Origin of the sequence: Knoellia remsis (genome assembly GCF_003002895.1) — a bacterium.
GTDB lineage: Bacteria > Actinomycetota > Actinomycetes > Actinomycetales > Dermatophilaceae > Knoellia > Knoellia remsis.
The window spans coordinates 113461-228803 of sequence record NZ_PVTI01000001.1 but is presented as its reverse complement, the minus strand read 5'-3'; the positions used below and the strand labels follow the sequence as shown (position 1 = coordinate 228803).

Genomic DNA, 115343 nt, shown 5'->3' with positions numbered 1-115343 from the left:
GGCGGCGACGTCGCCGGGAGTCCGTGACGCGTTGTTCGTCGCGAACTGCACCGGCAGGCCAGCACCCGCAAGTGACTCCACGGCATACGGCACCGCGGGCTCACCGCGGTAGACGACGCCGTCGAGGTCGCAGACGATCGCGTCGTAGCGCTCGCTCAGCCTCACGCCCGGTCGGCTCCGTCGCCGGTCCGCTCCTCTGGAGGCAGCGGCGCCAGCTCCTCCTCCCCGGGCAGGAGGTCCGTCACGGCGATCCCGTCCAGCTCCTCGAGCCGCTCGACGGCATCGGTCTCGTAGTCCTCGTCGGCGTCCGCAGCACGCTGGAACCACTCGCGAGCCTCCTCGTCCCGCCCGAGGCCGAGCAGGGTGTCGGCGTAGGCGTACGCGAGGCGAGGCTGCTTGGGGCGCTTGAGCTCGGGGATCTGGAGTGCCACCAGCGCCGCGTCGGTCTGGCCGAGATCGCGGCGGATCCCGGACACGACGATCGCGAGCTCGACCCGGTCCTGTGCGGGCAGTCGCTTGGCCTCCGGCGACTGGGCGAGGTCGAGCGCCCGGTCGAGGCGGCCGAGGCCCCGCTCTGAGTCGACCATGAGCGGGAGCAGGTGGTCAGAGCCGCTGATGCGGCGCACGGTCCGGAACTCGCCGAGCGCTCGGGCGAAGTCACCCGTGCGGTAGGCGACCATGCCGAGCGCCTCTCGGGCAGCCGGCACACGCCCGGCTCGTCGCACCGCCGTCTCGGCGTGTGCCATCGCTGCGTCGAACTCCTCGGCTTCGAGGAGCGCCGCCACCATGACGAGGTGCTGGGCCACGCCCTCGGCGTTCTCCTTGCTCAGGGTGCGCAGCTGCTGGTGCACGGACCGGTCGAGCTCCTTGCCGGTGACACCCTCGGGGATGCGGGGCTCGGGCAGCCGCGGCTTCTTCGGCGCGAGGCGCGGGCCCCCGCGCTGCTCACGGTCACGCTCGGCACCGGCCCGGGGCGGTCGCCCGCGGCCCGCGGAGTCCCGGCGCTCGAAGCCGCGCTCCGTTCCGCCGTCGTCACGGCGCGGGCCACCACGGCCCGCGCGGTCCTGATGGCCTCGTGCACCTTGGTGGTCGTCCCGACGTCCACCGGCACCGCGGCTGCCGCCCGGGAAGCGGCCTCGACCGCTTCCCGCACCGCTACCTCGTGACCGACCGCCAGGACCCCCACTGCCTCGTGCGTCACGGTTGTCGCTCACGTTCATCCTCCAGTTCGGACCGGTGTGGCCGGCGAGTCGTCGTCAGTCTAGGGCCGGCGTGCAGGGCCCGAAACCGTCCAGAAATGAGAAATGGCCCGCCGATGTCGGCGGGCCATTTCTGGAAAGTATGTCCGGCTGCGTCCTACTCTCCCACACCGTCACCAGTGCAGTACCATCGGCGCTGAAGGGCTTAGCTTCCGGGTTCGGAATGGAGCCGGGCGTTTCCCCTTCGCTATGACAGCCGAAACTCTATGGAGATGTCGATCTTCCCGACCGTATCTCGGGAACTGCACAGTGGACGCGAGCAAAACTTTTGAGTGTGTATCAAGTTATCGGCTTATTAGTACCAGTCAGCTACATGCATTGCTGCACTTCCACATCTGGCCTATCAACCCAGTCGTCTAGCTGGGAGCCTCTCGGGGTAAACCCCATGGAAATCTCATCTTGAAGCGTGCTTCCCGCTTAGATGCTTTCAGCGGTTATCACTTCCGAACGTAGCTAATCAGCGGTGCTCTTGGCAGAACAACTGACACACCAGAGGTTCGTCCATCCCGGTCCTCTCGTACTAGGGACAGCCCTTCTCAAATTTCCTACGCGCACAGCGGATAGGGACCGAACTGTCTCACGACGTTCTAAACCCAGCTCGCGTACCGCTTTAATGGGCGAACAGCCCAACCCTTGGGAGAGACTCCACCCCCAGGATGCGACGAGCCGACATCGAGGTGCCAAACCATGCCGTCGATATGGACTCTTGGGCAAGATCAGCCTGTTATCCCCGGGGTACCTTTTATCCGTTGAGCGACGGCGCTTCCACAAGCCACCGCCGGGTCACTAGTTCCGACTTTCGTCCCTGCTCGATATGCCTATCTCGCAGTCAAGCTCCCTTGTGCACTTACACTCAAAACCTGATTGCCAACCAGGCTGAGGGAACCTTTGAGCGCCTCCGTTACCTTTTAGGAGGCAACCGCCCCAGTTAAACTACCCACCAGGCAATGTCCCTGATCCGGATCACGGACCGAGGTTAGATATCCAGAACGACCAGAGTGGTATTTCAACGTTGACTCCGCACACACTGGCGTGCATGCTTCACAGTCTCCCACCTATCCTACACAAGCCGTACCGAACACCAATACCAAGCTATAGTAAAGGTCCCGGGGTCTTTCCGTCCTGCTGCGCGTAACGAGCATCTTTACTCGTAGTGCAATTTCGCCGAGTTCATGGTTGAGACAGTGGAGAAGTCGTTACGCCATTCGTGCAGGTCGGAACTTACCCGACAAGGAATTTCGCTACCTTAGGATGGTTATAGTTACCACCGCCGTTTACTGGGGCTTAAATTCTGAGCTTCGATCAAAGATCTAACCCGTCCTCTTAACCTTCCAGCACCGGGCAGGCGTCAGTCCGTATACATCGTCTTGCGACTTAGCACGGACCTGTGTTTTTAGTAAACAGTCGCTTCTCCCTGGTCTCTGCGGCCCTTCTTCCTAGTGAGCAAGTCACTTCAGAATCCGGGCCCCCCTTCTCCCGAAGTTACGGGGGCATTTTGCCGAATTCCTTAACCATGATTCACTCGATCGCCTTGGTATTCTCTACCTAACCACCTGAGTCGGTTTGGGGTACGGGCGGCTAGAACCTCGCTAGAAGATTTTCTTGGCAGCATAGGATCACCCTGCTTCCCGCATTCGCGGTCACTATCAGGTCTCAGGATATGTGTGAGGCGGATTTGCCTACCTCACTCCCTACACCCTTGGACGTGGACAACCATCGCCACGCGGAGGCTACCTTCCTGCGTCTCTCCATTGCTTGACTACTACTAAATCGGGTCGCGCGCTCCACTCGAGTCACTCCGAAGAGGTCATCAAGCTTCAGGCGCTTAGCATCAAAAGGTTCGTCATGGGCGGTTCTTCGCCGGTTCCGGAATATCAACCGGATGTCCATCGACTACGCCTGTCGGCCTCGCCTTAGGTCCCGACTTACCCAGGGCAGATTAGCTTGACCCTGGAACCCTTGGTTATTCGGCGGACGGGTTTCTCGCCCGTCATTCGCTACTCATGCCTGCATTCTCACTCGTGTGGCCTCCACGGCTGGATCACTCCGCCGCTTCCCTGGCCACACGACGCTCCCCTACCCATCAACACGCTTGGATCGTGAACCCTCAGGTGTCACGACCGGGCAGATGTGTCAATGCCACAGCTTCGGTGGTGTGCTTGAGCCCCGCTACATTGTCGGCGCGGAATCACTTGACCAGTGAGCTATTACGCACTCTTTAAAGGGTGGCTGCTTCTAAGCCAACCTCCTGGTTGTCAATGCAACTCCACATCCTTTCCCACTTAGCACACGCTTAGGGACCTTAGCTGGTGGTCTGGGCTGTTTCCCTCTCGACTACGGAGCTTATCCCCCGCAGTCTCACTGCCACGCTCTCACTTACCGGCATTCGGAGTTTGGCTAACGTCAGTAACCTGGTGAGGCCCATCGGCTATCCAGTAGCTCTACCTCCGGTAAGAAACACGTGACGCTGCACCTAAATGCATTTCGGGGAGAACCAGCTATCACGGAGTTTGATTGGCCTTTCACCCCTACCCACAGCTCATCCCCTCAGTTTTCAACCTAAGTGGGTTCGGTCCTCCACGACGTCTTACCGTCGCTTCAACCTGGCCATGGGTAGATCACTCCGCTTCGGGTCTAGACCCAGCGACTCATTCGCCCTATTCGGACTCGCTTTCGCTACGGCTTCCCCACACGGGTTAACCTCGCCACTGAGCACTAACTCGCAGGCTCATTCTTCAAAAGGCACGCTGTCACCCCACAAGGAGGCTCCAACGGATTGTAGGCACACGGTTTCAGGATCTATTTCACTCCCCTCCCGGGGTACTTTTCACCTTTCCCTCACGGTACTTGTCCGCTATCGGTCACCAGGGAATATTTAGGCTTAGCGGGTGGTCCCGCCAGATTCACACGGGATTTCTCGGGCCCCGTGTTACTTGGGATATCTCTATGAAGTTCGCGCCATTTCGTCTACGGGGGTAGCACCCTCTGTGCCGAGCTTTTCAATGCTCTTCGACTATGACGCGAATTTTTGACTCCATGCCAGCCTGTCAGGACTGACCAAGAGGTCCCACAACCCCGAACATGCAACGCCTGACAGCTATCACACATGCTCGGTTTGGCCTGTTCCGCTTTCGCTCGCCACTACTCACGGAATCGCGGTTGCTTTCTCTTCCTGTGGGTACTGAGATGTTTCACTTCCCCACGTTCCCTCTACCTACCCTATGTGTTCAGGTAGGAGTGACTGGGCTTGCCCCCAGCCGGGTTTCCCCATTCGGAAATCCTCGGATCACAGTCTGGTTATCGACTCCCCGAGGCTTATCGCAGATTCCTACGTCCTTCTTCGGTTCCTGGTGCCAAGGCATCCACCGTGCGCCCTTAAAAACTTGAGCCACAAAGATGCTCGCGTCCACTGTGTAGTTCTCAACATACGGGCGGCCCCTCACCGTTCCTGGCGCCTGCCGAGCTCGCTCGGTGGTTCGTCCATGGTGAGGGTCCTGACCGGATACCGGCCTTCAGGATCAGACTTTCGCCCGAGCCCTCAGGACCCAACAACGTGTCAGGCGCCGGCTCCCCACCAGCTGCGTTCCGTCCTCCGAGGAGGTGTACTTGCGAGCTGACAGTGATGTCGGCGCCAAATAATCGATGTTCCACCCATGAGCACCTGCTGTCGGACGTGCGCCGACAGACCAGGCTCTGGATCGCTTGCGCGACCAGTGCTCCTTAGAAAGGAGGTGATCCAGCCGCACCTTCCGGTACGGCTACCTTGTTACGACTTAGTCCCAATCGCCAGTCCCACCTTCGACGGCTCCCTCCACAAGGGTTGGGCCACCGGCTTCGGGTGTTACCGACTTTCGTGACTTGACGGGCGGTGTGTACAAGGCCCGGGAACGTATTCACCGCAGCGTTGCTGATCTGCGATTACTAGCGACTCCAACTTCATGGGGTCGAGTTGCAGACCCCAATCCGAACTGAGACCGGTTTTTTGGGATTCGCTCCACCTCGCGGTTTCGCAGCCCTTTGTACCGGCCATTGTAGCATGTGTGAAGCCCAAGACATAAGGGGCATGATGATTTGACCTCATCCCCACCTTCCTCCGAGTTGACCCCGGCAGTCTTCTATGAGTCCCCGCCATAACGCGCTGGCAACATAGAACGAGGGTTGCGCTCGTTGCGGGACTTAACCCAACATCTCACGACACGAGCTGACGACAACCATGCACCACCTGTATACCGACCTTGCGGGGCACCTGTCTCCAGGTGTTTCCGGTATATGTCAAGCCTTGGTAAGGTTCTTCGCGTTGCATCGAATTAATCCACATGCTCCGCCGCTTGTGCGGGCCCCCGTCAATTCCTTTGAGTTTTAGCCTTGCGGCCGTACTCCCCAGGCGGGGCGCTTAATGCGTTAGCTGCGGCACGGAACTCGTGGAATGAGTCCCACACCTAGCGCCCAACGTTTACGGCATGGACTACCAGGGTATCTAATCCTGTTCGCTCCCCATGCTTTCGCTTCTCAGCGTCAGTAGTGGCCCAGAGACCTGCCTTCGCCATCGGTGTTCCTCCTGATATCTGCGCATTTCACCGCTACACCAGGAATTCCAGTCTCCCCTACCACACTCTAGTCTGCCCGTACCCACTGCAAGTCCGGGGTTGAGCCCCGGATTTTCACAGCAGACGCGACAAACCGCCTACAAGCTCTTTACGCCCAATAATTCCGGACAACGCTCGCACCCTACGTATTACCGCGGCTGCTGGCACGTAGTTAGCCGGTGCTTCTTCTGCAGGTACCGTCACTTTCGCTTCTTCCCTGCTGAAAGAGGTTTACAACCCGAAGGCCGTCATCCCTCACGCGGCGTCGCTGCATCAGGCTTGCGCCCATTGTGCAATATTCCCCACTGCTGCCTCCCGTAGGAGTCTGGGCCGTGTCTCAGTCCCAGTGTGGCCGGTCGCCCTCTCAGGCCGGCTACCCGTCGTCGCCTTGGTGAGCCGTTACCTCACCAACAAGCTGATAGGCCGCGAGTCCATCCCAGACCGAAAAACTTTCCAGACGATAGCCATGCAGCTTCGTCTCGTATCCGGTATTAGCTCCGGTTTCCCGGGGTTATTCCAGAGTCTGGGGCAGGTTACTCACGTGTTACTCACCCGTTCGCCACTGATCGCTCGAGAGCAAGCTCTCGAGGTCACCGTTCGACTTGCATGTGTTAAGCACGCCGCCAGCGTTCGTCCTGAGCCAGGATCAAACTCTCCGTTGATGTTCAGCTCACGACCGAAGTCGTGAAAAACTAAACCCGTTGAAGGGTTGTCACACTGGCTGAGCAAGAACAACTAGCATTTGCTAGATGATCGTTGTCAACCAAAGGATTTTCGTTCGAGAGCGATCACGATCCGACCGGTGGCCGGCTCGCCATCACCTCGAGACGAGGTTATTGGCATCGATTTTTGACACGCTGTTGAGTTCTCAAGGTTCGGACGCGCACCATCACCCGACTCGGTGGGTCGTGATCCGGGGCAACTGTTCCAACTTACCCGCGTCCATGCTTGGGCGTCAACTCCGTGACCCGCTCTTGGAGCGGCCGGAGAAGATCGCGCTTGGATCTCTGCGGGGCTCCCACTCTAGCAGCCTCTCGGCGGCCGTTCCAAATCCGCGTCTCGCGCTGATCTGGCCTGGTGGGTGATCCTGCTGCTCGGGCCCATGCGGACCCTGTCAGCCCTGTGTCCAACACCGGGCTCGAGCGGGATCTTCCCGTCCGCGACATCTTTTTCCGATGTCTGTCCGACTGGTGCTGCCACCGTGTCGGATGGATGGGGTGTGCCCCGGGACCGGCCTACTTCGTGTGCGCCTCTCGGCCTCACGCGGTGGTGTCCGTTCCTCCCTGTCGGGCTGACGTCGAGAACAGTAGAGGACGTTCCCGACGGAACACAAATCGGCGGCCCCCCGCACGGTCACGGTGGGCACACGGCATACCGAAAAGACTTGTGCCACAAGGGAATCAGGCGCGACGACCGGCAGCCATGGACTTGCGACCGCGACGCAGGATGGCCACGGACCCGTGCAGGAAGTGGCCTTCGGTGAGGGGCAGCTCGGGGTCGGTGACCTTCTCGCCGTTGATCGACGCGCCCCCGTCGCCGATCGCCCGGCGTGCGGCGTTGCGGGACTCGACGAGACCGACGGCGACGAGGGCGTCGGTCATCGACATCCCCGGCGACACCTCTCCCCCGGGCAGCTCCGCCGTCGCGTCCCGCAGCGTCACCTCGTCGAGCAGGGCGAGGTCACCCCTGCCGAACAGCGCTTCGGAGGCTGCCTGGACCGCAGCCGTCGCCTCGGCGCCGTGGACGAGGGTGGTCACGTCTGCGGCGAGGGCTCGCTGCGCCGCCCGCCGGAACGGCTCCTGCTCCACCTGTCGCTCGAGCTCGGCGATCTCCTCCCGGCTGCGGTCGGTGAAGACCTTGAGCAGCTTGACGACCGAGGCGTCCTCGACGTTGAGCCAGTACTGGTAGAAGGCGTACGGGCTCGTCATGGAGCCGTCGAGCCACACCGCGTTGCCGGCGCTCTTGCCGAACTTCTCCCCCGACGAGTCGGTGATGAGCGGGGTCGTGAGGAGGTGGACCGACTCGCCCTCGACGCGGTGGATGAGGTCGGAGCCGGCGACGAGGTTGCCCCACTGGTCGTTGCCGCCGGTCTGCAGCGTGCACCCGAACTGACGGAAGAGCTCGAGGTAGTCCAGGCCCTGGAGCAGCTGGTAGCTGAACTCTGTGTAGGAGATGCCCTCGTCGGAGTTCAGCCGCGCCGCGACCGCGTCCTTCTTGACCATCTGGTTCACGCGGAAGTGCTTGCCGACGTCACGCAGGAAGTCGAGGGCCGACATGGGCGCGGTCCAGTCGAGGTTGTTGACCATGACCGCCGCGTTGTCGCCCTCGAACGCGAGGAACGGCCGGACCTGCTCCTGGATCCGGGCGACCCACTCGGCCGTCTGCTCCTTGGTCTTGAGGATGCGCTCCGACGTCGGTCGTGGGTCACCGATGAGGCCGGTCGAGCCCCCGACGAGGCAGATGACGCGGTGGCCCGCCCGCTGGAGGTGGCGCAGGACGATGAGCTGGACGAGGTTGCCGAAGTGGAGCGACGGGGCCGTCGGGTCGAAGCCGCAGTAGGCCGTGATCGGGCCGTCCGTCAGGGCCGCCCGCAGCGCCTCCTCGTCGGTCGTCTGCGCGACGAGGCCGCGCCACTGGAGTTCGGCAAGGATGTCGTTCACGAAGCGCTAGCCTGCCACGCCGAAGTCAGTGGACGACGCCCAGCACCGGCGTGTGGGATGACCCGCATGACCACCCTCTTCGACGGCGAGACGCCCGTGACCGACGACCTCGTGCGCTCCCTCGTCGACGACCAGTGCCCACGGTGGCGGGCCCTGGAGCTCTCGCCGATGACGACCTCCGGCACCGAGCACCGGACCTTCCGTCTCGGCACCGACCTGCTCGTGCGCGTGCCTCGCAACGACGACGCCGAGACCGGCTTGCGCAAGGAGATCGACTGGCTGCCGCGGTTGCAGGGCCGGCTCCCGCTCGAGATCCCGGTCATCGAGCACGTCGGGTCACCGAGCGAGGACTACCCGCACGCGTGGACGGTGAACCGCTGGATCGCGGGCGAGGACGCCTCCGCGCGGGTGCTCTCGGGAGAGGTCCCGCTCGGCTGGGCGGACACGGTGGCCGAGACGCTTGCCGCGCTGCGGTCGTTCGGTCTGGGCGAGGTGCCTGCCGAGGACTGGCCGCAGGGTTCCCGCGGCGGTCACCTCAGGGACCGGGCCGAGGGCCTGGACCAGCCGGACGACGCGGTCTCCGGTCCGGTCGCCCCGGAGAGGGTCCGCGCCGTCGTCGACGATGCCCTGGCCGCAGGCACACCCGACAGCACGCCGGTCCTCCTCCACGCCGACCTCATCCCCGGCAACCTCGTCGCCCGTGGCGACGAGCTCGTCGGCCTGCTCGACTTCGGGACGCTCACGACCGGGTATGCCGCGACCGACCTCTCACCGGCGTGGTGGGTTCTCGACCGGGCCGGTCGGGCCAGGCTGCGGTCGCTGCTCGAGGTCGACGACGTGTCGTGGGCATGGGGCCGGGCGTTCGCCGCGATCCAGGGCCACCTGGCCCACTGGATCTACGCGCCGCGCGGACACGCCCTCGCGCCCTTGGGTGACCGCGCCGTCGCCGAGGTCCTGTCGGACTCTCCCGAGCGCGACTGACACACTGCGCACATGGGTGAGCGGACGGCATACGAGGACTTCATCGCGGGCCTGCCCAAGGCAGAGCTGCACGTCCACCACGTCGGGTCCGCCCGGCCCGAGACCGTCGCGCGGCTCGCGGCGCGCCACCCCGACGCCGGTGTGCCGCAGGAGCTCGACGCGCTGCGCGAGTTCTACACGTTCCGCGACTTCGCGCACTTCATCGACGTCTACCTCGCGGTCGTGGGGCTGCTCAAGACGCCCGAGGACATCCGGCTGCTCACCTACGAGGTCGCCGAAGGCCTTGCGGCACAGCAGGTTCGCTACGCCGAGCTGACGATGACGCCCTTCACGAGCGTTCGCACGGGCATCCCGATCGAGGCCTACACCGAGGCCATCGAGGACGCGCGCGTCGCGGCTGAGCGCGACCTCGGGATCGTGCTGCGCTGGATCTACGACATCCCCGGGGAGGCCGGCCTCGAGTCGGCCGAGGCGACCGCGACGTATGCCGTCGAGCACGGTCCCGAGAGCCTCGTCGCCTTCGGGCTCGGCGGGCCGGAGCTGCCGCGGCGGCAGTTCAAGCCGTACTTCGACCGCGCGCGTGCCGCCGGGCTCCACTCCGCGCCGCACGCCGGCGAGTCAACCGACGCGCAGTCCGTGTGGGACGCGCTCGACCTGCTCGGAGCGGAGCGGATCGGCCACGGAGTTCGCTCGATCGACGACCCGAGGCTCGTGGAACGCCTTGTCGCAGAACGCATCCCGCTCGAGATCTCTCCGACCTCCAACCTCGCGACGCGGGTCGTCGGCCGCATCGAGGACCACCCCATGCGTGCGCTGCGCGACGCCGGGGTCGTCGTCACCGTCAACAGCGACGACCCGCCGATGTTCAACACGACGCTGAACCGCGAGTACGCCCTCGCCGCCGACGTCCTCGACCTCGACGAGCAGGGCCTGACCGAGCTCGCGACGACGGCCATCGACGTGAGCTTCGCCCCCGACGACGTCAAGGCACGGGTGCGCCGTGAGATCAGCGCCTACGCCGCGGCACACCGGGACGATAGGGGCTGACCGTCGGCTCGCCCTCGAGCCAGAACCGCCACGGGTATGCCGTCCCGTCGCCTCCTGGGCCGCTCACCCCGACGCGTGGTCCCGTGCGGACCGTCGCCTCGTGAGGTTCGCTTGGCGCGCTGACCACGACGGGCGAGTCGGGCGCGCAGACGTCGAGACCGTCCTGGGCGCGGTCGAGGGCCAGGGTCCGGGTGAGCCGCGCCGGGCCTCGAGCCCGGTCGCGCGCCACGACACCGGGGCGGCGCTCGGCGACGACTGTCTCGCCGGCGACGACCTCACCCGCCCGCAGCAGGACCGCACTGGCCTCACCCTCGGGGCCGCACACGAGGTTGGCGCACCAGTGCATGCCGTAGGTGAAGTAGACGTAGAGGTGCCCGGCCTCGCCGAACATCACCTGCGTGCGCGGCGTCGGGCCACGGAAGGCGTGCGACCCCGGGTCGCGCGTGCCGGCATACGCCTCGACCTCGGTGAGCCGCACGGCGACGTCACCGTGACGGACGACGCAGCCGAGCAGGTCGGGGGCGACGTCGAGGACGGGCCGCTCGAAGAAGTCGCGCGGCAGCCGAACTGCATCGGTCAGGCGAGTCACCGGACAGTGAGCCGCGACTCCGCCCAGGTGCGCGCCTCCTGAGCAGCGGCCGCCGCCCCCTCGAGCTGTTCGGCGACGCGCACCGGAGCGGTGCCGCCCTTGCCGTCGCGTGAGGCGAGGGAGCCCTCGACGGTGAGGACCTCGCGAACACCGGGCGTGAGGTGCTCCGAGATGGACGCGAGGTCGTCGTCGCTGAGGTCCCACAGCTCGATGCCGCGGGACTCGCAGACCCGCACGCACTCCCCCGCCACCTCGTGGGCGACACGGAACGGCACGCCCTGACGCACGAGCCACTCGGCGATGTCGGTGGCGAGCGAGAACCCTTGCGGCGCAAGCGACTCCAGGCGTTCGGTGTCGAAGACGAGCGTCGCGACCATGCCGCTGAACGCGGGCAGCAGCACCTCGAGGGTGTCGATGGAGTCGAAGACCGGCTCCTTGTCCTCCTGGAGGTCGCGGTTGTAGGCGAGCGGCAGTCCCTTGAGGGTCGCGAGCAGGCCGGTGAGGTTGCCGATGAGGCGGCCCGTCTTGCCGCGGGCGAGCTCGGCGACGTCGGGGTTCTTCTTCTGCGGCATGATGCTCGACCCGGTCGAGTAGGCGTCGTCGAGCGTGATGAAGCCGAACTCCTTGGTCGCCCAGAGGATGACCTCCTCGGCGATGCGCGAGATGTCGACGGCGACCATCGCCGTGACGAAGGCGAACTCGGCGACGGCGTCGCGCGAGGCAGTGCCGTCGATGGAGTTCTCGACCGCGCCGTCGAAGCCGAGGTCGGCCGCGACCGCCTCGGGGTCGAGGCCGAGCGAGCTGCCGGCGAGGGCTCCGGAACCGTAGGGGCTCAGGGCCGCTCGGGCGTCCCAGTCCTGCAGGCGCTGGACGTCGCGCAACAGCGGCCACGCATGGGCGAGCAGGTGGTGGGCGAGCAGGACCGGCTGCGCGTGCTGGAGGTGCGTGCGGCCCGGCATCGCCACCCCCGGGTGGCTGCGCGCCTGCTCGACGAGGGCATCGACGACATCGAGGACGAGGCCGGCGACGACCCGGGCCCGCTCCCTCAGGTACATCCGGCCGAGGGTGGCGATCTGGTCGTTGCGCGAACGTCCGGCCCGCAGGCGGCCGCCGACGTCGGCACCGGCGCGTTCGATGAGCCCGCGCTCGAGGGCGGTGTGGACGTCCTCGTCCTCGGGCGCCGGGACGAACGCCCCGGACTCGACGTCGGCGCGCAGCTCGTCGAGGGCGGCGAGCATCGCGTCGAGGCCGGCGTCGTCGAGCAGACCGGCCCGGTGCAGCACCCGCGCGTGGGCGCGCGAGCCGGCGATGTCGTGCAGCGCGAGCCGCCAGTCGAAGTGCGTCGAGCGGGAGAGCTCGGCGAGGGCGTCGGCGGGTCCGCCGCTGAACCGGCCGCCCCAGAGGCTGAGCCGGCTCTCGTCCGATGGGCGCTCGTTCACGCGTTCTCCTTGCGGGTGTAGCTCATGAGGCGGGTGGCAACCGTGCGGCTCGCGGACGTGCCGGTCGTGATGACCATGATGGTGTCGTCGCCCGCGATCGTCCCGACCACCCCCGGGACGCTCGTGTGGTCGATGGCGGAGGCGAGGTAGTTCGCGGCGCCCGGCGGAGTGCGCAGGACGACGAGGTTCGCCGACACCTCGGCGGAGACGAGCAGCTCGTGGCAGCGCTGGGCGAGACGGCTCGTGACCTCCTCGCTGTCCGGCGCGATGCGGACGGTGCGGTCACCGCCCTCTCCCGGGACGGCATACACGAGGCTCTTGCCGCTGCGGACCTTCTCGGCGCCGACGTCGACGAGGTCGCGCGAGAGCGTGGCCTGGGTGACATCGATGCCGTCCTCGCCGAGGATGGTGAGGAGCTCGTTCTGGGAGCGGACGGCACGCGTCGAGAGGATCTCGACGATGCGACGCTGCCGGGCGGTACGACTCGAGGACACGCTCATCGGGAGCCCTCCCCCGACTTCTCGACGAGCCAGGACAGGACCGCCTTCTGGGCGTGCAGCCGATTCTCGGACTCGTCCCACACGACCGACTGCGGGCCGTCGATGACGTCGGCGTCGACCTCGAAGCCTCGGTAGGCCGGGAGGCAGTGCAGGAAGATCGCGTCAGCGTCGGCGCGGGACATGAGGTCGGTCGTCACGGCATACGCGGCGAAGGGGCTTGCGGAGCCCTGCCGGCTCTCCTTCTCCTTCTCGAAGCCCATCGACACCCACGTGTCGGTCGCGACGACGTCGGCGCCGTCGACGGTCTCGGCCGGGTCCTCGACCACTGTCACGGATCCGCTTGTGGCAGAAGCGATCTCGCTCGCCTTCGCGAGGACGTCGGGGTGTGGCTGGTATGCCGCGGGAGTACCGATGCGGACGTGCATCCCGGCCGTGGCCATGCCGAGGAGGTAGCTGTGGCTCATGTTGTTGGCGCCGTCGCCGACGTAGGCGAAGGTCAGCCCGGCGAGGCCGCCCTTGTGCTCGCGGATCGTGAGCAGGTCGGCGAGGATCTGGCACGGGTGGAAGGAGTCGGTGAGGGCGTTGACGACGGGGACGGTCGAATACGACGCCATCTCCTCGATCCGCTCCTGACCGTAGGTGCGCCACACGATCGCCTTGGCCTCGCGCTCGAGGACCCGAGCGACGTCGGCGATGGACTCGCGCACGCCGACCTGGGCGAGCTTGCCGTCGATGATGAGCGGGAAGCCGCCGAGGTGCGCGATCGCGGCCGCGAAGGACACCTGGGTGCGCAGGGTCTGCTTGTCGAAGAGCACGGCGACGACTTCGGGTCCCTCGAGGCAGCGGTCGCTGAACGGCCTGGCCTTGATGGCGGCGGCGCGTTCGAGGATCTCGGCCTGCTCGGCGGGGCTGACGTCGTCGTCGCGCAGGAGGTGCCGGACGGTGGTGCTCAAGAGCGCTCCTTGGCGGTGGTGATGAGGTCGGGCAGGGCCGCGACGAAGAGGTCGAGCTGGTCGGTCGTAATCGTGAGCGGTGGGATGAGGCGCACAGCGTTCGGGGCCACCGGGTTGACGAGGAAGCCGGCCTCGCGAGCCGCGGCGACGACACCGGCGGAGATGTCGGAGGTGAGGACGATGGCACGGAGCAGGCCGCGGCCCCGCACCTCCACCACGTCGGGGTGCTGCAGCGCCATGACAGCCGACGCGAGATGCTCGCCGGCGGCCGTGACCCTCGCGAGGATGCCGTCGGCCTCGATGGTGGTGAGCACACTGAGCGCGGCTGCGGCGACGAGCGGGTTGCCGCCGAAGGTCGAGCCGTGCTGACCGGCGGTGAGGAGGCCGGTGACGTCGGGCCCGAACGTCACGAGCGCACCGATGGGCAGCCCGCCGCCGAGACCCTTGGCCACGGTGATCGCGTCGGGGACGATGCCGCTCTCCTGGTGACCGAACCAGTCGCCGGTCCGGCCGATCCCGGTCTGGACCTCGTCGATGACGAGCAATGCGCCTGCGGCCGAGGTGATCTCCCGAGCCGCCCGGAGGTATGCCGCGTCGGCGACGATCGCGCCCGCCTCCCCTTGGACGGGTTCGAGGAAGACCGCAGCCGTTTCCTCGGTCACCGCGGCGCGTAGCGCGTCGGCGTCGTTGTAGGGCACGTGGGTCACGTCGGGGATGAGGGGTGCGAAGGGCTCGCGGTAGGCCGCCTTGTGGGTGAGCGCGAGGGCGCCGGTCGTGCGTCCGTGGAAGGCGCCCTCCGCGGCGACGATGTGCCGGCGCCCGGTGCGGCGGGACAGCTTGATGGCCGCCTCGATCGCCTCCGCACCGGAGTTGCCGAAGAAGACTCCCGAGCCGTCGGGTGCCTCGGCGAGCGCGAGGATGCGCTCGGCCAGCTCGACCTGGGCGCGCGAGGTGAAGAAGTTCGAGATGTGCGCCATCTCGGCGACCTGCTTCGACACGGCCGCGACGAGCGCCGGGTGGTTGTGTCCGAGGGCGTTGACGGCGACTCCGCCGACGAGGTCGAGGTAGCGCTTGCCGTCGGTGTCCCAGACCCACGGGCCGTCGCCGCGCTCGAGGACGAGCTGCGGGCGTCCGAAGACAGGGATGAGCGAGTCGGCGTAGCGGTCGAGCAGCGCTTCCTGCGTCTCGTTCCCGGTGGGCGACGCGGGCTGGGTCGGGCTCATGGGGTGTCCTCCTCGATGAGGGTGCCGATGCCTTCGGAGGTGAAGACCTCCAGCAGCAGCGAGTGCGGCTCGCGGCCGTCGATGACGTGCGCCTGCGGCACCCCCTGCTCGACGGCCCGGATGCAGGCCTCGAGCTTGGGGATCATGCCGGAGTCGACCGTCGTGAGCAGCTCGCGCGCCTGGCTCAGGGGCAAGCGGGAGATGAGGCTGGAGCGGTCCGGCCACGCGGCATACACACCCTCGACGTCGGTGAGGACGACGAGCTTGCGCGCCCCGAGCGCGGCGGCGAGCGCGGCGGCGGCCGTGTCGGCGTTGACGTTGAGCACCTGGCCGTCTCCGTCGAGGTCGGGGGCGACGGTGGAGACGACGGGGATCCGGCCGGCGTCGAGGAGGTCGACGACGGCGGCCGTGTCGACCTCGACGACGTCGCCGACGAGCCCGAGGTCCTGCTCGGCGCCGTCGACGACGACACCGCGACGGCGCGCCCCGAAGAGTCCGGCGTCCTCACCCGAGAGCCCCACGGCGAGCGGACCGTGCTGGTTGAGCAGGCCGACGAGCTCGCGGCCCACCTGTCCGGTGAGGACCATGCGCACGACGTCCATGACCTCGGGTGTCGTGACCCGCAGCCCGCCGCGGAACTCGCTCTCGAGGCCGAGGCGGTCGAGCATCGCCTTGATCTGCGGGCCGCCGCCGTGGACGACGACGGGTCGCAGGCCGGCATACCGCAGGAAGGCGACGTCCTGCGCGAAGGCCTTCTGCAGCTCCGCGTCGACCATGGCGTTGCCGCCGTACTTGACGACGACGAGGGCACCGCGGAACGCCTCGAGCCACGGCAAGGCCTCGACGAGGGTCCTCGCCTTGGTACGGGTGAGCTCGTCGATCACCGGTCGGCTCCTCACGTGCTGTAGGCGGAGTTCTCGTGGACGTAGTCGTGCGTCAGGTCGTTCGTCCAGACCGTCGCCGTGGCGTCACCGGCGTGGAGGTCGACGACGACGCGCACCTCTCGACCACTGAGGTCGACGAGGTCCCGGTCGTCTCCGATCGTGGCTGCTCGGCAGACCTCGATCCCGTTGATCGCGACGTCGAGGCGGCTGGCATCGAACTGCGCGGACGTCGTGCCCACAGCCGAGAGCACGCGCCCCCAGTTGGGGTCGCGCCCGAAGATCGCGGCCTTGAAGAGGTTGCTGCGCGTCACGGCGCGGGCCACCTCCACGGCCTCGGACTCGGTTGCGGCAGAACGCACCTCGACCGCGATGTCGTGGCTGGCGCCCTCGGCGTCGGCCACGAGCTGACGTGCGAGGGAGGCGCAGACCTCGGTGACCGCGTCGGTGAGCGCGCCGACGTCGACGGACACACCGGATGCCCCCGACGACATGAGGACGACGGTGTCGTTGGTCGACATGCAGCCGTCGGAGTCCACACGGTCGAACGTGCGTGACGTCGCGGAGCGCAGCGCCTCGGCCAGCACGTCGGGAGAGGCGACGGCGTCGGTCGTGATGACGCAGAGCATCGTGGCGAGGCCCGGCGCGAGCATGCCCGCGCCCTTGGCCATGCCGCCGACGGTCCAGCCGTCGCCGGTCGCGACGGCCTCCTTGGGCACCGTGTCGGTCGTCATGATGGCGCGGGCCGCGTCGGCGCCACCCTCGAGCCCGAGATCCGCTGCCGTGAGGGCGATGCCGGCCTCGATCCGGTCCATGGGGAGGTACTCGCCGATGAGCCCGGTCGAGCAAACGACGACGTCGGTCGCGCTGACCCCGAGGGTGTCGGCGACGACCTCGGCCGTGCGGTGGGTGTCCCCGAAGCCGCGCGGGCCGGTGCACGCGTTGGCTCCGCCGGAGTTGAGGAAGACCGCGTCGGCCCGGCCGTCGGCGACGACCTGGCGCGACCACGTCACCGGTGCCGCCTCGACGCGGTTCGTCGTGAAGACGGCCGCGACGGCGTGCTCCGGCCCGTCGTTGACGACGAGCGCGACGTCAGGGCTGCCCGAGGCCTTGAGGCCGGCCGTGGCGCCCGCGGCGCGGAAGCCGACGGCGGCGGTGACGCTCACGAGTCCCTCCGTCCGGTGAGCACGGTGGGGGTGACGATGAGCCCGGCCCGACGCCACACCTCGACCGCGACGGCGGCGTCACCTTCGGGCACGAGGACCCAGTCGGTGTCATAGGTCGCGAAGGCGAGCACGCTGATGTTCACGGCAACAAGAGGGTTGAGGATCTCGGCCATGACGCCGACGGCGTCGAAGGCCAACGGCCCGGCGACCTCGACCCCGATGAACGGGCCCTCGACGGTCACACCGTCCGGCACGTCCTGGGCGAGGCAGACCACCGAGGTCTCGTGCGGCGTGCGGCTCAGCGACGCGAACGGCCCCTGCTGCCAGTCCCAGTCGGGCTCGGCGCCCGGGTCCAGCCGGGCGACCACCAACGGCTCGGGGTGCTTCATGAGGTGGAGCGGCATCGAGCTCATGGTGCGACTCCTGCCCCGGCGAGTCCAGTGGTCTCCGGCTGCCCCGTCGCGAGGTTGAGGCACTGCACGGCTGCGCCGGCGGTGCCCTTGGCGAGGTTGTCGACCGCGGCGACGGCGACGACCCGCCCCACCCGCTCGTCGACGGCGACCTGGATCGCGACGTGGTTGCTGCCGAGAACCTGCGCTGTGGTCGGCCAGGTGCCCGCGTCGAGGACGTGCACGAACGGCTCGTCCTCGTATGCCGTGCGCCAGGCCTCGCGGACCTCGTCCGCCGTGGTGCCGGGGACGAGGCGGGCGGTGCAGGTCGCGAGGATCCCCCGCGGCATCGGCGCCAGTGTCGGCGTGAAGGAGACCGTGACGTCGGATCCGGCCGCCGCGCTGAGGTTCTGCTCGATCTCGGGCGTGTGCCGGTGGACGCCCCCGATGCCGTAGGGCGACATGGAGCCCATGACCTCGGAGCCGAGGAGGTGCGGCTTCACGGCCCGGCCGGCACCCGACGTCCCGGACGCCGCGACGACGACGACGTCATCGGGCTCGACGACCGCGGCCGCGAGACCCGGGGCCAACGCGAGGGTCACCGCTGTCGGGTAGCAGCCCGGCACCGCGACGCGCGTTGCCCCCTCGAGCGCATGCCGGCCCGACCCGCCCTCGGCGAGCGGCAGCTCGGGCAGGCCGTACGCCCACGACCCGGCATACGGGGTGTCGTAGAAGGTGGTCCACGCGGTCTCGTCGCGCAGTCGGAAGTCCGCGCCGCAGTCGACGACGACCGTGCCCTCCGGGAGCTCGGCGGCGAGGGCGGCCGAGTGCCCGTGCGGCAGCGCGAGGACGACGGCGTCGTGGCCGTCGAAGACGGACGCTGTGGTGTCCTCGAGGATGCGGTCCTCGAGCCCGAAGAGGTGCGGGTGGATCGACGTGAGGGTGCTGCCGGCGTTGCTCCCTGCGGTCACCGCGCCGATCTCGACGTCGGGGTGGCGCAGCAGCCAGCGGAGCACCTCGGCACCGGCGTAGCCACTCGCACCTGCGACCGCAACCTTCAGCATGTGCATAGTCTTGCATGCGATAACAATTCTATGCAAAGGGGACCCGGTGTCGCCCCACCCGGCGGGCTCAGGTCAGCGGGTCGTCACTCCCCCACCCGATGAGGCCCAAAGTGCGGTCGAGCTCCCCCAGCCCGTGCTCCGCGCGCCGCTCGAGGGACTCCACCGTGTCCGTGCCCGCCCGCACCATGCGCCCCGACCAGGCATCGAGCCGTCCCGACGCGAGGGCGAGCAACAGCTCGACCACCACCTCCGGCTCGGTCCACTCGGTGCGGTCGACGTGGGCGTCCATCGACAGGGTCATGTCGGTGCGCACGACTCCGGGGGCCAGGTCGAACGCCTTGACCACGGCGTCCTCGCCGAGACCCGTGGCCGCCGTGAGCCGAGCCAGCGCGCCCTTGCTCACGTTGTATGCCGTCGCGATGTCGTAGTTCTTGTAGGCCGCGCCGGAGTTGATGTTGACGATGCGACCGCCCGAGGCGACGAGGTGCGGCAGCGCGAACCGGGTCATGAGGTAGGGACCGCGGACATTGACCTCGACGGTGCGCCACCACTGCTCGGGGTCGCTCTCGGCGAGCGGGACCTCGTCGTCGATGACCCCCGCGTTGTTGACGAGGAGGTCGATGCGGCCACGTCGCGCGACGATGTCGTCGACCCACGCCTCGACGGCCGCACGATCGGTGACAGGGGCGACGGACGACGAGACGCGCTCCACGGCATACCCGGCCGCCTCGAGGGCGTCGGCGAGGTGGGCGCCGATGCCGCGCGAGGCGCCGGTGACGACGGCGACGCGCTCGGTCATCGCTGCACCGCGCCGCTGCGCCGACCTGCCTCGGCGACGGCGGCGTCACGCAGGGCCGAGACCTCGTCCGTCGTCAGCGTGCGATCGGCGGACCGGAACGCGAGGCGGTAGGCGAGCGACTTCTTCCCCGCGTCGAGCTGGTCACCGCGGTAGACGTCGAAGAGCGTCACCGACTCCAGCGACTCCCCTGCCCCGGAACGCAGCGCGGACTCGACCTCTGCCGCCGTGACCGCCTCGTCGACGACGAGCGCGACGTCGCTCTGGGCGACCGGGAAGGTCGCGAGCGTCTGCGCCTGCACGGCCCCTTCGGCGGCCGTCGTGAGGAGATCGAGGTCGAGCTCCCCGGCCACCGTGCGCGCCGGCAGACCGAGGGCGGCGACGACCTTGGGGTGCAGCTCGCCGACGTGTCCGACGACGGTCCCGTCGTCGAGCGCGACGCGCGCACAGCGACCCGGGTGGAACGGTGCGACCGAGTCGGTCACGGTCGTCACGCGAACGGCGAGTGCCTCGCCGAGGACGCGGGCGAGCTCGATGACGTCGGTGACGTCGGCGCCGCGGCCGCCGCCCCACCAGCCGGCCCGGTCGCGCTCTCCCGCAAGGGCGAAGGCGACATGGCGTGGCTGCGCGGGCACGGCGGCGGTGATGGCGGCAAGGACCTCGTCGGACGGGCGGACGCCGACGTCCTCGGTCGGGGCGGCCTGCTGCTCACCCTTCAGGTCGACGACGAGGCCGATCTCGAAGAGCCCGACGTCCCGCGCGCCGCGCGAGACGTTGCGCCGCACCGAGTCGACGAGGGTCGCGAGCAGGCGGGTGCGCATGAGCGGCTGCTCGTCAGAGAGCGGGTTGGCGAGCCGGACCGACCGCGCGAGCTCCGCGGGCACGTCGAGGCCGAGCGCGGCATACCGCTCCTCCGCCACGAACGGGGCGCTCCAGACCTCGGAAAGCCCTTGCCCCGCAAGGGTGTTCGCGACGACGCGACGCACGCGCTGCGCGTGGGTCAGTCCGGCGCCGCCGGGTGGCGTGGGCAGCACCGAGGGGATGCGGTCGTAACCGTCGATCCGGGCGACCTCCTCGACGAGGTCCTCGGCGGTCGTGAGGTCCGGGCGCCACGACGGCGGCACGACCGTGAGCACCTCCCCGTCGCGGGAGACCTCGCAGCCGATCGACTCGAGGATCGAGACGACCTCGTCAGCGGGGTACTCGACGCCGACGATGCGCGTCGGGAAGCCCAGGTCCATCGCCACGGGAGCCATCGGCGCCGGCGAACCGACGTCGGTGACCTCGTCGTCAGCGACGCCGCCGCCGTGCTTCACGAGCAGGTCGACGGCGAGCTGGGCCGCGGCTGCGGCGAGCTGCGGGTCGACGCCCCGCTCGAACCGGCGCGACGCCTCGGACGGAAGCTTGTGGCGGCGGGCCGACCGCGCGATCGACACCGCGTCGAAGTGCGCGGCCTCGATGAGCACGTCCGTCGTCTCGGGGCCGACCTCGGTGTCGGCGCCGCCCATGACACCGGCGATGGCCAGCGCCCGCTCGCCCCCGGAGTCGGTGATGAGCAGGTCCTCGGTGTCGAGGGCACGGTCGACGTCGTCGAGGGTCGTGATGCGCTCGCCGGCGCGGGCGCGGCGCACCGTGATGCCGTCACGCAGCGTCGAGACGTCGAAGGCGTGCAGCGGCTGTCCGAGCCCGAGCATGACGTAGTTCGTCACGTCGACCGGCAGCGAGATCGGCCGCATGCCGGCCTCGGTGAGTCGGGTCGCCATCCACCGCGGGGTCGGCGCGGTGACGTCGATGCCGCGCACGATGCGCGCGACGTAGCGGTCGCAGCCGTCGTGGCCGCGGATCGGTGCGTCGTCGGCCAGCGTCACGGGGAAGCCACCCTCCGTGGCCGCCGGTGCCCGCGCAGCGAGGTCGAGGGCCGGGTCGGTGAACTCGGCACCGGTGGAGTGCGAGTACTCCCGGGCGACGCCGCGGATCGAGAAGCAGTAGCCCCGGTCCGGGGTCACGTTGATCTCGACGGTCTCGCGGTCGAGGCCGAGCAGTGGGATGGCGTCAGTGCCCGGCTCGAGCCGGGCGAGCGTCTCGTCGTCGCCGGCGAACCTGCGGGTGAGGACGAGGATGCCGTCGTGGTCGTCGCCGATGCCCAGCTCGCGCTCGGAGCAGATCATGCCGGCGGAGACGTGGCCGTAGGTCTTGCGTGCGGACACCTCGAGCGGGCCCTGCGGGGTCTGCAGGACTCCACCGGGGAGGATGACGACGACGAGGTCGCCGACGTCGAAGTTGTGCGCGCCGCAGACGATGCCCTGGGGTTCGCCGGTGCCGTTCGCGTCTCCGACGTCGACGGTGCACCAGTTGATGGTCTTGCCGTTCTTCTGCGGCTCGGGCTCACGGGTCAGCACGCGGCCGACGACGAGGGGGCCGGTGACCCCGCCGGTGTGCAGGCCCTCCTCCTCGAGGCCGACGCGGACGAGGTCGGCGGCGATCTGCGCGCCGGTGGCGTCGGCGGGGACGGCGACGTACTCACGCAGCCAGTCGACAGGAACTCGCACGGTCAGATCTCCATTCCGAACATCGCGTCGAAGCGCACGTCACCTTCGATCATGTCCCGCATGTCGCTGACGCCGGTGCGGAACATCAGCGCGCGGTCGATGCCCATGCCGAACGCGAACCCGGTGTAGCGGTCGGCGTCGACGCCGCACGCAGTGAGCACGTTGCGGTTGACCATGCCGCAGCCACCCCACTCGATCCAGCCGGTGCCCTTGCAGGTGCGGCAGTCGGGGTCCTTGCCGCGGCAGACGAAGCAGCGCAGGTCCATCTCGGCGCTCGGCTCGGTGAACGGGAAGTACGACGGCCTCAGCCGCGTCGTGATGCCGTCACCGAAGAGCTCGCTCGCGAGCCGGTCGAGGGTGCCCTTGAGGTGGGCCATGGTGATGCCCTCGTCGACGGCGAGGCCTTCGACCTGGTGGAACGCGGGCATGTGCGTCGCGTCGAGCTCGTCGGTGCGGAACACCCGACCGATCGCGGCGACATAGACGGGGACGCCGCGCTCGAGCAGCGTCCTCGCCTGCACCGGCGAGGTGTGCGTGCGCAGCACGAGCCCACCCTCGGGCGGGTCGACGTAGAACGTGTCCTGCATCTGGCGTGCCGGGTGGTCGGCGTCGAAGTTCAGGGCGTCGAAGTTGAACCACTCCGCCTCGATCTCCGGCCCTTCGGCGATCTCCCAGCCCATGCCGACGAAGAGGTCGGCGATGCGGGTGGACATGAGCTCGATGGGGTGTCGGCGACCGAGCGGCCGGCGCCCGGTGGGCAGCGTGACGTCGACGGCCTCCTCGGTGAGGATCCGCTCGTCGCGCTCGGCCTCGAGCTCACCCTGGCGCGCAGCGAAGGCCTGGTTCACCCGGCCGCGGGCCTGCCCGACGCGTTTGCCGGCCTCGGCCTTGGCGCTTGGTGGCAGGGCACCGATCTCACGGTTGGCCAGCGCGAGCGGGGACTTGTCGCCCGCGTGGGCCGGCCGCAGCGCCTTGAGCTCGTCGAGGCTCGCAGCGGCAGCGATCGCCTCGAGGGCACTGCTCACCGCGGCGTCGACGGCCTCGGGGTCGAGGGCGGCGACCTCGACCGGGTCGAAGTTCGTGTTGGGTCCGGACATCTCTCTCACACTCTCGTCGCGAGCGCGACCGATCGCGCCCTGCGGGGCTGGGGTGCCTGCGTGAAGTCACGCGCCCTCGGGCGTGGCGTGGATGACGTATGCCGTGTGCGCCGACCTGCGTGGTCAGGCGGACCGCGTCACCGCGCCCGAGGGCAGGATAAATCGGCGCACGGCACGGGGAGTGCGGGAGCGCAGGGCAGTCGGCATGTGCTCAGACTAGCGCGCGGGCACGGCGCGGCGCCGACGGGTCGAGGCGGCGGCGGCTCCGACGACCGCGACGAAGAGCCCGACGACCGCCGGGGCGAGGAAGCCGCCGGCTCCGCCGACGGCGTCGATCGCGAGCCCGGCGAAGGGCGCACCGAGCGCCCCACCGAGAGTCAGCGAGGAGCCGTGCCACCCCATCGCCTCACCTCGTGCCGAGGCCGGGACGACCCGGCTCGCCTGGTCGACGCTCGCCGTGATCGTGGGCGCGCACAGAAGCCCGGCGACGAAGGCGAGCGCCGAGAGCGACGCGACACCGCTCGCGAGGGCCATGGGCAGGGTGACCAGCGCGAGGGCACCGAGCAGCCAGAACGTCGAGAGCGACCGGGTCAGCGCGCCGTAGAGGAGGCCGCCGATGAGCGAGCCCAGCCCCCAGAGGGCGAGGGCGACGCCGATCGCGCTCGTCTCGCCGAGCTCGCGCATGCGCGCCACGATGCCGAGGTCGGTGCCGGTGAGGACGAAGGTCGCTGACGCGGCCGCGAGGCACACCGCGACGAAGGGCAGCCCGAACCAGTCGGCGCGGCGAACCGCCGCAGCGCCACCATCGTCGTCCTCGTCGGGACGCAGCGGCAGGTCGATCACCCACAGGACGATGCCCCCGATGACCCCGAGCATCTGCACGGCGAAGAGCACCCACCGGGTGTCCCAGTGCGACGCCGCCCAGATCGTCGAGGCCGGGCCGACGATGAACGAGATCTCCACTGCGACGCCGTCGAGCGAGATCGCTGTCCGCCGCTCGCTGTCGGGCACGGCCGCGATGACGGCCTGCCGGATGATCGAGAAGCTGGGGATCACGAACAGCCCCGCGACGCCTGCGAGGACGAGCAGCGGCAGGTAACCGACCCACGGGGCGATCGACCAGCAGACGAGCGCGACGAGGGTCGAGGGCAGCACGACGCGGCGCAGCCCGATGCGGTCGAGGAGCCGGCCACGCCACGGACCGCTCACGGCGATGGCCACGGTGGCGACGGCCGCGAGAAGGCCGGCGGCGGCATACGACTCCCCCAGCGTGGTGACGACGTGCACCGTGAGGAGCACGCCCGCGGAGAACACGGGGATCCGCACGAACGCGCCGAGCACCAGCGCCTGCCGCAGTGCCGGGATGGCGAGGACGACGCGGTAGGGCGCGAGTGACATGACCGCCACCGCGCTCACCCCTTTCGCCTCGTCCCGTCACCGACTGTGTCGGTGCAGCGTATGCCGTGGGCGCACCTGCGCCGAAACGAGATTCGCGCTGCAGTGGTCGCTGCGGTGGGCTCAGACGGGTTCTGAGGGGAGGAAGACCCGGACCATCGCGCCACCGCCGGGCGAGTCACCGATGTCGGCCCAGCCGCCGTGCGCCTCGACGATGCCCCGCACGATGTAGAGGCCGAGCCCGGTGCCGCTGCCGCTCTGCCCGTGCCAGAACCGCCCGAAGACGACCCGGCGCTTCTCCTCGGGGATGCCAGGGCCGTCGTCGCGCACGCCGATGACGATGCCCGGTGTGCCGTCGTCGTCGTGAGGTGTCGCGCTCAGCTCCACATGCCCCTCGCCGTGGCGGAGGGCGTTCTCGATGAGGTTCGCGAGCACCTGGTCGAGACGGTCGGCGTCGGCGTAGACCTCCTCCGCGCCCGGCTCGACGGTGACGGTGAAGTCGCTCGCGTCGTGTCCGTTCGCCGCGAGCCGGTCGACGTGGCGGGTGAAGGTCTCGCGGATCGGCAGTGGCACCTCGTGGATGCGCAGCTTGCCCGCGTCGATCCGTGACACGTCGAGCAGGTCGGTGATGAGACGGGTGAGCCGGTCGGCATCACCGTCGATCGCTCGCAGCATCGTGAGCCGCTGCTCCTCGCCGAACTGGGCCCACCGCCGCAGCAGCGTCGAGCTGAACCCCTTGACGCCGGTCAGCGGTGAGCGCAGCTCGTGGGCGATCGTCGAGATGAGGGCCGCATGGTCCTGCTCTGCCCGGCGTCGGGCCTCGGCGTCGCGCAGCCCGAGGAAGATGGCCCCGAGCGGCCCCGCCTGGTCCTTGCGGAGGTAGCGCGCCGTGACGAGCAGCTCGCGGCCGTCGGGCAGCTGGAGCAGCTTCTCGCGGTGGCCGGTGCGGATCTGCAGCCCGCGCCAGGGGTCGGTGACGTCCCACCACGAGTCGCCGTTGCGGGTCTCGAGCGGGATCCCGTCGCGCAGGTGGCGCCCGACGAGACCGTCGGCCCAGCTCCCGAGGATCTGGCGGGCGCGGTGGTTGAGGAAGGTGATCCTGCCGTCGCTGTTGGCCGTGACGAGGCCGTCGGGCAGCATCTCGGCGGCGGCCATCGCACTGGGCCGGTCGATGGTGAGGACGTCCTCGGCGATGGTGGGCTGCTCCATGAGCCCACCCAACCACGTCAGCGCGGCCGCGTCGCGCCCGACGAGGCCGCGAGGCACACCGTGGCGGCCATGGCGAGGTTGAGCGACTCCACCCGATCGTGGATGGGGACGCGGACGACGTCGGCGCACCGGGCCTTCACCTCCTCGGGGAGACCCCAGGCCTCGTTGCCCATGACCCAGGCGTGCGGACCGTCGAGGTCGGCGTCGGGCAGGAGGGTCGTCCCGGCTCCGTCGGCCGCGAGCGTGCGTATGCCGTGTGCGGCCAGCGCGTCCAGGGTCGCCGTGACGTCGAGGCCGGTCACGACCGGGAGGTGGAAGATCGACCCCACGGTGGACCGGACGACCTTGGGCGAGTGGACGTCGACGGACCCCTCGGTGACGAGGACGGCGTCGGCCCCGAAGGCGTCGGCGCCGCGGATCACGGTTCCGGCGTTGCCCGGGTCGCGCACCGACGACAGCAGCACGAGCAGTCGCGGGGTACGTGCGAGCACGTCGTCGAGGGTGGGCGACTCCGTGGCGACGACGGCGAGCAGCCCCTGCGGCGACTCGGTGTCCGACATGGCCGCGAGCACGGCCTCGTCGGTGTCGTGGACGCGCACCCGCGCTGCGTGGGCGGCGTCGACGAGGTCGCTGTGTCGCTGCGCGGCAGCACCGGTGACGTAGAGGTCGTCGACGCGCTCCGCGGCATACCGGATCGCCTCGCGCACGCCTTGAGGGCCGTCGACGACGAAGCGGCCGGTCCGCTCACGCACCGAGCGCCGGGAGAGCGATCGCACTGACCTGACCCGATCGGATCGGACGTTGGTCAGCACGGCTCTCCCGGCGCTCGGTGATGGGCGAGGTGCAGCGGGTGCGCCTCGTCGCGCGGGTCGCGCAGGCTCAGGCGGACGCCTTCTCGGTCTCGGTCTGGGCCGGGACGTTGGCCTTGGCGATCTCGACGAGCGCGGCGAACGCGGCCTCGTCGTTGACCGCGAGCTCGGCGAGCATGCGGCGGTCGACCTCGACCTCGGCGGCCTTGAGGCCCTGGATGAACCGGTTGTAGGTCATGCCGTTGGCGCGGGCAGCGGCGTTGATGCGCTGGATCCACAGGCGACGGAAGTCACCCTTGCGGGCGCGACGGTCGCGGTAGCTGTAGCCGAGCGAGTGGGTGACCTGCTCCTTGGCCTTGCGGTAGAGACGGGACCGCTGACCGCGGTAGCCGCTCGCGCGCTCGAGGACGACCCGGCGCTTCTTCTGGGCGTTGACCGCCCGCTTCACGCGTGCCACGTGAGTACTCCTTGTTCGTTCTGGTTCGGGGGTGTGGCCGGCTCAGCGACCGAGAAGCTTCTTGACCTTCTTGACGTCGGCCGCGGAGACCATGACGTCCTTGCTCAGGCGGCGAGCCTTCTGCGGGGTCTTCTCGTGGAACTTGTGGACGTGACCGGCCTGCTCACGCATGACCTTGCCGGAACCGGTGACGCGGAACCGCTTCTTGGTGCCGCTGTGGGTCTTGTTCTTCGGCATGGCTGCCGATCTCCTTCGCTGTCGGTACTGCAGTGCTGCTCGGGGTGATGCTCGGAAAACTTCGGTGCGGGCGAGCCGCGGGCTCAGGACGCCTCGGTCGTGCTGACCTCGGCGGCCTCCGCCGGGACTGCTGCCTCGGGGGCCTCGGCCGGCGCGCTGGCGGCGGCCTCGTCCTTCTTGCGGCGCTGCTCGGCGCGGGCCTCGGACTTCTTCTTCGTCGGGGCCAGCACCATGATCATGTTGCGGCCGTCCTGCTTCGGCGCCGACTCGACGGTGCCCAGCTCGATGACGTCCTCCGCGAGGCGCTGCAGCAGCCGGTAGCCCAGCTCGGGGCGGGACTGCTCGCGACCACGGAACATGATCGTCACCTTGACCTTGTCGCCACCCTTGAGGAAGCGCTCGACGTGGCCCTTCTTGGTGCCGTAGTCGTGCGGGTCGATCTTCGGGCGGAGCTTGATCTCCTTGATGACCGTGTTGACCTGGTTCTTGCGTGCTTCTCGGGCCTTCATGGCGGCTTCGTACTTGTACTTGCCGAAGTCCATGAGCTTGGCGACCGGCGGCTTGGCCATGGGGGCCACCTCGACCAGGTCGAGGTCCGCCTCCGCAGCGAGACGCAGGGCGTCCTCGACACGGACGATGCCGACCTGCTCGCCGTTGGGGCCAACCAACCGCACCTCCGGAACCCGGATGCGGTCGTTGATGCGAGGCTCGCTGATGTCGTACTCCTTGTGGTCAGTGGCGTTCGGGTGTCCGGACACGAGAAGAGGCTCCTCGCGTCGCGCACGAGAAGCCTCACGTCCGTCCACACTCGAGCCACGGCATACGCCGATGCCGGAGACCGTGTGTGGAGAACCCGGCGACCTCAGAGGTCATCGCGGGTGGAAGCGGGGCTTCACTTGCGCACCATGTCCGCGGGAGACCCGAGGACACGGTCGGTCAGCGCACAAGGTTAGCAGGGGCGGCACAGCCGTGACCAATCCGTGGGTCCGCGCGGCCGGCAGGACCTCAGCGGATGCGGAAGGCGAGCCCGTCGAGCCGGGCACGCAGCTCGCCGTCGGTGGCGAGCCGCTCCCCCACCCGTGTCGCGACCCGCTGGACGGCGGGTGCGTCGAGGCCGTCGACGAGCTCGAGCACGACGCCGAGGACGCCCGACCCCGCGGGCGCGCCCTCCTCGACGGAGTGCGACCGCACCTCGGGCTCCTCCGCGACGGCGCGCGCGACACCGGCGGCGACGAACGGGTCGAGATGGGGCGCGACCCACTCCCGCTGCTGCGCGAGCGCCCAGACCATCGACGGTCGGAGCACCCGGGTCACCGGCCCCGCGACGTCGACGACGATGACGTCGCACCGCTCCGAGACAGCGGCCTGGCCGGCGCGCGCGGACGTGACCGGCACCGGACGTGCCTGCGGGTCCCACGCGGCGAGCGACGCCGCGCTCGTGAAGACGGGGAGGGCACGCTCACCGTCGGGCGCGACCAGGGTCACCGCCGCCATGTCGGTGCGCTTGTCCACGGCCAGGCCCTCGTCGGAGAGGTCGGTCTCGACCGGCTCCGCGACGATGGGCACGAGGAGTCGCGCGGTGGCGAGGACGGCCATCAGGACCGTCGGGTCCTCCCCCACGAGCGCCGCCTCGACCGCCGGGTCCGCCGAGCCGTCATCGCCCTCGAACCCGGTGAAGACGAGGTCGCGCGTCATGGGCGTCCGGCGACGTCGAGGGCCTCGGGCAGGGTGAACCCGCCCCGGTAGAGCGCCGACCCGACGATGGCACCCTCGACACCCTCACCAACCATCCCGCGCAGGGCCTCGACGTCGGCGAGCGTGGAGACGCCACCGGAGGCGATGACGGGTCGCTCGGTGCGGGCGCAGACGTCCCGGAGCAGGTCGAGGTTCGGCCCCTTGAGCATGCCGTCCTTGGTGACGTCGGTGACGACGTAGCGCTCGCAGCCCTCACGGTCGAGACGCTCGAGCGTCTCCCAGATGTCGCCGCCCTCCTGCGTCCAGCCGCGGGCCGCCAGAGTCGTGCCGCGGACGTCGAGCCCGACCGCGACCCGGTCGCCGTGGTCGGCGATGGCACGTGCCGTCCACTCCGGGTTCTCCAGCGCGGCGGTGCCGAGGTTGACCCGACGGCAGCCGGTCGCGAGCGCCCGGTCGAGGGTGACGGCGTCACGGATGCCGCCGCTCATCTCCACGTCGATGTCGAGGGTCCCGACGATGCGAGCGAGCATCTCGGCGTTCTCGCCGCGCCCGAAGGCGGCGTCGAGGTCGACGAGGTGGAGCCACTCGGCGCCCTGCTCCTGCCAGCGCAGCGCCGCCTCGAGCGGGTCACCGAACTCGCCGCCGCTGCCGGCGACACCCTGGACGAGCTGGACGGCGCGGCCGCCGGCGACGTCGACGGCGGGCAGGAGCTGGAGGCGGTCGGTCATGGCACCTTCTCGGGTTGGTGGCGTGGTGTGGGTGGGTGTCGAGGTTGTCGTATGCCGTGAGCGCGCGTTGGCGACGCGGCACGCCGAGCGGGCTCAGAGCGAGCGGACCCAGTTCTCGAGGAGGGTGAGCCCGGCGTCGCCGGACTTCTCCGGGTGGAACTGCGTGGCCGACAGCGGGCCATTCTCCACCGCTGCGACGAAGCGTTCACCGTGGGTGGACCAGGTGACCTTCGGCGCGACGGCCGCGAACGACCCCTCGGGCTCGGGCATGGTCCAGTCGCGGACGGCATACGAATGGACGAAGTAGAACCGCTCGGACTCGACTCCGGCGAACAGGGCCGACCCCGGCGCGGCCTCGACCTCGCTCCAGCCGGTGTGCGGGACGACCGGTGCCTCGAGGCGCTCGACGACACCGGGCCACTCGCCCATCCCCTGCTGGACGGAGTCGCTGGGCTCGGTCGAGGACTCGAAGAGCGCCTGCATGCCGACGCAGATGCCGAGGACGGGCCGGCTGCCCGAGAGGCGCACATCGATGATCCGCGGCGCCTCGGCGGCCCGCATGCCACGAACGCAGGCGTGGAAGTTGCCGACGCCGGGCAGGAGCAGACCACCGGCGTCGAGGGCGCGCTGGCGGTCGGCGGTGAGCTCGACCTGGGCGCCCACGCGCTCGAGGGCGCGCACAACGCTGTGGACGTTGCCACTGCCGTGGTCGAGGACGACGACGCTCGGTGCGGAACCGCTCACTGCTCGAGCTCCGCCCGGTGTGCGGCGTCCTCGGCGACGAGCGCGTCGAACGCCGCCACCGAGCGCGGGCTCGGGTCGATGCGCTCGTGGCTGTCGTCGGCGCCGTCGCGCAGCAGCTCCTCGCCAGGCAGGCCGAGCAGCCGCATCAGTCCGGCGAGCACCTCGAGGGGCTCGCCGCTCGCATCGGAGAAGTGGTCGGCGACCTCGCGCGGGTCGACCCGCCGACGCGCTCCCGCGACGTCGACGAGCAGCCTCGACGGCAGAACGGGCAGGTCGGGCGTGCGACGCACGCCCGTGCCCGGCTCCCACACGAGCCAGCGCTGGTGCAGCCGCCAACCACGCTCCTGAACGGTGACGACGGCACAGCCGTCGATGACGAAGAGTCCGATCGCCGGGCGCTGGCGTGTCGGCACCGCCCTCGCAGCGAGGACCTCGAGCCCGATGTCGTAGGGCGCCGCGGACAGGGCGCGGTCCTCGGCGAGGCAGACGCCGGTCCACCCCGGCAGCGGAGCGACCCGGACGGCGGTGAGCCCGCGCCTGACCCAGCGCGCCGACGCCGCGGCACTGCCCCGGACGAGGACGAGCCCGTGTCCGAGGTCGGGGGTCGGGTCGGCGGCCACGGTCAGAGCGCGCCCTTGGCGCTGGGGATGCCGACGACACGCGCGTCGCGCGCGACGGCGGCGCGCAACGCCCGCGCCACGGCCTTGAACTGGGCCTCGACGACGTGGTGCGGGTCGCGCCCGGAGAGGACGCGCACGTGCAGGGCGATGCCCGCGTGGTGCGCGAACGACTCGAAGACGTGACGGGTCAGCGAACCGATGTAGTTGCCGCCGATGACGGCGTACTCCTGGCCGGCGGGCTCACCGGTGTGCACGACGTAGGGGCGGCCGGCCACGTCGACGACGGCGTGGACCAGGGCCTCGTCGAGCGGGACGGTGGCGTCACCGAAGCGGGAGATGCCGCTCTTGTCGCCGAGGGCCTCGCGCAGCGCATCACCGAGGACGATCGCGACGTCCTCGACGGTGTGGTGTGCGTCGACGTCGATGTCACCGGTCGCCTTGACCCGCAGGTCGATGAGGGAGTGCTTGGCCAGCGACAGGAGCATGTGGTCGTAGAAGCGCACTCCCGTGCTCACCTCGCCGACGCCCGTGCCGTCGAGGTCGAGGGTGAGCTCGACGCTGCTCTCGGAGGTGGAGCGCGTCACCGTCGCGGTGCGGTTGCTCGTCACGGCTGTCCTTCCGGTTCGGGGCGCAGGTGGTGGTCAGGTGGCAGCGCGGCCACGGCCTCGAGGAAGGCCGTCGTCTCCTCCGGTGTCCCGGCGGTCACTCGAAGATAGTGGGGAATGCCGACGTCCCGGACGAGAACCCCCGCGTCGAGCAGGGTGCGCCACGTCACGGCGGCGTCGCGCAGCCCGCCGAAGAGGACGAAGTTCGCGTCGCTCGGGACGGGGTCGAGCCCGAGGCGGCCCAGCTCGGTGACGATGCGGTCGCGCTGTTCCTTGATGACGTCGACGGTGCCGAGCATCGTGTCGACATGGGCGAGGGCGGCCCGCGCGATGACCTGCGTCGGCGTGGACAGGTGATAGGGCATCCGCACGAGCCGCAGCGCGTCGACGAGTGCCGGGTCGGCGGCGAGGTAGCCGAGCCGCCCACCGGCGAACGCGAACGCCTTGCTCATCGTCCGGGTCACGACGAGCCGCGGCCGGCCCTCGAGGAGGGTGAGCGCGCTCGGCGTCCCGGGTCGCGCGAACTCCTCGTAGGCCTCGTCGACGACGACGACCGCACGCGGCGCGGCCTCGTGGACGGCCTCGACGACGTCGAGCCCGAGAGCCGTGCCCGTCGGGTTGTTGGGTGAGCAGAGGAAGACGACGTGCGGGTCGTGCTCGGCGGCCTGGCGCGCAGCCGACTCGGCCGTGAGGTCGAACGCCGCGCCGCTGCCCGCACCGCCGCTGCCCGCCTCGCCGCCGCGCAGGCCGTCGACCCAGCTCGTGCCGGTCGTCGCGGTGATGATCGGGTGCATCGAGTACGCCGGGGTGAACCCGAGCGCCGTGCGCCCCGGCCCGCCGAACGCCTGGAGCAGGTGCAGCAGGACCTCGTTGGAGCCATTGCCGGCCCAGACCTGCTCCGGCGTCACCGGGGTGCCGCTGCGCGAGAGGTATGCCGCGAGGTCGCCGCGCAGGGCCGTGAACTCCCGGTCCGGGTAGCGGTTGAGGCCGCCTGCGGCGGCCCGCACCGCGGCGACGATCTCCTCGACCACCGGCGCGGGGACGGCATACGAGTTCTCGTTGGTGTTGAGGGCGACCGGGACGTCGAGCTGCGGCGCGCCGTATGCCGTCCGGCCGCGCAGGTCCTCGCGCAGCAGGCGCACGATGGTCGCCGTGGTGGCCGGGGTCGTTTGGGAGGTCATGCCAGCTCGGGGAGTCGCGCGATGACGGCATCCCCGTGCGCGGGCAGGTCCTCGGCGCGGGCGAGGGTGACGACGTGGCCGCCGACCTCGCGCAGTGCGTCCTGCGAGTACTCGACGACGTGGATGCCGCGCAGGAAGGACTGCACTGAGAGCCCGGACGAGTGCACCGCGCACCCACCGGTCGGGAGGACGTGGTTGGAGCCGGCGCAGTAGTCGCCGAGGCTCACCGGCGACCACGTGCCGACGAAGACGGCGCCGGCGTTGCGCACGCGAGCGGCAACCACGGCGGCGTCGGCCGTGTAGATCTCGAGGTGCTCGGCGGCATACGTGTTGACGACGTCGAGCCCGACGTCGAGCGAGTCGACGAGGACGACGGCGGACTGGCGCCCGCTGAGCGACTCGGTGACCCGCTCGGAGTGCTTCGTCAGCGCCACGCGGCGCTCCACCGCGGCGGCCACGGAGTCGGCGAGCTCGGCGCTGTCGGTGACGAGGACGGCTGCGGCGAGCGGGTCATGCTCGGCCTGGCTGATGAGGTCGGCGGCGACGTGCTCGGGGTCCGCGGTCGCGTCGGCGAGGATGGCGATCTCGGTGGGTCCCGCCTCGGCGTCGATGCCGATGAGGCCCTTGAGGAGCCGCTTCGCGGCGGCGACCCAGATGTTGCCGGGACCCGTGACGAGGCTGACCGGCTCGAGGCCCGGTGACCCGTCGGCGTCACCGTCGAGGCCGTGGGCGAACGCGGCGACGGCCTGCGCACCGCCCATCGCCCACACCTCGTCGACGTCGAGGAGCGCGCAGGCGGCGAGGATCGTCGGGTGCGGCCAGCCGCCGAAGTCCTTCTGCGGCGGGCTCGCGACGGCGAGCGAGCCGACTCCGGCCAGCTGGGCCGGGACGACGTTCATGACGACGCTGCTGGGGTAGACGGCGCGGCCGCCGGGGACGTAGAGACCGACGCGGTCGACCGGCACCCAGCGCTCGGTGACGGTTCCGCCGGGGGCCACGGTGGTCGTCGTGTCGGTGCGTCGCTGGTCCGCGTGGACGGTGCGGGCGCGGGCGATCGACTCCTCGAGCGCCGTGCGGACGTCGGGGTCGAGGCCGTCGAGGGCGCCGGCAATGACGTCGGCGGGCACCCGCAGCGACTCGGGGCGGACGCCGTCGAACCTCTCCGAGGCATCCAGGACGGCGGCGGCGCCGCGCGCGGCGACGTCGTCGCAGACCGGGCGCACCTGCTCGAGCGCGGCGTCGACGTCGAGCTCGGCGCGCGGCAGGGTCGCGCGCAGCTCACGGATGCCGGGCGTGCGTCCACGCAGGTCGAGGACGGGGATCATGCCGCCCAGTCTATTTCGGCGTGTCCGATGCCCTCTCCACCGTCCATGCCCACGGAGTTCGACCAGCCCAATCCGGCTCGCGAGCCACCCGCTCGTTCGTGAGCCGGACCGATCCGGCTTGCGAGTGCCAGTAAAGCTCGTGAGCCATGTGGTGCACGACCCCCGCCCGCCGACGGCCGGCTCAGGAGTCGTAGAAGACGTGCTCGGCGGCGTGGCGCGCGCGGCGGGCGACCCGGCGGTAACGGTTGGCGAGCTCCTGGCCCGACTGCGGCGGCAGGCCCATGATCCGCGCCATCGCGTCGGCGTCGCGCAGGTCCGACGGCACCGAGTCCACGGGACGCCCCCGCGAGAGCAGCCCGGCATTGCGCATCTCCGACGCGAGCCGCCACGCCTCCCCCAGCGCCGCGGCATCCTCGGCCGCGATGAGACCCGCCGCCTGGGCGGCCGCGAGCGCAGCCCGCGTCGACGTCGTCCGCAGGCCCTCGACCTCGTGCGCGTGCTCGAGCTGGATGAGCTGGACGCACCACTCGACATCGCTCAGGCCGCCGTGGCCGAGCTTGAAGTGCGTCTTGCGGTCCGCACCCCGGGGTAGCCGCTCGGACTCCATGCGCGCCTTGAGGGTGCGGATCTCGCGCACCTGTCCGGCGTCGAGGCCGCCCTCGGGCCAGCGGATCGGGTCGATGAGCTCGAGGAAGCGCTCCCCCAGCTCCGCGTCCCCGGCGACCGGCGCCGCGCGCAGCAGGGCCTGCGCCTCCCAGACGAGCGACCACCGCTCGTAGTACGACCGGTACGACTCGAGGGAACGGGTGAGCGGCCCGTTCTTGCCCTCGGGCCGCAGCCCGGCGTCGACCTCGACCTTGGGGTCGGGGGCGGCGAGGCCGAGGAGCCGGATGAGCTCCTTGACGACCTGCAGCGCCTGCTCCTGCGCGGCGCGGGTGTCCGCGCCTTCGACGGGGTCGTGGACGAACATCACGTCGGCGTCGCTGCCGAACGAGCTCTCGCCGCCCCCGAGCCGGCCCATGCCGACGACGAGGTGCCGGGAGAGCGCCGGCTCGCCGGTCTGCTCCTCGACGCGGGCGACGACCACCTCGAGCGTCACCTCGAGCAGCGCGCCGGTGACGTCGGCGAGCGCCTGCCCGAGCTCGTCGAGCGAGACCTGGCCGAGGAGCGAGGCGACAGCGATCCGGAACAGCTCGGTGCGACGCACGGCGCGGGCGGCGAGCACCGCCTGCTCGGGGTCGTCCTTGCGTTTCGCGGCGCCACGCATCCGGGTCTCGACCTCGTCACGGGTGCGCGGGCGCAGCCCGCCGGACTCCCCGAGGAACTGCACCGACTCGGGTCCGCGCTCGAGCAGCTCCGCGGCATACCGGCTGCGCCCGAGGGTGTGCGCGAGCCGCTCGGCGGCACTGCCCTCGTCGCGCAGGAGGCGGAGGTACCAGTGGGTCGTGCCGAGCTCGTCGCTGATCCGCCGGAACGCGAGCAGCCCCGCGTCGGGGTCGGCCTCGTCGGCGAACCAGCCGAGCATGACCGGCAGCAGCTGGCGCTGGATCGCAGCCCGCCGGCTCACGCCGTCGGTGAGTGCCTCGAGGTGTCGCAGCGCGCCCTTGGGGTCGCGGAATCCCAGTGCTGCCAACCGTTCTCGCGCCGCCTCGGGCGTGAGCCGCACCTCGTCGGGGCCGAGCCGGGCGACCGCGGAGAGCAGCGGCCGGTAGAAGATCCGCTCGTGCAGCCGCCGCACCTCGCGGGCCGCCGTGCGCCACTGCGCGACCACGGCCTCCCCTGCATCACGGGTGTGGCCGAGGGCTCGCCCGAGGCAGCGCAGGTCCGACTCGGAGGTCGGCATGAGGTGGGTGCGGCGCAGCCGGTGCAGCTGGATGCGGTGCTCGAGGGTGCGCAGGAGCCGGTATGCCGTGGCGAGGGTCTGCGCCTCCTCTCGCCCGACGTAGCCGCCCCGGGCGAGCGCGCCGAGTGCCGTGAGGGTCGTGCCGGAGCGCAGCGAGGAGTCGGCGCGGCCGTGGACGAGCTGGAGCAGCTGGACGCTGAACTCGATATCGCGCAGCCCACCGCGGCCGAGCTTGAGCTGGCGGTCCGCCTCGGCCGCGGGCACGTGGTCCTCGACGCGCCGGCGCATCGCCTGGACGTCCTCGACGAAGTTCTCGCGGGACGCCGCGGACCAGACCAGCGGGGCGACGGCGTCGACGTAGGCCCGCCCGAGGGCACGGTCCCCCGCGACGGGTCGCGCCTTGAGCAGGGCCTGGAACTCCCACGTCTTGGCCCATCGCTCGTAGTACGACAGGTGCGACTCGAGGGTGCGCACGAGCGGGCCGTTCTTGCCCTCGGGACGCAGCGCCGGGTCGACCTGCCACAGCGAGCCGGCCGCCGTCGAGCTGGAGCAGATCCGGATGAGCCGGGTCGCGAGGTCGGTGGCGGCAGCGATCGCCGCGTCCTCGTCGCCACCCTCCTCGGCGGGCTCGGCGACGAAGATGACGTCGACGTCGCTGATGTAGTTGAGCTCGCGTCCGCCGGTCTTGCCCATGCCGATGACGGCGAGGCGGCACGAGTCGGCGGCCGCGCCGACCTGGGCCCGGGCCACGACGAGCGCGGCCTCGAGCGCGGCCTCGGCGAGGTCCGCGAGCGCGGACGCCGTCTCGGGCAGCCGCTGTTGGGGGTCGGGACGGGAGACGTCGAGCGCGGCGATGCCGAGGAGCTGACGGCGGTACTCGATGCGCAGCGCGTCCTCGGGGGACGTGCCCTCGCCCGGTTCGCGGACCGCGGTGGTGAGCAGGTCGATGCGCTCCTCGACCTCGAGCGGGAACGCCTCGGTCACGGCCTTCCAGTGCGCGGGCCGGGCCACGAGGTGGTCGCCGAGCGCCGTCGACGCCCCGAGCACCGACAGCAACCGGTCGCGGTCGCGCCCGGACGCGCGCAGCGCCGCGACGAGGCCGTCGACATCCGCCACGGCACCCGCGCGGGTCGCCGACTCCATGAGCCGGACGAGCGAGAGCAGCGCCTGGTCGGGGTCGGCGACGCGGGAGAGCCCGACCGCGAGCCCGTCGGTCTCGACGCGCTCCCGGTCGTGGACGAGGGGCGCGAGCGCCGGGTCGGCGACGAGGATGCTCGCGCGGCGCGGGTCGGCGAAGCCGAGCCGGGTCAGGTCGCCCGGCACGGACGGCATACGTGCAGTCATCGCCGCACCACGCGATGACGGGCCGCCACGGCGGTCACAGCCGCGGGAAGTAGCGCTCGAGCTCGAAGGCGGTGACCTGGCCGCGGTAGTCCGCCCACTCCTGCCGCTTGTTGCGCAGGAAGAAGTCGAAGGTGTGCTCGCCCAGGGTTTCGGCGACCAGCTCGGACTCCTCCATGACCTCGATCGCCTCGCTGAGCGAGGCCGGCAGCGGCTTGATGCCCATCGCCTTGCGCTCGGAGTCGGTGAGGCCCCACACGTCGTCCTCGGTCTCCGGCGCGAGCTCGTAGCCCTCCTCGATGCCCTTGAGGCCGGCGGCGAGGAGGACGGCGAAGGCGAGGTAGGGGTTGCACGCGCTGTCGATGGAGCGGACCTCGACCCGGCTGCTCTGCCCCTTGCTCGGCTTGTACATCGGCACCCGCACCATGGCGGAGCGGTTGTTGTGCCCCCACGTGAGGTGAGCCGGCGCCTCGCCGCCGCCCCAGAGCCGCTTGTAGCTGTTGACCCACTGGTTCGTCACGGCGGTGATCTCGGCGCCGTGGTGCAGCAGGCCGGCGATGAACTGCCGCCCCGTCCTGCTCAGCTGGTAGGGCGCGCCCGCCTCGTAGAACGCGTTGCTGTCGCCGTCGAAGAGCGACATGTGCGTGTGCATGCCGGACCCGGGGTGGTCGGCGAGCGGCTTCGGCATGAAGGAGGCGTAGATGCCCTGCTCGAGCGCCACCTCCTTGATGACGGTGCGGAACGTCATGATGTTGTCCGCCGTCGAGAGGGCGTCGGCGTAGCGCAGGTCGATCTCGTTCTGGCCCGGCGCTCCCTCGTGGTGGCTGAACTCGACGCTGATGCCCATCGACTCGAGCATGGTGATCGCGGCACGACGGAAGTCCTGTGCAGTGCCGTGCGGGACATGGTCGAAGTAGCCGGCCTGGTCGATCGGCGTCGGCGTCTCCCCCGGCCGGAAGCCCTTCTCGAAGAGGAAGAACTCGATCTCGGGGTGGGTGTAGAAGGTGAAGCCCTGGTCGGCCGCCTTGGCGAGCGTGCGCTGCAGCACGTGCCGCGGGTCGGCCATGCTCGGCGAGCCGTCGGGCAGCGAGATGTCGCAGAACATCCGCGCGGTGCCCGGGTTGTCACCGCGCCACGGCAGCACCTGAAACGTCGACGGGTCGGGCTTGGCGAGCATGTCCGCCTCGTAGACGCGCGCGAAGCCCTCGATCACCGAGCCGTCGAAGCCGATGCCCTCGGCGAACGCGCCCTCGAGCTCGGCCGGCGCGACGGCGACGGACTTGAGCGCCCCGAGGACGTCGGTGAACCACAGCCGCACGAACCGGATGTCACGTTCCTCGATGGTGCGGAGCACGAACTCCTGCTGTCGATCCATGGCCCGATCCTGCCGTACCTCTCGCTCGGACGTGCAACCCGTCTCGCGACGTCACCCGGCGGCCCTCGCTGGTGACACATCGCCGGGCGACGGGGCCGCACACGGAAGCGGACGGCATACGGAAACGATCGTCCGTATGCCGTCCGCTCACCTGACGCGAGTCACGTCACTGTCGTGAGTGCCTCACTTGGCGGGGTTCGTCACGTTGACCGTGAGGAAGCCGCCGACGTCCTCGGTCACCGTCGCCTTGACGCCGGCTCCGGCCACCTTCACCGAGTTCTGCGGGGCAGCGCTCGAGTAGTAGGCGTTCGGGTCGGTGTCGTCGAACGTCGGCATGGGCTTGCGGTCGGCCTCGGAGTTGCACGCCTCGAGGGCGTTGACCACCGTCTTGCCCTTGACCTTGCTCGCGACCTGCTTGTGCAGGCAGACCTTGTCGACCGTCTCGAGACCGAACGTCGCGTCGAACGGCTCACGCCGGTTCGACGGGCTGCTGCCGTCGGGGTAGGTCAGCGAGTTCGGCCGCGCGTCGACGGGCAGGGCGTAGCCGGCACCGGGGTGCTGGCTCACGTTGTTGTTCGTGTAGCCCTGGTCGACGAGCCAGACGAGCATGCCGTTCTGGAAGGGGAAGAACTCCACCCAGTCCGGACGCGTGATGGCCTCGCTGAAGTTGTACGGCCCGACCTGGAGGGTCGCGTCGTAGCCGACGTACTGCCGGTTCTCGATGAGGTAGTACCGCGACGCGGTCGTCGTCTCGGAGCCCGTCGAGGCCTTCCAGCCGTCGACGGTCCAGCCGTTGGCGCCCTGCTCGGCACCGTCGGTGAGGACGATGCTCTGACCCACCTTGATGACGATGTTGTCGAGGAACGCACCCGCCTGGTTGACGCCGCCGTCGGTGGCGTAGCGGAACCGGAAGAGGACGTTCTCGGCACCGGGCTTGAACGACCAGCGCTTGCCCGCCCACTTGGCGGCCGTGCCGGTCAGCGGACGGCCGACCTGGGTCCAGCGCGCACCACCGTCGGTGGAGTACTCGGCGTAGAGGTAGTCGTAGTTCTCCTCGATGTCGTACCAGATGTCGGCCGTCACCGTGACCGACTGGCCCGCGGGCACGGTGAGGGCACGGGTCAGCGTGTTGCTGAGGTCGTCGCCGCGACCGGACCACCACGAGTACGTCCCCGCCTTGGGCGTGACGTAGTTCTCGGTGCGGGAGGAGTCGGGCAGGTTGACCTTGAGCGCCTGGTCGGCGTCCGTGTAGGTGTTCTGCGACGGCCCGAGCTTGTAGGTGCCGCTGTCGCCGGGGTTGACCTCGGTGTAGTCGAGCCAGCCGAGGTAGTTCTTCTCCTCCGGGCCGAGCCCACCGGGGACGGTGCCGATGCCCTCGTTCGCGGCGGCGCCGCGGCTCAGCCACGAGCCGGACGACATGAGCGTCCAGAAGGCCGTGCCGTTCTCGCCACCGGCGGTGTCGTAGTAGTCCGGCAGACCGAGGTCGTGGCCGAACTCGTGGGCGAAGACGCCGAGGCCGCCGTTCTCCGGCTCGACGGTGTAGTCGCCGATCCAGATGCCGGAGTCGCCGATCTGCACGCCACCGTTGAGGTTCTCGGCGCCGCCGACGGTCGGGCCCGTCGAGCCGGCGTCGGTGCTGTTGACGAACCAGCGGTGCGACCAGATGGCGTCCTCACCCGCGCCGGCCTCCTCGCCACCACCAGCGTGGACCGCCTGGAAGTGGTCGATGTAGCCGTCGGGCTCGTTGAAGTCGCCGTCGTTGTCGAAGTCGTTGCGGTCCCACTTGTCGAACTGGGACAGCTCGGCCTTGATCTCGTCGGCCGACTTGCCGGCCGCGACCTGGGCGTCGTACCAGGCGTTGCCGGCGTCGCGGATGAACGCCCACGAGCCGCCCGCGTCCTCGATGGCGTTGTCGCCGTAGGACGAGGCGTTGCCGGGCACCGTCACCCAGTCGCTCACCGTGTTGATCGCGGTGTAGCGACCACCGGACTGCTTGAGGTAGTAGTCCTTGAAGGAGTCGCCGTCGCCGTTGAACATCTCCTCGTAGTGCTGCTTGGAGAAGTCCGGCACCCAGTAGGTCGAGTTGTCCTTGGTGCGGTCCGGCTGCGGGATCTGGTTGTGCAGCGGTCCGGGGGTCGTGCCGTACTTGCCCGAGCCCTGGTTGCCGAACTCCGCGAGAATCGTGAAGACGGTGTCCTGCTTGTCGAGCGGGAACTCGACGACGTCACCGGCCGCCTCGGAGAGGGCGACCGTGGCGCCGCCGCCGGCCTGCTTCTGCAGGGTGGCCTTGCCGTTGCGCAGCAGGGCCATGGCCTTCTGCCGCTTCTTGGCCTGCTCGGCCGTGTTCGGGCCGGGCCGGTTGTCCGGTCGGCTCGTCGTCGAGTCCTTGGCGGCGGGGGCGCCACCGTCCGGCGCGGCCTGCGCACCCATGGGGGCCAGGCTCACCGCCAGCGCGGCCCCGGCCGCGATGGCCAGGGCGCGAGTGTGTCGTCGTGTCACGGTTCCTCCAGTGTCGACGCCGCGGCAGGGGTAGCCGCAGCACCCTGCAGTCTGACCACCCTCCCAGCATTTGCACAACGGTTTCTGTGGTTTCTTTTACCTGCCCTTTACCTTGCGTGCGGGGCTGCTCACGCTCGCGCCCGTCTTGGCGGGGCGCTCTGACAGGATCGGGCCCATGAGCGAGCAGCCCACCCCTCCGGCCGAGACGACGAACCCCTACGGCACGGGCGCCCAGGCCGCGCCGCAGAAGCGGATCCGCGTCCCCCACCTGCAGAAGATGAAGGAGACCGGCGAGAAGTGGGCGATGCTCACGGCCTACGACATGTACGCCGCGGAGATCTTCGACGAGGCCGGCATCCCATGCCTGCTCGTCGGCGACTCGGCCGGCAACAACGTCTACGGCTTCGAGACGACCGTGCCGGTCACCGTCGACCACCTCGTGCCGCTGTGCCGGGCCGTGACGTCGGCCGCAAAGCACGCCATGGTCGTCGCGGACCTCCCGTTCGGCTCCTACCAGGCCAGCCCGCAGCAAGCCCTCGCCACGGCGACGCGGTTCATGAAGGAGGGCCTCGCCCACGCCGTCAAGCTCGAGGGCGGCAAGGCGATGGTCCCCGAGGTCGAGCTGCTCGTGCGCGCCGGAATCCCCGTCATGGGGCACATCGGCTTCACCCCGCAGAGCGAGCACGTCCTCGGCGGCTACCGCGTCCAGGGCCGCGGCTCCGGCGCCGACGCCCTCCTCGAGGACGCTCTCGCGCTGCAGGAAGCGGGCTGTTTCGCCATCGTCATGGAGATGGTCCCCGCCCCGCTGGCGAAGCGGGTCACCGAGGAGCTGCGCATCCCGACGGTCGGCATCGGCGCCGGGCCGGACTGCGACGCCCAGGTCCTCGTCTGGCAGGACATGGCCGGCCTGCGCGGCGGCCGGATGCCGCGCTTCGTCAAGAAGTACCTCGACATGCGCGCCGAGCTCGGCCGCGCGGCGGCGGAGTACGCCGCGGAGGTCCGCTCGGGGGCGTTCCCGGCAGCGGAGCACAGCTTCGAGGAGTGAGCCCACACGCACGGTGAGGCGGTATGCCGGGTGCGCACCCGGCATACCGCCTCACCTGTGTCGTTCGGGGCTCAGTCCTCGAGGTCGGAGTCGTCCCAGGTGGCGTTCCGGTCCTCCCACTCGCGGTCCTCCGCGTCCCAGTCCTCGGTGTTCTCGCGGGCCGTGGCGAGCGCGTTGCGGGCCTCGTCCTCGGTCTCGTAGGGGCCCATGACGTCGTCGTTGCGGCTGCGGTTCTCGTCGGTCTCGACCTGCTTGGTCGCGATGTTGTACCAGTACGCCACGTCATCCTCCTGGGGGTCGCTGTGCGGCACTCTGCCTAGACTCCACCGTATGCCGCTGACCTACGGAAGTGTCGCACCGGGCGAGGTGTCCCCTCGCCGCGACGTCCCCTCCTCGATCGAGCGACCGGAGTACGTCGACAAGGCCGCACCGGACAAGAACCTCTCCCCGGAGGTCAAGGACGCCGAGACGATCGAGCTGATGCGGGTCGCGGGTCGCCTTGCGGCACAGGCGATGGAGGCCGCAGCGGCGGTCATCGAGCCGGGCGTGACGACGGACGAGATCGACCGGGTCGGCCACGAGTTCCTGCTCGACCACGGCGCGTACCCGTCCACGCTGGGTTACCGCGGCTTCCCGAAGTCGCTGTGCACCTCGGTCAACGAGGTCGTCTGCCACGGCATCCCCGACTCGCGCCGCCTCGAGGACGGCGACATCGTCAACATCGACATCACGGCCTACATCGGCGGGGTGCACGGTGACACGGACGCGACCTACCTCTGCGGGGACGTCGACGAGGAGTCGCGCCTGCTCGTCGAGCGCACGCGCGAGGCGATGATGCGCGGCATCAAGGCGGCGCTCCCGGGTCGACAGATCAACATCATCGGTCGCGTCATCGAGAGCTATGCCAAGCGGTTCGGCTACGGCGTGGTGCGCGACTTCACCGGCCACGGGATCGGGCGCTCGTTCCACTCGGGGCTCATCGTCCCGCACTACGACGCGGCGCCGTCCTACGACACCGTCATCGAGCCGGGCATGACCTTCACCATCGAGCCGATGCTCAACCTCGGCACCGCCGACTGGGAGATGTGGGACGACGACTGGACCGTCGTGACGAAGGACCGCAAGCGCTCTGCCCAGTTCGAGCACACGATCCTCATCACCGACTCCGGCAACGAGATCCTCACCCTCCCCTGACCGCACCACCGCCAACCGCGACGAAGGAGTCCTCACGATGACGAAGAAGAAGCCCGGCCTGCCCCTCGGTATCGACGTCGGTGGGAGTGGCATCAAGGGCGCCCCGGTCGACCTCGACAAGGGTGACTTCGCGGGCAAGCGCAAGCGCATCGACACCCCGGCGAAGTCCACGCCCGAAGCCGTCGCCGACGTCATCGACCAGATCGTCGACCACTTCGACGAGGTGCGCGGTGACTCCCCCATCGGGATCACCGTCCCGGCCGTCGTCACCCAGGGCGTCGTCCGGTCGGCCGCGAACATCGACAAGTCGTGGCTCGACTTCGACGCCGAGCCGATGCTCGAGAAGCGCCTCGGCCACGACATCGTCCTCGTCAACGACGCCGACGCCGCCGGTGTCGCCGAGATCCACTACGGCGCGGCGAAGGGGCAGAAGGGCCTCGTCATCGTCACGACCCTCGGCACCGGCATCGGCAGTGCCTTCATCTTCAACGGCACGCTCATCCCGAACTCCGAGCTCGGTCACCTCGAGATCGACGGGTTCGACGCCGAGAAGCGCGCCGCCTCATCGGTCAAGGACAACGAGGGGCTCTCCTACGAGGAGTGGGCGGAGCGCCTGCAGCGCTACTACTCCCACGTCGAGAACCTCTTCTGGCCGGATCTCTTCGTCGTCGGTGGCGGCGTCTCCAAGGACGCCGAGGAGTTCCTGCCGCTGCTGAAGATCCGCACCAAGATCGTCGCCGCCGAGCTCGAGAACCGGGCCGGCATCATCGGCGCCGCGCACCTCGCGCAGGAGTACCACGACAACCGCCGCTGACCCGGCCCACCTCCCGGACTGAGTGCGCTCGGTGAGCGGACGGCATACGGCACGACCCGCGTAGCGGGCCCGGCGGCCGGCTCAGCGCTGTCGGGCGACGAGCATGGCCTTCTTGGGGACCTTCTTGTCGAGGTCGTACTTGGCCTTCTTGCCGGTCGTGAGCTGCTCGGCGTAGCCCATCTTCGCGAGGCGCATGAGGACGACCGGGCACTGCTTGCAGCGCGGCTTGTCCTTGCAGCACTTCTTCTTCGCGGAGACCGTGGGCATGCCGGGAGCGTAGGTGAGCCTTACCTAAACCGCCAAACCGTGCCCGCGGGTCGGACTATTGGCCGAACTCGACCACTCCCCGGCCGGCAAGGTCGTGAACGCGCGTGCGAGGGCCACCCATGGCATCGGCCTGCGCAAGGTAGATCGTCCGCCCGTTCTCGCTGAGCAGCCCATCGTGGATCGGGATCGCCGCCGGCGGGTTGAGCCGCCGCAGGAACCCGGTCGTGTCGCGGCTGAGCGCCCAGGGTGCGTTGAGCGGGAATGCGACGACGTCGACCTCGCCCGGGTCCTGGTCGAGAGCGTCCCCGGGATGGAACAGGCTCGGCTCGCCGTCCGCTCGCAGCACGACACCGACGTTCGGGATGCGGGCGATCTCCTCGTGGATGAGGGCGTGTGTCTCGCCGACGGGCGTGATCGTCACCGCCCCGATCCTGGTGTCACCGTCGTGGACCTCACCCTCGACGCCGAGGCGGGCGAGCACGTCGGTGCTGCCCGGGTCGGTGAGGACGCGGGCCCCGGGGTTGGCCCGCACGAGGCTCTCGAACCGGTCCTCGTCGAGGTGGTCCGGGTGCTGGTGCGTCACGATGATCGCGCTGAGGTCGCGCAGGTCCTCGAAGCCCTCGGTGAACGAGCCGGGGTCGATGAGGATGCGCTCGCCGGCGATCTCGACGAGGAGACAGGCATGGCCGAGGTGCGTGATCCGCATAACTTCACCGTATGCCGGGTGCGCACCGCCCGCACTCCCCCGCACCACGCGTCCTACCCGGCGGCTGGTGGTGCGGACGAGTCAGTCATAAGCCGGGTTCTGTCCCGTGGCCGGTTGCCCGGGTCACGGTGACGGTCATCCATCTCGGACCACTGTTGCCAGTGGCCTCCAGCGCTCTACCCGTGTGCTCGGGCGGGCCGCCCTGATGACGCACACTGTCTGAGCTTGCTCCGGGTGGGGTTTACCGAGCCGACCTGGTCACCCAGGCCGCTGGTGGTCTCTTACACCACCGTTTCACCCTTACCGCCCGGCCGAGGCCGGGAGGCGGTCTGTTCTCTGTGGCACTGTCCCGCGGGTCACCCCGGGTGGCTGTTGGCCACCACCGTGCCCTGTGGAGCCCGGACTTTCCTCGACGTGGTTGCCCACGACGCGACCGTCGGACTGACTCGTCCGCACCGAGCGATCATACGGCCCGGCACGGCCCGAACGAACCGTCAGACGACGGTGAAGCTCATCTGGCCCTGGCTCACGTCGACGGTGTCGAGGCGCACGCGCACCTCGGCACCCGGCTCGGCCTCGCCCTTGGCGCGGGTGAGGACCGGCAGCTCGAGCAGCTGGACCTCGACGCCCTTGTTGTCGCGCTCGACGACGACGGCGGCGAACTCCTCGCCGACGCGCGGGTGGAGGACGGCCGCCTCGACGGCGTTGGCGCTGAGGCTCTCAGCGGTCCCGGCTCGGCGGTCGGACTCCTTCATGATCTCGGGCAGGCTCGGCAGCGCCTCGCGCACCCACTGCGGGATCTCGGCATCGCGGCTGATGGCCTCACAGATGACGAGCCCGAACCGGTCGACGAGCCGGCGCAGCGGCGCAGTGACGTGGGCGTAGGCGTCCGCGACGGCGGCGTGCTCGACCTGCTCGGGCACGTCACCGTCGAAGGGCGTGTAGCCCGCCCCACGGAACAGTGCGGTCGCGGCGTGGATGAGCGCGAGGTGCTTGGGGTTGGTGCGGTCGAGGCTGCGGAGGAAGTCGCCATAGCTCTGCTCGGCCGGCCAGGGCGCACCGAGAGCCTTGGCCTGTCGGCGGAACCGGGCGACCGCACCCTGGTCGGCGGCGGGCATGGTGCGCAGGATGCCGACACCGGCGTGCAGCATCATGTCGGCGGCCGCCATGCCCGTGAGCAGCGAGATCTGGGCGTTCCAGTCCTCGCTGCTGCGAGGCGGCCGGAAGGTCAGGGTGAAGTTGCCGTCGTCGCCGAGGTGCACCTCCTGCTCGGGCATGGGCAGGCTCGCCCCGCCGCGCAGCTGCTCCTGGCGGATGCGCTTCTCGCCGATCTCCTTGAGCAGGACCCAGCGCTCGTCGGTCGTCCCGGCGTCGACCTGCTCCTGGACCCAGACGTAGTCGAAGCGCTCGACAGAGCGCACGAGGGCGCGGTAGACCTCGGCGCTCGTCTGCTCGCCTTCGCCGTCGAGCCGGATGTCCCAGACGTATGCCGGCCGCACCTGTCCCGGGAGCAGGCTCGCCGCGCCCTCGCTGAGGACGGGAGGGTGCAGGGGGACGCGCGTGTCGGGGAGGTAGATCGTCTGGCCGCGCTTGCGTGCCTCGGTGTCGACCGCGCCGCCCGGGGTGACGAAGGCGGGGACGTCGGCGATGGCGTAGCGAACGCGGTAGCCCTCACCGTCGCGCTCGAGGCACATCGCCTGGTCGAGGTCCATCGACGTCGCCGGGTCGAGGGTGACGAACGGGACTGCGGTCTCGTCGCGCTCCGGCGGAGCCGGCGGGTTCGCCGCAACCTGCTCGGCCTCGGCCTGCACCTCGGGCGGGAAGGTCTCACTCGCACCGACCTCGGCGCGGATCGCGGAGAAGCGGGCGAGGAGGGTCTCGCGCAGGGTCTCCGAGGTCGTCGCGTCGGCCGGGGCAAGACTGATCTGGCGCTGAGGCATGTGCGTCAACCTACTAGGCGCATGCCACGTAGGGTGACGGGCGTGCTCATCCTGCTGCCGCCGTCGGAGTCGAAGACGGGACGCCGTCGGGGGAAGCCGGCCGACCCGGCCACGTGGTCCTTCCCGGAGCTCACGGAGACCCGCACGACGGTCGCGAAGCACCTGCGCCGCGTGAGCGAGTCACCCACCGCGACAACGGATCTCGGCGTCACACCGGGACTGGCAGGCGAGGTCGCCAACAACCTTGTCCTCGACACCGCGCCGTCGGCACCTGCGGCAGAGGTCTACACCGGTGTGCTCTACGACGCGCTTGGGCTCGCCACCATGGATGCCGCGGCACGCCGCCGCGCGAACCGCTGGCTCGTCATCGTCTCGGCCCTGCACGGCGCGGTCCGACCGACCGACCGGATCACGCCGTACCGCCTCTCGATGGACGTCAACCTGCCCGGGCTCGGCCCGGTCGCCGCCGCATGGCGGCCGATCCTCGACGGGCCGCTCGCCGAGGCCGCCGGGCGCGAGGTCGTCGTGGACTGTCGATCATCGACGTATGCCGCCGCGTGGACTCCGCGCGGTGACGTCGCCGACCGATGGGTCCAGGTGCGCGTGCCCGGGGCGAGCCACATGGCCAAGCACACGCGCGGCCTCGTCGCGCGGCACCTGTGCATTGCCGGTGAGCGCGCCCGCACCCCCGAGCGGCTCGCGGAGATCGTCGGCTCGGCCTTCGACGTCGGGCTCACTCCCCCGGCGAAGCCCGGCAAGCCTTGGATCCTCGACGCCCTCACCCGTCCCGAACTCACCCAATCGGACGGTTAGGGACACACCCACCCGTCCCGAACTCACCCAATCGGACGGTTAGGGACGCGCGGCGGCGGTTCCGGAGGTGAGGGGACGCCAGCGGCGCCCGGGGCCCTTGCGCAGCTCCCACCGGCCGCACCGGGCGATCTCGCCGAGGTCGTCGACGAGGGCACGGACGACCGCCTCCGCCTCGTCGTCCTCGGAGCCGTCACCGGTGGACGGCACGACGAAACGCAGGTGCACCTGGGGCTGCGGCCGGACGCCCGTCGCACCGGCGACCTCGACGGAGCGGTCCTCGACGACGTGGGTGCTCGCGACGATGCGCTCGGCCGCCGGCAGGACGTCCTCCGGCCGCACACCGGGCAGCACGCCGAGAATGTCGACAGCGACCCGGTAGGACGGCATCAGGCGTCGAGCGCTCCGGCCAGGGCGGCCTCGACGTCCTCGACGAGGTCGCTGGCGTCCTCGAGCCCGACCGAGATGCGGATGGTGCCGTCAGTGATGCCGACCGCGGCGCGCGCCTCGTCCGAGAGCCGGCGGTGCGTCGTCGTCGCGGGATGCGTCACGAGGGACTTGGTGTCGCCGAGGTTGTTGGAGATGTCGACGAGGCGCAACGCGTTCATGATCGCGAAGGCCTTGTCCTTGCCGCCGTCGACCTCGAACGTCACGACCGTGCCACCACCGGTCATCTGCCGCTGCGCCAGCTCGTGCTGCGGGTGTGACTCGAGCATGGGGTGCACGACGCGGACGATGCCGTCCCGCCCTTCAAGGTGACGCGCCAAGGCCAGCGCGGACGCGTGCATGCGCTCGACCCGCAGGCTCATCGTCTCGAGCCCCTTGGTCAGCACCCACGCGTTGAACGGCGACATCGACGGGCCCGTGTGCCGCATGAGGTTCTTCACCGGGCCGTCGATGAACTCGGCCGGCCCGAGGACGGCGCCGCCGAGGACGCGACCCTGACCGTCGATGTGCTTCGTCGCCGAGTAGACGACGATGTCGGCGCCGTGGTCGAGCGGGCGCGAGAAGACCGGCGTCCCGAAGACGTTGTCGACAACGACCTTGGCCCCGACAGCGTGCGCGAGTTCCGAGACGGCCGCGATGTCGACGAGCTCCTGCATCGGGTTGCTCGGCGTCTCGAAGAAGACCGCCGCCGTCGGCTCGGACAGGGCCTCGCGCCACTGGTCGAGGTCGGGCCCGTCGACGAAGACGGCCTCGACCCCGAACCGCGGCAGGATCTCGTCGATGATGACGAAGCACGACCCGAAGAGCGCCCGGGACGCGACGATCCGGTCGCCCTCACCACAGAGCGCGGCGAGCGCGACCCACACGGCGGCCATGCCGGACGCCGTCGCGAAACAGGCCTCGGCTCCCTCGAGCAGCCGCAGCCGCTCCTCGAACGTCGCCACGGTGGGGTTGCCGTAGCGGCTGTAGATGAACTTGTCGATCTCGTCCTTGAACGCCGCCTCGGCCTCCTCGGCGGACGAGTAGACGAAGCCGGAGGTGAGGAACATCGCCTCGCTGGTCTCGTCGAAACCGCTGCGGGACAGGCCTCCTCGTACCGCGAGGGTGTCGGGACGGAACGCGTCGCCGGGGGTCACGTCGGCCATGTCAGCCCTGCCTCCACGGCAGCCCGGCGACCTTCCAGCCGGCGAGCGTGCGGTGGCCGTCGGCGTCGTGGCCGCCCTCGAACCCGTCAAGGACGTTGTATGCCGGCCCGAGACCGGCGGCGGTCGCCGCCTCCGCAGCCGCGACCGACCTCACCCCGGACCGGCACAGGAAGTACAGCGGCGTCCCCTCGCGCACACCGGCCTCGCGCAGCTGGTCGACGAATCGCTCGTTGCGGCGACCATCGGGGTAGGACTGCCATTCGACGAGCACCGGCTCATGCGACGAGTCCAGTTGTGGCACACCGACGTACGACCACTCCGCATGGGTGCGCACGTCGACGAGGACGGCGTCCTGCGAACCGGTCACCGCGGCATACGCGTCCTGCGGGGTGACGTCACCGGCATAGCTCATGACGCCAGCGTAGGCCGCGCCGCGTGACCGCAGCGGGCAGCGCTCAGAGACCGGACTCGGGCGTGCGCACGAGGATGCGGCGGCACTCCTCGTGACGGAGCACCTCGTCCTCGGGCGCGTCCTTGATGGCACGCAGCTCCACCGCATTGAGCTCGAGCTGGCACCCGAGGCAGCGGCGCTGACGCAGTGCGGCTGCGCCGGTGCCGCTCATTTCGCGGATCTTGTCGTAGAGCCCGACGAGGTCGGCCCCGACCTCGTCCACGAGCCCCGCGCGTGGGGCACCCACGCTCGACGCCTCGTCGTCGAGCTCGGCGAAGCGCGCATCCCGTTCCGCGGCAAGGGAGTCGAGCCGTTCGGTCAGCTCTCCACGCCCGCGCTCGAGCTCGCCGAGGTCGGACTGGATCGCCTCGGCGCGCTCCATGACCTCGAGCTCGACCTCCTCGAGCTCGCCCTGGCGGCGAGCGAGGGACTCGAGCTCGTGCTGGATCGCCGTGAGGTCCTTGGCCGTCCCGACACCGGAGTCGAGGCGCTGCTGGTCCCGGGCGGCTCGGTCGCGCACCTGCTGGACGTCGGCGTCGGCCTTCGCGACCTCGCGTTGGACGTCGCCGAGCTCGGTGCGAGTGCGCACGAGCTGGTCGTCGATGAGCCGCGCCTTGCCCTCGAGGTCCTCGATCTCGGCGAGCTGCGGGAGAGTGCGCCGGGCGTGCGCGATCTGCGACAAGCGCGTGTCGAGAGCCTGGAGGTCGAGCAGCTTGAGCTGACGCTGGGGGTCGGCCTTCACGGGGTGCCTCCGAGGTTGTCGGCGCCGACCGTGAATGTCCACGGGTCGGTGCGCACTGTGCTGATGTCGACCTCCACCCTAAGCGCATCGGTCAGCGCGTCCCGCAGGTCAGGAAGCCACACCGACTCGCTCGACCAGTGGCCGGCATCGACGAGGTAGGGCGGCCCACCCCTGGCCTCCTCGCGCGCCTCCGACGCCGGGTGGTGGCGCAGGTCGGCCGTGACGTAGACATCGGCGCCACTCGACCGCACCGCGGTGAACTGGTCGTCCCCGGCTCCCCCGAGCACCGCGACCTTCTCGACCGGCGCGTCGGCCGGGCCCGCGACCCTCAGCCCGACCGCGGACTGCGGGAGGGCGGCATACAGGCCCTGCGCGAAGGCACCCAGTGACATCGGCGACGGCAGGCGCCCGACGCGACCCAGCGGCTGCTCCTCGACGATCGCGAGCGCCTCGACGTCGATGAGCCCGGCCGCGCGCGCCAGCGCCTCGTTGACCCCGCGCTCGGCGACGTCGGCGTTGGTGTGCGCGACGTAGAGCGCGATGTCCCCGACGACGAGCTCGGTGACGCTCGCACCCTTGGCGGTCGTCGTGGCGACCGAGTGCACGCCGCGCATGAGCAACGGGTGGTGCGTCACGAGCAGGTTCGCGCCGACCGCGCGCGCCTCGGCGATGACCTCGAGCGTCGGGTCGAGGGCGAGCAGGATGCGCTCGACGGGCTGCTCGAGGTCTCCGGTGACGAGGCCGACCTGGTCCCAGGACTGGGCGGTGGCGGGCGGATAGAGGCTCTCGAGGACGTCGACGACGTCGCGCAGCCGATGAGTCATGTGGGCCCGGCCGGCCTCGAACCGACGACACCCGCGGTGTAAACGCGGTGCTCTACCACCTGAGCTACAGGCCCCGGCGCGGCAACGAGCCGCGACCGGTCGCCCATTGTGTCAGGCGGGCGTCAGGCGCGGGCGAGGGCGGCGTGGTAGCCGCTGAAGTCGCGCCGCTCACCGATGCCGGTCACGAGGGACCAGCGGACGATCCCTTCGGGGTCGACGAGGAACGTGCCCCGCAGCGCGACCCCGGCCTGCTCGTCGAAGACGCCGTACGCGCGGGCCACCTCGCCGTGCGGCCAGAAGTCCGACAGCAGCGGGAAGAAGTAGCCTTCGCGGTCGGCATACGCACGCAGCGAGAACATCGCGTCGCACGAGATGGTGAGCACCTGCACGTCGTCGCTGACGAACGCCCCGAGGTCGTCGCGGATCTCGGTGAGCTCGCCGGTGCAGATGCCCGAGAACGCCCACGGGTAGAACACGAGCAGGACGCTCTTGTCGCCGCGGAAGTCGGCGAGCGAGACGTCGGCGCCGTTCTGGTCGCGCAGCGTGAACTCGGGGGCGCGCTCCCCCACGGCGAGACCGGCCTGGACGTCACTCATGGCAGGCAGTCTGCCGCAGAGTGGCCGCGCGAGTCAGCGGCGGGCCTTCGTCGCGACGAGCTTGGTCGCTCGCCATGTTGACGAGAGCGGGAAGGCGCCGGCCGTGTGCAGGCCCGCGGTCGTCGCGGCCTCGTCGAGCTCGGCGGCGTCGACGGCACCTGCGTCCGCGTCCTTCGGCGTGAGCGCGACGACGAACCCGCCGTCGCCGAGGACGCCCACGAGGGTGATGAGCGCGTCGGTGAGGTCGCCGTCCTCGTCGCGCCACCACAGCACGACGGCGTCGACCTCGCCGGTGTAGTCCTCGTCCTCGAGGTCGGACCCGACGACGTCCTCGACGGCGAAGCGCACGTCGTTGTCGACGTCGTCGTCCCAGCCGACCTCCTGCACGATCTGCTCCGCGGCGAACCCGAGGCGCGCCACGACGTCCGGCAGGTCACCGCCGTTGTCGGCAGGTGGTGCAGGGGCGTTCACTGATGCGTCCTTTCGTCGTCCCGTCGCGCGACGGGGTCGTGGGGTATGCCGTCCGCGGGCTTCGCGGGCTCGGTCGCCGGATGCTCCGGCGCCACTAGTTGACCTGTTGTGCCGTATGCCGTGCAACCGGTTCGTGGGATTCGGTCGCCGTCCGAGACGAGCACGTCGCCACCGCTGGAGCGGGCCCGGGTGAGCCGACGCGCCTCGCGAGCGCGGGCCGCTTCGTCGTGCAACAGCGCGGTCGCCACGTCGACGTCGAGGTGGCGGGCCGCGACGGTCACGGGTCCGGGGGTGGAGACGAGCGTGACACCGGCGAGTCGCCGTCGCCGCTCCCACGGCCCCTGCTCGAGCGTGAGCGACTGCACCCGGGCGTGCGGCATCGAGGCGACGCGCCGCGACAGGCGGCCGGTGCGCACGAGCAGGGAGTGCGCCGTGACGGCGAACCCGGCGCGTCGCCAGCTGAGCCAGTCGAAGACCCGGGCGCGCTCCGAGACGAGGGTCCAGCCCCCGGTCGTGCCGTCCCCGAGCGCGGCCTGCCGCAGGTCGTCCTCGGACAGTGCCGGGTCGAGCAGGGTGAGCACGCGGAGCGCCTGATCGAAGGTGCCGACGGGGAGCATCGTCGTCTCGTCGGCCTCCCCGGTGGCGCCCTCCGAGCCGACGCCCGCGACGTTGACCCGCACCCGCCACCAGCCGAACCGGCGCCACCACAACGGCTGCACCATCTCGACGGCCTGGATCCGGTGCAGTGGCACGGAGGTCGTGCGCTTGTCGGTGAGGCCATGCTGCACGCGCACCGACCGACCCGTCTCGGCGAGCCGGAAGTTGCCGTGCTTGAGCAGCTCCTGGACGCGGTTCACGGCGACACCGAACGCGATCGGGCCGAGCGCGGGCAACGCGACCACGGCTCCGGTCAGCGCGGAGAAGGACGTCCCGTATGCCGCGATCGCGGCACCTCCCGCGACGAACGCCATGGCCCCGAGGAAGATCGTCCCGCCGTGCAGGATCGTCGCGACGAAGAGTCGCGAGTTCGGGACGCGGAGCACCTCGCGCCCCTCGTCGCGTGACGCGGCCGGCGTGGCGGGCTGGGACCCGTCGGGACCGTCCGACACCAGCCGGTCCTCGGCATCGAGACGGGTCTCGTCGCTGCGTCCGGCGAGGTCGAGCAGCTCGCGCCGAACCTCGTCGGCCCGGCCGGCGCCGAGGAAGGCCAGCTTGAGGTGGGAGTCGCCACCCCCGGCCGACTGGACGACGACCTGGGAGAGGCCGGTGAGCTGCGCGAGGAGGGGGCGGCTGATCTCGATCGCCTGGACCCGCGCGAGCGGGACCTGCCGGTGCTCACGGAAGAGCCAGCCCTTGCGGTACTCGATCTGGCCGTCGGCGACGCGGAACTTCGCGAACCGCCACGACAGCCACCCGAAGAAGCCGACGAGGGCGAGGAACCCGACGATGACGGCGGCGGCGACGAGCGAGTGGTCGAAGAGGTAGCCGAGACCGTCGCTCACCCCCGGTCCGTCGTCGCCGCTCTCACCCTCCCCCGCGGACCGGAAGACGTCGTCGACGAGCTGCGACGCGGCATACCCGACGATGCCGAGGCCGACGAGACCGCCGCGCACGATCGGCGACAACGGGTGGAGGTGCTGCCAGTCACCGAGGGATGAGGTGGGAGGCCGCGAGTTGGCTTGTGTCACAGGCCTGCTCGCTGTGCCTCACCGCGCGCAGCCAGCCGGCCGCGCAGCGCCTCGGCCTCCTCCAGCGGCAGGCCGGGAAGGGTCCCACCGCTGGCCGGTGAGGCCGTGTGGAACTCACACGACGCGATGCCGCGCGATCGCATGAGGGGCCCGGACTCGACGTCGATGTACTGGAGCCGGCCGTAGGGGATGCTCACGAGGGAGCGCCAGAGCCGGCCCTTGCGGATGACGATCTCCTCGTCGAGCTCGATCCACGAGATCGCCGACACCTGCCGGACGATGAGCCAGGTCCCCCAGGCGAGCAGCGCCGCCACGACCCCCGCCCCGATCCCGAACCACGGGCTGACGAACAGGGCAGCCAGCACGAACCCGATCAGGAACGGCCCCAACCACACGAAGAGAGTGATGAGCCGGACGGTGCGCAGCGCCGGAGACACCGGGCGCCACGCGAGCTCACCACCGCGGAGGGTGACGGCGGACGGGTCGGGCTGGGACGGCATACGCCCAAGACTGCCAGCCGGACCGAGTGTGACGGCCACCACTCCGGGTGACAGGATGGTTCGAGGCGACCACCGGTGTCGCCGTCAGGGCGACCGACCGGCCGCCGAGTGAAGTAGAAGGGACAGACGTCGTGACGTTCCGCGAGGAAGCCGGCCCCATCCTCAATGGCCTCCCCAGCAGCCTCACCGACATCGACCCCGAGGAGACCTCGGAGTGGCTCGACTCGTTGGACAGCCTCATCGACGAGGGCGGCCGCCAGCGCGCCCGCTACGTCATGCTGCGACTGCTGGAGCGCGCTCGGGAGAACCAGATCGGCGTCCCGTCGCTGACCGCGACCGACTACGTCAACACCATCGACCAGGAGCAGGAGCCCTGGTTCCCCGGTGACGAGGAGGTCGAGCGGCAGTACCGCCGGTGGATCCGCTGGAACGCCGCGGTCATGGTGCACCGCGCCCAGCGCCCCGGCATCTCGGTCGGCGGGCACATCTCGACGTATGCGTCCGCGGCGACGCTCTACGAGGTCGGGATGAACCACTTCTTCCGCGGCCAGGACCACCCCGGCGGCGGCGACCAGGTCTTCTTCCAGGGCCACGCCTCCCCCGGCATGTATGCGCGCTCGTTCCTCGAGGGCCGTCTCGGCGAGACCGAGCTCGACGGTTTCCGCCAGGAGAAGTCGCACATCGTGGACGGGCAGATCCGGGCGCTGTCGTCCTACCCCCACCCGCGGATGATGCCGGAGTACTGGCAGTTCCCGACGGTGTCGATGGGCATCGGGCCGATGAACGCGATCTACCAGGCGCAGTTCAACAAGTACCTTCATGGCCGCGGCATCAAGGACACGTCCGAGCAGCGGGTGTGGGCCTTCCTCGGCGACGGTGAGATGGACGAGCCGGAGTCGCGCGGGCTGCTCCAGCTGGCGGCGAACGAGGAGCTCGACAACCTCACCTTCGTCATCAACTGCAACCTGCAGCGCCTCGACGGCCCGGTGCGCGGCAACGGCAAGATCATCCAGGAGCTCGAGGCGTTCTTCCGCGGCGCCGGCTGGAACGTCATCAAGGTCATCTGGGGCCGCGGGTGGGACCCGCTGCTCGCCGCCGACCGCGACCACGCGCTGCGGCACATCATGAACACGACGACCGACGGTGACTACCAGACGTTCCGCGCGAACGACGGCGCCTACGTCCGTGAGCACTTCTTCGGGCGCGACCCGCGCACCCGCAAGATGGTCGAGGGCATGACCGACGACCAGATCTGGCACGACCTGCAGCGCGGCGGGCACGACTACCGCAAGGTGTTCGCCGGCTACCAGGCCGCGGTCAACCACACCGGTCAGCCGACGGTGATCCTCGCCCACACGATCAAGGGCTACAACCTCGGCAGCCACTTCGCCGGACGCAACGCGACCCACCAGATGAAGAAGATGACGGTGGACGACCTCAAGACGTTCCGCGACGTGCTGCGCCTGCCGATCACCGACGCGCAGATCGACGAGAACCCCTACGAGCCGCCGTACTTCAACCCCGGCCCGAACGACCCGACGATCCAGTACATGCTCGAGCGCCGCAAGGAGCTCGGCGGCTGGGTGCCGGAGCGGCGCAGCAAGTACACCCAGGTCCAGCTGCCCGGCGACGACGCCTACAAGCAGATGAAGAAGGGCTCGGGCAAGCAGCAGGTGGCCACGACGATGGCCTTCGTCCGGCTGCTCAAGGACCTCATGCGGGACAAGGAGTTCGGCAAGCGGATCGTCCCGATCATCCCCGACGAGGCGCGCACGTTCGGCATGGACAGCTTCTTCCCGACGCTGAAGATCTACAACCCGCACGGGCAGAACTACACGCCCGTCGACCACGACCTCATGCTGAGCTATCGCGAGTCGGAGACGGGCCAGATCCTGCACGCCGGAATCAACGAGGCCGGTTCGATGGCGGCGTTCACGGCGGCGGGGTCGAGCTACTCGACGCACGGCGAGCCGATGATCCCGATCTACGTCTTCTACTCGATGTTCGGGTTCCAGCGCACCGGCGACTCGATCTGGGCCGCGGCCGACCAGCTGACCCGCGGCTTCCTCATCGGCGCCACCGCGGGCCGCACCACCCTCACGGGTGAGGGGACGCAGCACGCCGACGGGCACTCGCCGCTGCTCGCCTCGACGAACCCGGCGGTCGTCGCTTACGACCCGGCCTACGGCTACGAGATCGCGCACATCATGCGCAGCGGCCTGGAGCGGATGTACGGCGAGGACCCCGAGAACGTCATCTTCTACCTCACCGTCTACAACGAGCCGATCGTCCAGCCGGCCGAGCCGGAGGACGTCGATGTCGACGGCATCGTGCGCGGCATGTACCTGCTGAACAAGGCCGACACCGAGGGCTGGACGCACGAGCCGGCGCGCGCGCAGCTCCTCGCCTCGGGCGTCGGGGTTCCGTGGGCGCTCGAGGCCCAGCGGCTGCTCGCCGACCACTGGGGCGTCGCCGCCGACGTCTGGTCGGTGACCTCGTGGGGCGAACTGCGCCGCGACGGCCTCGCCGCCGACGAGCAGCGCTTCCTCCACCCCGACGAGGAGCAGCGCACGCCCTACGTCACCGAAAAGCTCCAGGACGCGCCCGGCCCGGTCCTCGCGACGTCGGACTACATGCGTGCCGTGCCGGACCAGATCGCCCAGTGGGTGCCGGGCGAGTTCCACTCCCTCGGCGCCGACGGGTTCGGCTTCGCGGACACCCGTCCGGCGGCGCGGCGTTTCTTCCACATCGACGGCCCCTCGCTCGTCGTGCGCACCCTCCAGGTCCTCGCCGAGCGCGGCGAGGTCCCGGCCGACGTGCCGGGCAAGGCCGCCGAGAAGTACGACCTGCTCGACGTGCGCGCCGGCACGAGCGGCAACGAGGGCGGCGACTCCTGACGCTTCTTCGCCGAGGCGCGGAACGACAACGAGAGGCGGTATGCCGGGTGCGCACCCGGCATACCGCCTCTCGTTCGTGGTGTGGCTGGCTCCGCGTCAGCGGTTCGCGAGGAACTTCTTGCGCGCCTGCACGCAGATGTCCGGCTGGTCGCAGAAGGCTCCGTCGATGCCGGCCTCGAAGTACGTCGTGACCTCGTCGGCCATGCGGCCGTAGGCGGCCGGGTTCGTGCCGACCCGGTAGTCGACGGGGAGGAAGGAGTTCTCGGCCCGGAACGTCCAGGCCGTGACGTCGAGCCCCACCTTGTGGGCGTCGGCGACGAGGCTCGTCGGCGTGCCGAGCGTGCCGTCGGCCTTGCGCGGGATGACGAGCGCCTTCTCCGGCCCGATGCCGTCGAGGGTCTTCGACAGCTGCTTGAGGCTCGCCGGGGTGAGCAGGTCGGCGTAGGTGCGCGGGTCACCCTGGGCGACGAGGTCGTAGGGCGCGCCGTTCTTGGTGACGAGGAAGACGAGGCTGGCCTTGTAGCCGAGCTCCTCGCGCAGGCGGATGAGGTTCGTCAGCTCGAAGCTCTGGACCCACACGGCGGCGTTGGGCCGGTTGAGGCCGAAGCCCCGCAGCGACTCCATCACGGCGACCTCGGGGTCGAAACCGTTCGCGTGCAGGTAGGTCGAGTGCTTGATCTCGGGGATGACGCCGATGGTCCGGCCGGTCTGGGCGCTGAGCTCGGCCCGCAGGGCGAGCATCTCGTCGAAGGTCGGCACCTGGAACTGGCCGTCGTAGCTCGCGCTCTCCGGGCGCAGCTGCGGCAGCCGCTCCTTGGCCCGCAGCGTCTTGAGCTCGGCGAGGGTGAAGTCCTCGACGAACCAGCCGGTCATCGACCCGCCGTCGACCGTCTTGGTGGTCTTGCGCGAGGCGAACTCGGGACGGGTCGAGACGTCGGTCGTGCCGCTGATCTCCGGCTCGTGCCGGACCACGAGGACGCCGTCCTTGGTCATCGTGAGGTCGGGCTCGATGTAGTCGGCGCCCTGCTGGACGGCGAGACGGTAGGCCGCGAGCGTGTGCTCGGGGCGGTAGCCGGACGCGCCGCGGTGGGCGTAGATCGTCGGCTCGGTGAACTTGGCACGGCCGTTCGAGGACGGGGGTGCGTCGGCCTGGGCCGGGGCGATCGTCGCGGCGGTCGTGAGGCCGAGGCCGGCGACCAGGGACAGGGAGACAAGGAGTCGTCGCATGGCGCACCAACCTCCCGGCACCCGGTGGAATCGCGCCGAAGGCGACATGGACGGCAAGTGACGGGTTCACGGCAGGTGCGCAACGGCATACGACCTGAATTTGTGAGTATGCGTCGCTCTGTATAGTCTTGCATTCGTGTCCAAGGTACTCACGTCACTGCCCGTCGGCGAGCGCGTCGGCATCGCCTTCTCCGGAGGTCTCGACACCTCCGTCGCCGTCGCGTGGATGCGCGAGCAGGGGGCGATCCCGTGCACCTACACCGCCGACCTCGGGCAGTACGACGAGCCCGAGATCGACACGGTCCCGGACCGCGCGGGTCAGTACGGCGCCGAGATCGCCCGGCTCGTCGACTGCCGCAGCGCGCTCGTCGAGGAGGGCCTGAGCGCGATCGCGTGCGGCGCGTTCCACATCCGCTCCGGCGGGCGGACCTACTTCAACACCACTCCCTTGGGCCGCGCCGTCACCGGCACCCTGCTCGTGCGGGCGATGCTCGCCGACGACGTGTCGATCTGGGGTGACGGGTCGACCTTCAAGGGCAACGACATCGAGCGGTTCTACCGGTACGGCCTGCTCGCGAACCCTGACCTGCGGATCTACAAGCCGTGGCTGGACCCGCAGTTCGTCGGCGAGCTCGGCGGTCGGCACGAAATGTCGCAGTGGCTCACCGAGCGCGACCTCCCCTACCGGGCGAGCGCCGAGAAGGCCTACTCCACCGACGCGAACATCTGGGGCGCGACGCACGAGGCCAAGACGCTCGAGCACCTCGACGAGTCGATGGAGATCGTCGAGCCGATCATGGGCGTCGCGCACTGGGACTCCTCGGTCGTCATCGAGCCCGAGGACGTCACCGTGCGGTTCGTCCACGGCCGCCCGGTCGCGATCAACGGGCAGGAGCTCGAGCCGGTGGAGCTCGTCCACCTCGCCAATACCATCGGTGGCCGGCACGGGCTCGGCATGAGCGACCAGATCGAGAACCGGATCATCGAGGCGAAGTCGCGCGGGATCTACGAGGCGCCGGGCATGGCGCTGCTGCACATCGCCTACGAGCGGCTGCTCAACGCGATCCACAACGAGGACACGATCGCGAACTACCACAACGAGGGCCGCCGACTCGGTCGGCTGCTCTACGAAGGGCGCTGGCTCGACCCGCAGGCGCTGATGATGCGTGAGTCCATCCAACGGTGGATCGCCTCCGTCGTCACCGGCGAGGTCACCCTGCGGCTGCGGCGCGGCGAGGACTACTCGATCCTCGACACCCGCGGCGAGAACTTCAGCTACCACCCCGACAAGCTGTCGATGGAGCGGGTCGAGAACGCCGCCTTCGGGCCGCTCGACCGCATCGGCCAGCTGACGATGCGCAACCTCGACATCGCCGACAGCCGTGCCAAGCTCGAGGTCTACGCCGGCCAGCCCATGGACGAGGGCCAGATCCTTGTCGAGAACGGCACGCTCTTCGGTGAGCTGCCCGCTGGTGGCTACGACCGGATCACCGCGAACCCGTCGGTTGCGGGTGAGGGCGACGAGAGTGCCCTCGACTCCGCCGCGATGGAGTTCGGCACCGACTGAGGCGTGACGCCAGAGACGCCCGAGGTCCAGGCGGACCTCAGCATTATCGGGCGACCCGATAAGGGCAGGCTCGACCCGACAAGCCTTCTCGGGTCGAGCGGGAGCGTATCGGGCGACCCGATAATGCTGAGACGGGGCGCTGGCGGAGACTGGGGCTGGGCACGCGTGCTTGTGCGCGGCATACAAATAGAATCCGGTTCGTGATCTCCAAGCGCACCCGGGCCTCGGCGGCGACCCGCCGACGGGTCGAGCGCGCCGCGGGCGACCTCGGCGCCGCCGCGGTCCAGCAGATGGAGTCGCGGCACGAGTGGTACCGCTCGCTGCCCGCCGAGGAGCGGTCCTGGGTCGGGCTCGTCGCGCAGGCCGGCATCCGCAGCTTCATCGACTGGTTCACCGGCAGCCAGGAGGGCGCGCACGTCACCGCCGACGTGTTCGGCACGGCGCCCCGCGAGCTGACCCGCTCGATCAGCCTGGCGCAGACCCTCGACCTCGTGCGCACCGTCGTCGACGTCGTCGAGCGCTCGACGAGCGACCTCGCCGCCCGCGGGGACGAGGACAAGATGCGCGAGGCGGTGCTGCGCTACAGCCGTGAGATCGCCTTCTCGGCGGCGCACGTCTACGCCCAGGCGGCCGAGGCGCGCGGTGCCTGGGACGCCCGGCTCGAGGCGCTCGTCGTCGACGCCGTCATCCGCGGCGAGGCCGACGAGTCGATGCAGTCCCGCGCCTCCGCACTCGGGTGGGGCACGACGACCGACGTCTGCGTCATCGCCGGGACGACCCCGGACTCGCCCCAGGACCGCGTCGTCGACACCCTGCGGCGCGGCGCCAAGCGGCACGACGTCGAGCTGCTCATCGCCATCCACGGTCGCCGCCTCGTGTGCATCGCCGGTGGCGTGAGCGACCCGCTCGCCACCGCGACCGACCTCGCCGCCGCGTTCGGCGAGGGACCGATCGTCGTCGGTCCCGTCGTGCCACACCTGTATGCCGCGGGGCGCAGCGCCCGTGCGGCGCTGTCCGGTCACGCGGCCGCACCGGCGTGGCCGGCCGCTCCGCGGCCGGTGCTCAGCGACGACCTGCTCGCCGAACGGGCTTTGCTCGGCGACCTGCCGGCCCGGGCCGCGCTCGTCTCGCGCATCCACGCCCCACTCTCGGCGAGCGGCGGCAGCAACCTCCTCGAGACGGCAGCGGCCTACCTCGACGGCGGGCAGGGTCTCGAGGGCACGGCACGCACCCTCTTCGTGCACCCCAACACCGTGCGCTACCGGCTGGCACGTATCGCCGACGTCACCGGCTACGACCTCACCGACCCGCACGACGCGCAGACGGTGCGACTCGCCCTGGCCTTCGCACGGGTCACCCCGGAACGTCCCGAGCGACCGCGACCCGCCGCGCCCGATCACTGACCCGCCGCCTCGCTGAGCCGCACGTTCCTGGGCCGCCCACCTCCGGCGCGGCCGCACCGCGAGGCGCGCGGACGGCATACCGGCCGTTGTAGGAAACCTACAGAATGCGCGCGAGAGAATCGTCGTCGCCGCGGGGGCCCGGAGGTCTCGGGAGGGGCGACGCTGAAGGGGTGCTCGTGATCGTGTGCCCCGGACAGGGCTCCCAGACCCCAGGCTTCCTCTCCCCTTGGCTCGAGATCCCCGGGGTGCGTGAGCGTCTCGGCTGGCTCTCCGCCGTCGCCGGGATCGACCTCGTGACGCACGGGACCGAGTCCGACGAGGAGACGATCAAGGACACGGCCGTCGCGCAGCCCCTCATCGTCGCCTCCGGCCTCGTGTCGCTGCTCGCGCTCTTCGAGCACCCGGCCGACGGCTTCCGCCTCGTCGGCGCCGGTGCCGGCCACTCCGTCGGCGAGATCACCGCGGCCGCCGCCGGAGGCGTCATCTCGGCCGAGCAGGCGATGGTCTTCGTGCGCGAGCGCGGCAACGCCATGGCCGCCGCGAGCGCCGTGCAGCCGACCGGGATGAGCGCCGTCATGGGCGGTGACCCCGACGACGTCACCGCGACGATCGAGCGCCACGGCCTCACCCCTGCGAACATCAACGGCGCGGGACAGGTCGTCGCCGCGGGAACGATGGAGCAGCTGGCCGCCCTCGCCGCCGACCCGCCGGCCAAGGCCCGGGTCATCCCGCTCAAGGTCGCCGGCGCCTTCCACACCGAGCACATGGCGCCTGCCGTCGACGTCCTCGCCGGCTACGCCCGGGCGATGTCGACGCATGACGCCCGCGTGCCGCTCGTGTCCAACCGCGACGGCGCCGTCGTGCACAGCGGCCGCGAGGTCCTCTCGCGCCTCGTGAGCCAGGTGAGCAACCCGGTCCGCTGGGACCTCACGATGGAGACGTTCCGCGAGCTCGGCGTCACCGGCATCATCGAGATCCCGCCGGCCGGCACCCTCACGGGCCTGGCCAAGCGGGCCCTCAAGGACGTCGAGCTGCTCGCGCTGAAGTCCCCGGACGACCTCGATGCCGCCCACCGCATGGTCAAGGAGCACGGCGTCGCCCGCGGCATGGCCCAGGACCCGACGTGGCGCCTCGTCATCAGCCCCGCCAAGGGGATGGTGAACTTCGCCGTGAGCGAGCCCGGCACCGCTGTCGCGGCCGGGAGCACCATCGCCACCGTCGGCACCCTGCGCGACACCTACGAGGTCGTCGCGCCCCACGGCGGTCGCGTCGTCGAATGGCTCGTCGAGGACGGCGACCCCGTCTCGCCGGGCCAGCCCATCCTCCGCCTGCACCCCGAGGAGGGCTGACATGGCCTCCGCCCCCGCCATCGCGACGACCACCGGCTCGGCGCACACCCGCATCTCCGGCATCGGCGCCTACCGCCCGCGACGGGTCGTCCCCAACTCCGAGATCGTCGAGGCGATCGACTCCTCGGACGAGTGGATCCAGGAGCGCTCCGGCATCAAGACACGCCACTTCGCCGGTGACGGCGAGAGCGTCGTCGACATGTCCGAGGCCGCGTCGCGCGACGCCCTGGCGATGGCCGGCATCGAGCCCAAGGACGTCGACGCCGTCGTCCTCGCGACGGTGTCGCACCCCTACCAGACCCCGGCCGCCGCGCCGATCGTCGCCGACCGCCTCGGCGCCGGGAACCCGGCCGCCTTCGACATCTCCGCGGCGTGCGCCGGCTACTGCCACGGCATCTCCCTCGCCCACGACATGGTCCGCGGCGGCAGCGCCCGGCACGTCCTCGTCATCGGCGTCGAACGGCTCTCCGACTTCACCAGCCCGACCGACCGCGGCACGGCGTTCATCTTCGGCGACGGCGCCGGCGCGGCCGTCGTGTCGCCGTCCGACACCCCGCAGATCGGCCCGACCGTCTGGGGCTCCGAGGGCGACAAGTGGCGCGTCATCTCGCAGAACGAGTCCTGGACCGAGATGCGCGACCAGGACCTCGGCTGGCCGACGATCGGCATGCAGGGACAGAGCGTCTTCCGCTGGGCCGTGTGGGGCATGGCCCCGGTGGCCCAGAAGGCCCTCGACGCCGCGGGCGTCACCGCCGACCAGCTCGACGCGTTCATCCCCCACCAGGCGAACATCCGCATCATCGACGCGATGTGCAAGCAGCTGCGGATGCCCGAGCACGTCGTCGTCGCCCGCGACATCGTCGACTCCGCCAACACCTCCGCCGCATCGGTGCCGCTCGCGACCGAGCGCCTGCTGCGCGAAGGTCAGGTCGGCAGTGGCGCCCTCGCGCTGCAGATCGGTTTCGGGGCCGGTCTCTCGTATGCCGCGCAGGTGGTCGTCCTCCCGTAGCCACCTTCGGGGCACTCCGGTGCGGCGGCCGCGCAACGCGCGGAACGGCATACGGGACAACTGAATTCGCACTCCCGCGGTCCACGGGTCATCAGGGCCACAGCACCACCCGTACAACCCGGTCCGCACAGGGCGGACCGACTCACACGAAGGAGCAGGACATGGCTCAGAGCGAGCAGGAGATCCTCGCGGGTCTCGCCGAGATCGTCAACGAGGAGACCGGTCTCGACCCCGAGGCCGTCCAGAGCGACAAGGCCTTCACCGACGACCTCGACATCGACTCGCTGTCGATGATGACGATCGTCGTGAACGCCGAGGAGAAGTTCGGCGTGCGCATCCCCGACGACGAGGTCAAGAACCTCCGCACCGTCGGCGACGCCGTCTCCTACATCCAGTCCAACCAGAGCTGAACCCCCTCACGACGACTGATTGCGCACAGTTCGCACGACCCCTGCGAAGTGTGCGCAATCAGTCGGATCCACACCAAGGAGCCACATGAGCAGCGACACCACCGTCGTCGTCACCGGACTCGGCGCCACCACGCCGCTCGGCGGGACGATCACCGAGACCTGGGAGGCGATCCTCGCCGGGAAGTCGGGTGCTCGCCCGCTCACGCAGGAGTGGGTGCAGGAGTACGACCTGCCCGTGACCTTCGCCGCCTCGATCCACACCTCCCCCGAAGAGGTGCTGAGCAAGGTCGAGTGCCGCCGCATGGACCCCAGCGCGCAGTACGCCATGGTCGCCTCCCGTGAGGCGTGGGCCGACGCGGGCTCGCCCGAGGTCGACCCCGAACGCTTCATGGTGGCCATCGGCACCGGCATCGGCGGCGTCCACACCCTCCTCGCGCAGTGGGACAACCTGCGGGAGAAGGGCGTCCGCCGCGTCTTCCCGCTCGCCGTCCCGATGCTCATGCCCAACACGAGCAGCGGCAACGTCTCCCTCGCGCTCGGCGCCCGCGCCGGAGCCCATACCGCCGTCTCGGCGTGCGCGTCCGGTGCCGAGTCGATGGCGCTGGCGATCGACCAGATCCGCGCCGGCCGCGCCGACATCGTCATCGCCGGTGGCACCGAGGCCGCGATCCACCCGCTGCCCTTCGCCGGCTTCGCCCAGATGCAGGCCCTCTCGACCCGCAACGACGACCCCGAGCACGCGTCGCGTCCCTACGACACCGACCGCGACGGGTTCGTCATGGGTGAGGGCGCCGGCGTCCTCGTCCTCGAGTCGCTCGAGCACGCCAAGGCCCGCGGCGCGAAGATCTACGCCGAGCTGGCCTCCGCCGGCATGAGCGCGGACGCCCACCACATCACCGCTCCCGAGCCCGAGGGCGCCGGTGCCTCCCGCGCCATGACCGAAGCCGTAGAGCGAGCAGGCCTGTCCCCCAAGGACATCGTGCACATCAACGCTCACGCGACGTCGACCCCGGTCGGCGACATCGCCGAGTCCAACGCGATCCGCCGCGCCTTCGGCGACGCCACCGACGGCATGGCCGTGACCGGCACGAAGTCGATGACCGGACACCTCCTCGGCGCGGCTGGTGCCCTCGAGGGCCTGCTCACGGTGCTCTCGGTGCACCACCGCATCGCCCCCGCGACGATCAACATCGAGAACTTCGACCCGCAGATCACCCTCGACGTCGTGCGCGGCGAGCACCGCAAACTCCCCGACGGCGACATCGCGGCACTCAACAACTCCTTCGGCTTCGGCGGGCACAACGTCGCCCTCACGGTGAAGAGCATCTGATGGCGGCGCACCAGCCCAACGCGGCGTCGGCTGAGGCCTCGGCCGCCACGAAGCCCAAGCCGGACCGCGCCACCGACCCGCGCAACCCGCGGCTGCGCCTCATCGAGTTCTTCGACGACGACACCCTCGAGCTCATCACGCCCGAGGACGACAGCGGCATGCTCGCCGGTGTCGGCACGGTCCAGGGCACGCCCGTCGTCGCGTTCTGCTCGGACGCGACGATCATGGGTGGAGCGATGGGTGTCGCCGGCTGCAAGGTCATCCTCGCGGCCTACGAACGGGCGCTGGCCGACGGCGTCCCCGTCGTCGGCATCTGGCACTCGGGCGGCGCGCGGCTGCCCGAGGGTGTCGTCAGCCTGCACGCGGTCGGCGAGGTCTTCGCGATCATGACCCGCGCGTCGGGCAAGATCCCGCAGATCTCGGTCGTCGTAGGGGCGGCTGCTGGTGGCGCCGCCTACGGTCCGGCGCTCACCGACATCGTCGTCCTCGGCCCGGAGGGACGGATCTTCGTCACCGGCCCGGACGTCGTTCGCTCGGTCACCGGTGAGGCCGTCGACGCCCTCCGACTCGGCGGCCCCGAGCCGCATGGGCGCCGCAGTGGCGTGGTCCACGTCGTCACCGAGACGACGGAGCAGGCCTACGAGCGCGGCCGCCAGCTGTGCTCACTGCTCGCGGACCAGGGCACGCTCGATGTCGGCGCCGTCGAGGACATCGACCTCGCCGAGACGTTCCCGGAGTCGGCCAAGCGCGCCTACGACGTGCACCCCGTCGTCGACAACGTCCTCGACGCCGGCGCCGACTCGGTTGAGCTGCACCCGCGCTGGGCACCGAACATCGTCACCCAGCTCGGCCGCTTCGGCGGCCGCACCGTCGGGGTCATCGCGAACAACCCGATGCGCCTTGGCGGCTGCCTCGACTCCCCCTCGGCGGAGAAGGCCGCGCGGTTCGTGCGCATGTGCGACGCATTCGGCATCCCGCTCATCGTCCTCGTCGACGTGCCGGGCTACCTGCCGGGCGTCGGGCAGGAGTGGGACGGTGTCGTCCGCCGCGGCGCGAAGCTGCTGCACGCCTTCGCCGAGGCCACCGTCCCGCGGGTGACGCTCGTGACCCGCAAGACCTACGGCGGCGCCTACATCGCGATGAACTCGCGCTCGCTCGGCGCCACCCGCGTCTTCGCGTGGCCGACCGCGCACGTCGCCGTCATGGGCTCGGTCGCGGCCATCCGGATCCTGCACCGCCGCCGCCTCGCCGAGGTCGACGACGCCGAGCGCGCGGCCGTCGAACAGCAGCTCGCCGACGAGCACGACCGCCTGTCCGGCGGCCTGCCTCGCGCCGTCGAGATCGGGGTGGTCGACGAGATCGTCGAGCCGACCGCGACCCGCTCGGCCCTGGCCAGGGCGATCGCCGAGGCCCCCCAGCGTCGCGGCGAGCACGGCAACATCCCGCTCTAGTTGTGTTTTGCTCCTGGGGAGCAAATGGCAAGGGTCCGGACGGAAACTTTCCGTCCGGACCCTTGCACTTGCCTCCGGAAGGCGAGCGGGCGGCATACGAAGGCCCGCTCCCCCTGTACCGGAGCGGGCCTTCGTGGGTGCCGATGTCGTATGCCGGTCAGCCCACCTTGTGCAGCCAGCGCACCGGCGCGCCGTCCCCGGCGTAGCGGAACGGCTCGAGCTCGTTGTCCCAGTCGGTGCCGAGCACCTCGCCGAGCATGTCCTCGATCGCCTCGGAGCTGCCCTGCGCGAGGAGCAGGATCTCCTTGAGCCGCTCCTCGCCGACGACGACGTCGCCGCTGACCGACGTCGTCGAGTGGTGGATGCCCAGGCTCGGCGTGTGCGACCAGCGCGAGCCGTCGCTGCCGGCGCTCGGGTCCTCGGTGACCTCGTAGCGCAGGCCCTGCCATCCGCGCAGCGTCGAGGCGAGACGGGCACCGGTGCCCTGCTCGCCGATCCACGCGTACTCCCCGCGCATGTGGCCGGGCGCCGCGGGCTGGGCGGTCCAGTCGATGCTCACACGCGAGCCCAGCGCGGACTCCAGAGCCCACGCGATGTGCGGGCACAGCGCGGCCGGGGCCGAGTGGATGAACACCACTCCCCGGGTCGACACACGTCGCGTCGCGACAGACATCCTGGCCTCCTTCACGTGCAAGGGACGTCTTCCCCAACGCCGTCGCACGTGGTCCGTTCGGAGGCTCGGTCTGTATGCCGGCCAGCTCGCTTTGTGAGGACGCCTCGCCGTTCGTGGCGGGGCGGCGCTGTTTGTTCGTCTCACGAGTGAACTCGCGAACCGTGAGGCTCATCATGCCGCATGCGTCCCACGAACACCACGCGCGACACGACACCGCGTCCGCCCTGTCAAGGCGACGCGTTCAATTGGGTGACTTTTTCACGTGACCGGAGGACAAGGAGGTCGCGGCGGTGGGGCGGGTCGGGCTTGAACCGACGACCGACGGATTATGAGTCCGCTGCTCTGACCGACTGAGCTACCGCCCCGGGGCCCACCCACGCGCGGGCGAGCGAGCCGGGAGGCGAGCCTACCCGCGCGCGGTGCGCAGACGGCATACGGACCACACCGCTGACTCGCGACTTATTGCACGCAGTTCGCATAGAGCATGCGAACTGCGCGCAATAAGTCGTCGGAGGAGGGGCCCCGAGCACGTTGCGAAACGGTGTCGGCTGGCTGGAGTTTGCCGTGATCGCCGCCACAGCCCGGTAGGTTGCCGCTCATGACTGAGCCCCTGGTCGTCCTCAAGGACGTGAACAAGCACTTCGGCGACCTGCACGTCCTGCGCGACATCGACCTCGAGATCGGCAAGGGTGAGGTCGTCGTCGTCATCGGGCCGTCGGGCTCCGGCAAGTCCACGCTGTGCCGCGCGATCAACCGGCTCGAGACGATCGAGTCCGGCACGATCACCATTGACGGCAAGCCGCTGCCGCAGGAGGGCAAGGAGCTCGCCCAGCTGCGCGCCGACGTCGGCATGGTCTTCCAGAGCTTCAACCTCTTCGCGCACAAGACGATCCTCGACAACGTCACCCTCGGCCCGATCAAGGTCCGCAAGGAGAAGAAGGCCGCCGCGGAGAAGCGCGCCATGGAGCTGCTCGAGCGCGTCGGGGTCCAGCAGCAGGCGCAGAAGTACCCCGCGCAGCTCTCCGGTGGCCAGCAGCAGCGCGTCGCCATCGCCCGATCGCTCGCGATGAACCCCAAGGTCATGCTCTTCGACGAGCCGACCTCGGCCCTCGACCCCGAGATGATCAACGAGGTCCTCGACGTCATGGTCGGGCTCGCGCGCGACGGCATGACGATGGTCGTCGTCACCCACGAGATGGGCTTCGCGCGCAAGGCCGCGAACCGCGTCGTCTTCATGGCAGACGGACAGATCGTCGAGCAGGACACCCCCGAGGAGTTCTTCACCAACGCCAAGAGCGAGCGCGCCAAGGACTTCCTCGGCAAGATCCTCACCCACTGACACCACCGAGCCCAGCCACTCCAGGAGGAAAAATGAAGGTTCGCCAGTTCAGCGCGATCGCCGCAGCGTCGGTGCTCGCCCTCGGTCTCACCGCATGCGGTGACAGCGCCTCGGACGGCGGGGGCGACAGCGCCTCCGGCGGCGGCGGTGACAGCTCCGGCCTCAAGATCGGCATCAAGTTCGACCAGCCGGGACTCGGGCTCAAGGAGGGCAACGACTACACCGGCCTCGACGTCGATGTGGCGAAGTACGTCGCGAAGGAGCTCGGCACCGAGGAGGGCGACATCCAGTGGGTGCAGGCCCCGTCGGCCCAGCGCGAGACGCTCATCTCCACCGGTCAGGTCGACATGATCTTCGCGACCTACTCCATCACCGACAAGCGCAAGGCGACGGTGTCCTTCGCGGGTCCCTACTTCATCGCCGGCCAGGACCTCCTCGTCCGCGCCGACGACAGCTCGATCACCGGGCCCGACTCGCTCAACGGCAAGAAGCTCTGCTCTGTGACCGGCTCGACGTCGGCCGAGAACGTCAAGAAGGAGGTCCCGGGCGTCCAGCTGCAGGAGTTCGGCACCTACTCCGAGTGCGTCGCGGCCCTCGTCTCCGGCGGCATCGACGCGCTGACGACGGACAACACGATCCTCGCCGGCTACGCCGCCCAGGACCAGTACAAGGGGAAGCTCAAGGTCGTCGGCAACACCTTCTCGGAGGAGCGCTACGGCGTCGGCATCAAGAAGGGCGACACCGCACTCTGCGAGAAGATCAACACCGCCCTGACCAAGATGGTCGACTCCGGCGACTGGCAGAAGGCCGTCGACGACAACCTCGGACCGGCCGGCTTCAAGGTGGACACCTCGAAGAACCCGCCGAAGTTCGACACCTGCCCCTGAGTCCGTCCCATCGTTCGGTATGCCGTCCGCCCGCCGGGGCGGGCGGCATACCGCGCGATCCACTCCCGTGAGGAAGAGGTCCACCGCGCATGGGTGACATCTTCAGCAACTACGACGTCCTCGGGGCGTTCTGGTGGACGATCAAGCTGTCGTTCTTCGGAGGGCTCGGAGCGCTCGTCCTCGGGACGATCGCCGCGATCATGCGCGTCTCGCCCGTGGCGGTGATGCGCTTCATCGGCTCGGCCTACGTCAACATCTTCCGCAACACCCCGCTCACCCTGCTCATGGTGCTGAGCGTCCTCGGCGTGACCTACATCCTCGGTGTCACCCTCGCCGACGACATCAACCAGAACGCGCTCCGGTGGGCCATGGTGGTGCTCGCCGTCTACCACGGGGCGTTCGTCTGCGAGGCGCTGCGCTCCGGCGTCAACACGGTGCCCGCCGGGCAGGCCGAGGCGGCGCGGGCGGTGGGGCTGACCTTCGGGCAGAGCATGCGCGAGGTGATCCTGCCCCAGGCATTCCGAGGCTCGATCGCGCCCCTGGGCTCGGTCCTCATCGCGCTCATCAAGAACACGACGGTCGCCGCGGTCATCGTCCAGGCCGAAGCAGCCGGGTTGATGCAGCGGATCATCGAGTTCGAAGGCGGGTCGTTCCTCATCTTCGCGATCTTCGCGCTCGGCTTCGTCGTCCTGACCATGCCGCTCGGCATCCTCTTCACGAGCATGTCCCGTCGACTGGCGGTGAAGCGATGAGCACCCAGTCGGTCCTCTTCGATGCGCCCGGCCCCCGCGCCCGCCGCCGGCACGCCATCCTCACCGTCGTCGGCGTCGCGCTGCTCGGCATCCTGCTCTGGGTCGTGCTGCGCAAGATGCAGTCCGCCGGCCAGCTCAACCCCGCCCTGTGGGAGCCGTTCCTGACCGACCGGTCGGTGTGGCGCGACTACCTGCTCAAGGGCCTGTGGGCCACGATCAAGGCCGCCCTCATCTCGATCGTGCTCGCGGGAGCGTTCGGCCTGTTGTTCGGCATCGGGCGGCTCTCGCAGATCGCACCGATCCGCTGGTTCTGCGGCGTCGTCGTCGAGTTCTTCCGCGCCGTGCCGGTGCTGCTCATGATGATCTTTGCCTACTTCGGCATCTACACGCGCACGGACCTCTTCTCGGCGTCGACGGCACCGCTCGCGGCGGTCGTCACCGGGCTGACGCTCTACAACGGCTCGGTCATCGCCGAGTTGGTCCGGTCGGGCGTCTTCGCGCTCCCCAAGGGCCAAGGTGAGGCGGGGCTCTCCGTGGGGCTCACCCCGAGTCAGGTGCTGCGCTCCGTGCAGCTGCCGCAGGCGTTGACGGCGATGCTGCCGGCGCTCATCGGCCAGTTCGTCGTCATCCTCAAGGACTCCGCCCTCGGCTACCAGGTGACCTACCCCGAGCTGCTGACGTGGTCCAAGACGCTCGGCTCGGCGTTCTCCAACACGGTCCCGGCCTACATCGTCGCGGCGATTCTCTTCATCCTCATGAACTACGCCCTGACGAAGATCGCCACGGTGGTCCAGCGTCGGCTGTCGCGGCGTGGCCGTGCCGTCATCGCGACGCCCGGGCAGGTCGCGGAGACCGTGCAGCAGGAGTCCACGATGGCCGGCGAGGACGGCGTCCAGACCGACGCCACGAAGACCGGCATGCGCTGACCGACGCTGAGGACTTTCACGTCGAAGGGCCCGTGCCCAGAGGAAAGACACAGGAAAGGTTGGAAGGATGAGCAACGGGCAGGCAATCAGCGTGACGCAACACAACTGTCCGGAAGGCCCTACGAGGGCTCAACGCACCACGAGGTCCGCAGAACCGCGAGATGACATGCGCCTACTGCGGGAGTCCTGAGACCGAACCCCACCAGGGGATCGCAGACAACAAGGAGTGACATGGGGATCACCCGCAAGACCATGAGCGTTTTCACGCTCGGCGCAGTCGACTTCCGCTCGGACAAGGAGCGGACGGCGGCGTACACGAAGGCCACGAAGAAGCAGGCCAAGAAGCAGACGAAGCTGATGAAGAAGGCCCTGAAGGGCTGAGCTTCGAGGAAACGCAACAAGCCCCGTGACCGTGAGGTCCGGGGCTGATTGCTGTCCAACCAGCTCAGCGGCGCGGACGCATTGTGCATCGCTAGCCCCCATCTCGGTCGCGACCTCAAGGGCGACAAGGTCCGACCTCGCGCAGCACCTCGGAGAGGGGCAGTCACAACCTCATGGGTAACGGAATGGGTGACTCACCCAAGAATCAGAATGCCCCTGCCAGCCTTGGGGGCGGATTCCAGTGGTCGTCGCAACACGTGGTGTGTCGCTGATGGTACGGGCCCAGCGCCGAAGCACTGGGCCCGTGCTCGTGTCAGAGCAGTGAGGCGATGTGGGCGAGGGTGCCGGACTCGAAGAGGATGAAGACACCGAGGCCGATGAACACGACGGGGACGAGCCAGTGCTCGACCTTCTCGAGGGCTTCGGTGACCTTCTCGTTGGTGCCGATCGCGCGCGCGAGGAGGCACCAGGCGGCGAGCAGGACGAGGAACACGGCGATCGTGATCAGGGTGTCGGCGGTCGACATGGTGCGGAACACCGGTGTGTAGATCGCGATGTTGTCGCCGCCGTTGGCGATCGTGATGCCGGCGACGCCGAGGAGCCCGACTGCCTTGAGCGCGGACTCGGCCTCGTCGTCGTCTCCCTTGCCGCGCAGGGTGCGCGCGAGGGCCAGGACGCCGATCGCGAGCGGAATCAGGCCGAGCAGGCCGACCCAATCGTCCGGGACGATCGTCAGGCCCAGGGCGGCGAGGAAGCTGACCGCGATCAGGGTGATGAGCCCGAGGTACTGCCCGGCCACGATCTGCCAGCCGCGCAGTTGTGAGGTCCCGCGTGCGGCGACGGCGAACAGGACGGTCAGGACCACGATGTCGTCGATGTTGGTCGCGACGAACAGCCCGGCCGCGGCCGCGATCGTGCTCAGCATGCCGAGTCCTGCCCGTCCACGCCGTAGGTCGGGCACAGGGCGACGGCGCTACCGGTGGCGGCCAGCAGCGTCTCCGCGGCACTGAGCAGGTCCAGCAGCTCAGGGCGCGCCAGGGAGTAAAAGACCCTCCGCCCCTCCATGCGCCCAGAGACCAGCCCACAGTCCTTGAGGCAGGCCACGTGCGAAGACACCGTCGACTGCGCCAGACCGAGGTCGCGCGTCAACTCCGCTACCCGCGCCTCACCCGAGGCGAGTCGACGCACGATCGCCAGCCGCGCGGGGTCACTGAGCGAGCGGAACAGCGCGACGGCCGGTTCGAGATCTCGCGTGGTGGCTACAGACTTCTCAGACTCGATGATCGACACGCACCGATAATAACCGATGCGTGTCGATCATTTGACGCCGAGGAGCTCGTGCAGGCGCTGGGCGGGCGTCTGCCAGCTCAGTGTCTTGCGAGGTCGGGTGTTGAGCTGGTCGGCGACGGCGTCGAGGTGTGCGCGGTCGTAGCGCCGAAGGTCGGTGCCCTTGGGGAAGTACTGGCGCAGGAGGCCGTTGGTGTTCTCGTTCGAGCCGCGTTGCCATGGTGAGGCGGGGTCGCAGAAGTAAACCGGGATGTCGGTGGCGAGGGTGAACTCGTGGTGGCGGCCCATCTCCGAGCCTTGGTCCCAGGTGATGGGACCGACGCAGCTCGACCGGCAGCGTCGTCATCGTCTGCACGAGCGCGTCGCGGAAGGTGGCGGCGGACCGGTCCCCGGGCAGGTGCACGAGCAGGAGGAACCGGGACGTGCGCTCGACGAGGGTCCCGATCGCGGACTGCTGGTCCTTGCCGATGATGAGATCACCCTCCCAGTGCCCGGCAACGGACCGGTCGGCGACCTCGAGCGGGCGCTCGGAGATCATGACCATCGGGTGGGAGTAGCGCGGCTGACGCTGCTGGGCCATGCGGCGGGGTTTGCGACGAGCGCGCCCGGTGCGCAGCGCGGTCACGAGCTCGCGCCGCAGCCCGCCGCGTGGCTGGACGTAGATCGCCTGGTAGATCGTCTCTGTGCTCACGTTCATCTCCGCCCGGCCGGGGAAGCGGGACCGGAGCATGACGGCGATCTGTTCCGGACTCCACCGCAGGTCCAGATGCTCTTGGACGAAGTCTCGTAGGGGCGGGTGCGAGGCGATCTTCGCCGGCTTGGGGCGCGGCCGGCGGCCCTCCGCGCGCAGCTGAGCAGCATGAGGACGGTACTGCCCGTTCGTCGGGTGCCGGTTGCGCGCGACCTCGCGACTGATCGTGGACACCGACCGGCCGAGCTCGGCGGCGATCGCCCGCAACGATCTCCCCTCGCGCAGCAGGTCCGCGATCACGAGCCGGTCCGACAGCGACAAGAACCTGCCCGACGACGGCGAGAAGGCCCGCGCGACCCCCACCCAATGTGGTGGTCGCGCGGGCCTTTTCCCTGCTGGCGAACCATTGCGCCACCGCTTCCCGGTGCGTCGGTTGATCCCGACGATCCTGCACGCCTCGCGACTGCTCACGCCCTGCGCCATGAGCAGGAAGTATGCCTCGCGCTCTCGCTCGAGCTTCTTCCTACCCTGCGGCGCGCGTAGCGGCCGGATCTCGAAGTCCATCGCATCCCCGAACGTCGGGTGTTGCGACGACCGCTAGAACTCAAGGGGGCTGGTCAGTTGCGATTCTCGCTCCCCCGGTTGGACTCGAACCAACAACCTGCCGATTAACAGTCGGCTGCTCTGCCAATTGAGCTACAGGGGAATGGCGTTCGGCGGCACCCGGGACGGGCGCCTGCGTCAGCGCGCTGCGCAACCTTAGCAAAGGGTGCGGCCCCCGACGAAAACGGCCGAGCCGGGCGCCGAACCGTCCGCCGAGCCGGTCCCGAAGGCCCGCCACGGAGCTCGTCGCGACCGCCGCCGCGACCTCAGTCCAGCCCGACCTGCTCGCGGATCCTCGCGAGTGCCGCGGACGTCTGCTCGCGCACGCCCGGATCGGCCGCGCGCACCCCACGGCCGAGGATCGTCTGCCCGAGCAACGCGCCCGTCGCGAGGTCCTTGCGCACAACCACCCGAGCCCGCCGCTTCGCCCCGAGGTCGACCTCGTCGGCGAGGACGACCGACGCCTGCACCCGCTCGCGGAACACCTGAGGGAAGGTCCCGAAGTCCTCGAGCACCCACCGCTGCGCCGGCGCCCTGTCGACCCACGTCACCGTGAGCGTCCGACTCTCGTCGTCCCACGACCCGCCGTCGACCATGTGCCACGGCCGGTCGAGGACCACGGAACTGTCGCGGACGGCATACAGGCGCGTCTTCGTCGCGATGACGTATGCCGTGGAGCGCGCGTCCTGCGCGCAGGCGAGCACCTCGCGCGCGCGGTCACCGAGGGCCGACGCCACCTCGGGCGGCACGACGGCACCGCGGCGGGCGCGTCCTCCCCACTTCACGAGGTGAGCCGATCGCGCAGGCGGGCCCGGTTCATCTCGAGCTCGATGAGCTGTCGGGAGCGGTCACGGATGGCCTCCTGGTCGGGCTCGGGTGAGTTCTGCAGGCGCCGCAGCGCCGCGGTCTGGTCGGCGATCTGGCGGGTGATCGCGGCGTCGTGCACGCCGATGACGAGGGAGTCGAGGTAGCGCTGCGGCGGCAGGCCGGTCGACTCGTCGACCCGCGTCGGCAACGGCGCCACCGACAGCTCGGCAAGCATGCCGCGCACGGCGAGCGGCGCCGCCTCGGACACCGCCGCCGCCCAGGCTGCCGTCGACAGCTCGCCGGCGCGGCCCGCGACCGTGCGCACGCCGTCGAAGATCGCGGCGTGCGCCGGCGCGGTGAACGCTCTGGGCGGCACGGCGTCGATCGTCTCGGTGGCGAACCGGGTCGGGTACTGCAGCAGGGCCTGCAGCAGCTGGCGCTCGGTCATGACCATGGGGTCGCGCAGATCCGGCAGCGGCAACGCGGACGCCGCCTCCGCCATCCCCGGCTCGGGCACGTCGTCCGTGGACGCGGGTGACCGGCCACCCGCCCCAGCTGGGCCACCCGGCCCACTCGAACCCGGACGCGCCGGGACCCCCTCGGCCGCCTCCCGAGCGCGGATCCGCCCGGCGCGCGACACCTCCGAGCGCACCTGGTCGACCTCGACGCCGAGCATGCCGGACACCGTCCGCATGTACTCGGGCCGCAGCGAGGTGTCCCGGATCGACCCGACGATCGGGGCCACCGCACGCATCGCCTGGACGCGTCCCTCGGCGGTGTCAAGGTCGAAGCGCGCGATCGTCGTGCGCACCGCGAACTCGAACATCGGCACCGCGTCCTCGACGAGCGCCCGTACCGCCGCGTCGCCGCGGGCGAGGCGCAGGTCGCAGGGGTCCATGCCGTCGGCGGCGACGGCGACGAACGACTGCGACGCCCACCGCTGGTCCTCACCGAACGCCTTCATCGCGGCCTTCTGCCCGGCCGTGTCACCGTCGAAGGTGAAGACGACCCGCGCCGGCGCACCGGAAGTCTCGTCGCGCATGATCCGGCGCAACACCTTGATGTGGTCGACGCCGAAGGCCGTCCCGCACGTCGCGACCGCCCCGTCGACGCCGGAGAGCTGCGCCGCCATGACGTCGGTGTAGCCCTCGACGACGACGGCTTGCCGGTCGTGGGAGATCGACTTCTTGGCCCGGTCCAGCCCGTAGAGGATCGTCGACTTCTTGTAGATCGGCGTCTCGGAGGTGTTGAGGAACTTCGCCTCGATCCGGTCGTCCTCGAACATGCGGCGGGCGCCGAACCCCACGGTCGACCCGGTGATGTCGCGGATCGGCCACATCAGCCTGCCGCGGAACCGGTCGTACAGCCCCCGGCTCCCCCGCCCGGACAGCCCGGCCGTGACCATCTCGTCCTCGGTGAAGCCTTTCTCGCGCAGGTGCCGCGTCAGCTCCTCACCACCGCGCGGCGCGAACCCGATGCCGTAGTCCTCGGCGACGGTCCGGTTGAACCCGCGCTCGCGCAGGTAGTCCCGCCCCGGCCGCGCGTCCGGCCGGTCGACGAGCACCGTCGCATAGAACTCCTCGGCCACCCGGTGCGCCTCGATGAGCCGAGAGCGCCGGCCGAGACCGCCCTCCTCGCGTCGCCCGCCGCCCTCCTCGTAGCGCAGCTCCATGCCGATCTTCGCGGCGAGCCGCTCGACGGACTCGGCGAAGGTGAGGTGCTCGACCTTCTGCACGAAGGAGATGACGTCGCCACCCTCACCGCAGCCGAAGCAGTGGTAAGCGCCGACGGCCGGCCGCACCGTGAACGACGGCGTCTTCTCGTCGTGGAACGGGCAGAGCCCCTTGAGCGACCCGACCCCCGCCGGTCGCAGCGTGACGTGCTCGCGCACGACGTCCTCGATGGAGGAGCGCTCCTTGACGGTCTGGATGTCGTCCGCGTTGATCCGACCGGCCACGCGCGCTCCTCCCGTCCTCGTGTGCTCACGTCCGAGGCTTCAGTATGCCGTCCGCCCCCGACGGCGGCCGCGTCACCTCTCGTCGCGGTCCGCTCTCACGACCACTGCCGGTGCAGGGTGAGGGCGCGCACGTCGGTGAGCGAGGCGACCTGGTCGACGACGACCCGCAGCGCGGCTCCGTCGTCCTGCGCGGCCTCGAGGTCGGCGCGCAGGTCCGGGTCGAGCCGCGCCGGGTCGCTGCGATAGGCCTCGACGAGATCGGCGATGACCGCCCGCTCCCCCACCTGCACCTCGAGCCGCTCCTCGGCGTTCATGACGAAGTGCGCGGACACGGCCTTGAGCACCGCGACCTCGGCGCGGGTGTCGTCGGGGACGACGAGGTCCGCCTCGTGCCGGACGAGCGCCCCCCAGCCGTGCCGGTCGCGCGTGGCCGACTCGACGGCTTGGACGAAGCGGCCGATGACGCGCGAGGTCATGTCCTTGAGCCGGGCCAGGTCGGCCCGGCTTCCCGTGTATGCCGTGGGCACCGTGCCCGTGCCGAGGATCCGTTCCAGCGCGGCACCGAGGGCGTCGCGGTCGAGGTCGGCGGCGTAGCTGCCGCCGGCAACGACGAGGACGGCGTCGACGTCGGCGTCGTCACGGAGCAGCCGTGGGTCGAGCCGTCCCGAGGCGATGGCGTCCTCGACGTCGTGCACCGAGTAGGCGACGTCGTCGGACCAGTCCATCACCTCGGCCTCGAAGGCACGGTGACCCTCGGGAGCGCCGTCACGGAACCACTCGAAGACCGGCAGGTCGTCGGCATACACGCCGAACTTCGTTGTCGGAGAAGGCGACTCGCCGCGCCGCCACGGGTACTTCGTCGTCGCGTCGAGGCTGGCGCGGGTGAGGTTGAGCCCAGCCGGTCGGCCGTCGGGGTGGAACCGCTTCGGCTCGAGGCGGGTGAGGATGCGCAGGGTCTGGGCGTTGCCCTCGAAGCCGCCGATGTCCGCGGCGATCTCGTTGAGGGCGCTCTCCCCGTTGTGCCCGAAGGGCGGGTGCCCGAGGTCGTGGGCGAGACAGGCGGTGTCGACGACGTCGGCGTCGCACCCGAGGGCGGCACCGAACTCGCGCCCGATCTGGGCGACCTCGAGGCTGTGCGTCAACCGGTTGCGGACGAAGTCGTCACTGCCCGGCTGGAGCACCTGTGTCTTCGCGGAGAGCCGGCGCAGCGAGGCCGAGTGGACGAGCCGGGCGCGGTCGCGGGCGAAGTCGTCACGGTCGGCCCGCTTGTGGGCCGGGTCCTCGGCGACCCACCGTTCACGGTCGCGGGCGGCATACGTCACGCGGACGACACTAGAGGGTCAGCGCGAGGCAGCGGCGGCTGCCGCGGCGGCGCGCTCGACCCACTTCGGCTGCTCGCCGTAGCGCTGCGTCGGGATGAGCCGCCCGGCGGCGCTGTCCTCGATGAGCTGGGTGAGGCGGCTCTCCCGCGTCGACTCGCGCTTCGCGCTGGCCACCCAGTTCTCGGCGAGTCGGCGGTAGGACGGCGTGGCCACCTGCCAGAACGCCGCGGCCGCGGGGTCGGCGAGCAGGCGGGCGCGCTGCTCGTCGCCGAGCGACAGCGCCGATTCGTAGGAGTAGCCGCTGCGTTCGGGGTTGCGCGCCTCGAACGCGGCGAGCCCGGCCGGGTGCATCCGGCCCTGCGCGGTGAGTCGCTCGACGTGGGCGATGTTCACCGCACTCCAAGCGCTGCCCGGCTTGCGCGGCGTCCACCGCTGGCGGCGCGCGTCGTCGTCGATGCGCTGCGAGACGCTGTCGATCCAGCCGAAGCACAGCGCCTCCGGCACCGCCTCCTCCCAGGTCAGTCCGCGGTCGGAGACATGCTTCTTGTGCAGTCCCATCCACAGCTCGGTGGCGCTGTCGTGGTGCGCCTCGAGCCAGGCCCGGAACTGCGCCGCGTCGCGGAAGAAGAGCGCCGGACGCTCGGCGGAACCACCCGGCATACCGATCTGCACCATGGTGCCCACCCTCCCACGGGGGCACACGCCCCGGGCCCGGTTCAGCCGCCGGAGACGGAGAGCTCGGCCTGCGCGACCTGGTCACGCTGGGCGTCGTCGAGCTCGCGCGAGCGCAGCCAGTTCTCGGGCAGGGCGACGACGCGCGGCGAGCCGGCGCGGCCCCGCTGCCCCTCGGCGGCGTCACCGGGCCACGGCGCGTCGAGGTCCATCGTGCCGATGAGGTCGTCGAGCGCCTGGAGGCTGTCGACGAGGGCGAGCTGGTTGCGGACCTGCGACCCGGCCGGGAACCCCTTGAGGTACCACGCGATGTGCTTGCGGATGTCGCGGCAGCCGCGCAGCTCGTCCCCGTCGTAGAAGTCGACGAGGTATGCGGCGTGCCGGCGCAGCGTGTCCGTCACCTCGCGCAGTCCCGGGCGGACGCGCTCGGTCGTGCCGGCGAAGGCCGCCGCGAGGTCGGTGAAGAGCCACGGCCGGCCGAGGCAGCCGCGACCGACGACGACGCCGTCGCAGCCGGTCTCGGCGACCATCCGGAGTGCGTCCTCGGCGGACCAGATGTCGCCGTTGCCGAGGACGGGCACGGTCGTCACGGCTTCCTTGAGCCGGGCGATGGCCGACCAGTCCGCCTGGCCCGAATACGCCTGTGCCGCAGTCCTTCCGTGCAGCGCGACGGCGGCGGCGCCCTCGGCCTCGGCGATCCGTCCGGCGTCGAGGTAGGTCACGTGGTCGTCGTCGATGCCGATGCGCATCTTCACGGTGACCGGCACGGCATACGGGCTCGCCTCGCGCACCACGGCGCGCACGATGCCGGTGAAGAGCTCGGTCTTCCACGGCAGCGCCGCTCCCCCACCCTTGCGGGTCACCTTGGGGACGGGGCAGCCGAAGTTGAGGTCGATGTGGTCGGCGCGGTCCTCGGTGACGAGCATCCGTGCGGCGAGGCCCGCCGTGGCCGGGTCGACCGAGTAGAGCTGCACCGAGCGCGGGTGCTCCTCGGGGCCGTGGCTGATGAGCCGCATCGTCTCGGGGGTGCGCTCGACGAGGGCCCTGCTCGTCACCATCTCGTTGACGTAGAGACTCGTCGCGCCGCTCGCGCCACCGGCTGCCGCGCCCGCCGAGCCGTACTCGCGGCAGAGCCGCCGGAACGCCCGGTTCGTGATGCCCGCCATCGGGGCAAGGACGACCGGGGACTCGATGACGTGGCGCCCGATCCGCAACGGCGGCAGGACCGGGGCGGCCGTCGAGGGCGCGGTGGTGGTGGGTGCGGCAGTCATGACCGCACGATTGTCCCACTGGTTCACTGGGGTCATGTCCACGCTGATCTCCGCCACCGACCTCGCCGCGCTCCTCGACGGTGGTGAGGTGCGGGTGCTCGACGTCCAGTACACGCTCGCCGGCGACGGTCCGTCGCTGTATGCCGCGGCGCACCTGCCCGGTGTTCCGCACCTCTCGCTCGACGACGTGCTCGCGGGGCCGCCCGGGGCCGGTGGACGGCACCCGTTGCCGTCAGCCGAGCGGCTCGAGGCCGGGTTGCGGGCGGTGGGGGTTCGCGAGGGTGAGGCCCTCGTGGTGTACGACCAGCAGACCTCGCTGGCCGCGGCCCGGGCGTGGTGGGTGCTGCGCTGGGCCGGTGTCGCCGACGTGCGCGTCCTCGACGGTGGGCTGGCCGTCTGGCAGGCCGCCGGGCTGCCGGTGACGACGGAGGTTCCCGAGGTCTCGCCCGGCGACGTCGTGGTGCGGCCGGGGTCGGTGCCCGTCCTCGATGCCGGCGGCGCGGCACGCGTGGCCGCGGACGGCATACTGCTGGATTCGCGTGCGGGAGAACGGTTCCGGGGCGAGACCGAGCCGATCGACGCGGTGGCCGGGCACATCCCCGGTGCGCGGAATGCGCCGATGGGTGAGCAGCTGGAGGACGACGGGCGGTTCCGGTCGGGCGAGGAGCTGCGGGCCTATTTCGCGGGGCTCGGTGTCGACGACGGCGTCGAGGTCGGGACGACGTGCGGGTCGGGCGTGACCGCCTCGCACACGGCACTGGCGTTGCACCTGGCCGGGTTCGAGGCGACGCCCTACATCGGCTCGTGGAGCGAGTGGATCACCGACGAGAGCCGCCCCATCGCCACCGGCCCCGCCGACTGATTGCGCACAGTTCGCACTCTCAACCCACTGGTTGCGCACAGTTCGCATGGCCCTCATGCGATTTCTGCGCAATAAGTCGGAGTCAGGGGGCGACGGCGAAGATCGGGCTCAGGCTGCCGGGTACCGGCGACCCGTCAGCGGTGACGTCGCCACGCGGCCCGACCGACACGCGCGACAACTCGTTGCGGCCCACATCCCACACCAAGATCTCGTCACCCCACAGCAGGACCAGGCGATCGTCCGCCACCCACCTCAGGGGCCGACAGCAGCCCTTGGAGAACTCGGTGTCCGGGGGGTTGTCCGGTACGAGGAGCATTCGCGGGTCCAGCAGGGGTGCATCTGCGACGAGCACACCCTGATACGGCACGGTCCCACCAACAGTCGGCGCGGCGAGCTGGGCCTTCTCGGTCAGCCAGCCTGCGGTGGCGAAGAACCGGCCACTCGACCAAGTCTCGCCGAATGCTCCCGAGAAGATGGGTGGGGCGGGGCGGCTGTCGGTCTGCGCACCGTCAGCGGCGTGGCTCGCCAGCGTGGCGCCGCCGCCCCCGAACGACAGCCGGTACCTGCCCGCATAGGCCGAGCCGTCGAAGCGAGTCACGCGACCCGTGGACGGGTCCACCCTCCACTGGGTCGTCTCGGACCCGGCGACGAGGTACCGTCCGTCGTCGGTCCAGCCGACGGAACGCAGGGCTGCATCGGGCACCTCGATCGTGCGGCTCGTCGCCGTGACGGCGTCGATGATGATCACCCTGTCCGGCTGAACCAGCGCGACGGACCGCCGGTCCGGTGAGATGGCTCGCTCGCCCAGCGCGATCGTCACGCTGCCCTCCGGGGAGGTGACCGACGCCAGCCTGACCGTGTCGACCTCATGCCACGGCCTGGACAGGCTCGGCCGGTACAGGACCGGGTACATCGCGCCGTCCGTCCCGAAGCGCAGCAGCACGGCCGAGACCGGTGCGAGGTTGTCGCCGGACGCCGCCAGCGCCTGCTGGTCCTTGCTCAAGGGCCGGATGTCTCTTGCGTCGGGGTTGAGGCTCTCGGGGAGCCCGAGCGTCTTCGCGGTGCGCGCATCGACGCGGGGCAGGGCGGCGGCCTGCTCAGGCGTCGGGCCGAAGACGGCGTCGACGCCGAGCACGTCGACCGGCTCGGCCTGCCAAGGCGCGCTCGCGCTGGGGGTCGGCGTCGTCGCGGGCAGGGTGCGTCGGTCATCGACCCCGCGGGGGATGACGACGACCGCGGCGACCACGGCGGCCGCGGCGGCCGCGACACCAGCGGTGACGAACCGGGTCCGGCGCCGACGGGCGCGCGCACCCTCCCACGCATCGGTCACGAAGTCGCGTTCGGCGATGGGCGCGGCGGCCTCGTCGAGGAGGGCCTTGAGGTCGGGGCTCATCGGACACCTCCGGGCGTCTCGAGGGAGAGGTCGGGCATGAGCTCGCGCAGCCGTCGCAGGGCGTCGTGCGATTGGCTCTTCACGGTGCCGACGGAGATGCCGAGCGCCTCGGCGGTGTCGCGCTCGGACCGGTCCTCGAACCAGCGCAGCACGACGACCGCTCGTTGGCGTGGCGGCAGCTGGGCCAACGCGCGCATCAGGTCGACCCGTTCACCGGTGTCGACGCCGCCGGGCGCAGGATCCGCGTCAGGCAGCTCGGCCGCCAACACCTCGCGCCGGCGCTTGCGCCACGCCGAGACGGCATCGCGGTAGAGGATGCGGCGGACGTAGGCGTCGGGGTACTCGTTCTTGACCTTCGACCAGTGCAGGGCGAGCTTGACGAGGGCGCCCTGGAGCAGGTCCTCGGCGAGGTGCTCGTCACCGCAGACGAGGTAGGCCGCCCGCAGCAGCCGGTGTTGGCGGGCTCGCACGAACGAGGCGAAGTCATCGTCGACGTCCATGCCGACCCCTCCCCTCGCCCAGCGCTCCGGTGACGCTCACACTCTCCCAACGCACCGGCATACGCAAAAGGTTGGGCGCCTACCCGCGAGATCGGCGGTCGTGCACGACACGGTTCGCCAACCATCGCGTGCTTCGGAAACCGGATCGACCCGGTTTCCGAAGCACGCTCCGGTTGGCGAACCACAGTGGGTATGCCGTCCGCTCACCCGAGACGGTGGAGCACCAACCCGAGCCGAGTCAGCCGGAGATGCGACGGAGCACGTCGGCGAAGTCCTCGACCTCGTCGAACCGGTCGGTGAACCCGGCCTCGCGCGCCTCGTCGGCGGCGGGCAGGAAGCCCGCGTGAGCCGTGCCCGTCGCGCCCAGCAGGGCGGTGACGAGCTCGGCCGCGGCCCGATCGATGCGCCGGTCCAGGCCCGACGTCCCGAAGTCGTCCGTGGCCGCCATGACCCCCGTCGGCACGACCGAGGCGTGCAGGTAGGAGAACAGCGGCCGCAGCGCGTGGTCGAGTGCGAGCGAGTGCCGCGCCGAGCCACCGGTCGCCGCGATGAGGACCGGCTTGCCCTCGAGCGCATTCACGTCCAGGTTGTCGAAGAACGACTTGAACAGGCCGCTGTAGGAGCCCGAGAAGATCGGCGTGACGGCGATGAGCGCGTCCGCGCCGATGACCTTCTCGATGACCTCGGTCAGCTCGGCGCTCGGGAAGCGCGTGAGCATCTGCTCGGCGATGAGCTTGGCCAGGGGCCGCAGCTCGATGACCTCGACGACGGCGTCCTCACCGTGGGCGGTGACGTGCCGGTCGACGGCCTCGACGAGGCGGTCGGTGAGCAGCCGGGTCGAGCTGGGCTCGGACAGCCCGGCCGTCACGGCGACGATGCGACGAGTCATGTCAGACCTCCGCGGGGGTCTCGGTGGTGGACGTGCTGGTGGCGCCAGTGGTGGTGGAGGCGGATCCCGTCGCGATGGCCTCGGCGTCCCGCTCGGCCTGCGCGACCCGCTCCGCGTGGCGCGGGGCGTGGGCCGGCACGTGGGCCGGGCGACGCGCGTCGGCGATCTTGCGCAGCTCGGGCACGACCTCGCCACCGAGGATGTCGAGCTGCTCGAGGACCGTCTTCAGCGGCAGGCCCGCGTGGTCGATGAGGAACAGCTGGCGTTGGTAGTCCCCGACCTGGTCGGCCATCGCGCCGTAGCGCTCGATGACCTGCTGGGGCGAGCCGACGGTGAGCGGCGTCTCGCGCGAGAAGCTCTCGAGCGACGGGCCGTGACCGTAGACCGGCGCGTTGTCGAAGTACGGCCGGAACTCGCGAACGGCGTCCTGGCTGTTGGGGCGCATGAACACCTGACCGCCGAGGCCGACGATGGCCTGGTCGGCGCTGCCGTGGCCGTGGTGCTCGAACCGGCGACGGTAGAGCTGGACCATCTGCTTCGTGTGCGACATGGGCCAGAAGATGTTGTTGTGGAAGAAGCCGTCACCGTAGTAGGCGGCCTGCTCCGCGATCTCCGGGCTGCGGATGGAGCCGTGCCACACGAACGGCGCGATGCCGTCGAGCGGGCGCGGCGTCGAGGTGAAGCCCTGCAGCGGCGTGCGGTGCTTGCCCGCCCAGTTCACGGCCTCCTCGGTCCAGAGCTGGCGCAGCAGCGCGTAGTTCTCGACCGCGAGCTCGATGCCCTGGCGGATGTCCTTGCCGAACCACGGGTAGACCGGGCCGGTGTTGCCGCGCCCCATCATGAGGTCCATCCGACCGTCGGCGAGGTGCTGCAGGTAGGCGTAGTCCTGCGCGATGCGGACCGGGTCGTTCGTCGTGATGAGCGTCGTCGACGTCGACAGGACGATCTTCTCGGTCTGCGCCGCGATGTTCGCGAGCAGGACCGGCGGGTTCGCCGGCGCCGCGAACGGAGGGTTGTGGTGCTCACCGGTCGCGAAGACGTCGAGCCCGACCTCCTCGGCCTTCTTGGCGATCGCCACGGTGGCCTTGATGCGCTCGTTCTCCGTGGGCGTCGTGCCGTTCGTCGGGTCGGTGGTGACGTCACCGACGGTGAAGATTCCGAATTCCATTGCGCACCTCTCCTCGGGTGGTCCTGCTGGGTAGTTGATGTTTCATCTACCTGAACCGTAGGCCGTGGCGGTCCATTCCCGCAGGCCGGCACGGACGGCATACGCCCTGCGCGAAGCGCAGTTTCCGCGCAGCTTTCGTATGCCGTCCGCGCGCCTCAGGGGGCCGCGACCGGGGCGACCTCGACGCGGGCGATGCGCCGCTGGTCCATCTCGAGGACCGTGAGCGTGTGCCCGTCGACGACGACCGAGTCCCCGACGACGGGGATCCGCTGGAGCCGGTCGAGGACGAGCCCGGCGACCGTCGAGTAGCGCTCGACCTCCGCGTCGATGCCGGTGAGCTCGGCGAAGTCGTCGAGGTGCATGCTGCCCTCGACGTCGATGACCTCGTCGCTCCCGTCCACACCGGGGTGCGCCGGGTCGTGCGCGAGCACTCCCCCGTCACCGCCGTCCGGCGCGTCGTACTCGTCGCGGATCTCGCCGACGAGCTCCTCGACGATGTCCTCGAGCGTGACGATGCCGTCGGTGCCGCCGTACTCGTCGACGACGAGGGCGAGGTGCACACCCTCGCGCATCCGCGTCATCGTCGCGAGCACCCGCCCGCTGCTGGGCAGGACGGTGATCTCGCGCAGGAACGGCGCGATCGTCGTCGTCGCGCCACGGCCGCCGTCGACGTCCTGGGACAGCAGGTCGCGAACGTGGACGAAGCCGATGACGTCGTCGACGGAATGGTTCCGGATCACGGGGAAGCGCGAGTGCGGCGTCCGGCGGATGACCTCGCGCGCCTCCTCGAGCGTCGACGACACGTCGAGGAAGTCGACCTCGCCGCGCGGCCGCATGACCTCGCGCAGCGTCCGGTCCGTCGCCTCGAAGACGTCCTGGAGGATGCGGCGCTCGTCGGCCTCGAGGTCCTTGTGCTGACCGACAAGATGGCGCAGCTCGTCCTCGGTGATCTCGTCGCCGGCGAGGTCGGGATTGCCGCCGAGCAGGCGCACGACCGCGTTCGTCGACCGCGACAGCAGCCAGATGACCGGCCGCATGACGGTCGCGAACCGCGACAGCGGCGGCGCGACCGCGAGCGCGATCGGCTCCGGACGCTGCAGGGCGAACCGCTTCGGCACGAGCTCACCGAAGACGAGCGAGAGATAGGCGATGACGAGGGTCATGCCGACCAGTGCGACCGAGTCGGCGGCACCCGCGGGCAGCCCCGCACTCACGAGCAGCGGTGCGACGTCGGGCGCGATCGTCGCCGCACCGTACGCCGCGGACAGGAACCCGGCGACCGTCACGCCGATCTGCACTGCCGCGAGGAAGGTGTTGGGGTCACGGGCGAGGCTCGCGACCTTCGCGCCGCGCGGGCCGGACCGCTCGAGCGCCGACAGCTGGGTCTCGCGCAGGGAGACGAGGGCCAGCTCGGTGGCGGCGAACACGCCACCGATGAGGACGAAGAGGAGGACGAGCCCGAACGCGAGCGCGGTGTCCTGGTTCACCGGACCCTCCCGTCGTCAGGCGTGGGCAGGGTCCGGACAGGTCTTCGCGGGCGTTTCATGCCGTCAAGGTTAACGGTGGCCGCCGCGACCCACCTCGGCTCGCGCCGCGTCGAGCCGCTTCTGCGCGGCGATGACGGCGCGGCGAGCGGTCCTGGCGTCGGCTTCGGCGGCCTTGACCGCGGCCTCGGCGTCCTTGAGGTCGGCCTGTGCCGCCTTCATCGCGGTCTCGGCCTCGGCGAGCTCGGCCTCGGCACGCCGGCGCTCCTTCGCCTCGGCCTTGGCCTTCTTCGCGGCCGCGACGGCGGCGGCCAGCTCCTCCTCGGTGAGCTCGTCGTCCTCGTCGGGATCCGACGCGGGCGCGTCACCGGCCCGCTCGCGTCGGTCCTCCGCGTCGGCGTCGACCGCTTCGGCGTCGGCATCGACCTCGGCCTCGGCCTCGGCGGCAGCGCCACCCTGCGCCCCGCCCTGCAATACCGACACGATCGACCCGGACGTCGTCACGCCGACCGCGCCGCTGACGTCGACCTCGCCGAACCCGCTGTAGGACAGGGCCCGTGTCAGCTGACCACTCGCGGCCGCGTCCGACGCGGCCTCGTCGGCGAGCACCGCGATGGCGGTGCCGCGCACCTCGTCCCGGCCGCTCGCACTGAGAGCGCCGCCTTCGCTCTCGGCCGCCTCTGCGACGGTGTCGACGTATGCCGCGAGCGCGCGGTCGCGCTCGTCACGCGCCCCGGTGAGTGCGGCCGCGTCGAGACGGGCCTGGGCAGCGCGCATCCGCACCCCCAGGCCGACGAGGTCGGCCAGTGCCGGCGCGCCGCGGTGCGCCACGAGGTTCATCGCCCACGCCGTGACGGTCGGCTTGCGCAGGGCCAGCACCGCCTTGGCCGCGGCGGGTCCCGCGGCCGCCTTGGCCTCGGCGGCCAACGCCTTGCGGGAGGCGACGAACTGCGCCGGCGGGACGGCATACAGCTGCGCCGCGGCAGCGGCGACGGCACGCTCCGACGACGCGTCATCGGGGTCGGCTGCCATGGCCTCGACGATAGCCCGCCCGGGGCCGGCGCCGGTCAGGTCGGGTCGGCGGTCGGCGGTGCGTCGCCGGGACCGCTGGCACGACGCCACGAGCGGGTCGAGGTGGTCGTGATGTGCCAGGCCCACAGCAGGCAGCCGAGGGCGACGAGCGCGAGACTCGTGGCGGCGAGCGTCACCACGGAGCCGCTGACGAGCGGCGTCACCACGGCGGCGATGAGCGCGTTCGTCGCGAGCGGCATGACCCCGGCGACGGACGCCGCGGCGCCGCGCATCTGCGGGAAGAGGTCGAGCATCGCGACCTGGATCGTCGGGAACGCCATGCCCGTGCCGATGGCGATGAGGCTGGGCCCGACGACCGCCCACGGGAGCACCGGACCGAACGCCACGGCGAGGACGACGTTGACGACGGCCATGGCCGCGGCGAAGAGGAACGCCCACGTGATGAGCCGGCGCGCGCGGACCCGACCCGCGGACCGTCCGCTGATCCACGAGCCGAGGACGACGCCGCTGATCATCGGGACGAAGAACTGCCAGAAGTCGCCCTCCCCCTTGCCGAGGAGGTCGAGGACGAAGATCGCCGCGCCGCCGATGTAGATGAACTGCCCGGCGAAGACGAGGGTGATCGCCCACCCCATGCGCTCGAACTGGCCGTCGCGCGCGACGTGGACGAGGTCGCCGAGCATCGGCCCGAGGCGCATCGGGCGGCGGCGTTCGCGCGGGTGTGTCTCGGGCACGACGACGAGGACCGCGACGGCGAGGACGACGGCGAAGAGCCCCGTGAACCAGAAGATGAGCGGCCACGGACCGAGCCCGAGGAGCAGGCCCCCGATGACCGGCGCAACCGCGGGCGCCAGACCGAAGATCATCATCACCCGGCTCATGACCCGCTGCGCCTCGGGGCCGTCGAAGAGGTCGCGGATGATCGTGCGCCCGATGATCGTGGAGCCGCCGGCGGACAGGCCCTGCAGGACGCGGAAGACGAGCAGCGTCGGCAGGTTCGGCGAGAGCGCGCACCCGACACTGGCGAGCGCGTATGCCGTGAGCGCACCGATGATGACCGGTCGCCTCCCGACGGCGTCGGAGAGCGGGCCGTGGAACGGCGTCATCGCGGCGAACGCGAGCATGTAGGCGCTGACGACGAGCTGCATGTCGTCGACGTCGACACCGAACTCGCCGCGCATCTGCGCGAACGCCGGGAAGGGTGTGTCGATCGAGAACGGCCCGAGCATCGCCATGCCGGCGAGGACGAGCGTCAGGAGCAGCCCCGCGTGCCGGGGTGAGGGTGTCGCGGCGTGAGCGGCGGGTGCGGACCCGCCGCTCACGACGGAGTCTCGGTGACCGGCATCAGCTGCCGACGAGGCGCTGGGCGAGGAAGCCCTCCACCTGGTCGAGCGCGACGCGCTGCTGCTCCATCGTGTCGCGCTCGCGGATGGTGACCGCCTGGTCCTCGAGGGTGTCGAAGTCGACGGTGATGCAGTACGGCGTGCCGATCTCGTCCTGGCGGCGGTAGCGCTTGCCGATCGCTCCGGCGTCGTCGAAGTCGACGTTCCAGTTCTTGCGCAGGGTGGCCGCGAGGTCGCGCGCCTTGGGCGAGAGGTCGGCGTTGCGCGACAGCGGCAGCACCGCGGCCTTGACCGGCGCGAGCCGGTGGTCGAGGCGCAGCACGACGCGCTTGTCGACGCCGCCCTTGGTGTTGGGGGCCTCGTCCTCGGCGTAGGCGTCGACGAGGAACGTCATGAGCGAACGCGACAGGCCGGCCGCGGGCTCGATGACGTAGGGCGTGTACTTCTCGCCGGTCGTCTGGTCGAAGAAGACGAGGTCGGTGCCGGAGTGCTGGCTGTGCGTCGACAGGTCGAAGTCGGTGCGGTTCGCGATGCCCTCGAGCTCGCCCCACTCGGAGCCGGCGAAGTTGAAGCGGTACTCGATGTCGACGGTGCGCGTCGAGTAGTGGGAGAGCTTCTCCTTGGGGTGCTCGAAGTGGCGCAGGTTGTCGGGGTTGATGCCGAGGTCGACGTACCAGCGGGTGCGCTCGTCGATCCAGTACTGGTGCCACTGCTCGTCGTCGCCGGGCTTGACGAAGAACTCCATCTCCATCTGCTCGAACTCGCGGGTGCGGAAGATGAAGTTGCCCGGCGTGATCTCGTTGCGGAAGCTCTTGCCGGTCTGGGCGATGCCGAACGGCGGCTTCTTGCGCGACGTCTGCATGACGTTGAGGAAGTTGACGAAGATGCCCTGCGCCGTCTCGGGGCGCAGGTAGTGCAGCCCCGACTCGTCCTCGATGACGCCGAGGTAGGTCTTGAGCATCATGTTGAAGTCGCGCGGCGCGGTCCACTCGCCCTTGGTGCCGCAGTTCGGGCAGGTGAGGTCGGCGAGCGTGACGTGGTCGGGGTCGAGCTGGTCGTCGGCGGCGGCGCGCTTGTTCTTCTTGTCGGCGAACGCCTCCTGGAGGTGGTCCATCCGGAAGCGCTTGTGGCAGCTGAGGCACTCGATGAGCGGGTCGCTGAAGGTGCCGACGTGGCCGGAGGCGACCCAGGTCTCGCGCGGCAGGATGATCGAGGAGTCGAGGCCGACGACGTCGTCGCGGCCGGTCACCATCGACTTCCACCACTGGCGGCGGATGTTCTCCTTGAGCTCGACACCGAGGGGGCCGTAGTCCCACGCCGACCGGGTACCGCCGTAGATCTCTCCACTGGGGAAGACGAAGCCGCGACGCTTGCAGAGGTTGACGACGGTATCGACGGTGGAGGTCTCCTTGGCCATGCGCGCAAGGGTACTGTCCCGCCTCGGCTGCACCGAACTCGCGCCAGCTCGTCCCGAACCGTCCAATGGGGTGAGCCCGGGACGGACGTTTGTCCCGAACTCACCCCATTGGATGGGTTCTTCACGCGGTGTGGGCGTATGCCGGCCGCGCGCCGTGGTGTCGGCCGCGCAGCTTCTCGAGTCAGCTGTAGACGAGCTCGCGGCCCCGGACGCGCTCGCCGAGGGCGCGAGCACCGGCGCGGACCTCGTCGAGACCGTCGGCCACGGCGGCCGCCGGGTCGGCGAGGCGCCAGTCCGGGCCGTACGCCTCGCGCGCCAGGGTGATGGCGGCGTCGTTCTCGCCGAGGTCGGCGCCGATGAACGCGAGGACGTCGCGCAGCTGCTTGGCGGCGAGTCCGCCGCCGTGACCGCCGTAGGTGACGATCTCGATCGGCTTGTCCTTCCATTCGGCGTAGAGGTAGTCGATGGCGTTCTTCACCGAGGCCGGGTAGCCGCCGTTGTACTGCGGTGAGAGCAGGACGATGCCGTCGGCGCCGGAGACCGTCGCAGCCCACGCCTTCGTGTGCTCCTGCGCGTAGTCGCCGAGCGCCGGCATCCGCGGCTCGTCGAGCAGCGGGAGGGCGAGGTCTGCGAGGTCGACGATCTCGACCTCGGCGTCGGCGGCCTCGGCGATGACTGGGGCAAGCACCTCGGCGATCTGGTCGCCGACGCGCACCGGACGCACGCTGCCGACGACGAGACGGATGAGGGGTCGGGTGCGGGTGCTCATGAGCACTCCTTCGGGAGCCGTACTAGTTGAACTTTCACCCATCGAACGACGGTCGACCTCAGCGCATTCCCACCACGTAGGCTCACCCCTCGTGTCACCGTTTCGCGAGTCCCTGGAGAACGCCAGCGCCCCTGCCCTGAGGTCGATGTCCGGACTGCCGCGGGCCGTCCCCTTCCTGCTCGTCCTCGGACTCATGGTCGCCGGCATCCTCATCCCCGGCTGGGGCTGGGTGCTCGTCGCCCTCGTGACGCTCTTCCTCCTCTGGCTGCTCCTGCTCGGCTGGCCGCGGCTCACGACGCCGGAGCGGCTCATGCGCATCGCCGTCGTCGCGATGGCGCTCGCGATCACCCTGACCCAGGCCTTCCCCCGCTGACCCTTTTGACAATCATTCTCACCCTAGTTGAGAATGATTGTCATGAAGCTCGCCTCTCTCGCCACGGTCGTCGCCGGCCTGCTCGCCCTCTCCGCCTGCGGCTCCTCCACGACCGACACCGCCGGCGACAGCGCCGGGCGCCTGGCCGTGAGCGCCGCCTTCTACCCCCTCGCGTATGCCGTGGAGCGCGTCGGCGGTGACCACGTCACCGTCACGAACCTCACCCGGGCCGGAGCCGAACCGCACGACCTCGAGCTCACCCCGAAGGACGTCGCCGGACTGCACCGCGCCGACCTCGTCGTCTACGAGAAGGGCTTCCAGGCCGCCGTCGACGCGGCCGTCGAGGGACTTGAGAAGGAGCAGACCTTCGATGTCACCTCGGAGGTCGACCTCACCCTCGACAGCGCCGAGGAGCAGGGTGGCGACCACGAGCACCACGACCACGGCGGCATCGACCCGCACTTCTGGCTCGACCCCACGAAGTACGCCGAGGCCGTGACGGCGATCGGCGACCGGCTCGCGCAGACCGACGCCGGCAACGCACCGGCATACCGGCAGAACGCGGCGACGTTCGTCGCCGAGCTGACCACGCTGGACAACGAGTTCACGGCGGGCCTCAAGAACTGCGCGAGCCGCGAGCTGGTCACCGGCCACGCCGCCTTCGGCTACCTCGCCGCACGCTACGACCTGCACCAGGAGGGCATCTCCGGCCTCTCCCCCGACGTCGAGCCGAACGCCGCGACGATGAAGGCCGTCGTCGAGCTCATCCGTGAGCAGAAGGTCACGACCGTCTACGCCGAGCCACTCGTCTCACCCGAGCTCGCCGAGACCGTGGCGCGCGAGAGTGGCGCCGTCGTCGAGGTGCTCGACCCGCTCGAGGGCATCACCGACACGTCCAGGGGTCGCAGCTACCCCGAGGTCATGCGGGCCAACCTCGCGACCCTCGTCGAAGGACAGGGGTGTCGATGAGCTCCGCACACGACACGGCGCACGCCGCCCCACCGCTCGTCGAGCTGCGGTCGGCATCCTTCGGCTACGGCGACCGCGTGGTCGTCGACCGGGTCAGTCTGGAGCAGCGCGCCGGCGAGGTCGTCGCCCTTCTCGGACCCAACGGGTCGGGCAAGTCGACCCTCGTCAAGGGGCTGCTCGGGCTCTCCGAACACCTCGGCGGCGAGGTCCTGCTCTTCGGCACCCCGATCGAGCGGTTCCGGGACAAGCCGCGCATCGGCTACGTCCCGCAGAGGCACTCGCTCTCGCAGACGGTGCGCGCCACCGTCCGTGAGGTCGTGGCCACAGGACGGCTCGCCCTGCGCCCGTGGTGGCGTCCAGCGGCGGCCGTCGACGCGACCACGGTCGAGCGCGCCCTCGAGGCCGTCGGTCTGGCCGACCGGGCCGGCGAGGACGTCGCCGCCCTCAGTGGCGGCCAGCAGCGCCGGGTGCTCATCGCGCGCGCCCTCGCCGCCGGGCCGGACCTGCTGATCATGGACGAGCCCACAGCCGGGGTCGACGCCGCGAACCAGCGCGTCCTCGCCGACGTCCTCGCGGGTCTCGTGGACACCGGCACCTCGATGCTCGTCGTGACCCACGAGCTCGACGCCTTCCGCGACGTCGTCACCCGCATCGTCTGCATGGACAGGGGACACGTCGACTTCGACGGCGACCCCGCGGCATACGCCACCGGACACCGCAGCCACGAGCGCGGCAGCGGACACCACCACTCCCCCGACGACACGCGTGAGGCCGGCCTTGCCGCCGTCGTGAGCGACCCCCTGCCGACACGGGAGGAGAACCGATGAGCGAGCTGCTGTCCCTCGACTTCATGCGTCAGGCGCTCGTCGCCGCCGTGCTCGTCGGCCTCGCCGCGCCGCTCGTCGGCGCCTTCCTCGTGCAGCGCCGGATGTCGCTCATCGGCGACGGGATCGGGCACGTCGCCCTCGCCGGTGTCGCCGTCGGAATCCTCACGGGGTCCATGCCGGTCGTCACGGCACTGCTGGCCGCCGTCGCCGCGGCCGTCGCGGTGGAGGTGATCCGGGCGACCGGACGCACGAGCGGCGACATCGCCCTCGCCGTCATGTTCTACGGCGGCATCGCACTGGGCGTCGTCCTCATCTCGCGCTCGTCGGCGACGACACCGGCGAACCTCACGGCCTACCTCTTCGGTGCCATCCTCACGACGAGCCGCAGCGACATCGTCGTCTTCGCCGGGCTCGCGACCGTCGTGGTGACGGTGACGTTGGTGCTGCGCCAGCGGTTCTTCGCCGTGGCGAGCGACGAGGAGTACGCCACCGCCGTCGGGCTCCCCGTGCGCGGCTACAACGTGGCCCTGTCCGTGTTGACCGCCGTCACCGTTGTCGTGTCGATGCGGGTCGTCGGGCTGCTCCTCATCACCGCACTCATGATCATCCCCAACGCGTCGGCACAGCTCGTCTCGCGCAGCTTCCGGAGCAGCCTCGCGTGGGCCTCGCTGATCGGGCTCGCGTCGAGCGTGTCCGGAGTCGTCCTCTCCTTCTACGCGGAGACGCCGAGCGGCGGGACGATCGTGCTCATCGCGATCGGCGTCTTCCTCGCCCTGAGCCTCGCCTCCGCGCTGGCCCGGCGGGTGCGTCGGGCCTCGCACGCCCGGGCGGAGCGGCACGACCACGAGCACGGTCCGCGCTGCGGCCACCTCGCCATCGCGCACGACGGTCACGTCGACTACCTCCACGACGGGCACCGGCACGCGGCGCACGACGACCACTGGGACGACCACGGCGACGCCGGCCGGGACGACCACCGGCACGGTGACGACCGCCAGCTCGGCGACGACCACCGGCACGGTGACGACGAGGCGCGCGGACGGCATACGGTCGACGACGAACGCACCGAGGAGGCCACCCGATGACGACGACACGACGCCCCACCCGGCAGCGGGCCGCGCTGGCCGAGCTGCTCTCGCAGACACCGGAGTTCCTCTCGGCGCAGGACGTGCACGCGCGACTCGGCGACCGCGGCGACGCGGTCGGGCTGGCGACGGTCTACCGCAACCTGCAGGCCATGGCCGCGGACGGCGAGGTCGACGTGCTGCGCACCGACGACGGCGAGGCGGTCTACCGGGCCTGCGCGACCGAGACCCACCACCACCACCTCGTCTGCCGCGAGTGCGGTCGCACCGTCGAGGTCGAGGGGCCGGCGGTCGAGCGCTGGGCCGAGGAGGTCGCGCGCGCCAACGGCTTCACCGACGTCACCCACACCATCGAGCTGTTCGGCACCTGCACCTCACACTGACGCCACTCCTGCGCCTGACGCCACTCCCGCGCCCCGACGGGACGCGGGATGATGGAGGCCAGGGAGAAGGAGGCAAGTCCGTCAGATGAGCGACTTCGGTGCACCGACGCGCAGGCGTTCCGACCGGATGGTGGCAGTGCTCGAGCTGCTGGAGACGCGAGGGCACCTGTCCGTGAGCAGCCTGGCCGGGCTGCTCGGCACGTCGCCGGGAACGGTGCGCCGGGACCTCGCCCGTCTGGAGCAGCAGGGCCTCCTCGTGCGAACCCACGGTGGCGCCGGCCCCGCCGTCGGGGGTGGCGAGGTGCCGGTGCGTCTGCGAGGTGCCCACCAGCAGCACACCAAGGCGCGCATCGCCGCGGTGGCGGCAACCCTCGTCCCCCCGGGGCGGCAGACTGTCGGCCTCACCGGGGGTTCGACCACCGCCGAGGTCGTGCGGGCGCTGCGCACCCGGTCCGACCTGACGATCGTCACGAACTCGCTGAGCATCGGCCTGCACGCGGCCGAGCACGGCCAGACACGGGTTCTCATCGGGGGTGGCATGCTGCGCAGCAGCTCGCTCGAGCTCGTCGGACAGCTCGCCGAGTCGACGCTGCGCACCGTGGGGATCGACGTCGCCGTCGTCGGCGCTGACGGGGTCAGCCTGTCCGGAGGGCTCACGACCCACGACCCGTCCGAGGCACGGATCAACCGCACGATGATCCAGCGCGCCCGCCACGTCATCCTCGTCGTCGACCACACCAAGCTCGGGCGGTCGACCGGAGCCCACATCACGACCCTTGCGGATGTCGATGTCGTCGTCACCGACAGCGCAGCCTCGGAGGCGTCCCTGGACGACCTTCGAGGCTCCGGCGTGGACGTCCGGGTCGTGCCGGGTCGCGCCACCCCTGGCCTGGTCGACAACCCGGCCTGAGCGCCGGCCGGGAGGGACTGGCCGAGAGGGACTGCAGGACAGACATCGGGCGGGCCCCGTCGCGTGGTGCGACGGGACCCGCCCGTGTCCGTGGGCCGTGGTCAGCGGGGCCGTCGGACCGGGGGACCCTCGGGTCCACCGGCCCTCGGGTCCACCGGCCCTCGGGTCAGCGCCCTCCGACCTCGACGACCCGCAGGTTGTCGATGACGAGGTTGCCCTGACGGCCGCTGCCGGACTTCACCACGCCGAAGAACGTCGGGGTGGTCGCGTCGCCCGCGGTGAACTCGAACGTGAACTGCTTTGTGCCAGAACCGCGCTCGTCACCGAGGCTCCAGCCGGCGCCACGCGCCTGTGCCACGGGCATGGTCTTCGTGATGTTCTCCTTCCAGCCCGTCGCGGTCGCCGTGTCGGTGCCGACGACGACGGAGTAGTCGTCGTCATAGGCCGCTTGGTAGTCGAACGTGACCTTGTAGGTCCTGCCCGGCTTCGTGGGCACCGACGCCGACGTGGAGCGCAGGACGAGCCCGCGGTTCTCCTCGTTGGACATCAGCGACCAGTCACCGTCGAGGGCGTTGTCGAGGTACTTCTGGCCCTCCACGGCGGTCGAGCCGCCGCCGTTGACGAGGCCGTACCAGCCGGACTGCGAGTACGGCTCGTGCCGCTTCGCGAGCTGGGTGCGAGCGTCACCGCCAGCGTTGCGGGACCCCGTGACGAACGGCCAGTAGCCGGTGTCGACGTTCTCGAAGTCCTCGAAGGCCACGGTGCCGGGGACCGCGCCGGCCTCCGCGGGCGCCGTCCACGGAACGACCCGCAGGTCGTCGACCGACACCTTCGCCGCGCCCGCGTCGGCGCGCACGGTGAGGTTGACCGGACCGCCACGCGTCGTGAACCGGATCGGCACTCGCTGGAAGTAGGTGCCCTTCTTCTCGTCGGAGGCGGTGGCGTTGATCGCCGAGCTCGAGGTGATCGTGGTCGCCACCTGGCCCCGGTGCCCGCCCTGCGTGGGCTGCGCCGCGACGTCTCCGGTCGCTCGGACGGACACCGTCCGGGTCTTGCCGGGCTCGATCTCGACCCAGGCCCAGGCGCTGTACGAGCCCGCCGGGAGCCGCAGCTGCTGACCCACGGACGACGCGCGTGGGCCGAGTTCGGCCTGGAAGTTGCCGCGGTCGGTCCGGACGACCTTCACCGAGCCCGACGTGCGGTACGCGTCGAGGGTGCCGGAGAAGAAGCCGGGGTCGGAGATGCCGCTGCCCTCACCCCAGTTCGGGGCCTGCGCTGCCGGCACCTTCGACGTCGGGTAGAGCACGTATGCCGTGTCCGCCTCCGTCGCGGGAAGGGAGACCTTGCCGCCCGTCACCGGAACGTCGGCAACCTTGGCCCGGCCCGTGTCGGTGAGCTTGAAGAGGGTGAGCTGCTTCTGCGACGCCCAGGCGTCGGTCAGCTCCCAAGTCGCCTTGGCCTTGCCGGGGTTCCAGTAGTAGAGCCGGTCCGAGCCGCCGTCCTTCCATGGCAGCAGGTAGCTGCCCTGGTCGTAGACCGTCGCGCCGTCGAAGGTGATGGTGCGGTTGGTCGGGACGGTCTTGCCGTCGATGGTGTCGAGCGGCGATGTGACGACCGTGCCGTTCTCGAACGTGATGCTCTTGTCCTGCCAGCGCATGATGTCGGACTGCTGGAGGAACTTCGCGGGCAGGTTGCGCTCCCACACGTTCTTGATGAAGGCGTTGTAGTCGTTCTTGCGCTGCCAGCCCTCGAACTCCACGATGTTGGGGTTGCCGAGCCTGGGGTCGGGGTTCCACGTGTCGCGGTAGGAGTTCTGGACGAAGCGCGCGAGCTGGGAGTTGATGCCCTTGTGGGTGGCACCGCCGTAGTTCTCATCGACGGCCCAGTGCGCCCAGGTGTTGGCCTGCGGCATGGCGTAGGACCACTCGGAGCTGATCCGCCAGCCCTGCTTCTGCGCCTCGGCGGCGAACCGGTCACCTTCCCACCCGCGCGGGTAGTAGACGTCCCAGTAGAGCCAGTTCATGTTGGAGTCCGCCGGGAAGTTCTTGCGCAGCTCGGCGAGGCGCTCGAAGACGTTGTTCGTCGCCAGGTCCTTCTGGTTGTTCATCTTGTAGGACTGGTTCATCCACCCCCAGCCCGCGACGGGCGGCATGGTGAGCAGGTCCTCGCCGAACGAGTTGGCCTCGGAGTAGCTCTCGGTCGCGTTGACGTGGACGCCGAAGGTGGCGTTCCAGTCCTTGCCCTCGGAGACGAGGGTCTTCATGTCCTTCAGGCCACCAGCGCGCTCGTTGTAGTTGTCGCCGTAGTCGCCCTGGGCGGAGTCGTGCCCCTCGGCCTGGTAGCCCTTGAGCAGCGCCTGCTGCCCGAGCTTGTCCGTGGCGAGCGCGATCCGCTTGGTGTCGTCGAGGGTCCGCAGGAAGGGGTGCGTCGCCTGGGAGACGATGTTGAACGGGATCCTCGCGACCACGTAGTTCTTGACGTCCTCCATGCCGACGAAGGGCGTGAGGATGTCGCGGGTCGCCAGCGCGCCGTCCTGCCAGTTGACGACGGCGTCGCGGTTGGCGTCCGCCGTGATCTTCACGGTGATCTTCGGGTCGGGATCGACGCCGATGCCCGAGCCGTCGTCGTAGGTCGAGACGGCCTGGCCCCGGTAGGTCCACTCCGCGGCACCGACGCTGCCGACCCGGACACCGTCGACGGTGTGCACCCGCTGGCGGAAGCGGTCGGCGTTGCTGCCGCGCCCGGGAACCGTGTTGTCGCCGATGGCGTTGGTCTCGAAGCCGGCGGCGAGTCCGGAGTCGTTGGCCGTGACCATCCACGCGTTGCCCGCGCCCTCCTCGGCGCCTGCCACCGTGATGAGCGTGTCTCCCGGCACGTTGCGGTTGATGCTCATCTTCGTCGCCATGATCTGGGACTTCGGGTCGTCGCCGGTGACGGAGACGAGGTCGAGGTCGGGGATGGAGATCCGGTTGAGCTTGCGCTGCGGGTCGGCGATCTTGGTGAGCGAGTAGGTGACGGCCCCGTCCTTGACCGAGATGACCGCCGTGAGCGAGGCGCCCGGGAGCTTGGTGAACGTCACCGGATAGCTGACGCTGGCGCCCGACACCGTGGCCGTGCCGACCGTGACGGGCTGCTCGACCCCGTCGACGGTGATCGAGGTCAGCGCTGAGCCGAGGCGTCCGGCGAGCTGCTTGCCACCGAGGCGGTAGTCGACGACCTGCGGGAAGTCCGGGTGGGTGCGGACGGTGAGGGTGCCGTCGGTGATCGTCAGGGCACCCTCCGGGACGGCGATGTCGAGAGCTTCGGTTGCCGCGCCCACGGCGCCGGGTGCGCCGGACGGCGCCGTCGGCACGGCCGCTCCTGCGGCCGGGGTCATCGAGAGCCCGACCGCTCCGGCGAGCGCGAGGGCCAGCGCTCCTGTGTGTCTGCGTGCCACGTCTTCCTCCTCGTGATGGCCGGCGACGTCGCCGGTTCGCCGGGAGGGAACCACGGGCAGCGACAGTGCGGGCCTGGTCACACCACGCTACGAGCGGGCCATGCACCCCACGAAGGAAATGACCAGCCGGACTGCGCATTTCCGGTCACGCCGTCCTCACCCATCCACGACTGGTGGCCGGTTCCCGGCCGGCGCGACCGCCGGGAACCCGGCAATCAGTCGGTCGTGACCGGCGTGGCGGCGAGGTCGACGGCGCCGCCGTAGCGACGCTCCCGGTCGGCATAGATCTCGATGGCGCGCCACAGGTCGCGCCGGTCGAAGTCCGGCCACAGCGTGTCGAGGAAGACCATCTCGGCATACGCGCTCTGCCACAGCAGGAAGTTGCTCGTGCGCTGCTCCCCCGACGAGCGCACGAAGAGGTCGACGTCCGGCATACCCGGCTCCGGGAGGTAGCGCGCCAGCGTGCGGTCGTCGACGCTGCGCGGCTTGACCCGGCCGTGTGCGACGTCCTCGGCGAGCGCCCGCGCAGCGTCACCGAGCTCGGCCCGGCCCCCGTAGTTGACGCAGAAGTACAACGTGAGCCCGGTGTTGTCCTTCGTCATCTCCTGCGCGATCTCGAGCTCCTTGATGACCGAGCTCCACAGCTTCGGCCGCCGCCCGACCCAGCGCATCCGGACGCCCCATTCGTTGAGCTGGTCGCGGCGGCGACGGATGACGTCACGGTTGAAGCCCATGAGGAAGCGCACCTCGTCGGGCGACCGCTTCCAGTTCTCGGTCGAGAAGGCGTAGGCCGACAGGTGACTCACCCCGGCCTCGATGGCTCCGGCGACGACGTCGAGCAGCGCCGCCTCACCGGCCTCATGCCCCTTGGTTCGCGGCAGCCCGCGCTGGTTGGCCCAGCGACCGTTGCCGTCCATGACGATGGCGACGTGCCCGGGCACCTGTCCCGGCGCCAGCGCCGGAGGCTGCGCACCACTCGGGTGCGGGAAGGGCTTGGCGTATGCCGTGTCTCGGCTCGTCACCGCTCCACCATACGGAGCGAACGGACCCCTCGTTCGAGATGCCACTGCAGGAACGCGCTGGTGAGTCCCGACCCCTCGCGCCGGTGTCGCGGGTCGGACGCGTCGGCGATGGCCCAGTCCCCCGCCAGCAGGGCGGCCAACAGCCGCAACGTCTCCGGCGCGGGCGCCGCGGAACCGGGCGGACGGCATACGGGACAGACGGCGCCGCCGGAGACGATGTGGAAGGCGCGGTGCGGACCCTGCGCGCCACACCGTGCGCAGTCGTGGAAGCTCGGCGCCCAGCCGGCGATCGCGAGCGCGCGCAGCAGGTAGGCGTCGAGGACGAGCCGGGGGTCGTGCTCCTTGCCTGCGAGCGAGCGCAGCGCGCCGGTGACGAGGAGGTACTGCTGGAGCGCCGGCTCGCGCTCCTCGGTGAGCCGGTCGCACGTCTCGAGGACGGCGTTCGCGGCGGTCCACGCGTCGTAGTCGCGGGCGATGACGTCACCCCACGGCTCGACCGTCTCGGCCTGGGTCACCGTGTCGAGGGTCCGGCCCTCGTAGCACTGGAGGTCGATGAGCATGCCCGGCTCGAGGCGCGCGCCGAAGCGGGACTTCGTGCGGCGCACGCCCTTGCCGACGGTGCGCACCTTGCCCAGGGTCCGGGTGAGGACGGTGATGATGCGGTCGGCCTCCCCCAGCTTGTGGGTGCGCAGGACGACACCCTGGTCTCGGTAGAGCGGCACCACACCATTGTCCCCTGCCGCACCGACATCGCCGGTATGCCGTGCCGTTACCGTCGATGTCGCGTCGCCGCCCGTGCGGTGCCAGTAGCGTCGGGGAATGAGCACGGATGAGCCCTTCTTCGACCCGCTCCCGCCTCCGCCCCCGCCGTCGGAGGAGGAGACGAGCCAGCAGGTCCACAACGTGCCGTGGTCGCCGCCGCTCAACGTCGTGCCGGTCACCGTCATGGCCGACCTCGACATCGTGAACCGACCCGACGTCGTCATCCGGCTGGACCGCGCCCGAGTCCACGACCGCGGGGTCGAGCTCCAACTGGACGTGTGGCTGCACCCCGATGCGCTCCCACGGATCGATGGCCCCTATGGCATGCGCAGCGAGCCGCGGTTCGGCATCCTGCTCGCCGACGGCACGAAGCTCGGTTCGCGCGTCGACTCCGAACCGGGCGACGTGGACGAGTCTCGGCCCCTGCTGCAGTGCAGCCTCGGCGGCGGGATGGACGTGCGCGCGCACCAGTCGTGGTGGCTCCGACCCGTGCCGCACGGCGCTGCCACGGCGGTCCTCCGCTGGGACGACCTGGACATCCCTGAGACCCGAGTCGACCTCGCCACGGACGCATGGCGCGCGGTCGCGGCGCAGGCGCGTGAGCTCTGGCCGCTGCCGGACTTCGACCCAGAGGTGGGCATGGGCTGGTTCGCCTACGCCCCGATGACCCAGGCGGCATACAGCCCCGGGAGGGATCTCGCCACCGGAAGGGCCGGGGAGGACTCCCCGCCCGCTCCGGTCGCGCCCGACGACGGTCAGCCCTAGGTTCGTTGCGGCAGAGCACTTTTGACCGCGACTGAACGAGGGGTACGACCATGTGCGACCAGCATCCAGAGCCCGGCACGACGACCTCGGCCGTGGGGCGGCGCGCCCTGCTCCGCGGCGGCGGAGGCCTCGTCCTCGGCGGTGGACTCGTGCTTGCCGGCGCCGGGGCGGCGCAGGCCGCGACCTCGCAGAACGGCTGGCCGGCGAGCAGCAGCCCGAGCGCGATCGGCATCACCGGCTTCAGCATCGCCGGCCGCTCCTTCCCCGCCGGGGTGAAGTCGGGGCAGGTGCACACGATTCTCGGCTACGTCGCGACGCGGTTCCACAACGAGGTCGAGGCCCTCGTCGACGGCTGGAACTGGGGCTACAACTTCCGCGCCATCTCGGGCAGCACCACCTACTCCAACCACGCGTCGGGCACGGCCATCGACTGCAACGCCCCGCGGCACCCGCTCGGAGCATCCGGCACCTTCAGCTCGACGCAGGTCAGCCGGATCCGCTCGATCCTCACCTACTGCGACGGCGTCGTGCGCTGGGGCGGCGACTACTCCTCACGCAAGGACGAGATGCACTTCGAGATCAACGTGCGTCCGGGTGACGCGCGGCTCGCCGCTCTCGTGACGAAGATCGGCGGTGGCGGCGGCGGAACCACGACGACGACCTGGCGGACGGTCAGCTTCGGCGCGACCGGCTTCCGGGTCACCGCGATCCAGCACCTGCTGCGGGCGCGCGGGCAGTCCCTCACCGTCGACGGATCCTTCGGAGACATCACCCTCGCCAAGGTCAAGGCGTTCCAGAACTCCCGGGGGCTCACGCCCGACGGGGTCGTCGGACCGAAGACGTGGGCCGCGCTCGTCGTCGTCGTGCAGTACGGCTCCTCTGGTGAGGCCGTCGTCGCGGCGCAGAAGACACTCACCGCGCGCGGCTATTCGCTCACCGCCGACGGCGCGTTCGGCGACGTGACCCGTTCCAAGGTCACGGCGTTCCAGAATTCCCGGGGGATCACGCCCGACGGTGTCGTCGGCCCGGTCACGTGGTCCCGCCTCACGTACTGACACCCGCGCGCGTGAGGTGAGCGGACGGCATACCTGCACAGACACTAGAACATGCGTTCGATCTGAGGTAGCGTCGGCGGCATGGCCGCGGTCCTGCAGAGCTCGCTCTTCGACACCGGTGACGTCGTCGAGGTCGGGCCCCTCGCGCCCACCCGGACGCACCTCTCGCGCGGCGCGTGGGTGGACTACCAGCCGGCGTGGCTGGGCGGTGCCGACGTGCTCTTCGACGCGCTGCACTCCGGCGTGCCGTGGAAGGCGGAGCGGCGCGAGATGTACGAGCGCGTGGTCGACGTCCCGCGGCTGCTGAAGTTCTACGAGGAGGGCGAGCCGCTGCCCCACCCTGCACTCGTCACCGTGCGAGAAGCATTGTGCGAGAGGTATGCCGGTGAGCTGGGTGAGCGGTTCGTCACGGCCGGGATGTGCCTCTACCGCGACGGCCGTGACTCCGTCGCGTGGCACGGTGACCGCATCGGTCGGGCGAAGGACCTGGACACGATGGTCGCGATCCTGTCGGTCGGGTCGGCCCGCTCGCTCATGCTGCGGCCGCGTGGCGGCGGGTCGTCGATCGGCTTCTCCCTCGGGCACGGCGACCTTGTCGTCATGGGTGGGTCGTGCCAGCGCACGTGGGACCACGCGATCCCCAAGACGAGCAAGCCGGTCGGTCCGCGCATCTCGATCCAGTTCCGCCCCCGCGGCGTCCGCTGACCCGCGACTGATTGCTCTTTCCAGGCACCCGCTGTGCCGGGAATCGGCAATCAGTCCGGGGAGGGGTGCCGGGAACCGGCAATCAGTCGGGGGACGTGGGGTGGGTCTGTGGGCTGCGACGGGGTCGTCTAGGGTCGAAGGCGACGCGGGGTGCCTGCTGGAGCGGGCTGAGATCACACCCGTTGAACCTGATCTAGCTCGTACTAGCGAAGGGACGTCCGATGACGACTCGATCCGTCGACCCGACCGCCACCGCCGGTGAGGGCCCGGCACTCGCACCTGCCGACCTCGCCTCCGTGCTCGCGGACCTGCGCACGCAGACACCACTGGTGCAGTGCATCACGAACTCCGTCGTGACGAACTGGACGGCGAACGTCCTGCTCGCCGCCGGTGCCGCGCCCGCGATGGTGGACAACTCCCACGAGGCCGCCGAGTTCGCGGGGGTGGCCAGCGCCCTGCTCGTCAACCTCGGGACGCCGACCGAGGACACCGTGAAGGCCATGAGTTTGGCCACGGAGTCGGCCCGTCTCGCGGCGACGCCGTGGGTGCTCGACCCGGTCGCTGTCGGTCCGCTGTCGTGGCGCACAGAAACCGCGAAGACCCTTCTGCGGCAACGTCCGTCAATCATCCGTGGCAACGCGTCCGAGGTGCTCGCCCTCGCCGGTGGCGCGGGCGGCCGGGGCGTCGACGCGACGGACACCTCGCAGGACGCTCTGGAGACCGCACGAATGCTCGCCCGCGAGCACGACACCGTCGTCGCAGTCTCCGGCGAGGTCGATGTCATCACCGACGGAGAGCGTGTCGCGCGTCTGGCCAACGGGCACGAATGGCTCACTCTCGTCACCGGCGTCGGGTGCGCGCTGGGTGCACTCATGGCCGCATGCGCTGCCGTGACCGATGACCGCCTTGCCGCCGCGGCGACGGCAACCACCCTGCTCACCGTCGCAGCCGAGCCGGCGGCGGAGACGAGTGCCGGCCCCGGCAGCTTCGCGGTGGCGCTGCTCGACGGGCTGCACACGGCGACCACGGAGGACCTGGCTGCGCGGGTGCGGCTGTCGTGAGCGCCGTTCTCTCCGTGGCGGACTGCGGGTCAGGCGGTGGCGAGCGAGCCCCGCTCGACCTCACGCTCTACCTCGTCATCGGGCCGGTGCACTCCCCCGGCCGTCCGGTCCCCGAGGTCGTGGCGGCCGCCGTCCGAGGCGGGGTCACGTGCGTGCAGCTGCGCGACCCGAACCTTCCGGATGAGGAGTTCGTGACCCTCGGTCGAGAGGTCGCCTCCGTCCTCGAAGGCACCGGCGTGCCGTTGCTGGTCAACGACCGGGTCCACCTCGTCGGCGCCATCGGCGCGGACGGAGTGCACGTCGGACAGTCCGACACCTCCGCCGGCGAGGCGCGCGCCGCACTCGGCGACACGGCATACGTCGGCCTGTCCGCACAGACGCTCGTCCACGTGGACGAGGCTCGCTCGAGCGGGGCGACACCCGACTACCTCGGTGTCGGTCCGGTGTGGCCGACCGGCAGCAAGCCGAACGCCGCTCCCCCGGGTGGCATCGAGCGCCTGCGGACCATCAGCGCCGCCAGCCCGTGGCCGTGCGTCGCCATCGGCGGAATCACCACGGAACGCGCAGCGACGTTGCGGGACAGCGGAGTTCACGGCATCGCCGTCGTGAGTGCCATCTGCGACGCGGACGACCCGGCCACGGCGGCACGCGAGCTGCGCGCGGCATACGAAGGAAGGACCTCATGACCCCCACCGACACGACCGACGGTGCGGCCACCCGGCCGCCCGTGGTGCTCAGCATCGCCGGGAGCGACCCGTCCGGCGGCGCCGGGATCCAGGCCGACCTCAAGACCTTCAGCGCGCTCGGCGCCTACGGCTGCGCCGCCATCACCGCGCTCACCGCACAGAGCACCCGCGGCGTCACCGGCGTCCACGTCGTGCCGCCGGAGTTCGTCACCGCCCAGGTGCGCACGCTCGTCGACGACGTCGCGCTCGACTCCGTGAAGATCGGGATGCTCGCCGACGCCGCGATCGTCGAGGCGGTCGGCGAGCTGCTGGGCGACCGCCTCGGCGCGCCCGCCGTGCTCGACCCCGTCATGGTCGCGACGAGCGGGGACCGGCTCCTCGACGAGGACGCCGTCGCCGCGATGCGCGAGCTCGTGCCACGCGCCGCCGTCATCACCCCCAACCTGCACGAGGCCGCGGTCCTCCTCGGCACCGAGGTCGCCGCCGACGTCGCCGCGATGGAGCGGCAGGCCTGTCAGCTCGTCGAGCGGCTCGGGGCTCGCCGCGTGCTGCTCAAGGGCGGCCACGCCACGGGCGAGGACGCCGTCGACGTGTGGTTCGACGGGGATCGGGTGGAGCTGCTCCGCGCCCCGCGCGTCGACACCCGCAACACGCACGGCACCGGGTGCACGCTGTCGTCCGCAGTCGCCGCGCTGTTCCCACAACGTGCCTCCTGGCTCGAGGCCGCCCGCGACGCCAAGGACTACCTGACCGGTGCGCTGCGAGCCGCCGACGGTCTGGGCATCGGGGCGGGGAACGGCCCGGTCCACCACTTCCACGACGTCTGGGGGCGTGCATGACGTTCTCCGACGACGCTTGGGCGGCGATCGCCCCCATCCGCGAGGCCATCGACCGCCTCCCCCTGCTCGTCGAGCTCGAGGCCGGCACCCTCGACCGGGCCGTCTTCGACGAGTACCTCGCGCAGGACGCGCACTACCTTGCCTCGTATGGCCGCGCGCTCGCCCTCGCGGCCAGCCAGAGCGTCGACCCCGACCACCTCGTCTTCTGGGCCGAGAGTGCGCGCGGCGCGGTCATCGTCGAGCGCGAGCTGCACGCTGCCCATGTTGCCGACTTCGGTGCCACTAGCCCGAGCCCGACGTGCACGGCATACACGTCGTACCTCCTCACACTCGGGACGCGCGGCTGCTATCCAGAGCTCATCGCGGGAATCCTGCCGTGCTTCTGGATCTATGACGACGTCGGCCGCCGGCTCAAGGAGTCCGTGACGGCCCGAGGCGACCTCGCCGACCACCCCTTCGGCGACTGGATCGGCACCTACGGCGACCCGGAGTTCGCGGCGTCGACCGCGCGGGCCCGCGAGATCGTCGACGAGGCCGCAGCCGGGTCGAGCCCCGACGTCGTCGCGCGGATGCACGACGCCTTCGCGACGGCGGCACGCTACGAGTGGATGTTCTGGGACGCGCCGATGCGTCTCGAGACCTGGCCCGTCTGACGCCGACTTCCCGTGCCTTGTGTGCCTGACGCAGACACCCACGTCTGCGTCAGCCACACACGGTGAAGGTCACGCCGCCGCGTCGCGCTCGGCCCGGTTGACCGCCGAGAGCACCGCGGTGAGCGATGCCCGCACGATCGAGGAGTGCACACCGACGCCCCAGAGCACCCGGTCGCCGACGGCGCACTCGACATAGGCTGCCGCCCGCGCGTCCCCACCGGAGGACAGGGCGTGCTCGGAGTAGTCGAGCACCCGCACGTCGACGCCGATCGTCGAGAGCGCGTCGATGAAGGCCGCGATCGGGCCGTTGCCCCAGCCGTCGACGGTGATCTCGCGGTCGCCCTCGCCCCGGTCGAGCATGACCGCAGTGATGTGGTCGCGCCCGTCCTCCTCGCTCACGAGGGTGTGGCTCACCGGCGTGAACCGGCCCCAGTCGTTGCGCTTGCCGGGCTTGGCCGGGAGGTACTCGTCGCGGAAGACCTGCCACAGCTCGGCCGCCGTGATCTCGCCGCCGAGCTCGTCGGCCCGCCGCTGCACGACCTGGGAGAACTCGACCTGCAGCCGGCGCGGGAGGTCCAGGCCGTGCTCGGACTTGAGCAGGTAGGCCGAGCCGCCCTTGCCGGACTGGCTGTTGACGCGCACGACCGCCTCGTAGGAGCGCCCGATGTCGTGCGGGTCGATGGGCAGGTAGGGCACGCCCCAGTCGAGCTCGTCGACGCTCTTGCCGTCGGCGCGGCCGCGGCGCTCCATGTCCTCGAAGCCCTTCTTGATGGCGTCCTGGTGGGAGCCGGAGAAGGCCGTGTAGACGAGGTCGCCGCCCCACGGGTGGCGCTCGTGGACGGGCAGCTGGTTGCAGTACTCGACGGTGCGCCGGATCTCGGCCATGTCGGAGAAGTCGATCTGCGGGTCGATGCCCTGGCTGAAGAGGTTCATGCCGAGGGTCACGAGGCAGACGTTGCCGGTGCGCTCACCGTTGCCGAAGAGGCAGCCCTCGATGCGGTCCGCGCCGGCGAGGTAGCCCAGCTCGGCGGCTGCGACGCCCTCGCCGCGGTCGTTGTGCGGGTGCAGGCTGACGACGACGGACTCGCGCCGGTCGAGGTGGCGGATCATCCACTCGATCGAGTCGGCGTAGACGTTCGGGGTGGCCATCTCGACGGTCGCGGGCAGGTTGATGATCATCTTGTGGTCCGGCGTCGGGTCGATGACGTCGATGACCTCGTTGCAGATCCGCACCGCGAACTCGAGCTCGGTGCCGGTGTAGGACTCCGGCGAGTACTCGTAGTAGACGTCGGTCTCGGGGATCGTCTCCTCGAGCTTGCGGCACAGGCGCGCCCCCTGCAGGGCGATGTCGATGATGCCCTCCTCCGGCAGGTCGAAGACGACCCGCCGCTGCAGCACCGACGTCGAGTTGTAGAAGTGCACGATGGCCTGCTTGGCCCCGCGGATCGCGTCGAAGGTCCGCTCGATGAGGTGGTCGCGGCACTGGGTGAGCACTTGGATCGTCACGTCGTCGGGGATGTGCCCGCCGTCGATGAGCTCGCGCACGAAGTCGAAGTCGGTCTGGCTCGCGCTGGGGAACCCGACCTCGATCTCCTTGTAGCCCATCTTCACGAGGAGCTGGAACATGCGCATCTTGCGTTCGGAGTCCATCGGGTCGATGAGCGCCTGGTTGCCGTCGCGCAGGTCGACAGCGCACCAGCGCGGCGCCTTCGTCATCACCTGGTCGGGCCACGTGCGGTCGGGCAGCTCGACGCTGATCTGGTCCTGGAAGGGGACGTACTTCGTCGTCGGCATCCCCGACGGCTGCTGGGGGTGGATCATCTCTCGCCTCTCGTCGTGCTGGTCATCAGCTGGGGGTGTCAGCCGGGCACAGCGAACTCCGCGACGAGGGGCGGCCGATCAGTCAGGCCCCGCCGCGGCAGCGAAGGAGGAGGCGAGAGGTTCGCACGGTCGTCAGTATGCCGTCCGCGCGCCACAGCGTCAGTCACCGGTCCGCACTGTGGTCACCTTGGTCTCAGCCGCGACAGCGCACGGAGAGGCAGGTGACGCAGCCCTCGAGCTTCTCGAACTCGCCGATGTCGACGGTGACGACGTCGTAGCCGCTGCTGCGCACGATGTCGGCGGACTTCGGCGCACTCGCCGCCATGAGCAGCACCCCGTCGCCGAGATCGACGACGTGCGCGCCGCCCTCCTCCGGCATCGAGAGGTAGGCCGGGAACGCCTGCGGCCAGTCGACGACCGGGTCCCACCCGATGACCGTGCCGTCGGGCAGCGCGGTCACCGCGGACTTGAGGTGCAGCGCGCGCTCGACGGTCACGGCCTGCGTGCGCAGGCCGACGGACGCCAGGTGCCCCGCGAGCTGCTGGACCCCGGCGCCGTTGGTGCGTCCACCGAGGCCCACGTATGCCGTGTCGCCGGTCTTGAGGACGTCTCCCCCGTCGAGGGTGCCCGGGTCCTCGATGCGGGCCACGCGGTAGCCGAGGTCGCGCACGACCGCCTCGACGGCGTCGACCTCCGGCTTGCGTTCTGCCGCACCGGGATTCGTGAGGACGGCGAGGTCACCAGCGACGACGACGGCGTCCTCGACGAAGACGGCATCGGGGCAGTCGTCGGCCTCCGGCACCTCGACGAGGTGCCACCCCGCGGACCGCAGCGCAGCGGCATACGACTCCCACTGCTGCATCGCGAGGTCGACGTCGATCGGCGAGCGGTCGAGGTGGGTGACGAGCCCCTCGGCGAGACGAGGGCCGGGACGGCGGACGAGTGCGGTGCGACGGGTCACGCGGACACGCCGGCGCGGCGGGCGAGCTCCTCGGCGATCTGCACCGCGTTGAGCGCCGCACCCTTGCGCAGGTTGTCGCCGACGACAAAGAGCACGAGCCCCTTGCCGGCCGGGGCCGACTGGTCGGCCCGCACCCGTCCGACGAAGACCTCGTCGCGGCCGGCGGCCTCGAGCGGGTTCGGCACGTCGGTCACGACGACGCCGGGCGCCTTGCCCAGCAGCTCGAGGGCACGCTCGGGGTCGAGCTCGCCCTCGAACTCGGCGTGGATGGCGAGCGAGTGGCCGGTGAAGACCGGGACGCGCACGCAGGTGCCCGAGACGAGGAGGTCCGGGACGTGCAGGATCTTGCGCGACTCGTTGCGCAGCTTCTGCTCCTCGTCGGTTTCGTCCGACCCGTCGTCGACGAGCGATCCGGCCAGGGGCACGACGTTGAAGCCGACCGGCACGGCATACACGTTGGGCTCGGGGACGGCGACCGCGCGCCCGTCGAGGGCGAGCCCGCGCGGGTCGCCCGCGGCATACCCGCCGCGCAGCTGGGTGTCGAGCTCGGTGACGCCCTTGCCGCCGGATCCGGAGACGGCTTGGTACGACGCGACGTTGAGCCGGACGAGCCCGGCGGCGTCGTGCAGCGGCTTGAGAACCGGCATCGCGGCCATCGTCGTGCAGTTGGGGTTCGCGACGATGCCCTTGGGGACGGTGTCGAGGTCCTCGGGGTTGACCTCGGCGACGACGAGCGGGACGTCAGGGTCGCGGCGCCAGGCCGAGGAGTTGTCGACGACCGTCGCGCCCGCCTCGGCGACGCGCGGCGCCCACTCCTTCGACGTCGAGCCGCCGTTGGAGAACAGCGCGATGTCGAGCCCCGAGAAGTCGGCCGTGGCGGTGTCCTCGACCGTGACGTCCTCACCGCGCCACGGCAGCGTCGAGCCCGCCGACCGCTCGGACGCGAAGTAGCGGATCTGCTCGACGGGGAAGTCCCGCTCGTCGAGCAGGGTCCGCATGACCGAACCGACCTGACCGGTTGCACCGTAGACACCAACACGCATGGCTCCCAGTGTAGGAGCCATGCGTGTCGGGTCGATCCGTCCGGTCAGCTGGTGGGCACCCGGCCGCCGTGGTCGGCGTCGGTGCCGGCGTCCCGACCGGTGTTGGTGCCGGCGTCCCGACCGGCGTCGGAGCCGGTGCGAACGTCGGTGTGGCTGCGGTCGGCGCCGTCGACGAGCACGTCCTCACTCTCGCTGGCCGCCGCCGACGTCGGGATGGCGACGAGCTCGCCCACCCCCTCGCCGGGCTTGGCCTCCTCGTAGACGAGGGTGAAGTCGTCGCCGTGGTCGGTCACGCCGCTGACGACGGCCTGCTCGACCGCGGCCACGGCGTACGCACGACGGACGATGAGCGGGTCCTTGCTCAGGTCCTTCACGAGCGCGATGGCCAGGCCGATCATCACGAGGAGGAACGGCAGGGCCGCGACGATCGTGATGTTCTGCAGTCCGGTCAGGGCGTCGTCACCACCGACGAGCAGCATGACGGCGGCGACGGCACCTGTGGCCGCACCCCAGAAGATGACCGTCGGGCGGCTCGGCACGAGCGTCCCGCGCTCGGAGAGCGTGCCCATGACGATCGAGGCCGCGTCCGCGCCGGACACGAAGAAGATCGCGACGAGGAGCATGACGACGATCGAGGTGACGGTCGACAGCGGCAGGTTGCCGAGCATCGCGAAGAGCGAGCCCTCGGCCGAGCCCTCGCCGGCAATGTCGATGCCGGAGCGCTGCTGCTGGATGCCGGCGCCACCGAAGATCGCGAACCACACGAGCGAGACGACGCTCGGGACGAAGAGCACGCCGGTGACGAACTGGCGGATCGTGCGGCCGCGCGAGATGCGCGCGATGAACATGCCGACGAACGGGGTCCACGAGACCCACCAGGCCCAGTAGAAGATCGTCCAGCCGGAGAGCCACTCCTGCATCGCGTCGCCACCGGAGGCGTCGGTGCGGGCCGACATCATCGCGAGGTCCTGGAAGTAGGAGCCGATCGCGGTCGGCACGAGGTCGAGGATGAACACCGTCGGGCCGACGACGAAGACGAAGAACGCCAGGACGACGGCGAGCACCATGTTGATGTTCGACAGCCACTGGATGCCCTTGGCGACGCCCGAGACGGCGGACAGGATGAAGCACACGGTGAGGATCGTGATGATCGCGACGAGGACGCCGTTGCCGACCGTGCCGATGCCGCCGACGATCTCGAGCCCGGAACCGATCTGGAGGGCGCCGAGGCCGAGCGAGGCGGCCGAGCCGAAGAGGGTGGCGAAGATCGCGAGGATGTCGATGACCTTGCCGGCCGGGCCGTTGGCGCGCTTCTCACCGAGCAGCGGCGCGAAGGCCGAGCTGATGAGCAGCGAGCGGCCCTTGCGGAAGACGCCGTACGCCACGGCGAGGCCGACGACCGCGTAGATCGCCCACGGGTGCAGCGTCCAGTGGAAGAGGGTCGTCGCCATGGCCGTCTGCACGGCCTCCGGGTTCCCGGCCGCGCCGGTCCCGGGCGGCGGGGTGACGAAGTGCGACAGCGGCTCCGAGACGCCGTAGAACATCAAGCCGATGCCCATGCCGGCGCTGAACATCATCGCGATCCACGACACGGTCCGGAACTCCGGCTCCTCGTCGTCGCGGCCGAGCGGGATGCGGCCGTACTTGCTTGCCGCGAGCCAGATGACGAACACGACGAAGCCCGACGCGACGAGCGCGAAGAGCCAGCCCATGTTCGTCACGACCCAGCTGAGGCTGTTCGCCGACGCGGTGCCGAGTGACTCGGTGTTGAGGAAGCCCCAGAGCACGAACCCGATCGCGATGACGGCCGTGACGCCGAAGACGACGGTGTCGAGCTTCTGGGGACCGTTGGCCGAGTGCTCCTCGACGTGGTGGTCGAGGGCGGGGTGCGGCCTCGCGCCGCGCAGGGGACCGTCGAGCCGGTCGTGTTCGCCAGCGGCCTCCCCCGGGGCCGTCGGTCCGGTCTTCATGAGTTTCGTCGTCACAGGTGAATCGGCGTGGTGTGCGCCGCTCCTTCACTTCGTCTCGGGAGTTTCGTATGCCGTGTGGTCAGTTGCGTATGAGCGTTCGTGTCGTCGTTGACCGTGGGTGTACCAACGACCCACCATGCCGAGATCGGCAGTTGAAACTCAAATCTCACCGTGCTTCGTCACTGCATCGTTACCGCGGAGAAACTCCCGGTGAGAGCAAGGTCACGCTCGCACGGACAGCCGCGCGGACGGCATACGGGCGGCAGTCGGACGGCAGACGGGGCGCCCAGCAGCGGCCCGGCAGCGGGTCAGAAGCCGAGGCGCTGCAGCTGCTTGGGGTCGCGCTGCCAGTCCTTGGCGACCTTGACGTGCAGGTCGAGGTGGACCCGGTGACCGAGGAGCTTCTCGATGCCCTGGCGTGCCGTCGCGCCGACCTCGCGCAGCCGCGAACCACCACGGCCGATGATGATCGCCTTCTGCGACGAGCGCTCGACGAAGACGTTGACGCGCACGTCGGTGAGCGGCTTGTCCGCGGGCCGGTCCTCGCGGGGCAGGACCTCCTCGACGACGACCGCGATGGAGTGCGGCAGCTCGTCACGCACGCCCTCGAGTGCGGCCTCGCGCACGAGCTCGGCGATCATCACCGTCTCGGGCTCGTCGGTGAGCACGTCGTCGGGGTAGAGCGGTCCCGGGGACGGCGGGAGGTAGGACGCGAGCACCTGCGCGACGGTGTCGACCTGGTCGCCGCGGGTCGCGGAGCAGGGCACGATCTCGGCCCACTCCCCCAGCTGGTCGATGGCGATGAGGTGCTCGGCGAGGCGCTGCCGGTCGACGGTGTCGGACTTCGTGGCGAGCGCGACGACGGGAGTCCGCTTGGCGCGCTGCAACTCGGCCAGCTCATTCGCGATGAACTGGTCCCCCGGCCCGATGCGCTGGTCCGACGGAAGGCAGAACCCGACGACGTCGACGTCGAGCAGCGTCTCGCGGACGAGGTCGTTGAGCCGCTCGCCGAGGAGGGTGCGCGGCTTGTGCAGGCCCGGGGTGTCGACGAGGACGAGCTGGCTCGTGGGGGTCGTGACGATGCCGCGGATCGTGTGCCGGGTCGTCTGCGGCTTGCTCGACGTGATGGCGACCTTCTCGCCGACGAGGGCGTTGGTCAGCGTCGACTTGCCGGCGTTGGGCCGCCCGACGAGGCAGGCGAAACCCGCGACGTATGCCGGTGCCTCGCCGGCCGCGGCGGCGTCGCCGGCCGGCGTGGTCTCGGCGGTGGCGTCGGTGGTTCGGGTGTCGTCACTCACGGCGGCTCCCGGTCTCGACGGGCTCCCTGCCCCGGCTGGGTTCGCGGGAGTCACGGCTCTCGCCGGTGTCGTGCTCGCCGGTCGGGGCCGCCTCGTGGTCGTCGTCCCCGGGCTCGACCCGCTCGACGAGGACGGTCGCGATCCGGTGGCGCCGCCCGGCCATGCGCTCGGCGGTGAGCCGCAGCCCCGCGACCTCGCACGTGGAGCCGAGGATCGGCACGCGGCCGATGGTCTTGCCAATGAGCCCGCCGACGGTGTCGACCTCGTCCTCCTCGATGCTCACGTCGAGGTGGTCGGCGAGGTCGTCGATGTCCATCGTCGCGTCGACACGCCAGCGCCCGTCGCCGAGGTCCTCGATGTCCGGGGTCTCGCGGTCGTACTCGTCGGCGATCTCACCGACGATCTCCTCGATGATGTCCTCGATCGTCACCAGGCCTGCGGTGCCACCCCACTCGTCGATGACGAGGGCGAAGTGGGTCTGGTCGCGCTGCATCTCGCGGAGCAGGGCGTCGACGGGCTTGGACTCGGGGATGAACGGCATCGGCCGCATGATCTCGGTGACCGGCGTGGCCGGGCCACCGGCGTTGACGCGGCGCACGACGTCCTTGAAGTAGAGCAGACCCAGCACGTCGTCGGAGTCCTCACCCGTGACCGGGATGCGGGAGTAGCCGCTGCGGAGGAACAGGTTCATCGCCTGCTTGGCGACGCGGTCGGAGTCGATCGTCACCATGTCGGTGCGCGGGACCATGACCTCGCGGGCGAGGGTGTC

The 115343-nt window shown here is 70.4% G+C and carries 105 protein-coding genes, 3 tRNA genes, 3 rRNA genes, 1 other RNA gene, 1 pseudogene and 1 riboswitch (2 of these 114 only partly in view); of the genes and pseudogenes, 34 read left to right on the top strand and 79 right to left on the bottom strand.

Going from position 1 to position 115343, the window contains the following annotated elements:
* Positions 1-165 carry the beginning of an HAD-IIA family hydrolase gene (locus tag BCF74_RS01060; protein WP_106296091.1) on the bottom strand. Its footprint begins 732 nt before the window's first position, so the window shows 165 of its 897 coding nt (coding positions 1-165); its start codon is at positions 163-165; the stop codon falls past the left edge of the window.
* A complete protein-coding gene (locus BCF74_RS01055; RefSeq protein ID WP_245889143.1) occupies positions 162-851 on the bottom strand; it encodes a tetratricopeptide repeat protein in 690 nt (229 codons plus the stop codon). The genes BCF74_RS01060 and BCF74_RS01055 overlap by 4 nt, the downstream gene beginning before the upstream one ends.
* Between BCF74_RS01055 and BCF74_RS17215 the strand changes: the two genes are divergently transcribed.
* Positions 846-1166: a hypothetical protein gene (locus BCF74_RS17215; protein ID WP_170070078.1), complete on the top strand. Its 321-nt coding sequence runs from the start codon at positions 846-848 to the stop codon at positions 1164-1166. The genes BCF74_RS01055 and BCF74_RS17215 overlap by 6 nt on opposite strands.
* Before the next feature lie 177 nt (positions 1167-1343).
* Here BCF74_RS17215 and rrf read toward each other — a convergent pair.
* The 4 genes from rrf to tyrS form a co-directional block, all read right to left on the bottom strand.
* A 5S ribosomal RNA gene (rrf, locus tag BCF74_RS01050) occupies positions 1344-1460 on the bottom strand.
* A gap of 74 nt (positions 1461-1534) precedes the next feature.
* Positions 1535-4648: ribosomal RNA gene (locus tag BCF74_RS01045) — 23S ribosomal RNA — on the bottom strand.
* A gap of 335 nt (positions 4649-4983) precedes the next feature.
* Positions 4984-6507, bottom strand: a 16S ribosomal RNA gene (locus BCF74_RS01040).
* Together the 16S, 23S and 5S rRNA genes form the textbook arrangement of a ribosomal RNA operon.
* A 738-nt stretch (positions 6508-7245) precedes the next feature.
* On the bottom strand, positions 7246-8505 hold the full coding sequence (gene tyrS, locus BCF74_RS01035) for a tyrosine--tRNA ligase (protein ID WP_106296090.1): 1260 nt from the start codon (positions 8503-8505) through the stop codon (positions 7246-7248).
* A gap of 66 nt (positions 8506-8571) precedes the next feature.
* Here tyrS and BCF74_RS01030 point away from each other — a divergent pair, with 66 nt between their 5' ends.
* Together BCF74_RS01030 and BCF74_RS01025 are read left to right on the top strand one after the other, a co-directional pair.
* Positions 8572-9486 (top strand): aminoglycoside phosphotransferase family protein, encoded by a 915-nt coding sequence (locus BCF74_RS01030; RefSeq protein WP_106296149.1) that lies wholly within the window; start codon positions 8572-8574, stop codon positions 9484-9486.
* Positions 9487-9498: 12 nt separating this feature from the next.
* Positions 9499-10533: an adenosine deaminase gene (locus BCF74_RS01025; RefSeq protein WP_106296089.1), complete on the top strand. Its 1035-nt coding sequence runs from the start codon at positions 9499-9501 to the stop codon at positions 10531-10533.
* Here the strand turns inward: BCF74_RS01025 and BCF74_RS01020 are convergent.
* The 28 genes from BCF74_RS01020 to BCF74_RS00885 all read right to left on the bottom strand — a co-directional run bounded on the left by BCF74_RS01020 (position 10493) and on the right by BCF74_RS00885 (position 41242).
* On the bottom strand, positions 10493-11122 hold the full coding sequence (locus BCF74_RS01020) for a DNA-3-methyladenine glycosylase (RefSeq protein ID WP_245889142.1): 630 nt from the start codon (positions 11120-11122) through the stop codon (positions 10493-10495). The genes BCF74_RS01025 and BCF74_RS01020 overlap by 41 nt on opposite strands.
* On the bottom strand, positions 11119-12561 hold the full coding sequence (argH, locus tag BCF74_RS01015; RefSeq protein WP_106296088.1) for an argininosuccinate lyase: 1443 nt from the start codon (positions 12559-12561) through the stop codon (positions 11119-11121). Before argH ends, BCF74_RS01020 begins: the two co-directional genes overlap by 4 nt.
* Positions 12558-13061, bottom strand: coding sequence for an arginine repressor (locus BCF74_RS01010; RefSeq protein WP_106296087.1), 504 nt, complete (start codon positions 13059-13061; stop codon positions 12558-12560). Before BCF74_RS01010 ends, argH begins: the two co-directional genes overlap by 4 nt.
* The gene (argF, locus tag BCF74_RS01005; RefSeq protein WP_106296086.1) at positions 13058-14014 is read right to left on the bottom strand and encodes an ornithine carbamoyltransferase; all 957 of its coding nucleotides are present in this window, start codon (positions 14012-14014) and stop codon (positions 13058-13060) included. The genes BCF74_RS01010 and argF overlap by 4 nt, the downstream gene beginning before the upstream one ends.
* Positions 14011-15237 (bottom strand): acetylornithine transaminase, encoded by a 1227-nt coding sequence (locus tag BCF74_RS01000; protein WP_106296085.1) that lies wholly within the window; start codon positions 15235-15237, stop codon positions 14011-14013. Before BCF74_RS01000 ends, argF begins: the two co-directional genes overlap by 4 nt.
* Positions 15234-16121 (bottom strand): acetylglutamate kinase, encoded by an 888-nt coding sequence (gene argB / locus BCF74_RS00995; protein WP_106296084.1) that lies wholly within the window; start codon positions 16119-16121, stop codon positions 15234-15236. Before argB ends, BCF74_RS01000 begins: the two co-directional genes overlap by 4 nt.
* 11 nt (positions 16122-16132) lie before the next feature.
* Positions 16133-17284 carry a bifunctional glutamate N-acetyltransferase/amino-acid acetyltransferase ArgJ gene (argJ, locus tag BCF74_RS00990; protein ID WP_106296083.1) on the bottom strand — a complete coding sequence of 384 codons (1152 nt, stop codon included), beginning with the start codon at positions 17282-17284 and terminating at the stop codon, positions 16133-16135.
* A complete protein-coding gene (locus tag BCF74_RS00985) occupies positions 17281-17697 on the bottom strand; it encodes an ACT domain-containing protein (protein ID WP_245889141.1) in 417 nt (138 codons plus the stop codon). Before BCF74_RS00985 ends, argJ begins: the two co-directional genes overlap by 4 nt.
* Positions 17694-18737, bottom strand: a complete 1044-nt coding sequence (gene argC / locus BCF74_RS00980) for an N-acetyl-gamma-glutamyl-phosphate reductase (RefSeq protein ID WP_106296146.1) — start codon at positions 18735-18737, stop codon at positions 17694-17696. Before argC ends, BCF74_RS00985 begins: the two co-directional genes overlap by 4 nt.
* A gap of 67 nt (positions 18738-18804) precedes the next feature.
* Entirely contained in the window at positions 18805-19536 is a 732-nt protein-coding gene (locus tag BCF74_RS00975) for an SDR family NAD(P)-dependent oxidoreductase (protein WP_106296082.1), read from the bottom strand.
* Positions 19533-22082, bottom strand: coding sequence for a phenylalanine--tRNA ligase subunit beta (gene pheT, locus BCF74_RS00970; protein ID WP_106296081.1), 2550 nt, complete (start codon positions 22080-22082; stop codon positions 19533-19535). The genes BCF74_RS00975 and pheT overlap by 4 nt, the downstream gene beginning before the upstream one ends.
* A gap of 2 nt (positions 22083-22084) precedes the next feature.
* Entirely contained in the window at positions 22085-23179 is a 1095-nt protein-coding gene (gene pheS, locus BCF74_RS00965) for a phenylalanine--tRNA ligase subunit alpha (RefSeq protein ID WP_106296080.1), read from the bottom strand.
* 216 nt (positions 23180-23395) lie between these two features.
* Complete coding sequence (locus BCF74_RS00960) at positions 23396-24595, bottom strand: MFS transporter (protein WP_245889140.1); 1200 nt, start codon at positions 24593-24595, stop codon at positions 23396-23398.
* A 102-nt stretch (positions 24596-24697) separates the two neighbouring features.
* On the bottom strand, positions 24698-25783 hold the full coding sequence (locus tag BCF74_RS00955; RefSeq protein WP_106296144.1) for a PAS domain-containing sensor histidine kinase: 1086 nt from the start codon (positions 25781-25783) through the stop codon (positions 24698-24700).
* 17 nt (positions 25784-25800) lie between these two features.
* Complete coding sequence (locus tag BCF74_RS00950) at positions 25801-26595, bottom strand: TrmH family RNA methyltransferase (protein WP_106296079.1); 795 nt, start codon at positions 26593-26595, stop codon at positions 25801-25803.
* A gap of 67 nt (positions 26596-26662) precedes the next feature.
* Positions 26663-27049 (bottom strand): 50S ribosomal protein L20, encoded by a 387-nt coding sequence (rplT, locus tag BCF74_RS00945; protein ID WP_106296078.1) that lies wholly within the window; start codon positions 27047-27049, stop codon positions 26663-26665.
* Between the two features lie 42 nt (positions 27050-27091).
* Positions 27092-27286 (bottom strand): 50S ribosomal protein L35, encoded by a 195-nt coding sequence (gene rpmI / locus BCF74_RS00940; protein WP_106296077.1) that lies wholly within the window; start codon positions 27284-27286, stop codon positions 27092-27094.
* A gap of 83 nt (positions 27287-27369) precedes the next feature.
* Complete coding sequence (infC, locus tag BCF74_RS00935) at positions 27370-28044, bottom strand: translation initiation factor IF-3 (RefSeq protein WP_245889139.1); 675 nt, start codon at positions 28042-28044, stop codon at positions 27370-27372.
* A 247-nt stretch (positions 28045-28291) separates the two neighbouring features.
* The gene (locus BCF74_RS00930) at positions 28292-28981 is read right to left on the bottom strand and encodes an SseB family protein (RefSeq protein WP_106296076.1); all 690 of its coding nucleotides are present in this window, start codon (positions 28979-28981) and stop codon (positions 28292-28294) included.
* Complete coding sequence (priA, locus tag BCF74_RS00925) at positions 28978-29709, bottom strand: bifunctional 1-(5-phosphoribosyl)-5-((5-phosphoribosylamino)methylideneamino)imidazole-4-carboxamide isomerase/phosphoribosylanthranilate isomerase PriA (RefSeq protein ID WP_106296075.1); 732 nt, start codon at positions 29707-29709, stop codon at positions 28978-28980. The genes BCF74_RS00930 and priA overlap by 4 nt, the downstream gene beginning before the upstream one ends.
* A gap of 93 nt (positions 29710-29802) precedes the next feature.
* Positions 29803-30453, bottom strand: coding sequence for an imidazole glycerol phosphate synthase subunit HisH (gene hisH, locus BCF74_RS00920; RefSeq protein WP_106296074.1), 651 nt, complete (start codon positions 30451-30453; stop codon positions 29803-29805).
* Positions 30450-31073 carry a hypothetical protein gene (locus tag BCF74_RS00915; protein WP_245889138.1) on the bottom strand — a complete coding sequence of 208 codons (624 nt, stop codon included), beginning with the start codon at positions 31071-31073 and terminating at the stop codon, positions 30450-30452. The genes hisH and BCF74_RS00915 overlap by 4 nt, the downstream gene beginning before the upstream one ends.
* Positions 31074-31075: 2 nt before the next feature.
* Positions 31076-31681, bottom strand: a complete 606-nt coding sequence (hisB, locus tag BCF74_RS00910) for an imidazoleglycerol-phosphate dehydratase HisB (protein ID WP_106296072.1) — start codon at positions 31679-31681, stop codon at positions 31076-31078.
* On the bottom strand, positions 31678-32859 hold the full coding sequence (locus BCF74_RS00905) for a histidinol-phosphate transaminase (protein ID WP_106296071.1): 1182 nt from the start codon (positions 32857-32859) through the stop codon (positions 31678-31680). The genes hisB and BCF74_RS00905 overlap by 4 nt, the downstream gene beginning before the upstream one ends.
* A complete protein-coding gene (gene hisD, locus BCF74_RS00900) occupies positions 32856-34184 on the bottom strand; it encodes a histidinol dehydrogenase (protein WP_106296070.1) in 1329 nt (442 codons plus the stop codon). The genes BCF74_RS00905 and hisD overlap by 4 nt, the downstream gene beginning before the upstream one ends.
* A 181-nt stretch (positions 34185-34365) precedes the next feature.
* Positions 34366-37371, bottom strand: coding sequence for a bifunctional [glutamine synthetase] adenylyltransferase/[glutamine synthetase]-adenylyl-L-tyrosine phosphorylase (locus tag BCF74_RS00895; protein WP_245889137.1), 3006 nt, complete (start codon positions 37369-37371; stop codon positions 34366-34368).
* Positions 37372-37405: 34 nt separating this feature from the next.
* Entirely contained in the window at positions 37406-38743 is a 1338-nt protein-coding gene (locus tag BCF74_RS00890) for a glutamine synthetase family protein (RefSeq protein WP_106296068.1), read from the bottom strand.
* A gap of 183 nt (positions 38744-38926) precedes the next feature.
* Complete coding sequence (locus BCF74_RS00885; RefSeq protein WP_245889136.1) at positions 38927-41242, bottom strand: immune inhibitor A domain-containing protein; 2316 nt, start codon at positions 41240-41242, stop codon at positions 38927-38929.
* A gap of 175 nt (positions 41243-41417) precedes the next feature.
* Between BCF74_RS00885 and panB the strand changes: the two genes are divergently transcribed.
* A complete protein-coding gene (gene panB, locus BCF74_RS00880; protein ID WP_106296066.1) occupies positions 41418-42287 on the top strand; it encodes a 3-methyl-2-oxobutanoate hydroxymethyltransferase in 870 nt (289 codons plus the stop codon).
* A gap of 71 nt (positions 42288-42358) precedes the next feature.
* On the opposite strand, the gene BCF74_RS00875 is transcribed toward panB, so the two are convergent.
* Positions 42359-42568 (bottom strand): methionine aminopeptidase, encoded by a 210-nt coding sequence (locus BCF74_RS00875; RefSeq protein WP_106296065.1) that lies wholly within the window; start codon positions 42566-42568, stop codon positions 42359-42361.
* 49 nt (positions 42569-42617) lie between these two features.
* Here BCF74_RS00875 and map point away from each other — a divergent pair, with 49 nt between their 5' ends.
* Positions 42618-43481 carry a type I methionyl aminopeptidase gene (map, locus tag BCF74_RS00870; protein WP_106296064.1) on the top strand — a complete coding sequence of 288 codons (864 nt, stop codon included), beginning with the start codon at positions 42618-42620 and terminating at the stop codon, positions 43479-43481.
* A gap of 37 nt (positions 43482-43518) precedes the next feature.
* The gene (gene ppgK, locus BCF74_RS00865) at positions 43519-44295 is read left to right on the top strand and encodes a polyphosphate--glucose phosphotransferase (protein WP_106296063.1); all 777 of its coding nucleotides are present in this window, start codon (positions 43519-43521) and stop codon (positions 44293-44295) included.
* Positions 44296-44376: 81 nt separating this feature from the next.
* Here ppgK and BCF74_RS00860 read toward each other — a convergent pair whose 3' ends face one another.
* From BCF74_RS00860 to BCF74_RS00845, 4 genes are all read right to left on the bottom strand, one after another.
* On the bottom strand, positions 44377-44562 hold the full coding sequence (locus tag BCF74_RS00860) for a hypothetical protein (RefSeq protein WP_106296062.1): 186 nt from the start codon (positions 44560-44562) through the stop codon (positions 44377-44379).
* Between the two features lie 55 nt (positions 44563-44617).
* Positions 44618-45268, bottom strand: a complete 651-nt coding sequence (locus BCF74_RS00855; RefSeq protein ID WP_106296061.1) for an MBL fold metallo-hydrolase — start codon at positions 45266-45268, stop codon at positions 44618-44620.
* Between the two features lie 73 nt (positions 45269-45341).
* Positions 45342-45717: RNase P RNA component class A (gene rnpB / locus BCF74_RS00850), an RNA gene on the bottom strand.
* A gap of 45 nt (positions 45718-45762) precedes the next feature.
* The gene (locus tag BCF74_RS00845) at positions 45763-47208 is read right to left on the bottom strand and encodes an RNB domain-containing ribonuclease (RefSeq protein WP_106296060.1); all 1446 of its coding nucleotides are present in this window, start codon (positions 47206-47208) and stop codon (positions 45763-45765) included.
* A 42-nt stretch (positions 47209-47250) separates the two neighbouring features.
* Here BCF74_RS00845 and BCF74_RS00840 point away from each other — a divergent pair, with 42 nt between their 5' ends.
* Entirely contained in the window at positions 47251-48021 is a 771-nt protein-coding gene (locus BCF74_RS00840; protein ID WP_170070086.1) for a YaaA family protein, read from the top strand.
* A 39-nt stretch (positions 48022-48060) separates the two neighbouring features.
* Here BCF74_RS00840 and BCF74_RS00835 read toward each other — a convergent pair whose 3' ends face one another.
* From BCF74_RS00835 to BCF74_RS00790, 10 genes are all read right to left on the bottom strand, one after another.
* On the bottom strand, positions 48061-48408 hold the full coding sequence (locus tag BCF74_RS00835) for a hypothetical protein (protein WP_106296058.1): 348 nt from the start codon (positions 48406-48408) through the stop codon (positions 48061-48063).
* Positions 48408-49610, bottom strand: coding sequence for an O-succinylhomoserine sulfhydrylase (locus BCF74_RS00830; protein ID WP_106296057.1), 1203 nt, complete (start codon positions 49608-49610; stop codon positions 48408-48410). The genes BCF74_RS00835 and BCF74_RS00830 overlap by 1 nt, the downstream gene beginning before the upstream one ends.
* A gap of 1 nt (position 49611) precedes the next feature.
* Positions 49612-50022 carry a rhodanese-like domain-containing protein gene (locus tag BCF74_RS00825; protein ID WP_106296056.1) on the bottom strand — a complete coding sequence of 137 codons (411 nt, stop codon included), beginning with the start codon at positions 50020-50022 and terminating at the stop codon, positions 49612-49614.
* A gap of 43 nt (positions 50023-50065) precedes the next feature.
* Positions 50066-50803, bottom strand: a complete 738-nt coding sequence (locus BCF74_RS00820; protein ID WP_106296055.1) for a zinc ribbon domain-containing protein — start codon at positions 50801-50803, stop codon at positions 50066-50068.
* Entirely contained in the window at positions 50800-51627 is an 828-nt protein-coding gene (locus tag BCF74_RS00815; protein WP_106296054.1) for a Nif3-like dinuclear metal center hexameric protein, read from the bottom strand. Before BCF74_RS00815 ends, BCF74_RS00820 begins: the two co-directional genes overlap by 4 nt.
* Position 51628: 1 nt before the next feature.
* Positions 51629-51701 (bottom strand) — tRNA-Val (locus BCF74_RS00810).
* Positions 51702-51749: 48 nt separating this feature from the next.
* Positions 51750-52223, bottom strand: coding sequence for a peroxiredoxin (locus tag BCF74_RS00805; RefSeq protein WP_106296053.1), 474 nt, complete (start codon positions 52221-52223; stop codon positions 51750-51752).
* Positions 52224-52256: 33 nt separating this feature from the next.
* Positions 52257-52694 carry a DUF3052 domain-containing protein gene (locus BCF74_RS00800; protein ID WP_106296052.1) on the bottom strand — a complete coding sequence of 146 codons (438 nt, stop codon included), beginning with the start codon at positions 52692-52694 and terminating at the stop codon, positions 52257-52259.
* A complete protein-coding gene (locus tag BCF74_RS00795) occupies positions 52691-54382 on the bottom strand; it encodes a PH domain-containing protein (protein ID WP_106296051.1) in 1692 nt (563 codons plus the stop codon). The genes BCF74_RS00800 and BCF74_RS00795 overlap by 4 nt, the downstream gene beginning before the upstream one ends.
* Positions 54379-54882: a PH domain-containing protein gene (locus BCF74_RS00790; protein WP_106296050.1), complete on the bottom strand. Its 504-nt coding sequence runs from the start codon at positions 54880-54882 to the stop codon at positions 54379-54381. Before BCF74_RS00790 ends, BCF74_RS00795 begins: the two co-directional genes overlap by 4 nt.
* Before the next feature lie 131 nt (positions 54883-55013).
* Between BCF74_RS00790 and aceE the strand changes: the two genes are divergently transcribed.
* A complete protein-coding gene (gene aceE, locus BCF74_RS00785; RefSeq protein WP_106296049.1) occupies positions 55014-57779 on the top strand; it encodes a pyruvate dehydrogenase (acetyl-transferring), homodimeric type in 2766 nt (921 codons plus the stop codon).
* A gap of 96 nt (positions 57780-57875) precedes the next feature.
* Here aceE and BCF74_RS00780 read toward each other — a convergent pair whose 3' ends face one another.
* Positions 57876-59006 carry a glycerophosphodiester phosphodiesterase gene (locus BCF74_RS00780; RefSeq protein WP_106296048.1) on the bottom strand — a complete coding sequence of 377 codons (1131 nt, stop codon included), beginning with the start codon at positions 59004-59006 and terminating at the stop codon, positions 57876-57878.
* 136 nt (positions 59007-59142) lie between these two features.
* On the opposite strand from BCF74_RS00780, the gene argG reads away from it, so the two are divergent.
* From argG to BCF74_RS00745, 7 genes are all read left to right on the top strand, one after another.
* Entirely contained in the window at positions 59143-60573 is a 1431-nt protein-coding gene (gene argG, locus BCF74_RS00775; RefSeq protein WP_106296047.1) for an argininosuccinate synthase, read from the top strand.
* Between the two features lie 200 nt (positions 60574-60773).
* Positions 60774-61976 carry a PucR family transcriptional regulator gene (locus BCF74_RS00770; RefSeq protein WP_342747523.1) on the top strand — a complete coding sequence of 401 codons (1203 nt, stop codon included), beginning with the start codon at positions 60774-60776 and terminating at the stop codon, positions 61974-61976.
* 170 nt (positions 61977-62146) lie between these two features.
* The gene (locus BCF74_RS00765) at positions 62147-63325 is read left to right on the top strand and encodes an acyltransferase domain-containing protein (RefSeq protein WP_106296045.1); all 1179 of its coding nucleotides are present in this window, start codon (positions 62147-62149) and stop codon (positions 63323-63325) included.
* Position 63326: 1 nt separating this feature from the next.
* Positions 63327-64334: a beta-ketoacyl-ACP synthase III gene (locus BCF74_RS00760; protein ID WP_106296044.1), complete on the top strand. Its 1008-nt coding sequence runs from the start codon at positions 63327-63329 to the stop codon at positions 64332-64334.
* Positions 64335-64495: 161 nt separating this feature from the next.
* A complete protein-coding gene (locus BCF74_RS00755; protein WP_106296043.1) occupies positions 64496-64744 on the top strand; it encodes an acyl carrier protein in 249 nt (82 codons plus the stop codon).
* An 85-nt stretch (positions 64745-64829) separates the two neighbouring features.
* Complete coding sequence (fabF, locus tag BCF74_RS00750) at positions 64830-66074, top strand: beta-ketoacyl-ACP synthase II (protein ID WP_106296042.1); 1245 nt, start codon at positions 64830-64832, stop codon at positions 66072-66074.
* Positions 66074-67525 (top strand): acyl-CoA carboxylase subunit beta, encoded by a 1452-nt coding sequence (locus BCF74_RS00745; RefSeq protein WP_106296041.1) that lies wholly within the window; start codon positions 66074-66076, stop codon positions 67523-67525. The genes fabF and BCF74_RS00745 overlap by 1 nt, the downstream gene beginning before the upstream one ends.
* 157 nt (positions 67526-67682) lie before the next feature.
* Here the strand turns inward: BCF74_RS00745 and BCF74_RS00740 are convergent, their stop codons facing one another.
* Together BCF74_RS00740 and BCF74_RS00735 are read right to left on the bottom strand one after the other, a co-directional pair.
* Positions 67683-68198, bottom strand: a complete 516-nt coding sequence (locus BCF74_RS00740) for a DUF3145 domain-containing protein (RefSeq protein ID WP_106296040.1) — start codon at positions 68196-68198, stop codon at positions 67683-67685.
* 291 nt (positions 68199-68489) lie between these two features.
* Positions 68490-68563: transfer RNA gene (locus BCF74_RS00735), tRNA-Ile, on the bottom strand.
* Positions 68564-68796: 233 nt separating this feature from the next.
* Between BCF74_RS00735 and BCF74_RS00730 the strand changes: the two genes are divergently transcribed.
* The 5 genes from BCF74_RS00730 (at position 68797) to BCF74_RS17210 (ending at position 72483) form a co-directional block, all read left to right on the top strand.
* Positions 68797-69537 carry an amino acid ABC transporter ATP-binding protein gene (locus BCF74_RS00730; RefSeq protein ID WP_106296039.1) on the top strand — a complete coding sequence of 247 codons (741 nt, stop codon included), beginning with the start codon at positions 68797-68799 and terminating at the stop codon, positions 69535-69537.
* A gap of 32 nt (positions 69538-69569) precedes the next feature.
* On the top strand, positions 69570-70424 hold the full coding sequence (locus BCF74_RS00725) for a glutamate ABC transporter substrate-binding protein (RefSeq protein WP_106296038.1): 855 nt from the start codon (positions 69570-69572) through the stop codon (positions 70422-70424).
* An 89-nt stretch (positions 70425-70513) separates the two neighbouring features.
* On the top strand, positions 70514-71176 hold the full coding sequence (locus tag BCF74_RS00720) for an amino acid ABC transporter permease (RefSeq protein ID WP_106296037.1): 663 nt from the start codon (positions 70514-70516) through the stop codon (positions 71174-71176).
* Complete coding sequence (locus tag BCF74_RS00715) at positions 71173-72102, top strand: amino acid ABC transporter permease (RefSeq protein WP_106296036.1); 930 nt, start codon at positions 71173-71175, stop codon at positions 72100-72102. Before BCF74_RS00720 ends, BCF74_RS00715 begins: the two co-directional genes overlap by 4 nt.
* 231 nt (positions 72103-72333) lie before the next feature.
* Positions 72334-72483, top strand: coding sequence for a hypothetical protein (locus BCF74_RS17210; protein WP_170070085.1), 150 nt, complete (start codon positions 72334-72336; stop codon positions 72481-72483).
* 313 nt (positions 72484-72796) lie between these two features.
* On the opposite strand, the gene BCF74_RS00710 is transcribed toward BCF74_RS17210, so the two are convergent.
* The 9 genes and pseudogenes from BCF74_RS00710 to dusB form a co-directional block, all read right to left on the bottom strand.
* On the bottom strand, positions 72797-73408 hold the full coding sequence (locus tag BCF74_RS00710) for a cadmium resistance transporter (RefSeq protein ID WP_106296035.1): 612 nt from the start codon (positions 73406-73408) through the stop codon (positions 72797-72799).
* Entirely contained in the window at positions 73402-73767 is a 366-nt protein-coding gene (locus BCF74_RS00705) for an ArsR/SmtB family transcription factor (protein WP_106296142.1), read from the bottom strand. Before BCF74_RS00705 ends, BCF74_RS00710 begins: the two co-directional genes overlap by 7 nt.
* Positions 73768-73800: 33 nt before the next feature.
* Positions 73801-74932: pseudogene (locus BCF74_RS00700) on the bottom strand (IS30 family transposase).
* Between the two features lie 162 nt (positions 74933-75094).
* Positions 75095-75167, bottom strand: a tRNA-Asn gene (locus tag BCF74_RS00695).
* A gap of 163 nt (positions 75168-75330) precedes the next feature.
* A complete protein-coding gene (locus BCF74_RS00690; RefSeq protein ID WP_106296034.1) occupies positions 75331-75849 on the bottom strand; it encodes a hypothetical protein in 519 nt (172 codons plus the stop codon).
* A complete protein-coding gene (dnaG, locus tag BCF74_RS00685; protein WP_106296033.1) occupies positions 75846-77828 on the bottom strand; it encodes a DNA primase in 1983 nt (660 codons plus the stop codon). The genes BCF74_RS00690 and dnaG overlap by 4 nt, the downstream gene beginning before the upstream one ends.
* Positions 77829-77923: 95 nt before the next feature.
* Positions 77924-79150: a deoxyguanosinetriphosphate triphosphohydrolase gene (locus BCF74_RS00680; RefSeq protein ID WP_106296032.1), complete on the bottom strand. Its 1227-nt coding sequence runs from the start codon at positions 79148-79150 to the stop codon at positions 77924-77926.
* An 18-nt stretch (positions 79151-79168) separates the two neighbouring features.
* The gene (locus tag BCF74_RS00675) at positions 79169-79825 is read right to left on the bottom strand and encodes a YdeI/OmpD-associated family protein (RefSeq protein ID WP_106296031.1); all 657 of its coding nucleotides are present in this window, start codon (positions 79823-79825) and stop codon (positions 79169-79171) included.
* A 41-nt stretch (positions 79826-79866) separates the two neighbouring features.
* Positions 79867-81093 carry a tRNA dihydrouridine synthase DusB gene (gene dusB / locus BCF74_RS00670; protein WP_106296141.1) on the bottom strand — a complete coding sequence of 409 codons (1227 nt, stop codon included), beginning with the start codon at positions 81091-81093 and terminating at the stop codon, positions 79867-79869.
* Between the two features lie 34 nt (positions 81094-81127).
* Between dusB and BCF74_RS00665 the strand changes: the two genes are divergently transcribed.
* Positions 81128-81955 carry a sulfurtransferase gene (locus BCF74_RS00665; protein WP_106296030.1) on the top strand — a complete coding sequence of 276 codons (828 nt, stop codon included), beginning with the start codon at positions 81128-81130 and terminating at the stop codon, positions 81953-81955.
* A gap of 82 nt (positions 81956-82037) precedes the next feature.
* On the opposite strand, the gene BCF74_RS00660 is transcribed toward BCF74_RS00665, so the two are convergent.
* The 9 genes from BCF74_RS00660 to BCF74_RS00620 all read right to left on the bottom strand — a co-directional run bounded on the left by BCF74_RS00660 (position 82038) and on the right by BCF74_RS00620 (position 91950).
* Positions 82038-83348, bottom strand: coding sequence for a WD40 repeat domain-containing protein (locus BCF74_RS00660; protein ID WP_106296029.1), 1311 nt, complete (start codon positions 83346-83348; stop codon positions 82038-82040).
* Entirely contained in the window at positions 83345-83848 is a 504-nt protein-coding gene (locus BCF74_RS00655) for a SigE family RNA polymerase sigma factor (RefSeq protein ID WP_106296028.1), read from the bottom strand. The genes BCF74_RS00660 and BCF74_RS00655 overlap by 4 nt, the downstream gene beginning before the upstream one ends.
* Before the next feature lie 238 nt (positions 83849-84086).
* On the bottom strand, positions 84087-84737 hold the full coding sequence (locus BCF74_RS00650) for an FMN reductase (RefSeq protein WP_106296027.1): 651 nt from the start codon (positions 84735-84737) through the stop codon (positions 84087-84089).
* A gap of 1 nt (position 84738) precedes the next feature.
* Positions 84739-85905, bottom strand: a complete 1167-nt coding sequence (locus BCF74_RS00645) for an LLM class flavin-dependent oxidoreductase (RefSeq protein WP_106296026.1) — start codon at positions 85903-85905, stop codon at positions 84739-84741.
* 155 nt (positions 85906-86060) lie between these two features.
* A complete protein-coding gene (locus BCF74_RS00640) occupies positions 86061-87392 on the bottom strand; it encodes a hemolysin family protein (RefSeq protein ID WP_106296025.1) in 1332 nt (443 codons plus the stop codon).
* A gap of 69 nt (positions 87393-87461) precedes the next feature.
* Positions 87462-88421 (bottom strand): hypothetical protein, encoded by a 960-nt coding sequence (locus BCF74_RS17205; protein ID WP_170070084.1) that lies wholly within the window; start codon positions 88419-88421, stop codon positions 87462-87464.
* 35 nt (positions 88422-88456) lie between these two features.
* A complete protein-coding gene (locus BCF74_RS00630; RefSeq protein WP_245889135.1) occupies positions 88457-89743 on the bottom strand; it encodes a multidrug effflux MFS transporter in 1287 nt (428 codons plus the stop codon).
* Positions 89744-89765: 22 nt separating this feature from the next.
* Entirely contained in the window at positions 89766-91181 is a 1416-nt protein-coding gene (locus BCF74_RS00625; protein WP_106296024.1) for a glycine--tRNA ligase, read from the bottom strand.
* Positions 91182-91362: 181 nt separating this feature from the next.
* Positions 91363-91950: an NADPH-dependent FMN reductase gene (locus BCF74_RS00620; RefSeq protein ID WP_106296023.1), complete on the bottom strand. Its 588-nt coding sequence runs from the start codon at positions 91948-91950 to the stop codon at positions 91363-91365.
* A 91-nt stretch (positions 91951-92041) separates the two neighbouring features.
* Here BCF74_RS00620 and BCF74_RS00615 point away from each other — a divergent pair, with 91 nt between their 5' ends.
* The 6 genes from BCF74_RS00615 to BCF74_RS00590 all read left to right on the top strand — a co-directional run bounded on the left by BCF74_RS00615 (position 92042) and on the right by BCF74_RS00590 (position 96497).
* The gene (locus BCF74_RS00615) at positions 92042-92323 is read left to right on the top strand and encodes a DUF6703 family protein (protein ID WP_106296022.1); all 282 of its coding nucleotides are present in this window, start codon (positions 92042-92044) and stop codon (positions 92321-92323) included.
* A gap of 42 nt (positions 92324-92365) precedes the next feature.
* A complete protein-coding gene (locus BCF74_RS00610) occupies positions 92366-93292 on the top strand; it encodes a metal ABC transporter substrate-binding protein (RefSeq protein WP_106296021.1) in 927 nt (308 codons plus the stop codon).
* Positions 93289-94119 carry a metal ABC transporter ATP-binding protein gene (locus tag BCF74_RS00605; protein ID WP_106296139.1) on the top strand — a complete coding sequence of 277 codons (831 nt, stop codon included), beginning with the start codon at positions 93289-93291 and terminating at the stop codon, positions 94117-94119. Before BCF74_RS00610 ends, BCF74_RS00605 begins: the two co-directional genes overlap by 4 nt.
* Positions 94116-95204: a metal ABC transporter permease gene (locus BCF74_RS00600; RefSeq protein WP_106296020.1), complete on the top strand. Its 1089-nt coding sequence runs from the start codon at positions 94116-94118 to the stop codon at positions 95202-95204. Before BCF74_RS00605 ends, BCF74_RS00600 begins: the two co-directional genes overlap by 4 nt.
* Positions 95201-95587 (top strand): Fur family transcriptional regulator, encoded by a 387-nt coding sequence (locus BCF74_RS00595; RefSeq protein WP_106296019.1) that lies wholly within the window; start codon positions 95201-95203, stop codon positions 95585-95587. Before BCF74_RS00600 ends, BCF74_RS00595 begins: the two co-directional genes overlap by 4 nt.
* An 85-nt stretch (positions 95588-95672) precedes the next feature.
* A complete protein-coding gene (locus tag BCF74_RS00590) occupies positions 95673-96497 on the top strand; it encodes a DeoR/GlpR family DNA-binding transcription regulator (RefSeq protein ID WP_218279168.1) in 825 nt (274 codons plus the stop codon).
* A 166-nt stretch (positions 96498-96663) separates the two neighbouring features.
* On the opposite strand, the gene BCF74_RS00585 is transcribed toward BCF74_RS00590, so the two are convergent.
* The 3 genes from BCF74_RS00585 to recO form a co-directional block, all read right to left on the bottom strand.
* Complete coding sequence (locus BCF74_RS00585) at positions 96664-99933, bottom strand: endo-alpha-N-acetylgalactosaminidase family protein (RefSeq protein ID WP_106296018.1); 3270 nt, start codon at positions 99931-99933, stop codon at positions 96664-96666.
* A gap of 215 nt (positions 99934-100148) precedes the next feature.
* Positions 100149-100955, bottom strand: coding sequence for an isoprenyl transferase (locus BCF74_RS00580; RefSeq protein ID WP_106296017.1), 807 nt, complete (start codon positions 100953-100955; stop codon positions 100149-100151).
* Entirely contained in the window at positions 100952-101677 is a 726-nt protein-coding gene (gene recO, locus BCF74_RS00575) for a DNA repair protein RecO (RefSeq protein WP_106296137.1), read from the bottom strand. The genes BCF74_RS00580 and recO overlap by 4 nt, the downstream gene beginning before the upstream one ends.
* Positions 101678-101774: 97 nt before the next feature.
* On the opposite strand from recO, the gene BCF74_RS00570 reads away from it, so the two are divergent.
* The 7 genes from BCF74_RS00570 to BCF74_RS00540 all read left to right on the top strand — a co-directional run bounded on the left by BCF74_RS00570 (position 101775) and on the right by BCF74_RS00540 (position 107481).
* Positions 101775-102482 (top strand): hypothetical protein, encoded by a 708-nt coding sequence (locus BCF74_RS00570; protein ID WP_106296016.1) that lies wholly within the window; start codon positions 101775-101777, stop codon positions 102480-102482.
* Positions 102483-102532: 50 nt separating this feature from the next.
* On the top strand, positions 102533-103537 hold the full coding sequence (locus tag BCF74_RS00565; RefSeq protein ID WP_106296015.1) for a peptidoglycan-binding protein: 1005 nt from the start codon (positions 102533-102535) through the stop codon (positions 103535-103537).
* Between the two features lie 81 nt (positions 103538-103618).
* Positions 103619-104242 (top strand): alpha-ketoglutarate-dependent dioxygenase AlkB, encoded by a 624-nt coding sequence (locus tag BCF74_RS00560; protein ID WP_106296014.1) that lies wholly within the window; start codon positions 103619-103621, stop codon positions 104240-104242.
* Positions 104243-104378: 136 nt separating this feature from the next.
* Positions 104379-104474: riboswitch (TPP riboswitch) on the top strand.
* Complete coding sequence (gene thiM / locus BCF74_RS00555; RefSeq protein ID WP_106296013.1) at positions 104464-105303, top strand: hydroxyethylthiazole kinase; 840 nt, start codon at positions 104464-104466, stop codon at positions 105301-105303. It overlaps the preceding riboswitch by 11 nt.
* Positions 105300-105989 (top strand): thiamine phosphate synthase, encoded by a 690-nt coding sequence (thiE, locus tag BCF74_RS00550; RefSeq protein WP_245889134.1) that lies wholly within the window; start codon positions 105300-105302, stop codon positions 105987-105989. The genes thiM and thiE overlap by 4 nt, the downstream gene beginning before the upstream one ends.
* A complete protein-coding gene (gene thiD / locus BCF74_RS00545; RefSeq protein ID WP_106296012.1) occupies positions 105986-106828 on the top strand; it encodes a bifunctional hydroxymethylpyrimidine kinase/phosphomethylpyrimidine kinase in 843 nt (280 codons plus the stop codon). The genes thiE and thiD overlap by 4 nt, the downstream gene beginning before the upstream one ends.
* Positions 106825-107481 (top strand): TenA family protein, encoded by a 657-nt coding sequence (locus tag BCF74_RS00540; RefSeq protein ID WP_106296011.1) that lies wholly within the window; start codon positions 106825-106827, stop codon positions 107479-107481. The genes thiD and BCF74_RS00540 overlap by 4 nt, the downstream gene beginning before the upstream one ends.
* 69 nt (positions 107482-107550) lie before the next feature.
* On the opposite strand, the gene leuA is transcribed toward BCF74_RS00540, so the two are convergent.
* From leuA to BCF74_RS00510, 6 genes are all read right to left on the bottom strand, one after another.
* Positions 107551-109302: a 2-isopropylmalate synthase gene (gene leuA / locus BCF74_RS00535; protein WP_106296010.1), complete on the bottom strand. Its 1752-nt coding sequence runs from the start codon at positions 109300-109302 to the stop codon at positions 107551-107553.
* 193 nt (positions 109303-109495) lie between these two features.
* Positions 109496-110263 (bottom strand): dimethylargininase, encoded by a 768-nt coding sequence (gene ddaH, locus BCF74_RS00530; protein ID WP_106296009.1) that lies wholly within the window; start codon positions 110261-110263, stop codon positions 109496-109498.
* Positions 110260-111306 (bottom strand): aspartate-semialdehyde dehydrogenase, encoded by a 1047-nt coding sequence (locus tag BCF74_RS00525; RefSeq protein WP_177426619.1) that lies wholly within the window; start codon positions 111304-111306, stop codon positions 110260-110262. Before BCF74_RS00525 ends, ddaH begins: the two co-directional genes overlap by 4 nt.
* 44 nt (positions 111307-111350) lie before the next feature.
* Complete coding sequence (locus BCF74_RS00520) at positions 111351-113276, bottom strand: BCCT family transporter (protein WP_106296134.1); 1926 nt, start codon at positions 113274-113276, stop codon at positions 111351-111353.
* A 308-nt stretch (positions 113277-113584) separates the two neighbouring features.
* Positions 113585-114574 carry a GTPase Era gene (era, locus tag BCF74_RS00515; RefSeq protein WP_106296008.1) on the bottom strand — a complete coding sequence of 330 codons (990 nt, stop codon included), beginning with the start codon at positions 114572-114574 and terminating at the stop codon, positions 113585-113587.
* On the bottom strand, positions 114567-115343 hold the 3' portion of the coding sequence (locus BCF74_RS00510) for a hemolysin family protein (protein ID WP_106296007.1). The gene runs 585 nt beyond the window's last position; only the last 777 of its 1362 coding nucleotides appear in the window; its start codon lies off the right edge, out of view; its stop codon occupies positions 114567-114569. The genes era and BCF74_RS00510 overlap by 8 nt, the downstream gene beginning before the upstream one ends.

Excerpts from the sequence above, each read along its gene's own strand:
- BCF74_RS00600 (WP_106296020.1), top strand. The coding sequence starts at position 94,116 with ATGAGCGAGCTGCTGTCCCTCGACTTCATGCGTCAGGCGCTCGTCGCC.
- BCF74_RS00755 (WP_106296043.1), top strand. The coding sequence starts at position 64,496 with ATGGCTCAGAGCGAGCAGGAGATCCTCGCGGGTCTCGCCGAGATCGTC.
- BCF74_RS00560 (WP_106296014.1), top strand. The coding sequence starts at position 103,619 with ATGGCCGCGGTCCTGCAGAGCTCGCTCTTCGACACCGGTGACGTCGTC.
- BCF74_RS00590 (WP_218279168.1), top strand. The coding sequence starts at position 95,673 with ATGAGCGACTTCGGTGCACCGACGCGCAGGCGTTCCGACCGGATGGTG.
- BCF74_RS00760 (WP_106296044.1), top strand. The coding sequence starts at position 63,327 with ATGGCCTCCGCCCCCGCCATCGCGACGACCACCGGCTCGGCGCACACC.
- dusB (WP_106296141.1), bottom strand. The coding sequence starts at position 81,093 with ATGACTGCCGCACCCACCACCACCGCGCCCTCGACGGCCGCCCCGGTC.
- BCF74_RS00620 (WP_106296023.1), bottom strand. The coding sequence starts at position 91,950 with ATGAGCACCCGCACCCGACCCCTCATCCGTCTCGTCGTCGGCAGCGTG.
- BCF74_RS00790 (WP_106296050.1), bottom strand. The coding sequence starts at position 54,882 with ATGCCGTCCCAGCCCGACCCGTCCGCCGTCACCCTCCGCGGTGGTGAG.
- leuA (WP_106296010.1), bottom strand. The coding sequence starts at position 109,302 with ATGATCCACCCCCAGCAGCCGTCGGGGATGCCGACGACGAAGTACGTC.
- BCF74_RS01000 (WP_106296085.1), bottom strand. The coding sequence starts at position 15,237 with ATGAGCCCGACCCAGCCCGCGTCGCCCACCGGGAACGAGACGCAGGAA.
- BCF74_RS00830 (WP_106296057.1), bottom strand. The coding sequence starts at position 49,610 with ATGGCCGACGTGACCCCCGGCGACGCGTTCCGTCCCGACACCCTCGCG.
- BCF74_RS01025 (WP_106296089.1), top strand. The coding sequence starts at position 9,499 with ATGGGTGAGCGGACGGCATACGAGGACTTCATCGCGGGCCTGCCCAAG.
- BCF74_RS01030 (WP_106296149.1), top strand. The coding sequence starts at position 8,572 with ATGACCACCCTCTTCGACGGCGAGACGCCCGTGACCGACGACCTCGTG.
- BCF74_RS00860 (WP_106296062.1), bottom strand. The coding sequence starts at position 44,562 with ATGCCCACGGTCTCCGCGAAGAAGAAGTGCTGCAAGGACAAGCCGCGC.
- BCF74_RS00855 (WP_106296061.1), bottom strand. The coding sequence starts at position 45,268 with ATGCGGATCACGCACCTCGGCCATGCCTGTCTCCTCGTCGAGATCGCC.
- thiM (WP_106296013.1), top strand. The coding sequence starts at position 104,464 with ATGACGACTCGATCCGTCGACCCGACCGCCACCGCCGGTGAGGGCCCG.
- BCF74_RS00660 (WP_106296029.1), bottom strand. The coding sequence starts at position 83,348 with ATGAGCCCCGACCTCAAGGCCCTCCTCGACGAGGCCGCCGCGCCCATC.
- BCF74_RS00650 (WP_106296027.1), bottom strand. The coding sequence starts at position 84,737 with ATGACTCGTCGCATCGTCGCCGTGACGGCCGGGCTGTCCGAGCCCAGC.
- BCF74_RS00565 (WP_106296015.1), top strand. The coding sequence starts at position 102,533 with ATGTGCGACCAGCATCCAGAGCCCGGCACGACGACCTCGGCCGTGGGG.
- BCF74_RS00665 (WP_106296030.1), top strand. The coding sequence starts at position 81,128 with ATGTCCACGCTGATCTCCGCCACCGACCTCGCCGCGCTCCTCGACGGT.
- BCF74_RS00570 (WP_106296016.1), top strand. The coding sequence starts at position 101,775 with ATGAGCACGGATGAGCCCTTCTTCGACCCGCTCCCGCCTCCGCCCCCG.
- BCF74_RS00595 (WP_106296019.1), top strand. The coding sequence starts at position 95,201 with ATGACGACGACACGACGCCCCACCCGGCAGCGGGCCGCGCTGGCCGAG.
- BCF74_RS00625 (WP_106296024.1), bottom strand. The coding sequence starts at position 91,181 with ATGGCCAAGGAGACCTCCACCGTCGATACCGTCGTCAACCTCTGCAAG.
- BCF74_RS00835 (WP_106296058.1), bottom strand. The coding sequence starts at position 48,408 with ATGCCGTCCTACCGGGTCGCTGTCGACATTCTCGGCGTGCTGCCCGGT.
- BCF74_RS00825 (WP_106296056.1), bottom strand. The coding sequence starts at position 50,022 with ATGAGCTATGCCGGTGACGTCACCCCGCAGGACGCGTATGCCGCGGTG.
- map (WP_106296064.1), top strand. The coding sequence starts at position 42,618 with ATGCCGCTGACCTACGGAAGTGTCGCACCGGGCGAGGTGTCCCCTCGC.
- BCF74_RS00605 (WP_106296139.1), top strand. The coding sequence starts at position 93,289 with ATGAGCTCCGCACACGACACGGCGCACGCCGCCCCACCGCTCGTCGAG.
- pheS (WP_106296080.1), bottom strand. The coding sequence starts at position 23,179 with ATGTCCGGACCCAACACGAACTTCGACCCGGTCGAGGTCGCCGCCCTC.
- BCF74_RS00955 (WP_106296144.1), bottom strand. The coding sequence starts at position 25,783 with ATGGAGCAGCCCACCATCGCCGAGGACGTCCTCACCATCGACCGGCCC.
- BCF74_RS00725 (WP_106296038.1), top strand. The coding sequence starts at position 69,570 with ATGAAGGTTCGCCAGTTCAGCGCGATCGCCGCAGCGTCGGTGCTCGCC.
- BCF74_RS00610 (WP_106296021.1), top strand. The coding sequence starts at position 92,366 with ATGAAGCTCGCCTCTCTCGCCACGGTCGTCGCCGGCCTGCTCGCCCTC.
- priA (WP_106296075.1), bottom strand. The coding sequence starts at position 29,709 with ATGACCGACCGCCTCCAGCTCCTGCCCGCCGTCGACGTCGCCGGCGGC.
- BCF74_RS00805 (WP_106296053.1), bottom strand. The coding sequence starts at position 52,223 with ATGAGTGACGTCCAGGCCGGTCTCGCCGTGGGGGAGCGCGCCCCCGAG.
- BCF74_RS00745 (WP_106296041.1), top strand. The coding sequence starts at position 66,074 with ATGGCGGCGCACCAGCCCAACGCGGCGTCGGCTGAGGCCTCGGCCGCC.
- BCF74_RS00780 (WP_106296048.1), bottom strand. The coding sequence starts at position 59,006 with ATGCGACGACTCCTTGTCTCCCTGTCCCTGGTCGCCGGCCTCGGCCTC.
- BCF74_RS00985 (WP_245889141.1), bottom strand. The coding sequence starts at position 17,697 with ATGAGCTCGATGCCGCTCCACCTCATGAAGCACCCCGAGCCGTTGGTG.
- BCF74_RS00710 (WP_106296035.1), bottom strand. The coding sequence starts at position 73,408 with ATGCTGAGCACGATCGCGGCCGCGGCCGGGCTGTTCGTCGCGACCAAC.
- fabF (WP_106296042.1), top strand. The coding sequence starts at position 64,830 with ATGAGCAGCGACACCACCGTCGTCGTCACCGGACTCGGCGCCACCACG.
- BCF74_RS00720 (WP_106296037.1), top strand. The coding sequence starts at position 70,514 with ATGGGTGACATCTTCAGCAACTACGACGTCCTCGGGGCGTTCTGGTGG.
- BCF74_RS00730 (WP_106296039.1), top strand. The coding sequence starts at position 68,797 with ATGACTGAGCCCCTGGTCGTCCTCAAGGACGTGAACAAGCACTTCGGC.
- BCF74_RS00895 (WP_245889137.1), bottom strand. The coding sequence starts at position 37,371 with ATGACTGCACGTATGCCGTCCGTGCCGGGCGACCTGACCCGGCTCGGC.
- ppgK (WP_106296063.1), top strand. The coding sequence starts at position 43,519 with ATGACGAAGAAGAAGCCCGGCCTGCCCCTCGGTATCGACGTCGGTGGG.
- BCF74_RS00520 (WP_106296134.1), bottom strand. The coding sequence starts at position 113,276 with ATGAAGACCGGACCGACGGCCCCGGGGGAGGCCGCTGGCGAACACGAC.
- rpmI (WP_106296077.1), bottom strand. The coding sequence starts at position 27,286 with ATGCCGAAGAACAAGACCCACAGCGGCACCAAGAAGCGGTTCCGCGTC.
- BCF74_RS01010 (WP_106296087.1), bottom strand. The coding sequence starts at position 13,061 with ATGAGCGTGTCCTCGAGTCGTACCGCCCGGCAGCGTCGCATCGTCGAG.
- BCF74_RS00975 (WP_106296082.1), bottom strand. The coding sequence starts at position 19,536 with ATGACCGAGCGCGTCGCCGTCGTCACCGGCGCCTCGCGCGGCATCGGC.
- BCF74_RS00645 (WP_106296026.1), bottom strand. The coding sequence starts at position 85,905 with ATGGAATTCGGAATCTTCACCGTCGGTGACGTCACCACCGACCCGACG.
- BCF74_RS00715 (WP_106296036.1), top strand. The coding sequence starts at position 71,173 with ATGAGCACCCAGTCGGTCCTCTTCGATGCGCCCGGCCCCCGCGCCCGC.
- BCF74_RS17210 (WP_170070085.1), top strand. The coding sequence starts at position 72,334 with ATGGGGATCACCCGCAAGACCATGAGCGTTTTCACGCTCGGCGCAGTC.
- BCF74_RS00815 (WP_106296054.1), bottom strand. The coding sequence starts at position 51,627 with ATGACTCATCGGCTGCGCGACGTCGTCGACGTCCTCGAGAGCCTCTAT.
- BCF74_RS00740 (WP_106296040.1), bottom strand. The coding sequence starts at position 68,198 with ATGTCTGTCGCGACGCGACGTGTGTCGACCCGGGGAGTGGTGTTCATC.
- BCF74_RS17205 (WP_170070084.1), bottom strand. The coding sequence starts at position 88,421 with ATGGCAGCCGACCCCGATGACGCGTCGTCGGAGCGTGCCGTCGCCGCT.
- panB (WP_106296066.1), top strand. The coding sequence starts at position 41,418 with ATGAGCGAGCAGCCCACCCCTCCGGCCGAGACGACGAACCCCTACGGC.
- argC (WP_106296146.1), bottom strand. The coding sequence starts at position 18,737 with ATGCTGAAGGTTGCGGTCGCAGGTGCGAGTGGCTACGCCGGTGCCGAG.
- BCF74_RS00930 (WP_106296076.1), bottom strand. The coding sequence starts at position 28,981 with ATGACGCGCGACCTCGTCTTCACCGGGTTCGAGGGCGATGACGGCTCG.
- BCF74_RS00675 (WP_106296031.1), bottom strand. The coding sequence starts at position 79,825 with ATGGTGCAGATCGGTATGCCGGGTGGTTCCGCCGAGCGTCCGGCGCTC.
- BCF74_RS00525 (WP_177426619.1), bottom strand. The coding sequence starts at position 111,306 with ATGCGTGTTGGTGTCTACGGTGCAACCGGTCAGGTCGGTTCGGTCATG.
- BCF74_RS00655 (WP_106296028.1), bottom strand. The coding sequence starts at position 83,848 with ATGGACGTCGACGATGACTTCGCCTCGTTCGTGCGAGCCCGCCAACAC.
- thiD (WP_106296012.1), top strand. The coding sequence starts at position 105,986 with ATGACCCCCACCGACACGACCGACGGTGCGGCCACCCGGCCGCCCGTG.
- BCF74_RS00540 (WP_106296011.1), top strand. The coding sequence starts at position 106,825 with ATGACGTTCTCCGACGACGCTTGGGCGGCGATCGCCCCCATCCGCGAG.
- BCF74_RS00845 (WP_106296060.1), bottom strand. The coding sequence starts at position 47,208 with ATGCCTCAGCGCCAGATCAGTCTTGCCCCGGCCGACGCGACGACCTCG.
- hisD (WP_106296070.1), bottom strand. The coding sequence starts at position 34,184 with ATGATCCCCGTCCTCGACCTGCGTGGACGCACGCCCGGCATCCGTGAG.
- BCF74_RS00890 (WP_106296068.1), bottom strand. The coding sequence starts at position 38,743 with ATGGATCGACAGCAGGAGTTCGTGCTCCGCACCATCGAGGAACGTGAC.
- BCF74_RS00905 (WP_106296071.1), bottom strand. The coding sequence starts at position 32,859 with ATGACCTCCCAAACGACCCCGGCCACCACGGCGACCATCGTGCGCCTG.